The following is a 115343-nucleotide window of genomic DNA, read 5'->3' as shown; positions in this document are numbered from 1 at the left end:
TTCTCTGCGTGATTGGTCGCGAGCGCGACCTGCCCGCGCTGGGCAAGCTGTTCAGCCAGTCGCCTCCGGTAGCGCTGGACCAGCGCTTCCGGAGGCGATTTTATTCTGGAAGCCAGCGCCAAATTTGCGGATGTGGCGCTGATTTACGGCCTGGATGAAGGTGCTGAAGACGGTGATAACCCGCAAACGCTGGGCGAAATCATCCAGCAGCGGCTTGGCGCTGCCCCGGTCGTGGGGGATCAGGTAGAGTTTGCCGGGATGATCTGGACCGTTGCCGAAAAAGAAGATAACGCGGTGCGGAAAGTCGGTTTAAGGCCGATGGAAGAGGAAGCGGAGTAGTTTTTTGCCGGGTGGCGCTAACGCTTACCCGGCGAAGATAGGTTACACCGTCACAACCGGCACTCTTGGTGCCAGCGCGCACATCAATTCATACCCCACCGTGCCCGCCGCGGTAGCCACGTCATCAATTTTGATTTCGTTACCCCACAGCTCGACGGGTGAGCCAATGCCCGCCTGCGGGCATGGCGTCAGGTCAACGGCCAGCATATCCATAGATACGGTGCCCACCGTTCCCGTGCGAACCCCATCGACCCAGACCGGCGTGCCGGTCGGCGCGATGCGCGGGTAGCCGTCGGCATAACCGCCCGCCACGATGCCAATCCGCTGCTCGCCTTTTGCCCGGTAGCGGCTACCGTAGCCCACCGTGTCCCCGGCCTTCAGCGTCTGCACGCCGATGATTTCACTGCGCAGGGTCATGACCGGCTTGAGGCCGCTGTTGGCGATATCCTGCCACTGACCAGAGGGAGACGCACCGTACAGAACGATCCCCGGACGCACCCAGTTATAGTGCGCCTCGGGATGCCACAGCGTGGCCGCCGAGTTCGACAGCGAGCGCGGGCAATCCAGCCCTTCTGCCGCCTGCTCAATGCGGACCATGGCATCGGCAATACCGTCGGGTTTTTCCGCGTCGGCAAAATGCGCCATCAGCGTCATTTCGCCCACGTTTTTCATGGCGCGTAGCTGCTGCCAGACCGTATGCACCCGCTCAGGCTGAAAGCCCAGGCGGTTCATGCCGCTGTTCACCTTGAGGTAGATATCCAGCGGAGCATGGAGCTTCGCATCCTGGATCGCCTTAATCTGCCAGTTGCTGTGAACGCTGGTGGTCAGCCGGTACTTGTCCAGCAGCGGCAGATCTTCCGCGTGGAAGAAGCCTTCCAGCAGTAGAATCGGCCCTTTCCAGCCGCGCTCGCGCAGCAGAATGGCCTCTTCCAGATTCAGTAGCGCAAAACCGTCGGTCGCGCTCAGCGCGCTCCAGATACGATCGATACCGTGGCCGTAGGCGTTCGCTTTCACCACCGACCAGACGCGCGAACCCGGTGCCGCCCGACGAACAATTTGCAGATTATCCTTCAGAGCCTGCAGGTTCAGCTGGGCCAGAACAGGACGGGACATGACAACTCCTTAGCTATGCGCGCCGTGCAGGTGCTGTAGACGCGAAGGCGTAAACCCCGATTGATAGCGCGCGGCGCTTAAATCGTCAAACGGAATTGCCGGCGTGCGCCCGGAAATCAGGTCGCTCAGCAGCTGACCCGATCCGCAGGCCATCGTCCAGCCGAGCGTGCCGTGTCCGGTATTGGTCCACAGGTTTTTGAACGGCGTGCGGCCTACGATCGGCGTGCCGTCCGGGGTCATCGGACGCAGGCCGGTCCAGAACGTCGCCTGCTCAACAAAACCGCCGCGCGGGAAGAGATCCCCCACGACCATCTCCAGCGTTTCACGACGCGGCTTCAGCAGCTCGGTGTTGAAGCCGACAATTTCCGCCATGCCGCCCACGCGAATGCGGTTGTCGAAGCGGGTAATGGCGATTTTGTAGGTTTCATCCAGAATGGTCGAGACAGGTGCGCCGCTCTCTTCTTTCACCGGAATGGTCAGCGAGTAGCCCTTCAGCGGATAAACCGGAATGTCGAGAATGCCTTTCAGCATGGCGGTGGAGTACGAACCAAACGCCATCACGTAGGCATCGGCTTTGATCACCTCGTCGCCGCACTTCACGCCGTAAATTTTTTCCCCTTCCGACAGCAGCTTGTCGACGGAAGTATTAAAGCGGAACTTCACTCCCGCCTGCTCGCACATTTGCGCCAGACGTTGCGTAAAGAGCTGGCAGTCGCCGGTTTCGTCATTCGGCAGGCGCAGGCCGCCGGTCAGCTTGTGCGCCACTTCCGCCAGCGCCGGTTCAACCTGGCCAAGCTGGCTGGCTTCAAGGAGCTGGTATGGTACGCCCGCATCTTCCAGCACGGCGATATCGCGGGTGGCATTCTCGTACTGTTGCTCGGTGCGGAACAGCTGCAGCGTCCCGCCCTGACGGCCTTCGTACTCAATTCCCGTCGACGCGCGCAGCGCTTTCAGACAGTCGCGGCTGTATTCCGCCAGGCGCACCATGCGCCCTTTGTTCTCCATGTAGTGGCGGGTGTCGCAGTTGCGCAGCATCTGCCACATCCACTTCAGCTGGAACTGCGTGCCGTCAAGGCTGATGGCCAGCGGCGCATGGCGCTGGAACATCCATTTAATCGCTTTCAGCGGAACGCCCGGCGCAGCCCACGGCGCCGCATACCCCGGAGAGATTTGCCCGGCGTTCGCCGCGCTGGTTTCAAGCGCCGGACCAGATTCACGATCGATAACGGTTACGTCATGTCCCGCCTGACTTAAATACCAGGCGCTGGTTACCCCAACGACACCACTTCCCAGTATGACAACACGCATAGCCACTCCATTATGTGCAAAAGAACAATCTTCTAATTACAGATTGATAACCTAGTTGAAAATATTATTCAACATACGACTTTTTTATGGTGACTTACCTCACACATCCCCCAGCATCAGGGGATAGTGCTAATTTGGGATCTCATGCTGCGCGTTATTTTTAACCAGCATAATATGCTGAGACATACCGTTTTTTTGCCGTATCAAAAACGCGAAATCGCAAAGAAAAAATTTCTGCCCCAGCACGCTTTTTAACACGTTGATCTATGCTTGAAAGGAGGCTCTCCAGACAGAGAGAGCACCCACAACGAGGGCGCGCTAATGGCTACTATTGATTCCCTGAACAAGGACAACACACGTCTGAGCGATGGACCCGACTGGACCTTCGAGCTGCTGGATGTTTACCTCGCCGAAATCGACCGGGTCGCAAAACTGTATCGTCTGGATACCTATCCCCATCAGATTGAAGTCATTACGTCCGAACAGATGATGGACGCCTACTCCAGCGTCGGGATGCCGATTAACTATCCGCACTGGTCGTTTGGTAAAAAATTTATTGAAACGGAACGGCTGTATAAGCACGGCCAGCAGGGGCTGGCGTATGAGATTGTGATTAACTCCAATCCGTGTATCGCCTATTTAATGGAAGAGAACACCATTACCATGCAGGCGCTGGTGATGGCGCACGCCTGCTACGGGCACAACTCATTTTTCAAGAATAACTACCTGTTCCGCAGCTGGACGGATGCCAGCTCCATCGTCGATTACCTGATCTTCGCCCGCAAATACATTACCGACTGCGAAGAGCGCTACGGCGTGGACGAAGTGGAAAAACTGCTCGACTCCTGCCACGCGCTGATGAACTACGGCGTGGACCGCTACAAACGTCCGCAGAAAATCTCCCTGCAGGAGGAGAAAGCCCGGCAGAAAAGCCGCGAAGAGTACCTGCAAAGCCAGGTGAACATGCTGTGGCGTACCCTGCCGAAGCGTGAGGAGGAAAAAACGATCGCCGAAGCGCGTCGCTATCCGTCCGAGCCGCAGGAAAACCTGCTCTATTTTATGGAGAAGAACGCCCCGCTGCTGGAGCCGTGGCAGCGTGAGATCCTGCGCATCGTGCGCAAGGTGAGCCAGTATTTTTACCCGCAAAAGCAGACGCAGGTCATGAACGAAGGCTGGGCGACCTTCTGGCACTACACCATTCTTAACCATCTGTACGACGAGGGAAAAGTGACCGAGCGGTTCATGATGGAATTCCTCCACAGCCATACCAACGTGGTGTTCCAGCCGCCCTACAACAGCCCGTGGTACAGCGGTATTAACCCGTATGCGCTTGGCTTCGCTATGTTCCAGGATATTAAGCGCATCTGCCAGTCGCCGACGGAAGAAGACAAGTACTGGTTCCCGGATATCGCCGGTTCTGACTGGCTGGAAACGCTGCACTTTGCGATGCGCGACTTTAAGGATGAGAGCTTCATCAGCCAGTTTATGTCGCCGAAGATCATGCGAGATTTCCGCTTCTTCACCGTGCTGGACGATGACCGCAACAACTATCTGGAGATATCCGCTATCCATAACGAAGAGGGTTACCGTGAGATCCGCTCTCGCCTCTCTTCCCAGTACAACCTGAGCAATCTTGAGCCGAATATTCAGGTATGGAACGTCGATTTGCGCGGTGACCGCTCCCTGACGCTGCGCTATATTCCGCACAATCGCGCGCCGCTGGATAAAGGGCGTAAAGAGGTGCTGAAGCACGTGCATCGCCTGTGGGGCTTTGACGTGCAGCTGGAGCAGCAGAATGAAGACGGGAGCGTCGAGCTGCTGGAACGTTGCCCGGCGCGGTTGAATACGCTGTAGCGCCACCGGGCGAAAAAAAACCTCTCGTATGAGAGGTTTTTCTTTTAGCGGGTCTGAATCGCTAAATCACCCGGCAGCGTTTTCTGCATACGGTGCCAGATTTCACCGGAATCGTGACCGTAGCGGCGCACCGTCTCATAAACCTGATCGTGCAGACCTTCGGTACAGAGCTTGCTCAGCTTATGGTAGAAGCCCAGCGCCAGGCTACGCGCTTCCGGATTGGCAAAGTAGTGGCGGCCAATGCGGGTATAAAGCCCTTTCATACCGTTGAGGATCAGGCCATACACCGGGTTGCCGGAGGCAAACGCCAGGCCGCGAAACACGTTGTAATCGAGGGTGGCAAAAGCATCGGCGTGATCTTCCACCTCGTTCGCTGTGGCCAGCACCGCAAGGGCGTCTTCCGGATGCTGACGGAAAGCGGTACGAATAAAGATCGTCGCGATGTTGGTGCGAACGGAGAGCAAATTATCAATGAGCTGCGGCACGCTTTCATGGTCGAGACGCGCCAGCGTTTCAAGAATGTTCAGCCCGGACGTTTCCCAGAAGTTGTTCACTTTCGTAGGCTTACCGTGCTGGATCGTCAACCAGCCATCGCGCGCCAGCCGCTGAAGCACTTCACGCAGCGTGGTGCGAGTGACGCCAATCAGTTCAGAGAGTTCGCGTTCAGCCGGAAGAATGGACCCCGCAGGGAAACGATTATTCCAGATGCTTTCAATGATGTACTCTTCCGCGAAACCCGCCGGGCTCTGCGCCTTAATGACCATAGTGAGATTTCCATTACACAGCTTTAGCAAATTGGACTCATCATACCAGAGGCACGCAGTAGCAGGTAGCGCGGCAACGAGAGAAAAGAGGGATCGCCGTTTCATTTTTGTGAAATTTACAATGCAGCCTTATCCGCCTCCAGGCCGTGATTTTTGCGTATACTGATGTTTTGTCTTACTTGACGGGAAGGACGTCTGTTGTGGAAATTTCTTTTGGGCGCGCACTATGGCGCAATTTTTTAGGCCAGTCTCCTGACTGGTATAAACTGATACTGTTGGTTTTCCTGGTCGTTAATCCCATCATTTTTAGCGTTAACCCCTTTATCGCCGGCTGGCTGCTGGTGGCGGAGTTTATCTTCACCCTGGCCATGGCGCTGAAATGTTATCCCCTGCTGCCGGGCGGATTGCTGGCGTTTGAAGCCGTCGTCGTCGGTATGACCAGCGCCGAGCATGTCAAAGCAGAGCTGGCGTCTAATCTCGAAGTGCTTCTGCTGCTGATCTTTATGGTGGCGGGTATCTACTTTATGAAACAGCTGCTGCTGTTCATCTTCACGCGCCTGCTGCTCAGCATTCCGTCGAAAATGTTCCTCTCGCTGGCGTTTTGCCTTGCCGCCGCCTTCCTGTCGGCCTTCCTTGATGCGCTGACGGTCGTCGCGGTGGTGATAAGCGTAGCGGTTGGGTTTTACGGTATTTATCACCGCGTGGCCTCTTCTCGCCCGGGTGACGATTTACAGGATGACAGCCACGTCGAGGCACATAACCGTGAGGTACTGGAACAGTTTCGCGCCTTCCTGCGCAGCCTGATGATGCATGCCGGCGTCGGTACCGCCCTGGGCGGCGTGATGACCATGGTGGGCGAGCCGCAAAACCTGATCATTGCCAAAGCGGCGGGCTGGCACTTCGGTGATTTCTTCCTGAGAATGGCCCCGGTGAGCGTACCGGTGCTGATCTGCGGGCTGGCGACCTGTCTGCTGGTGGAGAAGTTTCGCCTCTTTGGGTACGGGGCGCAGCTCCCGGAGCCGGTACGTCAGGAACTGCATAAATTCGATGTGCAGAGCCGAAGCCAGCGGACGCGCCAGGAGACGCTACGACTGATTGCTCAGGGGATCATTGGCGTCTGGCTTATCGCGGCGCTGGCGTTCCATCTTGCCGAAGTGGGGCTGATTGGCCTGTCAGTCATTATTCTCGCCACCACCTTTACCGGCGTGACGGACGAACATGCCATCGGCAAGGCGTTTACCGAAGCTCTGCCGTTTACCGCCCTGCTGGCGGTGTTCTTTGCCGTCGTGGCGGTGATTATCGACCAGCACCTGTTCGCGCCGATTATTGCCTTTGTATTACAGGCGTCACCGGATGCTCAGCTCTCGCTATTTTACCTGTTTAACGGCCTGCTCTCGTCGATCTCAGATAACGTCTTTGTCGGGACGGTCTACATCAACGAGGCCAAAGCGGCCATGGAGCAAGGCGTTATCAGCGCCGGACAGTTTGAGCTGCTGGCCGTGGCGATCAACACCGGTACCAACCTGCCGTCGGTGGCGACGCCAAATGGTCAGGCCGCCTTCCTGTTCCTGCTGACCTCCGCCCTCGCGCCGCTCATACGTCTTTCTTATGGCAGGATGGTGTGGATGGCGCTGCCCTACACGCTGGTGCTCACGATCGTGGGATTGCTTTGCGTCAAAATTACCCTCATTCCCTGTACGCAATGGCTGGTACAAGCGGGTATACTTGCGGCGCAGTAAACTATGCATCTCGGGCAGTTCGCTGCCCGTTTGCCTTTTCGCACGATAAACATCCAATTACGTTTTATTTCGCCAGGTACAGGTGGCGCGAAAAACGAATTCGTTTACACTGCGCTTTCTAAGCATGTTCCAGGGAAATGATTATGTTGAGATTTTTAAACCAGTGCTCCCGCGGTCGCGGAGCGTGGTTGTTAATGGCCCTGACCGCCTTTGCGCTGGAAATGGTCGCGCTGTGGTTCCAGCACGTAATGGGACTGAAACCTTGCGTACTGTGTATTTACGAACGCTGCGCGCTGTTCGGCATTATGGGTGCGGGCCTGGTGGGCGCGATTGCCCCAAAATCGCCGCTTCGCTATGCCGGTATTGCCATATGGATCTACAGCGCCTGGAAAGGCATTGAACTCTCCTGGCAGCACACCATGATGCAATTGCATCCGTCACCGTTTATGACCTGTGATTTTGCCGCCCGCTTCCCAAGCTGGCTGCCGCTGGACAAATGGCTGCCGCAGGTGTTTGTCGCATCCGGTGACTGCTCCGTTCGTCAGTGGGAATTCCTGACGCTAGAGATGCCGCAGTGGCTGGTGGGCATTTTTGCGGCCTACTTCGTCGTGGCGCTGCTGGTGCTGATTGCCCAGCCGTTCAAACCAAAGAAACGCGATCTGTTCGGAAGGTAAAAGCAAAAAGGCAACCTCGGTTGCCTTTTTAGTGCTTGCGCCCTCTCCCGTGGGAGAGGGCTGGGGTGAGGGCATCAGGCCGAACAAACACAATAAAAAACCCGCCTCGGCGGGTTTTTTAATCTCAACGGGTCGGGTGATTCATGATGTGGTCTTCCCAGTCACGCACCTCGGACTCTTTCACCGCGATGTGGCGCACAGAAATGCGTTCACCGTGCATCGCCGCTTTTGAACCGGTTAAAAGCGGATGCCAGTCAGGCAGACCTTTCCCTTCCGCCAGCAGGCGATACGCGCAGGTATGCGGCAGCCATTCAAACGTCGGCAGATTATCCCGGGTTAACTTGATGCAGTCAGGCTCAAATTCAAACCGGCGCTCATAGTTGCGGCACTGGCAGGTTTTAATGTTTAACTGCTTGCAGGCAACGTTGGTGAAGTAGATTTCGTCCGTATCTTCATCCATCAGCTTGTGCAGGCAGCACTGCCCGCAGCCGTCGCACAATGATTCCCATTCCGCGTCAGTCATATCGTCGAGAGTTTTGCTTTGCCAGAAAGGGATGTCGTTCATCAGGATGTCCACACGTCAAAAGAAAGCGCACCTTATAACGAGTCTGGCACGTTGTTGCAAGTTTTGCCGCCCTCTTCAGGCGGCAAGATGGGGTTACAGCACGCGGGTTTTCAGCGACAGGCCGTTAAAACCGACCTCAAGCTCGTCACCGCTGAGTAGCGGGCCAACGCCTTCTGGGGTTCCGGTCAGGATCACATCGCCTGGTTTAAGGGTAAAGAAGCGGCTCATGTAGGCGATCAGCGGCACAATCTTGTGGATCATGTCCGCCGTGGTGCCCTGCTGGCGGATCTCGCCGTTAACCTTCAGGCTGAGCGGCGTGTCCTGCGGATCGCCGGTAAATTCGCTCACCGGCACAAACGCCGAGATCGGGCAGGAATTATCAAACCCTTTGGCTTTTTCCCACGGCTGCCCGGCTTTCTTCATTTTGCCCTGCACGTCACGCAGGGTCAGATCCAGCGCCACGCCGTATCCGGCAATCGCTTTTTTAACATGTTCTTCCGAGGCCTGGCGCAGCGTCGCGCCGATCAGCACGGCAAGTTCAACTTCGTGATGCACCGAACCCAGCCCCTGGGGCAGCGCCAGCGGCTGGCGGATATCGCAAAGCGCCGTTTCAGGCTTAATAAACAGGACCGGCTCTTCTGGCGTCGCGCTGCCCATCTCCTGAATATGTTTTGCGTAGTTGCTGCCCACGCAAACCACTTTGCTGACGGGATAATCCAGTAATGCACCTTGCCAGTTATGATGTTGATACATGGTCGACCCCTAAACGGTTGATGTGTTGTGCCCAAAAACAGTTGAGACTATTTTTTACCGTTCGCCTCAAGATGCTGTTTTAATAAATTCTCGGGTGGCGGTGGAAGCTGTAAATAATAGCCTTGCTCGGCTAAGGCCGTTTTCACTTTATCCAGATCGGCGTTAATCAGTTTCTTACGACCATCGAGCGGCAGCAGCATCGCCAGCTGTGGTCGGCCAAAGTTCTTCATTAATTCTTCAGGCACGCGTGAAAAATCGTCTTTCTTTTCGACATAAAGATAGGTCTGGTCACGGCTTGTACTTCTGTAGATCACACAAAACATGTTTTTACTCTGAATTAATGGGTGGTTGCTTGCCTCAATATACTCCTGACTATAACATGCCTGATACTCTTCGGAATATCGCAGCGAGTGGTTGCGGTTAATAGCAAATTGAGTAAGGCCAGGATGTCAAACACGCCCATCGAGCTTAAAGGCAGTAGCTTCACCTTATCAGTGGTACATTTGCATGATGCAAAACCCGAGGTTATTCGTCAGGCGTTAGAAGACAAAATCGCCCAGGCTCCCGCCTTTCTGAAGCACGCCCCTGTTGTTATCAACGTCAGCGGTCTTGAGGCTCCGGTTAACTGGAAACTTCTCCAGCAGGCCGTCTCCTCGACCGGACTGCGTATCGTGGGCATCAGCGGCTGCAAAGATACTGAGCTGAAAGCGGAAATTGAGCGTGCGGGGCTGCCCCTTCTGAATGAGGGCAAAGAAAAAGCCTCGCGTGCGGCACCCGTTGCCGTGCAAACGCCCCCTCCTGCGGTGCAAAACGTTACTACCGTCACAAAAACGCGAATGATTGATGTGCCGGTTCGTTCCGGTCAGCGCATTTATGCACCAAACTGTGATCTGATTGTTACAAGCCACGTCAGTGCTGGCGCTGAGCTGATTGCAGATGGCAATATTCACGTATACGGTATGATGCGTGGACGTGCGCTCGCAGGTGCAAGTGGCGATCGAGATGCGCAAATATTTTGTACTCACCTGACGGCGGAACTGGTGTCCATCGCAGGTGAATATTGGCTGAGCGACAAGATCCCAGCCGAATTTTATGGCAAAGCGGCTCGCCTGCTTCTGGCAGACGACGCGTTGACCGTTCAACCGTTGAATTGATCCCTTTTTAACAAGGAATTTCTATGGCACGCATTATTGTTGTTACTTCGGGTAAAGGAGGCGTTGGCAAGACCACCTCCAGCGCGGCCATCGCTACTGGTTTGGCCCAGAAGGGAAAGAAAACCATCGTTATCGACTTCGATATCGGTCTGCGTAACCTCGACCTCATCATGGGATGTGAGCGTCGCGTCGTGTATGACTTCGTAAACGTCATTCAGGGCGATGCCACGCTTAACCAGGCGATGATCAAAGACAAGCGCACCGAGAACCTCTACATTCTCCCGGCTTCTCAGACGCGTGACAAAGACGCCCTGACCCGTGAAGGCGTGGAAAAGGTGCTCGACGATCTGAAAAAAATGGATTTCGACTTCATTGTCTGCGACTCCCCTGCCGGCATCGAAACCGGTGCCCTGATGGCGCTCTACTTCGCTGATGAAGCGATCATCACCACTAACCCTGAAGTTTCATCCGTGCGTGACTCAGACCGCATTCTGGGCATCCTCGCCTCTAAATCCCGTCGTGCGGAAAATGGCGAAGACCCGATTAAAGAACACCTGCTGCTCACCCGCTACAATCCGGGCCGCGTGAACAAAGGTGACATGTTGAGCATGGAAGACGTGCTGGAGATCCTGCGCATTAAGCTGGTGGGCGTTATCCCGGAAGATCAGTCCGTGTTACGCGCCTCTAACCAGGGCGAGCCAGTGATCCTTGATACAATGGCAGATGCAGGTAAAGCTTACGCCGATACCGTTGACCGTCTGCTGGGAGAAGAACGTCCTTTCCGCTTCATTGAAGAAGAGAAGAAAGGTTTCCTCAAACGCCTGTTCGGAGGATAAGTTATGGCATTACTGGACTTTTTTCTCTCGCGGAAAAAGAACACCGCCAACATCGCAAAAGAACGTCTGCAAATTATCGTTGCGGAGCGTCGTCGTAGCGACGCCGAGCCTCACTACCTGCCGCAGCTGCGCAAGGACATCCTGGAAGTGATCTGTAAGTATGTGCAGATTGACCCGGAGATGGTCACGGTGCAGCTGGAACAAAAAGACGGGGATATTTCGATTCTGGAGCTGAACGTTACGCTCCCGGAAGCGGAAGAGTCGCGTCCGTAGGTTTGTGTTTTCGTCGCCCCGGTAAGCGCAGCGCCACCGGGGAAATATGCCGGGTATATCGCCCGGCATATTTTTTATCGCGGGTAACCTTCCAGCAGCGTATTCAGGCGATCGGCCATCAATTCCCCGCGCCAGCCCGCCATCATCTCCGGCACGCCATTCTGCGGCTTCAGCTTCCAGTGCCAGTTCAGCAGCTGGTTAATCTGACGACGTGAGGCGAGCAGTTCCGCACTCAGCTTGCTTTCCGTTGCAACTGCCTGCACCAGCGCTTTGATATCCTTAAACGCTTTGCGATAGCCCGGCATGTCCATCAGGTTAAGCAGCGGTTCCGGCAGCGCATCTTCCGGCAGCTCCTGCGCTTTGGCGACTAGCGCCAGCAGGGTTTTACCGTGGAAGCGGATCTCGCTGCCCGAGAGGCCAATGCTGTCCAGCTCGCCCAGGCTGCCCGGCATATAGCGCGCGACCGCCCAGAGATGCTCTTCGCGAACCACAAAGTTAACGGCCAGATCGCGCTCGCGCGCTTTACGCAAGCGCCAGTCTGCCAGCAGCTGCAGGCATGCCAGCTGACGCGTGCGCAGCTGCCAGGCGTTGCTGATATCGCGCCAGGCCTCTTTCGGGTCGACCACTTCCTGACGACGCTGCTGGGTCATACGGCACTCGTCCAGCGCAGCAGCGAGCCAGCCGGAGGCTTCCGCCTCTTTCATCAGCTGTCCGGCAATCGGCAGCAGGTAAAACACGTCTGCCGCCGCATACTCCAGCTGACGCTCGGTAAGCGGGCGTGCCAGCCAGTCGGTACGGGATTCGCTTTTATCCAGCGTCAGGCCCGTATACTCCTCCACCATGGCAGCAAAGCCCCATGAGAGCGGACGATTGCTGAATGCCGCGAGGATCTGCGTGTCAATTAGCGGCTGGGGCATGATGCCAAAGGTGTTCAGAAAGACTTCCAGATCTTCACTGCCTGCGTGCAGGTATTTCGTCACGGCGGTATCGAGCAGCAGGTCACGCATCGGCGTCCAGTCGGTAATACCGAGAGGGTCAATCAGCGAGACGTGTTTACCGTCGTACATCTGAATCAAACCCAGCTGCGGATAATAGGTCCGGGTACGGACAAACTCGGTATCCAGGGCAATGGCAGGAAAGTCGCGCGTCACTTCGCACAGCGAAGCCAGCTCGTCGTTGGTCGTGATCATCTGGTAATTCAAAGCGGGTTCTCTTTTGTTTGCGCCCATAAAAAACGCCGGCTTAACCGGCGTCTGGGCGATTAGCGTGAAGCTCAGGCCTTATTGTCTACTTTGCCACGGGCTTCGTCACGTAATTCTCGTCGTAATATCTTTCCGACGTTGGATTTCGGCAGCTCATCGCGGAATTCAACCAGCTTAGGCACCTTGTAGCCCGTCAGCTGACGACGGCAGAACGTTACCAGCGCCTCCTCCGTCAGGGAAGGATCTTTCTTGACCACAAATATCTTAACCGCTTCACCGCTGCTGCCGGAAGGGACGCCGACAGCCGCCACTTCAAGTACGCCGCTGTGCTGCATAACCACGTCTTCGATCTCATTCGGATAGACGTTGAAGCCGGAGACCAGGATCATGTCTTTCTTGCGATCGACGATGCGCAGGAAGCCCTCGTCATCCATTACCGCGATATCACCGGTGTGCAGCCAGCCGTCTTTAATGATTTCGTCAGTCGCGTCGGGACGCTGCCAGTAACCCAGCATGACCTGTGGACCTTTGACGCAAAGCTCACCCGGTTCGCCCGGCGCGACTTCGTTATCGTTATCATCGACCAGTTTGGCCTCGGTGGAAGGAACCGGCAGACCAATGCTTCCACTGTGATAGTCGATATCGTGTGGGTTCACGCTGACCAGCGGAGCACATTCCGTCAGCCCATAGCCTTCCAGCAAATACTGGCCGGTGAGTTTCACCCAGCGCTCGGCGACCGCCTGCTGAACCGGCATGCCGCCGCCCGCAGAGAGATGCAGCGTGGAGAAATCCAGCTGCTGGAACTCTTTGTTATTAAGCAGCGCGTTAAACAGGGTATTAACCCCGGTCATGGCGGTGAACGGATATTTCGCCAGCTCTTTCACCAGGCCCGGGATATCGCGCGGGTTGGTGATGAGGATGTTCTGACCACCCAGTTCAATAAACAGCAGGCAGTTCATGGTCAGCGCAAAGATGTGATACAGCGGAAGCGCGGTGATCACCACCTCTTTGCCCGGATGCAGCAGCGGCCCGTAGGTAGCGTTCACCTGTTCAAGGTTTGCCAGCATATTGCGGTGGGTAAGCATGGCCCCTTTGGCGACGCCGGTGGTCCCACCCGTGTATTGCAGAAACGCAAGATCTTCCGCCACCACTTCGGGTTTCACATACTGCATACGGTAGCCCGCTTGCAGCGCGCGGCGGAAGGAGATGGCGTCCGGCAGGTGGTATTTTGGCACCAGGCGCTTGACGTATTTCACGACAAAGTTAACCAGCGTGCCTTTGGCGGTGGAGAGCTGATCCCCCATGCGCGTCAGGATGACGTGTTTAACCTGGGTTTTGTCGACCACTTTTTCCAGGGTATGGGCGAAGTTGGACACAATGACAATCGCGGCCGCGCCGCTGTCGTTCAGCTGATGCTCCAGCTCGCGCGGGGTATACAGCGGGTTAACGTTGACGACAATCATCCCGGCTCGCAGGATACCAAACAACGCCACCGGGTATTGCAGCAGGTTTGGCATCATCAGCGCGACGCGGTCCCCTTTTTGCAGCCCCAGCCCTTCCTGAAGATACGCCGCAAACGCGCGGCTACGCTCCTCAAGCTTACGGAACGTCATGACCTCGCCCATATTCACGAATGCGGGCTGGTCCGCGTAGCGCCTTACCGAGTGCTCAAATAATTCCACCAGGGATTGATAACGGTCAGGATTGATCTCAGCAGGAACATCTGCGGGATAACGGTTAAGCCAAACCTTCTTCAATGCATCACCTCTGAAATGAGTGTTCGTCGTCATCACAACCCCGATAATAAACAGTTTGTTAACATTATATTAACTCAGCGTACCAGTTTATTAATTGTTCACATTTAAGGTTGCGAAGCGCGTCACTCTTTTTTTTCGTTTTATCCGTAAAAAAACAGAGACAGCGGCTGAGCCGCTGTCCCTTTTCTAACAATAACAGTAAGTTACTCAGTAACGATCGTCTGAACCTGTGCAGGGCCCGGGTTATACCAGCCCCAGCCCGGGTAGCCGTAACGATAAGGATGTGGACCCCACATCCACGGATCCATCGGCTGAGGCGGCATGATCACCTGCTGTGCCAGCCGCCAGCGTTTATAGCCGTTCACCTGCATGGTCATAAATTTATACGGCGTGCTGCCGATTTTACCCTGCACGGCGCCGGTAATCGGCCCGACGACGGTCACCAGCTGTCCGCGAAAATCGACCGGATCGAGGAAACCATTGACGTCCGCATAGATACGCCCGCGAGAGGCCTCACCCAGTACCGGCCGCGCGCCGCTGTCCAGCGGAACGGTCGCGATCTCCAGACGGGTTTTCCCCTGCTGGTTTTGTACGTCGACGACCTTACCGCCAAAGCGCGCTTCCTGGCCGACGTAAAGCTCAGGCGCATTCATCACTCGCACCAGATCCTGCTGTGGCGTCGGGCTGCTGCCCTTAATCGCATCAGGAACGGAAACGCATCCGCTCAGTGCTATGGCAACCGCGCCTGCCATAATAAGGCGTACTACTTTAGTCTGAACCGCCATGATGCGACTCCTTTTTCTCAGTTCCTGTTACTGAGATTCACTCGCGGCCCGGAAGTTTCTTCCACGCAACGGTGTTTCGCAAATAAACCGGCTCCGCGTGTTCAACGGCAACGGTTTTTCCTGCCGCGAGCAGCCGGGAGGCAATCGGAAGCATATCTTCCGCAGCCGGCAGCAGCATGTTGCCGTCCACCAGCGTCACCCCGGTGTCGTTTGCCATGTCAGGCCACGCCTGCCAGCCGGTGCCGACGGTTGCCCACTCACCGGAGAGCTGCTGCAGTCGTTCAGTGACCGCTTCCGGCTTAAGCACGGCTTCCGTCTCTTCACCGTGCCACACGCCCTGCTCGTCGCGGGTGTATTCGGCCCAGTAAACTTCGCCCATGCGGGCATCTATTGCGGCCAGGACGCGCGTTGCCCCGGCCATGCGCCATGCGCCCTGCGCCATCGTGACGAGGGTAGAGACGCCGATCATCGGCAGTTCGGCGCCCAGCGCCAGCCCCTGCGCAATGCCAATCCCGATACGTACGCCCGTAAAGCTGCCGGGGCCACGGCCAAAGGCCAGCGCATCGAGGTCGGTTAAGGAGGTGTTGCCCTGGGTTAAAATGGCTTTTACCAGGGGCAGAATGCGTTGGGTGTGTTCCCGTGGGCACTCTTCGAAATGAGCAGAAACAGCACCGTCGTTCAACAGAGCGACAGAGCAAGCCTCTGTCGCGGTATCAATAGCCAGAATTCGCATCAGTCGTCGCGCTCTCGCAAGGGTCAGTCACAAAATGGCGCGCATCTTAGCACACTCCGGGGTAAATTACTCCGCCGTTGGGTTTGCCAGGAAGCGCACCGCGCGTTTTATGTCCCGCGTCCGCGGCGCGGGCGGCAGGCTGGCGAGGAAGGTCGCTCCGTAAGGGCGCATCACCAGCCGGTTATCGCAGATGACCAGCACTCCACGATCGGTGACGTCGCGGATTAATCGCCCTACCCCCTGCTTGAGCGTAATCACCGCGTCCGGGAGCTGTACCTCGTCAAACGGATCGCCCCCGCGCAGACGGCAGTCTTCCATGCGCGCCTTCAGCAGCGGATCGTCCGGGGAGGTAAACGGCAGCTTATCAATGATCACCAGCGAGAGCGTATCCCCCCGCACATCGACCCCTTCCCAGAAGCTGCTGGTTGCTACCAGCAGGGCATTTCCGGCGCTGACAAACTGCTGTAAAAGCTGGCCTTTGCTGGTTTCTCCCTGCAGCAGCACCGGCAGCGTCATGGTGGCGCGGAACTGCTCGGCGAGGTCGCGCATCATGGCATGAGAGGTGCAGAGCATAAAGCAGCGGCCGTTGTTGGCCTCGATCATCGGTTTTAACATCGCGGCCAGATGGCGCGCCGCGCCCGGCTGGTTCGGCAGCGGCAGATTACGAGGCACGCAGAGCAGCGCCTGTTTTTCGTAATCGAACGGGCTGGGCAGGAGCAGCGATTCCGCATCCTCAATGCCAAGACGTTCCGTGAAGTGATGCAGATCGTCATTCACCGACAGGGTTGCCGAGGTGAAGATCCAGCTTCCCGGTTTTTGCGCCATCACCTCTTTAAATTTATCCGCCACCGTCAGCGGCGTGAGCGCCAGCGTGAAGTGCCGCGAGGTGCACTCATACCAGTAGCTGAACCCCGGCTGGTTAATCTCTTTCAACCGTTTGAGCCGCCCGCGATAAAGCGTGGCGCGTTCGAAGGCCGCATCCAGCAGCGCAGAACGGCCAAGCGACAGCTTTGCCACGTCGTAGCAGAGTTCCAGGGCATCATCGAGCAGCAGCAGCGCGCGCTGGATGTTTTTGTCCGCCAGAAGCTCGCGCAGGTTACCGCGATAGCCCGGCTCGCCGAGCTGTAAGCGGAAATCCTGCGCGCTTTGCGCCAGACGGTCGGCGCACTTCTGCAGCTGCTGGGTATCTTTGAGTTCGGTCCGGTAAGCGATGGTGAAATCTTTCGCCAGATCCTGCAGCTGGCGGCTGGAAAGCGACTGGCCGAAGTACTGGCTGGCAATGTCCGGAAGCTGGTGGGCTTCGTCGAAGATCATCACGTCCGCCGCCGGGATCAGCTCGCCGAAACCGCTGTCCTTCACGACCATATCCGCGAGGAACAGATGGTGGTTCACCACCACCACGTCCGCATCCATAGCCGTTTTGCGCGCTTTCACCACGAAGCAGTCTTTATACAGCGGGCAGTCGCTGCCGAGGCAGTTGTCGTTGGTGCTGGTCACCAGCGGCCAGGCCGGGGAATCTTCCGGCACGCTCGCGCAGGTGCTGATATCACCCTCTTCGGTCTGGTTCGCCCAGGCGCGAAGGATAATAACGTCGCTGAGGGTTTGCACCGGCAGGTCGCCACCCGCCAGCGCCTGCTGCTCAAGACGTTCCAGGCAGAGATAGTTAGAGCGCCCCTTCAGCAGGGCCAGACGCCCCTTGTATTTCAGCGCTTTCGCCACCGTGGGCAAATCGCGACTGTAGAGCTGATCCTGCAGCGCCTTCGAACCGGTGGAAATAATCACCTTCTTCTTCGCGCGCAGCGCCGGAGCAAGGTAAGCATACGTTTTACCCGTGCCGGTTCCGGCTTCGACCACCAGCGGCTGAGCCTTATCGATGGCGCGTGCAACGGCGTGCGCCATCTGGCGCTGAGGCTCACGGGGCTTGAAGCCGGGAATAGCCTGCGCTAATTGACCTTCAGGGGAAAAATCGTCTGCCACGGTGCTCTCTCACTGTATTTTTGCACAGGGATTATGTCAGCCCATCCTCTCCTGTGCCACCCCAAATAGTGACGACACGAGAACAATATGGCAGTCTTGCCGCCTGACGACGAAAAATAACGAGGAAACGTTTATGACAATTGTGCGCATTGATGCCGAAGCCCGCTGGTCTGATGTGGTGATCCATAACCAGACGCTCTACTACACCGGCGTACCGGCTAACCTGGATGCGGATGCGTTCGAGCAGACGGCTAACACCCTGGCGCAGATTGACGCGGTGCTGGAAAAACAGGGCAGCGACAAATCCCGCATTCTGGATGCGACGATTTTCCTGGCAAACAAAGAGGATTTCGCGGCGATGAACAAAGCCTGGGATGCATGGGTAGTGGCGGGTCACGCGCCTGTACGCTGTACCGTACAGGCCACGCTGATGAAGCCGGAATATAAGGTAGAGATTAAGATTATCGCGGCGGTGTAGGCCCGATTACTCTTCTGGATCTTCATCTTCATCTTCGAAACGCGCCACGATCCGCTCGCCGGAATGACTGGCGCGAATCTCCTCTGCGACAACGGTAATCGCCTGTCCGCTGCTCATCCCCTGGGACATCAGTTCCTGAATTCGCTCAACCGCTTTCTGCTGCTGTTCATGGCTCAGAGAAGGTAAACCTGCAAACATTGTCAACTCCTGCTAAATTATTCGCGCTAATTATTTCACGCTGCCCGGTAGTATGCCACACATGAACATGCGCTTCCCCACTGTTATTACCCTGCCCTGGCGTGCAGACGCTGCCGAATTCTGGTTTGCCCGCCTGAGCCATCTTCCGTTTGCGATGCTGCTGCATTCCGGCCATGCGGACCATCCCTATAGCCGCTTCGATATTCTGGTGGCCGATCCGCTAAAGACGCTGACAACCGATGACCTGTCGTTAACGGACGATCCCCTGAAGCAGCTGCAGCAGGCCATTAACGCGCTGGGCTTATCTGCCGCGCCGAGCCCGGATCTCCCTTTTCAGGGGGGCGCGCTGGGCCTGTTTGGCTACGATCTGGGTCGCCGTTTCGAAACGCTGCCGGAGCATGCGCAGGCTGATATTTCCATGCCAGACATGGCCGTGGGGCTGTATGACTGGGCGTTAATAGTCGATCACCAGAAAAATACGGTTTCCCTGCTGAGCCATCATGACGTGCAGGCGCGTCTGGCGTGGCTTGAGGCGCAACAGCCTGCACCGGCACAGACGTTTACGTTGACCTCAGGCTGGCGCTCAAATATGAGCGCAGCGGAGTACGCCGAAAAATTCGCGCGCGTTCAGGCGTACCTGCAAAGCGGTGACTGCTATCAGGTTAACCTCGCCCAGCGCTTCCAGGCGACATACCAGGGAGATGAGTGGCAGGCGTTTACCCGTCTTAACGCCAGCAACAAGGCGCCGTTCAGCGCGTTTGTCCGTCTGGAACGGGGGGCCATACTCAGCCTGTCACCCGAGCGCTTTATTCATCTGGCCGAGGGCACGATTCAAACCCGTCCGATTAAAGGCACTCTGCCGCGTCTTGCCGATCCCGACGCCGATCGCCAGCAGGCGGAAAAGCTGGCCGCCTCTCCGAAAGACCGCGCCGAGAACCTGATGATTGTCGATCTGATGCGTAACGACATTGGCCGCGTCGCCGAACCGGGCAGCGTGCGCGTGCCGGAACTGTTTGTCGTCGAGCCTTTCCCGGCGGTGCATCACCTGGTCAGTACCATTACCGCGCGTCTACCCGCCTCTCGCACCGCCTGCGATCTGCTCCGTGCCGCGTTTCCGGGCGGCTCCATCACCGGCGCGCCTAAAATTCGCGCCATGGAAATCATCGACGAACTGGAGCCGCACCGCCGCAACGCCTGGTGCGGCAGCATCGGCTATATCAGCCTGTGCGGCACCATGGATACCAGCATTACCATTCGCACGCTGACGGCCTGCGACGGAAACCTTTACTGTTCGGCCGGGGGCGGCATTGTTGCCGATAGCCAGGTCGATGCGGAATATCAGGAAACCTTTGATAAAGTTAACCGTATCCTGAAACAACTGGAGTAATCACGGGTGGAAAAAGAGAACCTGACGCTGGACGATTTTTTATCTCGCTTTCAGCTATTACGACCGCAGGTCAACCGCGAAGCGCTGAACCAGCGTCAGGCGGCCGTGCTGATCCCGGTCGTGCGTCGCGCGCAACCGGGCCTGCTGCTCACCCAGCGTTCTCCCCATTTGCGTAAGCACGCGGGTCAGGTCGCCTTTCCGGGTGGCGCAGTGGACAGCTCCGACGCCTCGCTGATTGCCGCCGCGCTGCGGGAAGCGCAGGAAGAGGTTGCCATTCCGCCGGAGGCCGTTGAGGTCATCGGCGTGCTGCCGCCCGTCGACAGCGTTACCGGTTTTCAGGTCACGCCGGTGGTGGGCATTATCCCGCCCGGTCTGCAGTATCACGCCAGCGTCGATGAAGTCTCTGCGGTGTTTGAAATGCCGCTTGAAGAGGCGCTCCGGCTAAGTCGTTATCATCCGCTGGATATCCATCGACGGGGGCATGACCATCGGGTCTGGTTGTCCTGGTATCAGCATTATTTTGTCTGGGGCATGACGGCGGGCATCATTCGCGAACTGGCGCTGCAAATCGGCCTGAAACCTTGACTATACTTTACATTCCATCCTTTTTCGCAGGTTTGCGATCCGCGTCGCGCTATTAGCAAAACCCATCGTTAACCATTAGTTTAATTCATGTGAATAGTTAAGCCGAGGTCGGTGTTCCCTCTTACACTATGCGCAGTTATAACATCGTTACTGGAACCCCGGTAACCCTGTCAGGAGTGTGAAAGTGATTAGTATATTCGACATGTTCAAAGTGGGAATTGGCCCTTCGTCTTCCCATACTGTTGGCCCGATGAAGGCCGGTAAACAGTTCGTCGATGATCTGGTCGAAAAAGGATTACTGGAAAGCGTTACCCGTGTCGCCGTGGATGTTTACGGCTCGCTGTCATTAACGGGTAAAGGCCACCACACCGATATCGCCATTATTATGGGTCTGGCAGGCAATATGCCGGATACCGTAGATATTGATGCCATCCCGGCATTCATCCGCGACGTGGAAACACGCGGCCGCCTGCTGCTGGCAAACGGTCAGCAGGAAGTCGATTTCCCGCAGGATGACGGCATGCGTTTTCGCAGCGACAACCTGCCGCTGCATGAAAACGGCATGACCATTCACGCTTACAGCGGCGAAAAAGAGATTTACAGCAAAACGTACTACTCCATCGGCGGTGGCTTCATCGTGGATGAAGAGCATTTTGGCAAAGACAGCGTCGGCGACGTCAGCGTACCTTACCCGTTCAAATCGGCTACCGAGATGCTGGGCTACTGCAAAGAGACCGGTCTTTCACTGTCCGGCATGGTGATGCAGAACGAACTGGCCCTGCACAGCAAAAAAGAGATTGAAGACTATTTTGCGAACGTCTGGCAAACCATGCGCGCCTGTATCGACCGCGGGATGAACACCGAAGGCGTTCTGCCGGGTCCACTGCGCGTACCGCGTCGTGCCTCTGCCCTGCGCCGTATGCTGGTGACCACGGACAAGTTCTCCAATGACCCGATGAACGTGGTCGACTGGGTAAACATGTTTGCCCTGGCGGTTAACGAAGAGAATGCCGCCGGTGGCCGCGTCGTGACGGCGCCAACCAACGGTGCGTGCGGTATCGTTCCGGCAGTGCTGGCGTATTACGATCACTTTATTGAGCCCGTGACGCCGGACATCTACATCCGCTATTTCCTGGCGGCAGGTGCCATCGGTGCGCTGTACAAAATGAACGCCTCCATCTCCGGTGCGGAAGTGGGCTGTCAGGGTGAAGTGGGCGTTGCCTGCTCCATGGCGGCGGCGGGTCTGGCAGAGCTGCTGGGCGCAAGCCCTGAGCAGGTCTGCGTGGCGGCGGAAATCGGTATGGAACATAACCTCGGTCTGACCTGTGACCCGGTCGCGGGCCAGGTGCAGGTGCCGTGCATCGAGCGTAACGCGATTGCCTCGGTGAAAGCCATCAACGCCTCACGGATGGCGATGCGCCGTACCAGCGAACCTCGCGTATCGCTGGATAAGGTGATTGAAACCATGTACGAAACCGGCAAGGACATGAACGCGAAATACCGCGAGACGTCCCGTGGTGGCCTGGCCATAAAGGTGCAGTGCGACTAATACTGCCTTTCGCCCATCTGCAACGGATGGGCGAATTTCCCTCTTCTTTCTCGTCTCCTTCTGCTTTCCCCACTACACTTTTACTGTTGCGTCCGGCTTTTGTGGCTGGTGGCTTATCAGGCGACCGTTCATGCAAACTGCACAAACGATCATTAAAAACTATCGCCGAAAACGCGTTATCGTCTGTGTGACGGTTGCGCTCCTCACGCTCATCCTGACGTTAGGCATTCGCTTTATTTCACAGCGCAATGTTAACCAACAGCGGATCCTCGATTTTACCAGCCACACCGTTCGCGCCCTTGATAACGTCCTGCTTTCTTTAGAGAACCGCCGCAGCGTGCTGCAGCCCCTGGTGGGGCAGCCCTGCCCGCAGGCGCACCTGGCGCTGCGAAAGCAGGCCGCCATTTTGCAGACGGTACGCTCCATCGCCCTGATTAACGACGGAATCCTGTACTGCTCGAGTATTTTCGGGAGCCGCAATGTGCCCGTTCGCGACTTCCTGAAAGAATTACCCGCCAGCACGGCGAAGCTGATTTTATCGAGCGACCAGTGGCTGCTTAAGGGTAGCCCGATATTGATCCAGTGGTATCCCGTCTCTCAGGACGGTGAAGCTGGCGTTATCGAAATCATCAATATCGATCTGATTGCCAAAATGATCCTCGAGCCCCAGCGCCCGCTCATCAATGACGTGGCGCTAACCGTAGGCGATCGCTCTCTGCGCTATGGACAACGCGTCAGCGATAGCCTGACGTTTGATGAGGAGGGCTCTCTTTTCCGGCAATCGTCAACCCGAAACCCTTTCACCATTACGGTCAGCGGGCCAGGCCCTGGAGAATTAGCCTTAAAAAGCCTGCCAGCCCAGCTGCCGCTGGGACTCATGCTCAGCCTGCTGCTGGGCTATCTCGCCTGGCTGGCAACGGCAAACCGGATGAGCTTTACGTGGGAGATCGATATGGGCATTGCGGCGCGGGAATTTGAGCTTTTCTGCCAGCCGCTGGTGAATGCCCGTACCCAGGCGTGCACCGGCGTGGAGATCCTGCTGCGCTGGAATAACCCCCGTCAGGGTTGGATCACCCCGGAGGTGTTTATCCCTTTGGCAGAAGAGCATAACCAGATTGTCCCCCTGACCCGCTATGTCATCGCCGAAACGGTGCGCCAGATAGGCTACTTCCCTTCCAGCGCCGGTTTTCACATTGGGATTAACGTCGCCGCCAGCCATTTCCGTCATGCGGCATTGATACAGGACCTGAACCGCCTCTGGTTCAGCGCCGGTCCGCGTCAGCAGCTGGTGATTGAACTCACGGAACGGGATGCGCTGCTGGATGCGGATTATCGCATCGTGCGCGAACTGCATCGCAAAGGGGTGAAGCTCGCCATCGACGATTTTGGTACCGGGAACAGCTCCCTCTCCTGGCTTGAAAAGCTGCACCCGGACGTGCTGAAAATCGACCAGTCGTTTACCACCGCCATCGGTACCGACGCCGTGAACTCGACGGTGACGGATATGATTATTGCGCTGGGACAGCGGCTGAATATTGAACTGGTGGCTGAAGGGGTCGAGACGGAGGAGCAGGCGCGCTACTTGCGCCGCCATGGCGTGCCTGTCCTGCAGGGCTTTTTCTATGCGCGGCCCATGCCGCTACGGGATTTTCCGAAGTGGCTGGCGGGAAGTTCATCCCCGCCAGCGCATCATAACGGGCACATCGTGCCCTTAATGCCGCTGCGCTAAGCCGACTTACTCATCTTCGTCGTGGGCTGATTGTTCTTTAACAATACGAACCATATCAACGCGATAGTCGTTGGCTTCAACGATCGTAATGTGCAGCGGCGCCAGCTCGATCACATCGCCGACGCGCGGGATTTGTCCGTTAACGGCGATCACCAGACCGGCAACGGTCGCGATGTCTTCTTCATCGTTGATCACGTTTTCCAGCCCCAGCGTGTGCGAGAGCGCGTGCAGGTCTGTGGTACCTTTAACCAGCCAGCCTTCACCGTCGGCAACGATCTCAGGCGTTTCGTCGGCATCCGGGAATTCACCGGCAATCGCTTCCAGTACGTCCAGCGGCGTAACCAGTCCCTGCACCACGCCAAACTCGTTGGTGACGATAACAAAGCTACCGCGAGCGCGGCGCAGCACCCCGAGCAGGTTGATAGGATCCAGCGTTTCCGGCACGACAATCGCAGGCGACGCGGCGGCAACGGCTTCCACGTTGACGCCCTCTTCCAGGGCCACCAGCATCTCTTTTGCCCGCACCACGCCGATGATCTCATCCAGCTCACCGCGACACACCGGGAACAGGCTGTGCGGAGAAGAGAGCAGCTGCTGGCGAATTTCATCGACGCTTAGATTTGCATCAACCCAGCTGATCTCCCCGCGCGGCGTCATGATGCCGCGCAGCGAACGGGAGGCCAGGGAGAGCACGCCGTTAATCATGTAGCGCTCTTGTTCCACAAACGCCCCTTCCGGGACCGGAACCGGGTTATGGTTTTCGGAATCAGACTGGACGTTCACCTGACGACGACCGCCCATCAGGCGCAGAATCGCGTCTGCGGTACGGGCGCGCAGCGGCTGATTCGACTGCTGCTTAATAAAGTTACGGCGCGCAATCTGGTTGAACAGCTCGATCAGAATCGAGAAGCCAATCGCGGCGTACAGGTAGCCTTTCGGAATATGGAAGCCAAAACCTTCCGCCACCAGGCTCAGACCAATCATCAGCAGGAAGCTCAGACACAGCACGACCACCGTCGGATGCTGGTTGACGAAGCGCGTCAGCGGCTTCGAGGCCAGCAGCATGACCGCCATAGCAATGACAACTGCCGCCATCATTACCGGCAGATGATTCACCATGCCGACCGCCGTGATCACCGCATCCAGCGAGAAGACTGCATCAAGCACCACAATCTGCAGCACCACCACCCAGAAGCTGGCATAGCCTTTACCGTGCCCATCATCGTGCTGACGGTTTTCCAGCCGCTCGTGTAGCTCCGTCGTCGCTTTGAAAAGCAGGAATATCCCCCCGATCAGCATGATTAAATCACGCCCGGAGAAGGTATAGTCCATGACGGAGAACAGCGGTTTGGTCAGCGTGACCATCCAGGAGATGACGGAAAGCAGCCCCAGTCGCATAACCAGCGCCAGCGAGAGACCAATCAGACGCGCTTTATCACGCTGTTTTGGCGGCAGTTTGTCCGCAAGGATGGCGATAAACACCAGGTTATCAATGCCGAGAACAATCTCCAGCACCACCAGCGTGAGCAATCCCACCCAGATTGACGGGTCCATTAAGAATTCCATGACAAGCTCCTGCTAAAGGAATGACGAAACGGTGCCCCACTCAACGTGGGCAAAACAGAGGCAAACAGAGTCGATACGTGGCGAGGATCGCCGGTGAATAAGGCGCGTAATGGCCTGGTTGATGACTGACGTCGGTGACGGTCCATATAGTGGGCTGTAACCCTATACTCCTGAACGATTAAACGGAGGCTAAACATATCAGAGACACTGTGTTTTTAGCAAAGATTTACGTTCCTTTGCAAAGTTCTGTAACACAGCGACTTTACGCTACAGATAAATCTGTAACGCGTGGCTAAATTACGGATCTTCATCACATAAATTATTTTTTCACTATCTAAAATAATTCGCGGAAGTCTTAGTTTTTTTGAACTCTAACCCTTATCTGAATCGATTCGGTTCGCCAATACGATTCTCAGTACGGCTGCCTGGCAGGCGTATTAATGATAATAAAAGGAGGTAGCAAGTGACCATTGCTATTGTCATAGGCACACATGGTTGGGCTGCTGAGCAGCTACTCAAAACGGCAGAGATGCTGTTGGGCGAGCAGGAAAACGTCGGCTGGATCGATTTCGTTCCCGGTGAAAACGCCGAGACGCTGATAGAGAAGTACAACGCTCAACTCGCGAAGCTGGATACCAGCAAAGGCGTGCTGTTTCTCGTTGATACATGGGGCGGCAGCCCATTCAATGCCGCCAGCCGCATTGTCGTCGATAAAGAGCACTATGAAGTTGTCGCCGGGGTTAATATTCCCATGCTGGTGGAAACCTTCATGGCTCGCGACGACAATCCGGCGTTCGATGAGCTGGTGGCGCTGGCCGTTGAAACCGGTCGCGAAGGGGTAAAAGCCCTGAAGGCGCAGCCGGTTGAAAAACCTGCCCCTGCTGCCGCAGCGGCACCAAAAGCGGCAACACCGGCAAAACCGATGGGCCCAAACGATTACATGGTCATCGGCCTTGCGCGTATTGATGACCGCTTAATCCACGGCCAGGTCGCGACGCGCTGGACCAAAGAGACCAACGTTCGACGCATTATTGTGGTCAGCGACGAAGTTGCCGCCGATACCGTTCGTAAAACCCTTCTGACTCAGGTTGCTCCTCCTGGCGTTACCGCGCACGTCGTGGATGTCGCCAAGATGATCCGCGTTTACAACAACCCGAAATATGCGGGTGAACGCGTAATGCTCCTGTTCACTAACCCGACAGACGTTGAGCGCATTGTTGAAGGCGGCGTGAAAATCACCTCCGTGAACATTGGTGGTATGGCATTCCGTCAGGGCAAAACGCAGGTCAACAACGCCATTTCAGTCGATGCGAAAGATATCGAGGCATTCAACAAGCTGAATGCGCGCGGTATTGAACTGGAAGCCCGTAAGGTTTCTACGGATCAAAAACTGAAAATGATGGATTTGATCGGCAAAGTTGGGAAATAAGCCCGCGCCGGTTCTCATATAAAGTTTATGTAATAGGAGAAGTGCAATGGAGATTACCACTCTTCAGATTGTGCTGGTGTTCGTCGTCGCATGTATTGCGGGTATGGAATCCGTACTTGATGAATTTCAGTTCCACCGCCCTCTGGTGGCCTGTACGCTGATTGGGGCCGTTCTGGGTGACATGAAAACCGGTATCATCATCGGTGGTACCCTGGAAATGATCGCCCTGGGCTGGATGAACATCGGCGCGGCGGTTGCGCCCGATGCGGCGCTAGCCTCTATCATTTCGACCGTTCTGGTTATTGCTGGTCACCAGAGTATTGGTGCCGGTATCGCCCTGGCGATCCCGCTGGCAGCAGCTGGCCAGGTTCTGACCATCATCGTCCGTACTATCACCGTTGCCTTCCAGCACGCGGCGGATAAGGCGGCCGAAAACGGCAACCTCACGGCACTGTCGTGGATCCACGTTTCATCCCTGTTCCTGCAGGCGATGCGTATCGCGATCCCTGCGGTTATCGTGGCGATCTCTGTTGGTACCAGTGAAGTGCAGAGCATGCTGAACGCCATTCCAGAAGTGGTCACCGGCGGTCTGAACATCGCGGGCGGCATGATCGTGGTCGTCGGTTATGCGATGGTCATCAACATGATGCGCGCAGGCTATCTGATGCCGTTCTTCTACCTCGGCTTCGTGACCGCGGCCTTCACCAACTTCAACCTGGTTGCACTGGGTGTGATTGGTGCGGTAATGGCGATTCTCTACATCCAGCTCAGCCCGAAATATAACCGCGTCGCGGGTGCCCCAGCGCAGGCTGCTGGTAACAACGATCTCGATAACGAACTGGACTAACAGGTGAGCGAAATGGTTGATATGACAAAAACTACCACCGAGAAAAAACTCACTCCGGGTGATATTCGTGGCGTGTTCATCCGTTCTAACCTGTTTCAGGGTTCATGGAACTTCGAACGTATGCAGGCGCTGGGCTTCTGCTTCTCCATGGTGCCGGCGATCAAACGCCTGTACCCAGAAAACAACGAAGCGCGCCGTCAGGCGATCAAGCGTCACCTGGAATTCTTTAACACCCATCCTTACGTAGCGGCTCCGGTTCTGGGCGTAACGCTGGCGATGGAAGAACAGCGTGCGAACGGCGCAGAGATTGACGATGGTGCCATCAACGGTATCAAAGTCGGCCTGATGGGTCCGCTGGCCGGTGTCGGTGACCCAATCTTCTGGGGTACCGTGCGTCCGGTCTTCGCGGCGCTGGGTGCCGGTATCGCGATGAGCGGCAGCCTGCTTGGTCCACTGCTGTTCTTCATCCTTTTCAACGCCGTGCGCCTGCTGACCCGTTACTACGGTGTGGCCTACGGCTACCGTAAAGGGGTGGACATTGTTAAGGACATGGGCGGCGGCTTCCTGCAGAAACTGACTGAGGGGGCGTCAATCCTCGGCCTGTTTGTCATGGGGGCGCTGGTTAACAAGTGGACGCACGTGAACATCCCGCTGGTGGTATCGACCATCACCGGTCAGGATGGTCAGACCCGCGTCACCACCGTGCAGACGATTCTGGACCAGCTGATGCCTGGCCTGGTACCGCTGCTGTTGACCTTTGCCTGCATGTGGCTGCTGCGTAAGAAAGTAAACCCTCTGTGGATTATCGTTGGCTTCTTCGTCATCGGTATCGCGGGCTACGCTGTCGGCCTGCTGGGTCTGTAAGTTTCAATGCTATAGGCCGGGGGCTTGCCCCCGGTTTTTTTATTTGGAGGATGAATGACTGTTACGGACATCGTACTGGTTTTATTTATTGCTGCCCTTCTGGCTTACGCGATCTATGACGAGTTCATCATGCCCCGCCGTCACGGCGAGACGCTGCTCTCCCTTCCCCTTCTGCGACGCGGGCGCGTGGATGCGTTTATCTTCGCAGGTCTCATCGCTATTCTTATTTACAATAACGTCACCGGCCATGGTGCAATATTAACCACATGGTTATTATGTGCGCTGGCATTAATGGCGGTTTATCTGTTCTGGATCCGCACGCCGAAAATCATTTTTAAATCCCGCGGATTTTTCTTCGCCAATGTGTGGATAGAATATAACCGTATTAAAGAGATGAATTTATCCGAAGACGGTGTGCTGGTGATGCAATTAGAACAACGCCGCCTGCTTATTCGGGTAAAGAATATTGACGACCTGGAAAAGATATACAAGTTACTCGTTAAAACTCAATGAGTTAAATATATAGCAATGGCTATATTCCGTGTTTATCTTGCGCAAGAAATATAGCCGAAGCTATATCCCCTTCGTTAATTTGTCCTCTATTTGTTAACGATATTTTCACGCTTAAAGACAAATGAAAATCGTTATCACCAAGCATTTTAAATAATGCCTCATCGTTGTTGTTTTATATTCTCAAAATATGTTAAGGTTGCGCCCGTCGTTGGGGAGTAGCCGATTTCCTGCTCGCAGGAAATGTACGTGTCAACATACTCGTTGAAAAACGTGGCGCGTACGGATCGCTGACAGCACACCTTATGTGCAGCGCGATCAGGCGAGACCATAGATACATCAACTGCTGTTTACTGGGGGCAGTGATGTGTCATATGGATATCCCCGGTCTGGACGCTGTTATGAATATCTCCGCTACGATCCTCCTCGCTTTTGGCATGTCCATGGACGCTTTTGCGGCTTCCATCGGAAAAGGCGCCACGCTCCACAAACCTAAGTTCTCAGAAGCCCTGCGTACCGGCCTCATTTTTGGTGCTATCGAAACGCTTACGCCGCTTATCGGCTGGGGACTTGGCATGCTCGCCAGCCAGTTCGTGCTGGAGTGGAACCACTGGATTGCCTTCGTACTGCTGGTGTTTCTCGGTGGCCGAATGGTGATTGAAGGTTTTCGCGGCGGTGATGATGAAGACGAGGAACCGCAGCACCGCCACGGGTTCTGGCTGCTGGTCACCACGGCGATTGCCACCAGCCTTGATGCGATGGCCGTCGGCGTCGGCCTGGCATTCCTGCAGGTCAATATTATCGCCACCGCGCTGGCCATCGGCTGCGCAACGCTGATTATGTCCACGCTGGGCATGATGGTCGGACGGTTTATCGGCCCGCTGCTGGGTAAACGCGCCGAGATCCTGGGAGGAATTGTGCTGATTGGCATTGGTGCCCAGATCCTCTGGGCACACTTCGCCAGTTAATCTTCGCGCTGCCAGACGTGGATACTGAAATCCGTCTGGCAGTTAAATGTAGAGTGTGTAGCTAGCGCTTCCCATACTTCCGGTTTTGCCCGCCACGCGAACGGCGTCATCTGCAGCAGCGCGGTTGCTTCTTCCCCTTTCAGCTTCATTTCATACGCTACGGTTTGCTCCTGCTTCAGGGTAAAACCGGCCAGCTGTTCAGAATGAGGGGCATGGAGACGCACTTCGTCGTAGATCAGGCCTTTCAGCTCCATCAGATGACGCGGGCCCGGCGTCACGGTGACGACCCATCCGCCCGGTTTCACCACGCGAGCCAGCTCTTCCGCCTTGCAGGGCGCGTAAATGCGGATAACCGCATTCATGCTGGCATCGTCAAACGGCAGCCGGTGGCTGGATGCCACGCAGAACGTCACGTCCGCGTAACGCTTTGCCGCCGCGCGAATGGCCACTTTCGACACGTCCAGACCGAATGTCAACGCGCCCTTCTCGCGTGCGATCCCGGCAAAGCGTGCGGTGTAGTACCCTTCCCCGCAGCCGATATCGAGCATGGCGGTGGCTGAACCCGGCAGGATGTCATTCAGCATCTGCGCGACAGTCTCCCGTAGCGGCAAATAGTGCCCGGCATCCAGAAACGCTCGGCGCGCCTGCATCATCTCTGCACTGTCGCCTGGATCGCGGGAGCGCTTATGCTGCACCGGCAGAAGATTCACGTAGCCTTCCTTTGCCATATCAAACTGATGCCCCTGCGGACAGGTATAGCTTTTATCTGAATGCGTCAGGGGGGCGTGGCAAAGGGGACAGCTGAAGGACATGGTAACTCCGGAGCATAATCAAAGGGCGAAGTGTACCGCTATTCGCCCTGGTTATAAACGCCCGGTTAACGCATAACGATAAGGTGGTCGGAGCCCGCCGGTAACCCGTCAGGTTTTACATTCTCCAGACGCAACACGTTACCCATAATCTCACTGAAGACAGGCGCGGAAACGGCACCGCCATAATAGGCCCCATTTTGCGGATCGTTAATGACCACCACCAGAGCGAAGCGCGGATCGCTGGCAGGTGCAACGCCGGCCGTATAGGCGACGTATTTATCGACGTACTTCCCGCTGTCGTCAATTTTCTTCGCCGTACCGGTTTTCACCGCCACCCGGTAATCGCGAACGGCGGCCTTAACGCCCCCGCCACCGGGCAGCGCAACGCTCTCCATCATGTGTTCCACCTCGTGCGCGATCTCTTCCGGCATGACGCGGTGTCCGATAACGGGTGGATCGATACGCGTAATCGATAGAGGTCGCTCGAGCCCGAAGCCGCCGATCGTGGCGTAGACGTGCGCCAGCTGGAGCGGCGTCACCATCAGCCCGTAGCCGAAGGCAAAGGTCGCACGATCGAGCTGGCTCCAGTATTTACGATTTGGCAACAACCCCGCGCTCTCGCCCGTTAAGCCAAGCCCCGTATTCGCGCCAAACCCAAAGTTTCTATAGGTATCAATAAGATGCTGGACAGGCATTGCCAGGGAAAGTCGGGATACACCGGTGTCGCTCGATTTTTGCAGGATCCCGGTCATCGTCAGTTCAGGATAATAGCCCACGTCGCGGATACGATGCCCGTCAAGGGTATACGGGTGAGTGTCAATCACGCTGTCCGGCTGGACCAGGCCCTGCTGCAGGGCCGTCATCAGCACCAGCGGCTTGACCGTCGAGCCGGGTTCGAACGTATCGCTGATCGCGCGATTACGGAAATCGTTTATCGTCGCGCCTTCCCGATTATTGGGGTTGAAATCCGGATAGCTCGCCATGGCGAGTATTTCCCCGGTTGGGATATTAATTAGCACCGATGCACCAGAATCGGCCTTGTTCCAGGCCACGGCATTATCGAGCGCATCTTCGGTGATGGTTTGCAGCCGCTCGTCGATACTTAACTGGATGTTATGCGCCGGCGTGGGCGCCACTTCCGTCAGGTTTTCAACCACGCGACCATAGCGGTCTTCCCTTACCTGCCGCACTCCGGCCTTGCCGGTCAGCTGCGCGTTAAAGCTTTTTTCCACGCCTTCAATGCCCTGCCCGTCAATATTGGTGAAGCCAATCAGGTTCGCTGCCACATGGCCGGCAGGATAAAAACGGCGAGATTCATCGCGTAAATTGATACCGGGCAGATTCAGCTTATCGATCCACTTCGCCTGTGCGGGATCGACCTGACGGGCAAGATAAATAAAACGCCCCTGCGGGTTGGCGTTGATTCGCGCCGAAAGTGTGCCCAGGGAGAGATGCAGCGCGTTTGCCAACGCCTGCCAGCGATCGTCAATGCCGACGCCCCCTTTTGCCAGCACCGTTTTAGGATCGGCCCAGACGGCCCGGACGGGCACGCTCACCGCCAGGGGGCGACCTTCGCGATCCATTATCATGCCCCGCGGCGCATCAATCGCCAGCTGGCGGAGGGAGCGCATATCTTCCTGCTTCACCAGATTGTCAGGCTTGATGATTTGCAGCCAGGCAACGCGGCCCAGCAAAAAAGCCAGACTACAAAAAATAGCTAAACAGAGCAGCACAAAACGCGCTGGCGTGAAATTGCCAGCGGTCGTTATCAATTTCTTCTTCACCTGAACCCCAGGACTGTTAAACAACGCCCTGATTTAACGGGAAAAGATGGGTTTAAGGTGGCAAAACAGTGCTACTAACCTCGCAGCTTTGCAACAAGTTACTAACAAGAGTGCCAATGGTAATATTTTGAAAGATAAGGGACATAAAAAAGCCCCGCATTATGCGAGGCTTTATGTCTGAGATTGAAGTGCTAAGCGCTTCAGTCAGCAGCGGTTCGATCAGATAGCAGTTACGTTAACTGCAGCTGGGCCTTTCTGGCCGTCCTGAATTTCGAACTCAACGTTCTGGCCTTCAGCCAGAGTTTTGAAGCCGTTACCCTGGATTGCAGAGAAGTGTACGAACACGTCTTTGCTGCCGTCAGCAGGAGTAATGAAACCAAAACCTTTAGACTCGTTGAACCACTTAACTTGACCTTTAATCTTTGCCATTTTGCAAAATTCCTTAGAGTGTTTTCTTAGCCCGCAGGCATTAACTGAGATAAAACTGAGACATTACTGCATGAGGCACTAATATAAGGTTCGGCAGAGAAGCGGTATTCAACGACAACGTGTTTACTCAGGACTTCTTTACTGAAAATGCCACACATAAACAGAACTGTACCTCGTTTGACCCAAAACGTGTTATCACACACTATGTTTAATATGGCAAGCCATTTTTAAACATGTCTCGATCCGCCGCACAAATTCGAACAGTGCCTGTCAGGTTTTGCACAATTATGCGCATCACTTACAGACAGCTCTGCTGCGTAACAAAGACCCAGCGTTGCTTTCACAAGCGCTGTAATCTAAGACTTTTTTAACATAGCTCAATCATTACGAAGCGTCCAGCAACCGGGAAAAGAAATCTTACGTCCTGATTGAGTTAGAACAATTTGTGAAAACTTATGCTTAAATCATTGTAACGCGACCAAATTGTTTCAGAGAAAAAACACTGTTAATAACCCGCGCCGAACTGTATTAAAATGCACCAACCATTAAATAGTGTTATGCACCAAAATAATGAAATTTTTATGACTCTGCATCAAAAGAAGGCAAGCAAAACGTTTCGATAAAAATAAAACAATCCTGCACGCGTTTCCAGACAGAATATATGCACTCCTTTATCGCTTCGTTTATAAGGATAAATATTCACCAACTTTCAGTATCCTGAAAGAAGGATTAACCGGTGCTAAATTATCTAGCGCTTCAGTTAACTCCCGCACAGGTTCATCGAGGGCTTCATCTGCCAGTTCAAACACGCCCCAGTGAATGGGAAACGCCAGAGGACAACCCAGCTGCTGCCACAATGCCACCGCAGATTGCGGATCCATATGATGGATAGCCATGAACCATCGTGGGGCATAAGCTCCAATCGGTAACGCGGCAGCATCTATATGGCCCAGACGTTCAGGTATCAGCAGCAGCTCAGGCGAATACCCCGTATCTCCGCTGAACCAGAAACGATGATGTCGACCTTCCATAACCCAGCCGCACCATAATGAGCGATTGCGGTTCCATGGCGTGCGCATACTCCAGTGCTGTGCCGGTACGGCGGTCAGCATCATCCCCTGCCAGGTGAAGCTCTGCCACCAGTCGAGCTCAACCACGCGTTTAGCCCCCCGGCGGCGAAACCAGTCGGCCAGGCCCAGCGGAACAAAAAAACTGACCTCGGGGAAGCGTTTGAGAATTCGGCGAATGGTCGCGTCATCAAGATGATCATAATGATTATGGGAGATGACGACCGCATCAAGCTGATTGAGTTGATTGAGTGACAGCGCGGGAGGCGTTTTGCGCTGTGGGCCCAGGAAAGGGAGTGGAGAAGCGCGCTGTGAAAAAACCGGATCGGTAAGGATGATATTGCCGTCCAGCTGCAGCATTACGCTCGCGTGTCCCAGCCACCATACCCCATCTTCATGAGGTTGAGTAAGCTCAACCGGTTGCCACCACTGTTGGATAAAGTCTTCATAGCCCAGCGCGGGTGGCTTCGGTAAACCGGCCTCTTTACGCGCTTTGCGCCAACGGTCAAGATCGCCGGGTTGATGTCCGACAGGATCGGTATTACGAAAACCGTTCGGGGTGTGATGTTTCAGGGAGGGGTCATACCAGGGATTTTTCCAGACCACAGCCACCTCCCAGCATAAAAAGATTAACGCTCAGCCACCAGGCGGATAAAGTCGTCTTCGTCTTTGCTTTCTTCAGCGACCGCGTCTTTCGGCGCGTCTTTCTCTTCCGGTTCGTTAGCCTCACACAGACGGCGTAGCAGCGCATTCTGACGTTTTTGCTGATCGAGCAGCGCTTCCAGCAGTTCAATCTGCTCGTTAGTACGGGAGCTGGCACGGTTCACAAAAAACCAAATGACCAGGCCCACAAGCAGAACAACCAAAGAAATCATCAGGGATGCCATATTCAGCAGCCCTGAATTCAGTAACTCACCCATTTCACCACCTCAATAAAAACGTCTATTTTACCACTGGCGCGAAGGAAGGAAATCACCTAAAGAAAAAATGCGTATTACCACGGAATAAACTTATTGATTGCGCAAACGCCGCTAAAAAACTGTACATCCTGATCGCACATCACATTGATCGTCTGCGTCCATAACACCACGCACGCTATCAGCACGATAATCAGAATTACCCAGCGTATTTTTTTCACTCCACACTCCGTCTAAAAACCTGATGTAACGAGGTTAACACGCTTATCTTAAACAAGGACTAACTGTACCGCCATCGCACTTTTTTCAGAATCCTGCACTTGTTTCATCGTGTAAACCGTTTAGGCTAGCTTTATGATAACAACGACAAAAGAGGTTGATGATGCGCTTCATTATTCGAACAATTATTGCACTGGCTATCGTCTGGATTGGCCTTCTGCTCACGGGTTATGGCGTGCTTGTGGGAAGCACCGAAAACGCAGCCGGGTTAGGGATTCAATGTAAATATTTAACGGCACAGGGCGTGAGCACTGCGCAATATTTGCATACTGACAGCGGGATCGTTGGTTTGACCAACTGTCCGGTCCTGCGAAAGACATCCGTCGTGATTGATAATGGCTAATCAGCCGGTGACCTGACTGATATAAAAAACGCCGCAACAGATGCGGCGTTTTTTATGCGAGCAGAGATTAAAACGGGTAGTCGTGGTAACCCATCTGTTCAGAAATCTTACGTGCGGCAGTGTGGAGAATAGCCACATACTCATGCAGGCGCTCTTCGGAGAAGCGTAAGGTTGGGAAGGAGATACTTAAGCCCGCGATTACTACGCCAAAGCGGTCAAACACCGGAACGCCGATGCAGCGCAGACCCTCTTCCTGTTCTTCGTTATCTTCGCCATACCCCTGCTCGCGTACGCGATCGAGCACCGTTAACAGCGCGTCCGTGCTGGTAATGGTTCGTGAGGTACTTTGCTTGTATTCCACGCCTTCGAGGATCTGCTTCACTTCCTCACGATCGCGCCACGCCAGCAGAACCTTACCAATCGCGGTGCTGTAGAGCGGGTTGCGACGACCAATGCGCGAGTACATGCGCAGATTGTACATGGAGTCGATTTTATGGATATAAACAATGCTGTCTTCATCCAGCGCACCGAGATGGATGGTCTCTTTAGTCAGACGAGATATTTCACGCATCTGAATATCAGCGCTGCGGATCAGGTCAACATTTTGTAGCGCACGAGCGCCCAGCTCAAACAGCTTCAGCGTCAGAGAGTATTTTTCAGATTCGCCTTCCTGGGCAACGTAGCCCAGCGACTTCATGGTTTGTAAAAAGCGATATACGGTGCTTTTAGACATCATCACGCGCTGCGACAACTCTGTAATACCTATTTCACGCTCTTCCCCCAGCGCCTGTAAGATGCCAAACACCTTCAGCACGGAAGAAACAGAATCTGGCTGTTTATCCAAATCCGCAATAGCCATTTACCACCTCATAGAGAGTGTTTTATAAAAATCAGAACCGGTTTTTATTATAAGTTCCCGTCATGTCACCTGCAATCAATCCGCGTTTACTTCGTTACAAATCTGCGACATATCGCGGCTGTAACAATGCTAAAATAGTTACCCTGAGAATAATTTCACGCTGAGCTTTTTTAATCCTAATGGAAAAGACCCTTTCCGATGGCCTGCCTTTACCCCTGCGGTATGGCGCTATAGCGACCATTATTATCGGTATCTCAATGGCCGTCCTTGACGGCGCAATCGCGAACGTTGCCCTGCCAACCATCGCCAGCGACCTGCATGCGTCTCCCGCCAGTTCGATATGGATCGTTAACGCCTATCAGATTGCGATTGTGGTTTCCCTGCTCTCGTTCTCTTTCCTGGGCGATATGTTCGGTTACCGTCGGGTGTATCAGTGCGGTCTGGTGGTTTTCACCTTCACGTCCTTGCTATGCGCCCTTTCAGAGTCGCTGCATACCCTGACGCTTGCCCGCATCGCGCAGGGTTTTGGCGGCGCGGCGCTCATGAGCGTAAACACGGCGTTGATCCGCTTAATTTATCCGCAGCGTCATCTGGGGCGCGGCATGGGGATAAACTCGTTTATTGTCGCTGTCTCTTCCGCCGCCGGGCCAACTATTGCGGCGGCGATCCTTTCCGTTGCGTCATGGCAATGGCTGTTTGCTATTAACGTGCCGCTGGGCATTGTCGCTATATTCTTTGCCCTGCGCTTTCTTCCCGCTAACGGCCCTAAAAGCACCATGCCGCGCTTTGATGTGGCGAGTGCGGTGATGAATGCCCTGACCTTTGGCCTGCTGATTACGGCGCTGAGCGGCTTTGCGCAGGGACAGTCTCTGATGCTTACCGGCGCGGAGCTCATTGCCCTGCTGGCGATCGGCTTCTTCTTTGTTCGCCGCCAGCTCACTCTCCCTGTTCCTTTACTGCCGGTCGATCTGCTGCGTATTCCCCTTTTTTCCCTCTCCATTTGCACGTCAGTCTGCTCGTTCTGCGCCCAAATGCTGGCTCTGGTATCTTTGCCCTTCTTTCTGCAGAGCGTGGTCGGCCGTTCAGAAGTGGAGACCGGCCTGCTGTTAACCCCCTGGCCGCTGGCGACCATGGTGATGGCGCCGCTGGCAGGTTACTTAATTGAACGCGTCCATGCCGGTTTACTGGGAGCATTGGGGCTCGCGGTGATGGCGACAGGCCTTTTCGCGCTGGCTCTGCTACCGTCATCGCCAACCGATCTGGACATCATCTGGCGCATGATCCTGTGCGGCGCAGGGTTTGGCCTGTTCCAGTCCCCTAACAATCACACCATCATCACCTCCGCACCGCGCCATCGAAGCGGTGGTGCCAGCGGCATGCTGGGGACCGCGCGCCTTCTGGGACAAAGCAGCGGCGCGGCGCTGGTCGCCCTGATGTTTAACCTCGCCGGGCAAAACGGCAACCATGTTGCGCTTCTCACCGCGGGAGCCCTTGCCTCGCTCGCGGCGGTCGTCAGCGGCCTGCGTGTGACCCAGCCCAGGGTTCAGGCATAAAAAAAGCCGGGCGGAGTGTTCTCCTGCCCGGCTTATTAGGGGTCTTAGCGTTACTTCAGGTATTCCCCACTGCGCAACGCTTCGATACGTTTATCCAGCGGCGGGTGAGACATAAACAGCTCGCTCAGCGATTTGGATTTACCGTTAATGCAGAAGGCCATCATGCTGTTCGCTTCCTGCGGCTCATAGCTGGTTTTCAGACGCTGCAGCGCGGCAATCATCTTGTCACGACCAACCAGCTTCGCCGAGCCGGCATCCGCGTGGAATTCACGGTGGCGGGAGAACCACATGGTGATGATGCTGGCCAGAATACCGAATACCAGTTCCAGAACCATCGAAACGGCGAAGTAGATCAGCGGATTGCCGTTGCTCTCTTCACCTTCGTCACGGTTTCCGCCCATAAAGCCTGCCGCGACCTGCGCCAGAATACGGGAGATGAAGATCACGAAGGTGTTCACCACGCCCTGAATCAGGGTCATGGTCACCATGTCACCGTTGGCGATATGGCTGATTTCGTGGGCAATAACCGCTTCGGCTTCGTCACGGCTCATGTTCTGCAGCAATCCGGTGCTGACGGCAACCAGTGACGCATCGCGACGGGCGCCCGTGGCGAAAGCGTTGATGTCCGGGGCATGGTAAATCGCCACCTGCGGCATGGCGATCCCGGCCTGACGGGATTGCTGAGCCACCGTATTCATCAGCCACTGTTCCATATCGTTACGCGGCTGTTCAATAACCTCACCACCTACCGATTTCAGTGCCATCCACTTGGACATCAGCAGGGAGATGAACGAGCCACCAAAACCAAACAGCAGCGCCATAATCAACAGACCCTGAACGCTGCTCGACTGAATTCCTGTCAGGCTTAGCACGAGCCCGAAAACCACCATGACCGCCAGGTTGGTGAGCAGGAAGAGCGCGATTCGCATCATAATTTTCTTTTTACCTCAGTTTAACAAAACGCACTATGCGATTACCCACATCGTATGGGTATTGCGGCTATTTTCAAGCATCCGGCGGGCGTAAGTCACCAGAAAGACACAACTTTACACAATTGGAAATCTGGCTGACGGAAGGATGCAGAACAAAAAGAAACAGGCACAATTTCTTGTGCCTGTTGGGAGGTTATTTTGCCGGAGCGGGCTGTACGGCTGGTTTCTCTTTTTCCTGATTCGCCAGGTCGAGAGCAATATGCACCGTCTCGTCCAGATACGGATCCGGCTCCTGGTAATCTTTGGGCAGATCGTCCAGTTTCTTGAGCAGAGGTTTGCCTTCGCGCTTGAAGCGATCGTTGATACGCGCCAGGCGGGTTGCATCGTCCTCGTTGTTCTCTTTCTCACGCTGTGCGTAGTTCAGAGAAACGATATTCCGCTTATCTTTTAGGGCATTGAATCGTGCAATGTCCTTCATGATGTACTGGAACTCCGGATCTTTCGCGATGCGGTCGTTATGCGCTTTCAGCAGTTCTGGGCCAAATTGCGTCATATCACCCGCTTTCACGTAGGTCGCGGCATTGATGCTGTCCCACGGCAACGCGTTATCTTCAAACTTCTCGCCGGTTTCCGTCTCTTCCGTGCCCGTCGGCATCATGATGTCCGGCGTTACGCCCTTACGCTGCGTACTGCCGCCGTTCACGCGGTAGAATTTCTGAATGGTGTACTGAACCGAGCCCAGCGCAGGCCATTCCGGACGCAGCATCTGATCGTAAATACGATTCAGAGAGCGATACTGCTGAACGGTACCTTTCCCGAAGGTTGGCTCACCGACGATCAGCGCGCGGCCATAGTCCTGCATTGCAGCGGCAAAGATTTCAGACGCCGAAGCACTGAAGCGGTCAACCAGGACCACCAGCGGGCCTTTGTAGTAGACCACTCCGTCGTTGTCGGCATCTTCACGCACTTTACCGTTGTTATCGCGCACCTGAACCACCGGGCCAGATGGAATGAACAGACCGGAGAGTGAAACCGCTTCAGTCAGCGCCCCGCCGCCGTTACTGCGCAGGTCGATGATAATGCTGCTGACGTTCTGCTTTTCAAGCTTCTGCAGCTGAACCTTCACATCGTCAGTCAGCCCCACGTAGAAGCCAGGAATATCCAGAACACCCACCTTCTCTTTACCCACGGTTTTCACCGACATTTTCACCGCGCGGTCTTCCAGACGGATACGCTCGCGGGTCAGGGTAACGATACGGGTTTTGGTGCCTTTACCGGCTGGCAGAATTTCCAGACGAACCTTGCTGCCTTTCGGACCTTTGATCAGCGCAACCACGTCATCGAGACGCCAGCCGATCACGTCGACCATGCTCTGACCTGTTTGTCCTACACCCACAATGCGATCGCCTACGCTAATCGCTTTGCTTTTGGATGCCGGGCCACCCGCGACCATGGAATTGATCACCGTGTAATCATCGTCCATCTGCAGCACCGCGCCGATACCTTCCAGAGACAGGCTCATCTCGGTATTGAACTGTTCGGTGTTGCGTGGAGAGAGATAGTTGGTGTGCGGATCGATTTCGTGCGCAAAGGCGGTCATCGCGAGTGAGAAAACATCCTCACTGTTGGTCTGGGCCAGACGACGAATGGCAAATTTGTAACGACGCGTCAGCGTGTCACGGATCTCTTTTTCGTCTTTGCCGGTCAGTTTAAGACTCAGTTCGTCGTATTTAACTTTACCGTCCCACAGCGCATTCAACTCGGCTTCATCTTTCGGCCAGGGTGCTTTACTGCGATCCAGATTAAAGGTGTCAGTACCGGTGAAGTCCATCGGACGTTCCAGCACTTTCAGTGCGTACTGATAGCGTTCAAAGCGGCGCTTTTGCGACAGGTTGTAGAGATCGTAGAACAGATCCAGCTTGCCTGAACGCAACTCGTCACCCACCTCGGATTTGCGCTTAGCGAACTGCTCGACATCGCTGGCGAGCAAAACGTTATGGCTGTAATCCAGCAAGTTCAGATAGCGGTCAAAGATTTTGGCCGAAAAGGCCTGATCGAGATCGAACTGACGATAGTGCGAGCGGGTAAAACGTGAGGTCACGCGCTCGCTCACCGTCGCGTGCTGCGTCTCTTCCTTGAGAACCGGAATTTGATCAACACGCGTGATATCGTCCACTGCAAAAGCGTGACCTGTTATGGCAAACAGGCCCGCCAGCGCGGTGAGCTTAAAAAAAGTGTTCATGCCAGGCTTGGCCTCCGTTTCAGAACAACAAGTGTTCTGCGCGTACAATCATTGACATACCAGAAGTCAGCTGTACACGAACGCCATCTTTGGTGATTTCCAGTACGGTGGCGTCCATAGCATTGTTACCCGCTTTTACCTTCAGCGCCTGACCTACGCTCAGGGCGTTAATGTCAGAAACCGGCGTATGGCGCGGCTCTTCACGAGGGGCACGCGGGGCTTTTGCTGCTGGTTTGTCTGCACGCGGTTTGCGATCGTTATTATCGTGACGACGCGGCGCAGGGCGTGGTTTACGCTCACGACGAGGCGCTTCTTCCTGGCCGTTTGCCGCGGCGGCTTCGCGTTTTTTCGCCTGCTGTTCTGCACGTTGTGCCTGAACGCGTGCTTTGGCTTCTTCAAGCTGCTTGCGCGCGTGCTCAACGTGCTGCTCGTCCAGCTCACCGCAAGGGTTGCCGTCGAGGTCCACGCGGGTAGCGCCTGGTTTGATACCGTACAGGTAGCGCCAGCTCGAAGTATAAAGACGTAAGGCGGAACGCAGCTGAGTTTTGCTGAGGTTCATTTCCCCTTCAACACGCGCCACCAGATCCTGAAAAATACCGACTTTCAGGGGACGAGCTTCACCTTCCGCGCTGAAGCACTGCGGGAAACGCTCGGCCAGAAATGCGATAACTTCTTTACTGCTATTCAACTTAGGTTGATTTTCCATGAAATTTCCTGATTACAACGGACGTTGCCAACAAGCGCAGGCATGAACAGGCGTCATTATAATGACGCTATCAGTAAATGCTACGTTATCCGTTGATTATCCTGCGACGCTCGCAAAGAATTTTTGATAATCGGTTGCAGCGAGTACGTTTTCCAGATTCGCCACCAGCTCGCGTAGCCCCTGTTCATCCTCGGTTGTAAAGCGACTGAAGACCGTACTGTCGATATCCAGAACGCCAATAATCTGATTTTTCACCACCAGCGGCAGAACGATTTCAGAATTACTGGCAGCATCACAGGCAATATGCCCGTCAAACGCATGAACGTCTTCCACACGCTGGACCTGATTTTCGGCCACCGCCGTGCCGCATACGCCACGCCCTACCGGAATACGCACGCAGGCCAGTTTGCCCTGGAACGGGCCGAGCACCAGAGTTTCACCTTCCAGGAGGTAAAAGCCGGCCCAGTTCACGTCAGAGAGACGTTCAAACAGCAATGCGCTAGTATTTGCCAGAGTGGCTAAGAAGCTGGTCTCACCCGCCATCAATGCCTTAAAATCGCGGTTCAGATCCGCGTAGAATTCTGTTTTGTTCATTATTCAATCACTTAGTTGTCTTACAAATTTACCGCATAGCCTATTAAAATAAGCATTAAATGCGCTCATGCTCAAGATGAATCCGTTCATGAGTTATTATAACTTTTCAACAATACTTATTTGTGCGCAGCTGATGGCCTTAAAAACAACCAAAATTACGCCGACTAGAAAGATAACTGTCCATACGGTAAGCGAAGCTTTGCCACGTGCACATTATCAGCGTTGCCCCCAGTGCGATACGCTTTTTATGTTGCCGAAGATGAAATCGCACCAGAGTGCCTTTTGTCCCCGCTGCGACGCCAAAATTCGCGACGGCCGCGACTGGTCGCTAACCCGTCTCGCCGCCATGGCCGTCACCATGCTGCTGCTGATGCCCTTCGCCTGGAGCGAACCGCTGCTGAAACTCTACCTGCTTGGCGTGCGCATTGACGCCAACGTACTGCAGGGTATCTGGCAGATGACCCGTCAGGGGGATCCCATCACCGCTGCCATGGTGCTGTTCTGCACCGTTGGCGCGCCGCTGGTGCTGGTCGCCGCCATTGCCTATCTTTGGTTTGGCAATATTCTCGGTATGAACCTTCGCCCGGTGCTGCTGATGCTGGATAAGCTCAAAGAGTGGGTGATGCTGGATATTTATCTGGTGGGCGTGGGCGTTGCGTCAATAAAGGTACAGGACTACGCCTTTTTGCAGCCCGGCATCGGACTCTTTGCTTTCATCAGCCTGGTATTGCTGAGCATACTGACGCTTATCCACCTGAACGTTGAACAGCTCTGGGAGCGATTTTACCCTCAGCGCCCCGCCACGCGTCCTGATGAAAATCTGCGCGTCTGTCTGGGATGCCACTATACCGGCTTGCCCGACGCGCGTGGTCGCTGCCCGCGGTGCCACATTCCGTTGAGACTGCGGCGCAACAACAGCCTGCAAAAATGCTGGGCCGCGCTTATCGCCTCCCTGGTGTTTCTAATCCCAGCCAATATGCTGCCGATTTCCATCATTTACGTGAATGGCGGGCGTCAGGAGGATACTATCCTCTCCGGGATTATCTCCCTTGCGCACAGCAACGTCGGGGTGGCGGCGATCGTCTTTATTGCCAGTATCCTGGTTCCCTTTACCAAAGTGGTGGTGATGTTTACCCTGCTCATCAGCATTCACTTTAAATGTGAACAAGGCTTACGGACCCGCATTCTGCTGCTGCGGTTCGTCACCTGGATTGGCCGCTGGTCAATGTTAGATCTGTTCGTGATTTCGCTGATGATGTCGCTCATCAATCGCGATCAGTTACTTGCTTTTACAATGGGACCCGCAGCTTTTTATTTCGGCTCTGCGGTGATATTGACTATTCTTGCTGTGGAATGGCTGGATAGCCGCTTACTTTGGGATGCACATGAGTCAGGAAACCCCCGCTTCGCCGACTGAAGCGAGAATTAAAACAAAACGCCGCATTTCGCCATTCTGGTTGCTGCCCGTCATCGCCCTGATGATTGCAGGCTGGCTTATCTGGACAAGCTATGAAGATCGCGGGAGTACGGTCACCATTGATTTCCAGACCGCCGACGGCATAGTCGCCGGGCGAACGCCCGTTCGCTTCCAGGGGGTTGAAGTGGGTACGGTTCAGGACATCTCCCTTGGAAAAGGGCTGAACAAGATTCAGGTGCGGGTCAGTATTAAATCTGACATGCAGGATGCCCTGCGCAGCGAAACGCAGTTCTGGCTGGTCACGCCAAAAGCGTCTCTGGCCGGCGTGTCAGGGCTGGATGCGCTCGTGGGCGGTAACTATATTGGCATGATGCCGGGTAAAGGTGAGCCGCAGGATCACTTTGTTGCCCTGGATACACAGCCCAAGTACCGCCTCAACAACGGCGATTTAATGATCCATCTGCAGGCACCGGATCTCGGTTCTCTGAACAGCGGTTCGCTGGTCTATTTTCGCAAAATCCCGGTTGGCCGCGTGTACGATTACGCGATCAATCCGAATAAACAGGGCGTCACCATCGACGTGCTTATCGAGCGTCGCTTCACCAATCTGGTGAAAAAAGGCAGCCGCTTCTGGAACGTCTCCGGCGTGGATGCGGACTTCAGCCTGAGCGGTGCGAAAGTGAAGCTGGAAAGTCTGGCCGCGCTGGTGAATGGTGCCATTGCCTTTGACTCCCCGGAAAATTCAAGCCCCGCCACCGCTGATGACTCATTTGGATTGTACGCTGACCTGGCGCACAGCCAGCGCGGCGTGCTCGTCAAACTCGCCCTGCCCGATGCTAAGGGGCTAAAAGCGGGTTCGACGCCGCTGATGTATCAGGGGTTGCAGGTTGGTCAGCTCACCAAAATGACGCTCAACCCGGGCGGCTCGGTCACCGGCGAAATGACTGTCGACCCGAGCGTAGTCGATCTCCTGCGCGAGAAAACGCGTATAGAAATGCGCAGTCCAAAGCTCTCTCTGAACGATGCCAGCCTCAGCACGCTGTTGACCGGCAATACTTTTGAGCTCATCCCCGGTGAAGGTCAGCCCAGCAATAGCTTCGTGATTGCCCCGGCGGATAAAGCCCTGCTGCAAAAGCCGGGCGTCGTGACGGTTACGCTCAATGCGCCAGAAAGCTATGGGATTGAAGCCGGTCAGCCGTTAATTTTACACGGCGTGCAGGTCGGCCAGGTGCTGGAGCGTAAGCTCTCCGCGAATGGCGTGACCTTTTCGGTCGCCATCGATCCGCAGTACAGCGACCTGGTGCACGGTGACAGCAAATTTGTGGTGAACAGTCGCGTCGACGTGAAGGTGGGTCTGGACGGCGTGGAGTTCCTCGGTGCCAGCGCCAGCGAATGGGTTAACGGCGGTATCCGCATTCTGCCCGGCGATAAAGGCCCCGTGCGCGACAGCTATCCGTTGTATGCCAACCTGGAGAAAGCGATTGAAAACAGCCTGAGCGATCTTCCTACCACCACGCTGACGCTGAGCGCCGAGACGCTGCCGGACGTACAGGCGGGATCCGTGGTGCTGTATCGCAAGTTTGAGGTTGGGGAAGTGATCGCCGTTCGCCCGCGTGCGGACGCGTTTGATATCGAACTGCATATCAAACCGGAATATCGCAAGCTGCTGACGCCAAACAGCGTGTTCTGGGCCGAAGGCGGCGCGAAAGTTCAGCTTAACGGTAACGGCCTGACCGTGCAGGCCTCCCCGCTGTCACGCGCGCTGCGCGGGGCGATTAGCTTCGATAACCTCAGCGGCGCGGGTGCGAATCTGCGCAAAGGCGATAAGCGTATTCTCTTCCCGTCCGAAACCGCCGCACGCGCCGTGGGTGGACAGATTACTCTGCACGCATTTGATGCCGGCAAGCTGGCGGAAGGTATGCCAATCCGCTATCTGGGCATTGATATCGGGCAGATCCAGAAGCTGACGCTGATTACCTCGCGCAACGAGGTGCAGGCCACCGCCGTGCTGTACCCGGAATATGTACAGACCTTCGCCCGGACAGGTTCGCGCTTCTCGGTGGTGACGCCGCAGATCTCGGCCGCGGGCGTTGAGCATCTCGACACCATTTTGCAGCCGTACATCAACGTTGAGCCGGGCCAGGGCAATGCCCGTCGTGATTTCGAGCTGCAGGAAGCCACGATCACCGACTCGCGCTACCTTGGCGGCCTGAGCATCGTGGTGGAAGTGCCGGAAGCGGGCTCGCTGAGCATCGGCACGCCGGTATTGTTCCGCGGCATTGAAGTGGGTACGGTCACGGGCCTGACGCTCGGTACGCTCTCCGACCGCGTGATGGTGGCGTTACGCATCAGCGAGCGTTACCAGCACCTGGTCCGTAATAACTCGGTATTCTGGCTGGCATCCGGCTATTCGCTGGACTTTGGCCTGACGGGAGGCGTGGTGAAAACCGGCACCTTCAACCAGTTCATTCGCGGCGGTATCGCGTTTGCCACGCCGCCGGGCACGCCGCTGGCGCCGAAAGCGCAGCCGGGTAAACACTTCCTGCTGCTCGAAAGCGAACCGAAAGAGTGGCGCGAATGGGGAACCGCCCTGCCGCGTTAATCTGACAGGCTCCGGTGTCAACGCACCGGAGCCTTTATGTTACACTGCGCGCCTGAACTTTTCCCTGTGGTGTGCCCGTGGCTCAAAACTCCGTATTTCTTCCTGAACAATTCCTGGCGCAGATGCGCGAGGCGCTTCCCTCTCACCTGTCGTTAGACGATTTTATCGCCGCCTGCCAGCGTCCGTTACGCCGAAGTATTCGCGTCAACACGCTGAAAATCAGCGTCGATGATTTTCTGGCGCTGGTCTCGCCGTACGGCTGGCAGCTTACGCCGGTACCGTGGTGCGCCGAGGGGTTCTGGATCGAACGCAATGACGAAGCCTCGCTGCCGCTGGGCAGTACCGCTGAACATCTGAGCGGTCTGTTCTATATTCAGGAAGCCAGCTCGATGCTGCCGGTGGCCGCCCTGTTCGCCGATGGCAATACGCCTGAACGCGTGATGGATGTTGCTGCGGCGCCCGGCTCAAAAACCACGCAAATTGCCGCCCGGATGGGTAACCACGGGGCGATCCTCGCCAACGAGTTTTCCGCCAGCCGCGTGAAGGTGTTGCATGCCAACATCAGCCGCTGCGGTATTCATAATGTTGCCCTGACGCATTTCGACGGACGCGTGTTTGGCGCCGCCTTACCGGAAGCCTTCGATGCCATTCTGCTGGACGCGCCCTGCTCCGGCGAAGGGGTGGTGCGTAAAGATCCCGACGCGTTAAAGAACTGGTCAGTTGAGAGCAACCTTGAGATCGCCGCCACGCAGCGCGAGCTGATCGAGAGCGCATTTCACGCGTTGCGCCCCGGCGGCACGCTGGTCTATTCAACGTGCACCTTAAACCGCGATGAAAACGAAGACGTCTGCCTGTGGCTGAAAGCGAACTACCCGGATGCCGTGGAGTTTCTGCCGCTTAACGATCTGTTCGCCTCGGCACAGGAGGCGGTCACGCCGGAGGGTTTCCTCCACGTATTCCCGCAGATTTACGACTGCGAAGGGTTCTTTGTCGCGCGTCTGCGTAAAACGCAGGCGGTTGCTCCCCTGCCCGCGCCTAAATTTAAGGTCGGCAACTTCCCGTTTGCTCCCCTTAAAGGTCGCGATGCAGCACAGCTTGAAGCCGCCGCCAAAAAGGTTGGGCTGGTCTGGGATGAGAGTCTGCACCCCTGGATGCGTGATAAAGAGATATGGCTGTTCCCGGCACAGATCGAGCCGCTCATCGGAAAGGTCCGTTTTTCGCGAATCGGGATCCGCCTGGCGGAAGTGCATAACAAAGGCTATCGCTGGCAGCATGAGGCCGTTATCGCCCTTGCCGGACGCGAGAATACCTTTGCCCTGACGCATCAGGAAGCCGAAGAGTGGTACCGTGGTCGCGATGTCTATCCGGACAGCACGCCGTCTGGCGATGAAGTGATAGTGACGTATCAGGGATATCCGCTGGGGCTGGCAAAAAAAGTCGGCTCAAGGCTGAAAAACAGCTATCCGCGCGAGCTGGTTCGGGATGGCCGTCTGTTTACCGGTAACGATCGCACAGCCTGAAAAAAAGCGCATTTTTTTACTGGCGATTTTGCTCTCCTTGTCTACGATCAAAAATGGATGATCGCACTGGTCATACCAGATTTTAACAACCGACCCGGAGAGCACTATGACGAAAACCAGCGTGCGTATTGGCGCTTTTGAGATCGACGACGCAGAACTGCGCGGCGAAGCACAAGGCGATCGAACGTTAAGTATCCCCTGCAAATCCGACCCGGATTTGTGCATGCAGCTCGATGCATGGGATGCAGACACCAGCGTCCCGGCAATACTTGATGGCGAACATTCTGTCCTTTACCGTGAGCATTACGATAGCAAAACCGATGCCTGGGTCATGCGTCTTGCCTGACCTAAAGAGAACCCGCCCGAAGGCGGGTTATTTATTACTGCAGCTGCGCCAGCGTAAAGTAACCGTCAAATACGGCGCCCGTATCAATGTAGTGGAGATTGTCAAAATCATACCTTCTGTCAACGGGCGTATGTCCGAACCAGAAATGATCCGCACCGCTGATGCCCTCTCCTTTGCCCACCATAAATCCCATCAGCCTGTCGCGGTTCCATAAGACGCGCTGGGCGCTAACCGGTTTTTGCCAACAGTATTCCGCGGCCGGATAATCCGCATGGGCAATCACATTCAGACCGTTCGCACAGGTTATCTCGATGATATGCGGTAAATCGCGACAGGCATCGAGCAACGACAGGGCCAGCTGTTGCTGGTCGCGTTCAAGATGCGAAAACCATATTCCGCCATTCATCGTCCAGAGAGAAAAATCGTTATTATCCAGACCGTCGAGAGCCATTTGCTCATGGTTTCCCCGCACGGCACGAAACCATTTTTCATGAATTAACTGCAGGCATTTAACGCTATCAGGGCCACGATCGATCACATCCCCGACCGAAATAAGTAAATCCTCATACGGGTTAAAGTGACGGCGTTTAAGCTCATCCATAAACCACTGGTAACAACCGTGTATATCGCTGACAACCCAGACGTGACGCCACATCCCACCTTCAATTCGCTGATACATAGAACCTCCTTTAAACAGTATAGCCGCCGCAGAAAAGGCGACAGACAGGCGCGGTCATCACGAAGTCAAACAAACGGTAAACCAAACAGAAATAAAGATCCTCGCGCTATTAATCCCTTTTTCCTGGCTCTTTAGAATAAGGGTAGAAAAAAAGAGGGGTCTTCACGTGTCTAATACGCACCTGCATAACGATGTTTTTTATCCGCATCGCACAAATATTATTTCCGAGCTGGTGAACGGCAAACGCGTGCCGGGTCCAATCTGGCGTAAACGCGAATATCGCCTGAAGTTCCTTTTACGCTCGCTTCTGTTCTGGTCTTCTACCCATCGCATGCTGGAAGCCCTTTCCGGGCGCGACGATTTCGACAAACTGCTGGCCTCTCAAATTACGTTGCCCAGCAAGACCCACCGGCAGTATCTGATGCGCGGCCTGACGGCTAACGATCGCGCCGACGCTATTGTTAGCCATTATTACTGGATTGATAGCCTGAGAGAGAGCGGTCTCGCCCAGGCCATGACCAGCCCTCAGGAGCAACCCGTTGCGCATTTCCATGCCAAAGACGGTGTTATCTATACGGTCAATGCGTCCTCTGCGGGAAAAGCCGAGCGTGAAGGCGAAAGCACGCTGTGGCTACGCGACAGCGAGGATACGCTGCTGGCCAGCCTGACCTTTAGCGTCGCGCGCAGCAATGGTCAGCAGGTCATGGTCATTGGCGGGCTTCAGGGACCCCGACGCAGCGTATCGCGAGACGTTATTAAGCAGGCCACCCGCGCCTGTCACGGCCTGTTCCCTAAGCGCGTGTTGATGGAAGTCCTCTTCCAGCTGGCTGCTCAGTCATCTGTCCGGGCGATTTTTGCCGTCAGCGATGAGGGACACGTTTTCCGCGCGTTGCGATATCGCCTGAGTAAAGGTCGCCATTTCCATGCCAGCTACGATGAATTTTGGGCATCTCTGGACGGTAAAAAACTTTCAAGCTTCTGCTGGCAACTGCCGCTGCAAATGGAGCGTAAATCCCTTGAAGAGATTGCCAGTAAAAAACGTGCCGAATATCGCCGTCGCTTTGAGCTGCTCGATGAAATAGAGGCATCGGTTAAGTCCCACTTTTAAGCCCGGCTGGTGTCTTCGCTCACTGCATATCGGATGCTTTCAGTTTAAAAGCAGAATGATTAAGCAGTGCACTATTGCACAGGGCGAGGGCGCTCAGTTAGCATTGCGCGAAATGAAACCGGCGAATGCGTTGGGAAAAGCGCAATGTGCGCCGCAAAAATGAGGGACTTCTGTAATGATCTATGACTGCTTCTTATATTACGATGAAGATATGCTTCTCGAAATCAGGCTGAACACGCTAGCAGACGTTGTCGATCGCTTCGTTATCGTTGAGTCAACGCATACCTTTACCGGTAAAAAGAGGCCGCTGCATTTTGACATTAATAAATACAGTCAATTTAGAGATAAAATTATCTACGTTGTTCATGATAAAGAACCGATTACGAAAATCTCTGAAGAATCACATCCGTCTCGAGAGGTGATTCCGGGTCTGCCAGAGGGTATGGTGGTGGATGCGTGGGCAAATGAAGCAGCGCAGAGGAATGCCATCATGCAGGGTTTGACGCAGGCCAACGATGATGATTTGATTTTAGTTTCCGATGTGGATGAGATATTTTCCCCTCGGGTGGTCGCATCGATAAATCCCAAAAAGCTCTGCACTACTATTTATCAGAATTTCTATAATTATCAGTTTAACCTGCAGGTTTTTAATACTGACAACACGCCAAGAAAATGTAAATTACCGAGAGCCACCCAATATAAAAATCTCGTTAATTTCTTTGGCGGTGAACCTGAGTCATTCAGGAATATTAAACGCACCCGAAGCGTCAAAAACTGGTCCTGGCTAAAATGGAACTGGTTCAAGGTTAACAACAGCATCATTGAAAATGGTGGCTGGCATTTCTCATGGGTGATGACTCCTGAGCGCATCTCAGAAAAAATGTCAACCATTTCCCATACTGAATATGATCTTCCTGAGTTTAACAACCCGGAACACATCATGAAGGTCATTAAAAACGCGGAAGATATCTGGGGGCGCGACAGGACGTTAATCAGGCAAGAGCTGACGATTGAAAACTTCCCCGCGTACATTGTCCGCAATAAAGATAAATTCAGCGCGTTCATTATTTGACTTACGGGCTGCCCTTTCGCACGTCAGAAGGCGTTTGCTCAGCTGTCGCTCGGTCACAATATTTTAACAAAAATCCCAAAAAACCCTGGACGCACGCGGTCCTGAGTATGTTATGGTTTAGACAGGATATTGGAAGTTCGACAAAGTTTCGGGTGATTTCGTGTCAACACCGAACAACACGTTGAAAAAGATACAGATAAAAAGAGACCGAATACGATTCCTGTATTCGGTCCAGGGAAATGGCTCTTGGGAGAGAGCCGTGCGCTAAAAGTTGGCATTAATGCAGGCTAAGTCGCCCTGCCTTTTAAGAATAGATGACGACGCCAGGTTTTCCAGTCCACAGCTAAAGCGGTCGGAAAAAAAGCGCCAGAGCATCATTAAAAGTGAAAAACCGCAGTGCTTTCGCAAGCATCTGCGGTTTTTTATTGGAAACCCGAACGTTAGCAGAGCTTGTCGGCGCGCTCGATAAACGGTGCCAGACTCATTTTTTGTCCCGGATGCGACGGGTCATCGATCTGAATAATGCTAATCGGCTGGCCGCTGCTCTTGCCGCTGGCGACCTGCTGCTCTGCGATATCATTCAGCGGGTATTGCACCAGCGTGCTCGGGTTAATCGCATACAGCGCATGGCCTGGACGGCAGGTCAGCATTACCTCTTCGCGATTGAACGCCCATTTGTCCTTACCCACTTCAAAACGGCTCACGGTGATAACCTGCGGTGCGGCAAGCGCGCTCCCCGTACAGGCCAGCAATATGAGAGAAAGTACTGTCTTTTTCATATGATATTTAACCTTGTCAGAAGGGTTCCCAGGTGGCGAACAGACTGACCGTTGCCAGCACCAGCGCCCCCAGCACCATTTCTGCCTGTGTCATCCTGATAAAAATCTGTTGTGCTCGCCCGCTCTCCGGACGAAACCGTGGCACCAGAAAATACCGATTTGCCAGCGCAATTACCACCATCAACGCCACCAGCGCACATTTGAACAACAAAAACTGCACGTAGCCAGCCTGCCAGGGAATATCGAGGCCCAGTATCATGAGTGCATTTATCACCCCGGAGAGCAGCACGCCAGCAACGGCGTAATGCCCCACGCGCGAGAAGCGCATCATGGTAAAGATGGCGGCATTCTGCCACCGCCCTTTCGCCAGACGCATGCAGAACAGCAGAGGCAGTAATCCGCCAAGCCAGGTGGCAGCACAGATCAGGTGAAAAGCATAATTAAGACGCTGCAACGCCCCCATCGGACCGTCGTTCATCGCCGCATGCCCTACCCCAGCCAGCAGGATAAGCTGGCCCATGGCGAGCAGCAGCAGCCGCGAACCTTTCAGCGGCGCGAGCCATGCTGCGCCGACCGTCATCGCAGCAAGAATCATTTGCCACAGCCAGACGCCGCCAAACTGTGTCCTCATTACGCCGTACCAGACCTGCGGGGCAAGCACATCTCCCCAGCCGTTACCCATCAATCCGCCCTGCAGCATAAACATCAGAAGTGCAGCCGCCAGGCTCACTAAGGCCGCCACTTTCTGCTGAGACTGAAAACGCCGGGACAGCAGACTGTGGAGAGAGGAAGGCGCAAACCAGACGCTGTAAAGCGCATTGCCAAACACAAGCATCAGCGCCCCGAAATGGATAAAGCGTAACCCGACATAACACAGCGCCAGCATGCTATTTCACGCTAAAGTGATAGCTGCCTTTGGTTTTATGGCCGTCCACGGAGACCACGTGCCAGTCCACCTGGTAAGTCCCTGACGCCAGCGTTTGTTCCAGCGGCACGGTAAGCTGAGCTTTGTTCTTTTCGTCACGCGTAGCGGTTCCCGTTTTGATGACCTGCTTTTGCGCATCCGTTACCACCACACCGCTAAAACCAGGTTCGATACCTTCCGAAAAATTCAGCGTAAGTGACTGCGGTGCGGTCACCACGCTGTCTGCTGCCGGGACCTGCTGGTTAAGATGCGCATGTGCAAGCACGGAGGGCGTCATCATTGTCGAGGCCACAAAAACCAGTGCGCATACCGCGCGGGAGGCGGAGAAACCCATCACAATCATTCCTTTTTGTTATGTCTATACGCTAAAGAATAACGCTGTATAATAAACGAGTCGAGGATCATCCTGCCTCCGCTTGTCATCATCGTGCAATCGCGGTAACGTTGCCGCCGCATAAAAAGGAGAAGGTAATGAAGATCAATCTGGCCGCCCTTCCGCAGGACGAGATGGATAAAGTGAATGTCGATCTCGCTGCCGCTGGCGTCGCGTTCAAAGAGCGTTACAACATGCCCATCGTGGCTGAAGTCGTGGAACGGGAACAGCCCGCCCATCTGCGCGACTGGTTCCGCGAAAGACTCATCGCCCACCGTCTTGCCTCGGTCAATCTCTCCCGTTTACCGTACGAGCCTAAAGTTAAATAAGCTTAACGAGTCGTTACACTTCCTTACGCGGAATCTGGCAGGATAAGAAAACCCTGATAAATCTGGGTCTATTCTTAAATCTCTGCGACTCAGTGTATAAGGAAGTCACGATGTCACATTGGAATATAGCGGCAGCCCAGTATGGCGGGCTGCATCAGACTGTAGATGACCATGTTACGCACCACCTGCGCTTCATCGCCGAAGCAGCACGGCAGCGGTGTGAACTGCTGGTTTTCCCTGAACTCTCATTAACGGGCTCTGGCGCGCCGACGCTACCTCCCCCGCCCGATGACGCGCAGCTGGAGCCGCTGCTCAACGCGGCACATCTACACCAGATTACCGTTATTGCCGGGCTCCCCCTGGAACAGAATGGCCAGCGCCAGAAAGGCCTTGTGCTGTTTTCGCCCGCTCGCCATCGCATTTTGCGCTATCCGCAAGGGCGCGGTGCCAGCCTCGTGCCGGGGGATAAACACCTTAGCATCCTTGATGCACATCCCGATTCCCCCAATCTCGATCCCCGGGCAACGCTTGTTACCAGCTGCCAGTCGGTGGGGGATAATTGCTGGCGGCAGTCCATCAGTAACCTGCAGCGCTTCGCGCATAAATATGCCATTGCGGTGCTGATGGCGAACGCCTGCGGCGGCAGCGCTCTGTGGGATGAAAAAGGCCAGCTGGTCGTGCGCGCGGATAAGGGTGAGCTTCTGGTGACCGGCACGCTCGGCGGAGAGGGTTGGCAAGGCGATATCATTCCTTTAGGCTAGGCGTTTTAAGCTCAGGAGTTTTCAATGCTGCGCGTCATCGATACCGAAACTTGCGATCTTCAGGGCGGAATAGTGGAAGTGGCCTCTGTCGACGTGGTTGATGGTAAAATCGTCAACCCCATGAGCCATCTGGTGCGTCCCGATCGCCCCATCAGCCCCCAGGCGATGGCTATCCATCGCATTACCGAATCGATGGTGGCGGATAAGCCGTGGATCGAAGAGATCATTCCGCACTACTACGGTAGCCCATGGTACGTCGCGCATAACGCCAGCTTTGACCGCCGGGTGTTGCCTGAAATGCCGGGGGAATGGATTTGCACCATGAAGCTGGCGCGTCGTCTCTGGCCGGGGATTAAATACAGCAATATGGCGCTGTACAAGTCCCGCAAGCTCAGCGTACGTACCCCTGAGGGGCTTCACCATCACCGCGCCCTGTATGACTGCTATATCACCGCCGCGTTGCTGATTGATATTATGAATATCTCTGGCTGGACGCCGGATGACATGGCGACGATCACCGGACGTCCCGCGCTGCTGACCACGTTTACCTTTGGTAAGTATCGCGGAAAACCGGTGTCCGAGGTGGCGGATAAAGATCCGGGCTATTTGCGCTGGCTGTATAACAACCTCGACAGAATGAGCCCGGAACTGCGCTTAACGCTAAAACATTATCTTGGCGACGCTTAACGCTCTGCACGGCCTGGCAAAGTTTCCTGCGCCAGGCCTATTAAAAAAGCATATTCCAGAGCAACCCCTTCGTACGATTTAAATCGCCCCGATTTCCCTCCGTGTCCGGAATCCATATCTGTACACAGCAGCAGCAGATTGTCATCGGTTTTCAGCTCACGCAGTTTTGCCACCCATTTTGCCGGCTCCCAGTATTGCACCTGAGAATCATGCAAGCCGGTGGTGACCAGCATATGCGGGTAGGCTTTCGCCTCAACGTTATCGTACGGGCTGTACTCTTTCATATAGCGGTAGTACATCTCATCCTGCGGATTCCCCCACTCCTCAAACTCTCCGGTGGTAAGAGGAATGGATTCATCGAGCATGGTCGTGACCACATCGACAAACGGTACCTGCGCGACAATCCCCTTAAAACGGTCGGGACGCTGGTTGATCGCCGCCCCCATTAGCATGCCGCCCGCGCTGCCCCCCATCCCAAAGCAGAGCTGCGGATCGCCGTATCCCTGCTCAATCAGCGCATCGCAGACGTCGAGGTAGTCATTGAAGGTGTTTTTCTTTTTCAGGAATTTCCCGTCTTCATACCAGTTCTGGCCCAGCTCACCGCCGCCGCGAATATGGGCGATGGCGAAAACAAAACCGCGATCGAGCAGGCTTAACCGGCTGCTGCTGAAATCGGCGTCCATGCTTGAGCCATACGAGCCGTAGCCGTACACCAGGATCGGGTTTTTGCCTTTCTGGAAATGAGCACGATGGTAAACAAGAGAGACCGGCACCTCCACGCCATCACGGGCGGTGACCCACAGGTGCTCGCTGCGGTAGTTTTCAGACTCAAACCCTTTGACCTCGGTCTGTTTAATCACCTGGCGCTGCCCGGTATCCATATCCAGCTCAAACAGGGTGTCCGGCGTGGTCATCGATGAGTAGCCGTAGCGTAACCGCGACGATTCGGGTTCAGGGTTGAACCCAATCCACGTCACGTAGGCCGGGTCGTCAAACGCAATCCCCACCACTTCCCGGGTTTTACGGTTGATTTGCCGGATACTGGTCAGCCCGCGCTGACGCTCTTCCACCACCAGCCAGTCGGTAAACAGGGTGAACCCTTCCAGCATCACCTGATCCCGCGCGGGGATAAGCACCTCCCACTTGCGCTCATCGCGCACTTTGGTTTTGTAGAGACCAAAGTTTTTGCCCTCGCGATTGGAGCGCAAATAAAAGCTGTGCTGGAAGTGATCCAGGCTGTACTCGTGATCCTTACGGCGCGGCAGGAAACAGAGCGGCTGGGCATCGGGCAGTTCGGCATCCAGCAGCAGAACTTCCGACGTCGTCGCGCTGGCAAGGAAGATAATCACATAGTGGCGTGAGGAGGTTTTATGCAGGCTGACATAGAACGTTTCGTCTTTCTCTTCATAAACCAGCTCGTCGTCAGCGGAGTCTGTTCCCACGGTATGTCGCCACACCTGATAAGGCAGCAGCGTCGACGCGTGCTTTTTGACGTAGTAGACCGTCTCGGAATCATTCGCCCAGACAAAATCCGGGGAGACGTTTTCCAGCATTTCCGGATACCAGTTGCCGGTCTCCAGATTGCGAAACCGCAGGCCGTACTGGCGACGGGAGAGATAATCCTCCGCCAGCGCCATCACCGCGTTGTCAGGGGAAATGGACATGCCGCCCAGGGTATAAAACTCGCTGTGGGCGGCGCGCTGGTTGGCATCCAGCAGAATATCCCACTCATCCCATTCGGCGCTTAACACCGACTGACGCTGGTAGATGGGATACTCATTGCCGGGCTCGTAAATATGGCGATAGCGATAGCCGTTTTTAGTCCAGGGCGCGGAGATATCGCGCTGGGGAATACGCTGCACCATTTCATTCAGGAGCTGGTCCTGAAGCGTCTGCTGGCTGGACATGACCTTGCGGCCATAGTCGTTTTCCTCGTGCAGGTAGTCGAGTACCTCTGGCCGGGAGCGCGAATCGTCCCGCAGCCAGTAATAGTTGTCTATACGCGTATCGCCATGCGTGGTGATCGCATAAGGAGTACGTCGGGCTTTCGGTGGCATGTCATCATTCTTTTAAGTTTTACACTCTATAAGGTTGGCAAAACCCACGCATGATGCAAGCGAAACAGCGTCGCGACGGCGACGGCTATCCCTGTAACGCCTGTTTTTGCTCCCGGATATCCCGCTCAATACCCTCGCGCACGTCCTGAGGGATCTTTAACGCATCGCCCAGAGCGTTAAGGTAGCTGCGCTCCATAAAGTGATCGATATCGATGGCGGCGCAGCTGAGGAAATAGAGCTCCAGCGCCTCTTCCTCATTTTTCACACTTTGCGCAAGACGCTGCGGCTCGAGCGGCTGTTCTATCGCCTGCGCCACCAGCACTCTTCCCTTCTCTTCAACACCGGCCTCGCGCAGCTGCTGCTCGATCGCCGCTCGTTCTTTATCGTCAATATGCCCGTCGCTTTTCGCGGCGAAAACCAGCGCAAGAATGAGCCGTTCGGTACGCAGATCCAGCGGCGAGGTGTCCTCGCCGTAATGCGGTTCATCGCTGTGCGCGGTCCGTACCCTGTCCTTGTATTTATTCCACAGCACGGTGCCCGCGATGGCGCCGCCGCCGGCCAGCAGCGCGCCTGTACCATACTTTGCCAGCAGCTTGCGTGAGGATTTATTCGCGACCAGCAGGCCTGCCAGCCCGCCGAGCGCCCCGGGTACCAGCAGTTTGCTGAGGCCCCGCTCGCCGGAAGACGATGTTTTCTGCCCTAACAGGGATTGCAGTTGATTTAACCAGCCAGACATGGTTTCCCTCACTTAACGGTGAACATGTTCCACAGCGTAAGCGAGCGGGCGTCAGGAAATGTCTGGTCGGGCTAAAGATGCGAAAATTTCTGCCACCTCGTTTAGCCCTGCACAAGACAGACGCAAACGTTTTCGTTTATACTGCGCGCAACTTTTTCAGGGGGATTGTTATGATTCGTTTAGGAACTGCGCTGCGACCTGCGGCGACGCGAGTGATGCTGTTGGGATCGGGCGAGCTGGGAAAAGAGGTCGCCATTGAGTGCCAGCGTTTAGGTGTGGAAGTCATTGCCGTAGACCGTTACGCCGACGCACCCGCCATGCACGTCGCCCATCGTTCTTATGTGATTAACATGCTGGATGGCGATGCCCTTCGCGAGCTGATTACGCGCGAAAAACCCGATTTTGTCGTGCCGGAAATTGAGGCCATCGCCACCGATACGCTGATCGCCCTGGAGCAGGAAGGCCAGCGCGTGGTGCCCTGTGCGAAAGCCGCAAAGCTGACCATGAACCGCGAAGGCATTCGTCGCCTGGCGGCGGAAGAGCTAGGATTGCCCACCTCGAGCTACCGTTTTGCTGGCGATAAGGCCGCGTTCCTGCAGGCCGTCGAGGAGATTGGCTACCCGTGCATCGTTAAGCCGGTGATGAGCTCCTCCGGAAAAGGGCAGAGCTTTATTCGCGACAGCGGCACCCTGGATAACGCGTGGGATTATGCCCAGCAGGGCGGCCGTGCCGGAGCCGGTCGCGTAATCGTCGAAGGCGTCGTGAAGTTTGATTTCGAAATCACCCTGCTGACCGTCAGCGCCGTTGACGGCGTCCATTTCTGCGACCCGATTGGCCACCGTCAGGAGGATGGCGATTACCGCGAATCCTGGCAGCCGCAGCAGATGAGCACCCTGGCGCTGGAGCGTGCTCAGGAGATCGCCCGTAAAACCGTCCTGGCGCTGGGCGGCTATGGCCTGTTCGGCGTGGAGCTGTTTGTGTGCGGTGATGAGGTGATTTTCAGCGAAGTCTCCCCTCGCCCGCATGACACCGGCATGGTCACGCTGATTTCGCAGGATCTCTCCGAGTTCGCCCTGCACGTGCGCGCCTTCCTCGGCCTGCCCGTCGGCGGTGTTCGTCAGTATGGCCCTGCCGCCTCGGCGGTGATCCTGCCGCAGTTAACCAGCCAGAACGTCACGTTTGATAACGTCGACGGGGCGGTGGGCGCAGGATTGCAGGTACGTCTGTTCGGCAAGCCGGAGATCGACGGAACCCGCCGTCTTGGCGTGGCATTAGCCACCGGGGATAACGTTGACGACGCAGTGGCAAGAGCGAAAGCGGCCGCTGCGAACGTTAAGGTAGAGGGATAAAAAAACGGGCCAAAAGGCCCGTTTTTCATGCGGCGAATGGCTTACTGCTTCGCGCCTTCAACCGCTTCGCGAGCCAGTTTGGTAATGCGATCCCAGTCTCCCGCTTCCAGCGCATCCGCCGGAACCAGCCATGAACCACCGATGCAAAGCACGCTTTTCAGCGCCAGGTAGTCACGGTAGTTAGCAGGAGAGATACCGCCCGTCGGGCAGAAGCGTACCTGAGAGAAGGGACCCGCAATCGCCTGCAGCGCTTTGGTGCCGCCGTTCGCTTCAGCCGGGAAGAATTTGAACTCTTTCAGACCGTAGTCCATGCCCAGCATCAGTTCAGAGACGGTGCTGATGCCAGGGATCAGCGGAATGGTACCTTCGGTGGCGGCTTTCAGCAGCGGCTCGGTCAGGCCAGGGCTGATGGCGAACTGCGCGCCCGCTTCGGTCACTTCTGCCAGCTGCTGCGCGTTGAGAACGGTACCCGCACCGATTATGGCGTCCGGCACTTCTTTGGCGATAGCGCGGATAGCATCCATCGCGCAGGCGGTGCGCAGGGTCACTTCCAGAACGCGAACGCCACCCGCAACCAGCGCTTTCGCCATCGGTACAGCGTGCTCCAGCTTGTTTACCACGATAACCGGCACGACAGGGCCAGTGGTCAGGATTGCTTCTGCACTTGTTTTCCAGTTTTTCATCAGAGTTTTCTCTCGCCAGATCGTTAAAATCAAGTCGTCTTAAAACGTAATACAGGTTGCGCCCTGCTCCGCACCGGAGAGTTTCTCACGCAGCGCGCTGAACATTTCGCGTCCGGTCCCCACGCGCGATGCGCTCAGGTCAGGAATATGGGGCTGACGTGCCGCCAGCTCGGCTTCATCCACCAGCAGGGTTAACTCGCCCGTCTGGCCGTTCACGCGGATCATGTCACCGTCGCGCACTTTCGCCAGCAGACCGCCGTCGTAGGCTTCCGGCGTCACGTGGATGGCTGAAGGCACTTTACCGGATGCCCCGGAGAGGCGTCCATCGGTGACTAGCGCAATTTTGAAACGGCGGTCCAATAATACACCAAGTGGTGGCATAAGTTTATGTAATTCTGGCATCCCGTTGGCTTTAGGCCCCTGGTGACGCACCACCACCACGCAGTCTTTATCGAGCAGACCGGCGTCAAAGGCGGGTAATACGTCGTGCTGGCTTTCAAATACCACCGCCGGCGCTTCGATAACCTGGTTCTCTTCCGGTACGGCAGAGGTCTTCATTACCGCACGACCGAGGTTGCCGCTCAGCACTTTGGTGCCGCCGTGAGGAGAGAACGGTTTGTCGATAGTGGCAATCACCTGCGCATCAAGAGACGCGCTCGCCCCTTCACGCCAGTCCAGCTCGCCGTTGTTCAGCCACGGCTCCTGGGTGTAGCGCTGAAGGCCAAAGCCCGCCACGGTATTTACGTCTTCATGCAGCAATCCGCCTTTCAGCAGCTCGCGCATCAGCAGCGGTACGCCGCCTGCAGCCTGGAAGTGGTTAATATCCGCCGGACCGTTCGGGTACAGGCGCGCCATCAGCGGCACCACGGAAGAGATCTCGGAGAAGTCATCCCAGTTAATCAGAATGCCCGCCGCACGCGCCATGGCCACCAGATGCATGGTGTGGTTGGTTGAGCCCCCGGTTGCCAGCAGCGCGACAATCCCGTTGACGATGACTTTTTCGTCAACCATTTTACCCATCGGCATCCATTCGTTACCGTTGCCGGTAAGACGCGTGACCTGACGGGCCGCAGCCTCGGTCAGCGCCTTGCGCAGCGGTGCATCCGGCTGGATGAAGGACGAGCCCGGAAGCTGCATCCCCATAAACTCAACGACCATCTGGTTAGTATTAGCCGTACCGTAGAACGTACAGGTCCCCGGCGCATGATAGGACGCAGCTTCAGCCTCCAGCAGCGCCTGACGGTCTGCTTTCCCTTCCGCGTACAGCTGGCGAATACGCACTTTTTCTTTGTTCGGTAGACCGCTCGCCATTGGGCCGGACGGGACGAAGATCGCCGGCAGATGCCCAAACGACAGCGCCGCCATCACCAGGCCCGGGACAATCTTGTCGCACACGCCGAGGTACAGCGCGCCATCAAACATATTGTGTGACAGGCCCACCGCGGCAGACATGGCAATCACTTCGCGGCTCAGCAGGGACAGCTCCATACCGTCCTGCCCCTGCGTCACGCCGTCGCACATGGCAGGTACGCCGCCCGCCACCTGGCCCACAGCATTCACGCTGTGCAGCGCGTTACGGATGATAGTGGGATAGACCTCATAGGGCTGGTGGGCGGAAAGCATATCGTTATAGGAGGTAATAATGGCGATATTGTTACGCAACATGCTTTTCAGCGACGCTTTATCATCAGGCTGGCAGGCGGCGAAGCCGTGCGCCAGGTTCCCGCAGGCCAGCTGAGATCGGTGGACGGTGCTGCTCTTTGCCTGTTCAATCCGGGCGAGGTAGGCCGAACGGGTCTCTTTCGAGCGCTCGATAATGCGCTGTGTTACGCGTAACAATGTCGGATTCATAAAAGCTCCTCTAAATTATCTGTCAGGCTCGGGAGTTTACAAAGTCGCTGGCAGTTGTTAACAACGCTGAAACGCTTGCTGTCCGGAGCTCAGGGGCAAAATCACTTCCGGCAGTGTAATAAAAAAAGCTCCGCGGGTGAATCCACGCGGAGCTTAAAAGTTGAAAATTGTGCCACTAGCTGTGTTAGATCATGTTACCGGTAAAATAACACTTTCGAGCTAGAGGATTATCTTACTCAAACTCGTTCCAGGAGCGGCCATCGCGGGTGATCATCGCCACCGACGCGACCGGTCCCCAGGTACCCGCCTGATACGGTTTAGGCGCATCCTGATCGGCAGCCCAGGCTTCGGTGATAGAGTCGACCCATTTCCACGCCTCTTCCACTTCATCACGGCGCACGAACAGCGCCTGGATACCGCGCATGGTTTCCAGCAGCAGACGTTCGTAAGCATCGGCCAGGTGCGTCTGGTTAAAGGTTTCGGAGTAGCTCAGATCCAGCTTGGTGGTCTGCAGGTTGTGTTTATGATCCAGCCCCGGCACTTTGTTCAGGATCTGGATATCCACCCCTTCGTCCGGCTGCAGACGAATGGTCAGCTTGTTCTGCGGCAGTTCCTGCCAGGACTCTTTGAACAGGTTCAGTTCCGGGTTTTTGAAGTAAACAACCACTTCGGAACATTTGGCTGGCAGACGTTTACCGGTGCGCAGGTAGAACGGAACGCCCGCCCAACGCCAGTCGTCGATATCCACGCGGATCGCCACGAACGTCTCGGTGTTGCTGGACTTGTTCGCGCCCTCTTCTTCCAGGTAGCCCGGCACTTTTTTGCCTTGCGCAAACCCGGCGGTGTACTGACCGCGAACGGTCTTCTCACGCACGTTGGAGCGGTCGATGCGGCGCAGTGACTTCAGCACTTTCACTTTTGCGTCACGGATGCTGTCAGCCGTCAGGTCAGACGGTGGAGACATAGCAATCATGCACAGAATTTGCAGCAGGTGGTTCTGGATCATGTCGCGCATCTGACCGGCCTGGTCAAAGTAACCCCAGCGACCTTCAATCCCCACCTCTTCCGCCACGGTGATTTCCACGTGGTCGATAGTGCGGTTGTCCCAGTTATTCACAAACAGGGAGTTAGCGAAACGCAGCGCCAGCAGGTTCAGTACCGTCTCTTTACCGAGATAGTGGTCAATACGGTAGACCTGGCACTCTTCAAAGAACTCGCCCACCTGGTCGTTGATTTCACGCGAGGTTGCCAGCGACGTACCCAGCGGCTTCTCCATCACGACGCGCGCCGGTTTGGCGTTCAGTTTGGCTTCGCCCAGACCTTTGCAGATGGCGCCGAAGGTGCTTGGCGGCATGGCGAAATAGTTAATGGTGACACGGTTTTTCTGATCCAGCATCGCGCCTAAGCGGGTAAACGCGCTGACGTCGTTGACGTCCAGGTTGCAGAAATCAAGGCGTCCACTCAGGGTATCCCACAAACTTTCATCAATTTTTTCTTTCATGAAAGTTTCGAGCGCCTCGCGGACGACTTTGGTATAAGCGTCCTTGTCCCAGTCGGCGCGCCCGACACCCAGGATACGGGTATCCGGATGAATTTGGCCCGCTTTCTCCAGTTGATACAGGGAAGGCAGCAATTTTCGGCGTGCAAGATCGCCTTTCGCGCCGAAAATGACCAGGTCACATGCCTGGGCTGTTTGCGTTACCGCCATGTCATTCTCCTCAGTTGGATCACCTGGTACTTCTGCCAGGTATCGTTGTAATTTTATTACAATGCACTGTACTGCTTTTACGTCATTCCCGAAACCATTAGCGCTTATCGTCGCGTGCGGTACCGCGATTTTTCCCTCTCTGGAGGATTACGGCGGCGCAATGACGCAACAACCGCCGTTTCTTTGCGCAACAGGGTCACAGCAAAACCCGACACCGATCAAGTAATGAAAAAAAACAACAACATTATCTTGTCGATTATTACCCGTTAGGGAAGCCACAAGGGTAATATCGGCTAAATCGAATCACAATTTCATCAATTTATGAAATCGTTTACACCCATGAGCGTCCTGTTAACATGAACATGCTGGAAAAAATCCAGTTTCAACTGGAACACCTTAGCAAATCCGAGCGAAAAGTGGCCGAGGTCATTCTCGCCTCCCCCGCTCAGGCGATTCATTCGAGCATCGCCGCTCTGGCACAGGAAGCGGGTGTGAGCGAACCGACGGTCAATCGCTTTTGCCGCAGCCTCGAAACGCGCGGCTTTCCTGATTTTAAACTGCATCTGGCACAAAGTCTGGCTAACGGCACCCCATATGTTAATCGTAATGTGGATGAAGACGACAGCGTTGATGCCTATACCGCGAAAATTTTCGAATCGGCTATGGCTTCGCTCGACCACGTCCGCCAGTCGCTGGACATGAGTTCTGTGAATCGCGCTGTGGATTTACTCACCCAGGCCAAGCGAATTGCGTTCTTTGGTCTCGGGTCGTCGGCAGCCGTGGCGCATGACGCCATGAATAAATTTTTCCGCTTTAACGTCCCGGTTATTTATTCCGATGACATTGTGCTGCAACGCATGAGCTGTATGAATTGCAGTGAAGATGATGTCGTGGTACTGATTTCGCACACCGGCCGCACCAAGAGTCAGGTAGAGCTGGCGCAGCTGGCCCGTGAAAACGATGCCATGGTGATTGCCCTCACCACGGCAGGCACGCCGCTGGCGCGTGAGGCGACGCTGGCGATCACCCTCGACGTGCCGGAAGACACCGACATTTATATGCCGATGGTTTCCCGACTGGCGCAGCTTACCGTGATTGACGTGCTGGCAACCGGTTTTACCTTACGTCGGGGCGCAAAATTCCGGGATAACTTGAAGCGGGTCAAGGAAGCGCTGAAGGAATCGCGTTTTGATAAAGAATTGCTTATAAAGAGCGATGTTCCCTGATAGTTGATAACGAAGACGTAACCAATAATTACGATGTAACGATTTACGGCATTCGGTCCACTCTCCGCTACCTTGCAGCAGATGAAGGCCGATTCAATGTTCACGCAACACCAAAGTTGTTTCAGTCAACGGAGTATTACATGTCCAGAAGGCTTCGCAGAACCAAGATCGTAACCACCTTAGGCCCGGCCACCGACCGCGATAATAATCTCGAGAAAATTATCGCCGCCGGCGCCAACGTGGTGCGTATGAACTTCTCTCACGGTACGCCAGAAGACCATAAATTACGTGCCGATAAAGTGCGTGAAATTGCAGCCAAACTGGGCCGCCACGTTGCTATCCTCGGCGATTTGCAGGGTCCAAAAATTCGTGTATCGACCTTTAAAGAGGGTAAAGTTTTCCTCAATATCGGCGACAAATTCCTGCTGGATGCCAACCTGGGCAAAGGCGAAGGCGATAAAGAGAAAGTCGGTATCGACTATAAAGGCCTGCCGGCTGACGTGGTGCCAGGCGATATCCTGCTGCTCGACGACGGTCGCGTACAGCTGAAGGTGCTGGAAGTTCAGGGCATGAAAGTGTTCACCGAAGTCACCGTCGGCGGCCCGCTTTCCAACAATAAAGGCATCAACAAACTGGGCGGCGGCCTCTCTGCAGAAGCGCTTACCGATAAAGACAAAGCGGACATCGTGACTGCCGCGCTGATCGGCGTTGACTACCTGGCGGTCTCCTTCCCGCGCTGCGGCGAAGATCTGAACTATGCGCGTCGTCTGGCACGTGATGCAGGCTGCGATGCTAAAATCGTCGCGAAAGTTGAACGCGCTGAAGCCGTTTGCGATCAGGATGCCATGGACGATGTGATCCTCGCCTCTGACGTGGTGATGGTTGCGCGCGGTGACCTGGGCGTGGAGATTGGCGACCCTGAGCTGGTAGGGATCCAGAAAGCGCTGATTCGTCGCGCACGTCAGTTGAACCGCGCGGTGATCACCGCCACTCAGATGATGGAATCGATGATCACCAACCCAATGCCAACCCGTGCGGAAGTCATGGACGTGGCTAACGCCGTGCTGGACGGTACCGATGCGGTGATGCTCTCTGCGGAAACCGCTGCGGGCCAGTATCCTGCAGAAACCGTGGCCGCCATGGCGCGCGTCTGCCTGGGCGCTGAAAAGATCCCTAGCATCAACGTTTCTAAACACCGTCTGGACGTGCAGTTTGACAACGTGGAAGAAGCGATTGCGATGTCTGCGATGTATGCGGCAAACCATCTGAAGGGCGTTACCGCGATCATCACCATGACCGAATCTGGCCGCACCGCGCTGATGACCTCTCGTATCAGCTCTGGTCTGCCGATTTTCGCCATGTCCCGTCACGAACGTACGCTGAACCTGACGGCGCTGTACCGCGGCGTGACGCCGGTTCACTTCGACAGCACCAACGACGGCGTAGCTGCGGCGCACGATGCCGTAAACCTTCTGCGCGACAAAGGCTATCTGGTGTCCGGTGATATCGTCATTGTGACCCAGGGCGACGTGATGAGCACCATCGGCTCAACCAACACCACGCGCGTAATGACCGTCGAGTAATAACGTCTGTGTTAAAAAGCCCTCTCCATATGGAGAGGGCTTTTTTTATTTCCTCGGATAAAGCTCTTTGCGTTTATAGGGCTCTGTTTCACCCGGCTTACGCGTTTTAAGTAGCTTCAGGATCCACGTGTACTGTTCGGCATGCGGCCCCACCAGGATTTCCACCTCTTCGTTCATTCGACGCGCGATCGTGTGGTCGTCAGCGGTCAGCAAATCATCCATCGGCGGACGAACCTCAATACTCAAGCGATGCGTTTTCCCGTCATAGACCGGGAACAGCGGGATCACGCGGGCACGACAGACTTTCATCAGGCGGCCAATCGCGGGGAGCGTCGCTTTATAGGTCGCAAAGAAATCGACAAACTCGCTGTGCTCGGGACCGTGGTCCTGATCAGGCAAATAATAGCCCCAGTACCCCTGACGCACCGACTGAATGAATGGCTTAATGCCATCGTTACGCGCATGCAAACGTCCGCCAAAACGACGACGCACCGTGTTCCAGACAAAATCGTAGATTTTATTTCCCTGGTTATGGAACATCGCCGCCATTTTCTGGCCCTGAGACGCCATCAGCATCGCCGGAATATCAACACCCCAGCCGTGGGGGACAAGGAAAATGACTTTCTCGTCATTGCGGCGCATCTCCTCGATGATGTCCAGCCCTTTCCAGTCAACGCGATCGACGATTTTATCCGGCCCTTTCAGCGCCAGTTCAGCCATCATCGCCATTGCCTGCGGGGCGGTGGTATACATCTCATCAATGATTGCCTCGCGCTCGGCGTCGCTTTTCTCAGGAAAACAGTAGTAAAGGTTGATCTGCGCGCGACGGCGGGCGCTCTTGCCTAAACGCCCGGCCAGACGGCCAATTTTACCGAGAACTGGATCGCGAACAGAGGCAGGCAGCATCGCCATCCCCGCAAAAGCGTAAACACCAAGCCAGGCGCCCCAGTTGCGCGGATGGCGGAAGGATTTTTCAAACTCAGGAATGTATTCAATGTTGTTTTTTTTGGTTTCCATGCTGGATCCAGGGTCTGATGACGCAAAAATTTTATTCAGATAGTGTAGCGAGGCTGTCGTCCACGCACAAAAGAAAAAGCCGGCGTCAGTGCGCGCCGGCTTTTTTAACAAAAACAGAGGGCTTAGTTTAAGCTCAGCTGCGGCATCACCTCTTTCACCTGCGCCAGATAATCAGTGCGATCTTTACCTGTCAGGCCTTCGGTGCGCGGCAGTTTCGCCGTCAGCGGGTTCACTGCCTGTTGGTTGATCCACACTTCATAGTGCAGGTGCGGGCCGGTAGAGCGTCCGGTATTGCCGGAGATCGCGATACGGTCACCACGCTTCACCTTCTGACCCGGTTTGACCAGCAGCTTACGCAGGTGCATGTAGCGGGTCGTATAAGTGCGGCCATGACGTACCGCGACATAATATCCGGCGGCACCACTACGCTTGGCCACCACCACTTCACCATCTCCAACCGCCAGTACCGGCGTGCCCTGCGGCATAGCAAAGTCAACGCCACGGTGCGGCGCGACGCGCCCGGTTACCGGGTTCAGACGACGCGGGTTAAAGTTAGAGGAGACGCGGAATTGTTTTGCGGTTGGGAAGCGCAGGAAGCCTTTCGCAAGGCCCGTACCGGTGCGGTCATAGAACTTACCGTCTTCGGCACGAATCGCGTAGTAATCTTTGCCCTCGGAGCGCAGACGTACGCCCAGCAGCTGGCTTTGCTCGCGCTTGCCGTCCAGCATTTCGCGGGACATCAGGACGGAGAACTCATCGCCCTTCTTCAACTTGCGGAAATCCATCTGCCACTGCATGGCTTTGATCACCGAGCTGATTTCAGCGCTGGTAAGGCCTGCATCGCGCGCGCTGGAGACAAAGCTCGCGCCCACGGTGCCTTTCAGAACGCTGTTAACCCAGTCACCCTTCTGCATTTCGCTGGTCATTTTGAAACCGTTTGCAGTGCGATCGTAGGTGCGGGTTTCGCGGCGGGACATTTCCCAGGTCAGACGCTGGAGATCGCCGTCCGCTGTTAATGTCCAGGAGAGCTGTTGTCCGATTTTCAGGTTACGGAGATCTTTATCCGCAGCCGCCAGCTGGCTGATATTGCCCATGTCGATGCCGTACTGGTTCAGCACGCTGCTCAGCGTGTCTCCGGTAGAGACAACATATTCGTGGATACCCGCTTCGTTCTCGGTTTTATCGTCCAGCTCATCCTGCGGGATAGCTTCATCTTCCTGAGCCGCCTGGTCGATAGGCTCACTGGCTTCCGGCAGCAAAGAACGGATTTCGCTCTTTTCAAGCTCAATGGTTTTGATAATAGGGGCAGAACTCGGGTGGTAAACATAGGGCCGCCAGACGGCGACCGCTAAGGTGAGTACTGTAAGCGACCCCAGCATGACGCGGTGGGGTCGTGGCAGATTGTTAAATGCCAGGGCGACAGAGCGGGCTATCTGTTGCACGTATTCACTTCCTCGTTAATCTCCTTTCAGGCAGCTCGCATACTGGTTCGCCAGTTGGCTGAGGAACTGCGAATAGCTCGCTTTGCTCAACTGGATATTCGTACCTAGCGGGTCAAGGGTTCCCATGCGCACGGATGTTCCCCTGGCCACGGCTTCTACGACCGCTGGCCTGAACTGTGGCTCAGCAAAAACGCATGTCGCTTTTTGCTCAACCAACTGTGTTCTGATTTCATGTAAACGCTGCGCACCAGGCTGAATTTCAGGGTTGACGGTGAAGTGGCCCAGCGGGGTCAAACCGTAGTGTTTTTCGTAATAGCCGTAGGCGTCATGAAAAACGAAATACCCTTTACCTTTCAACGGTGCGAGCTCATTACCAACCTGCTTATCGGTTGCGGCTAATTGTGCCTCAAAATCCTTCAGGTTGGCGTCTAGTTTGGATCGACTTTGCGGCATAAGTTCCACTAATTTGTCGTGGATTGCAACCGCTGAAAGCCGCGCTATCTCTGGGGATAACCAAAGATGCATGTTGTACTCGCCGTGATGGTGATCTCCATCACCTTTTTCGCCGTCTGCAGCATGATGGTCATGTTCGTCGCCGTCGTCATCCGCCCCTTTCATGAGCAACGGTTTCACCCCGGAGAGTTCGGCAATCGCGACCTGTTTTTCGCCAGCAACCTGTTTTGCTGACTTCTGCATGAACGCTTCCATTTCCGGACCAATCCAGACAACTAAGTCCGCGTTTTGTAAGCGTTTTACATCTGACGGACGCAGGGAATAGTCATGTTCGGAAGCACCATCAGGGAGCAGAACCTGGGTTTCCGTTACCCCGTCGGCAATGGCCGACGCGATAAATCCAAGTGGTTTAAGCGAAGCGACAACCGCAGCGTTAACATCTTGTGCGGTTGTACCCCAAAGGGCAGCGGATAATGCTGCGAAAAGAAGCGTATTTTTATGTAACATAATGCGACTAATCATCGTAGTGAATGCGTAGAATGTGATATTATAACATTCGTTGACTTCTTCAAGCTTAAAATGACATGACGACATTGGTTTCTCTTGAAAATATTTCGGTCTCATTCGGCCAGCGCCGCGTCCTTTCTGACGTGTCGCTCGATCTGAAGCCCGGCAAAATTCTGACGCTGCTCGGCCCCAATGGCGCAGGCAAATCCACCCTGGTGCGCGTGGTGCTGGGTCTGGTCGCACCCGATGAAGGCGTGATTAAGCGCGAGGAAAAATTGCGTATTGGCTATGTACCGCAAAAACTTCACCTCGACGCCACGCTGCCGCTGACGGTCAGCCGTTTCCTGCGTTTGCGCCCCGGCACCCGTAAAGCCGATATTCTCCCGGCGCTGAAACGCGTGCAGGCGGGCCATCTTGTCGATGCGCCGCTGCAAAAACTGTCCGGCGGTGAAACTCAGCGTGTTTTACTTGCCCGCGCGCTGCTGAGCAGCCCGCAGCTGCTGGTACTGGATGAACCAACTCAGGGTGTGGATGTGAATGGTCAGGTTGCGCTTTATGATTTGATCGACCAGCTACGTCGGGAGCTTGATTGCGCCGTGCTGATGGTGTCTCACGACCTGCATCTGGTAATGGCAAAAACCGACGAAGTGCTGTGTCTCAACCACCATATCTGCTGCTCCGGTACGCCTGAAGTGGTGTCAATGCATCCGGAGTTTATCTCCATGTTCGGCCCCCGCGGCGCTGAACAGCTGGGTATTTACCGTCATCATCATAATCATCGCCATGATCTACAGGGACGAATCGTACTGCGTCGGGGAAATGGACACTCATGATTGAACTGTTACTGCCCGGCTGGCTGGCCGGGATTATGCTTGCCTGCGCCGCGGGTCCACTCGGCTCGTTTGTTGTCTGGCGCAGAATGTCCTATTTTGGCGATACCCTGGCGCACGCGTCTCTGCTGGGCGTTGCCTTTGGTCTGCTGCTGGATGTAAACCCCTTCTACGCGGTGATTGTGGTCACGTTGCTGCTGGCCGCCGGTCTGGTCTGGCTGGAAAAGCGCCCTCACCTCGCCATTGATACGCTGCTTGGCATTATGGCGCACAGTGCCCTGTCTCTGGGCCTGGTGGTGGTCAGCCTGATGTCGAACATCCGCGTGGATCTGATGGCCTACCTCTTCGGCGACCTGCTGGCCGTGACGCCGGAAGATCTCATCGCTATCGCCGTTGGTGTGATGGTGGTGCTCGCTATTCTGCTCTGGCAGTGGCGGAATTTACTGGCCATGACCGTCAGTCCTGATCTGGCATTTGTCGACGGCGTGAAGCTGCAGCGCGTAAAACTGCTGCTGATGCTGGTGACGGCGTTAACGATTGGTGTCGCAATGAAGTTTGTCGGCGCGCTGATTATTACTTCGCTGCTGATCATCCCTGCCGCCACGGCGCGTCGCTTTGCCCGTACGCCGGAGCAGATGGCCGGCATAGCCGTGATTATCGGAATGATTGCGGTAACGGGTGGGTTAACCTTCTCGGCGTTCTATGACACGCCTGCGGGGCCGTCAGTGGTGCTGAGTGCGGCGGTGCTGTTTATCTTCAGTATGATGAAAAAGACCGCGAATTAACATGGAGGGCGCAGAAGCCCTCACCGGCCCTCTCCCTCGGGGAGAGGGAACACAACATTACGGCATTGCCGGTGGCGTAATGCCGAAATGATTCCAAGCCCGCACCGTTGCCATACGTCCACGCGGGGTGCGTTGCAGAAAGCCCTGCTGAATCAGATACGGCTCCAGCACATCTTCAATCGTCTCACGCTCTTCCCCAATAGCCGCAGCCAGGTTATCCAGCCCGACCGGGCCGCCAAAGAACTTATCCAGCACCGCCAGCAGCAGTTTACGGTCCATATAGTCAAAGCCTTCGGCATCAACGTTCAGCATATCCAGCGCCTGAGCGGCGATCTCCGCGGAAATCGAGCCATCGTGCTTCACCTCGGCAAAGTCACGCACGCGGCGCAGCAGGCGGTTGGCGATACGCGGCGTACCGCGGGAACGCTTCGCTACTTCAAACGCGCCCTCTTCGCTCATTTCGAGCCCCATATAGCGGGCGCTACGGCCAACGATGTGCTGGAGATCCGCCACCTGGTAAAACTCAAGACGCTGCACGATGCCGAAACGGTCGCGCAGCGGAGAGGTCAACGACCCGGCGCGGGTGGTGGCGCCAATCAGGGTAAACGGCGGCAGATCGATTTTGATGGAGCGCGCTGCCGGGCCTTCACCGATCATGATATCCAGCTGGTAATCTTCCATCGCCGGATAGAGCACTTCCTCAACCACCGGCGACAGGCGGTGGATCTCATCGATAAACAGCACGTCATGCGGTTCGAGGTTAGTCAGCATCGCCGCGAGATCGCCCGCCTTCTCCAGCACGGGGCCGGAGGTGGTGCGAAGGTTGACGCCCATCTCATTGGCGACGATATTCGCCAGCGTGGTTTTGCCTAAACCGGGAGGGCCAAAAATCAGCAGGTGATCGAGCGCATCGCCGCGCAGCTTTGCCGCCTGGATGAAAATCTCCATCTGGGAACGAACCTGCGGCTGGCCGATATACTCATCAAGCAGTTTTGGGCGGATCGCGCGGTCCACCACGTCATCTGCCTGAATAGTGCCTGCCGACACCAGGCGGTCTGCTTCTATCATCCTTTACCTCACAATGCAGCGCGCAGCGCTTCACGAATCAGGGTTTCACTGCTGGCGTCCGGTTTGGCAATTTTGCTCACCATACGGCTGGCCTCCTGAGGTTTATAGCCCAGCGCCACCAGCGCGGCAACCGCTTCCTGCTCGGCGTCATCATCCGTCGCAGGGCCGCCAGGGGAGGTCAGTACCAAATCGGCTGCCGGAGTGAACAGATCGCCATGAAGACCTTTAAAGCGGTCTTTCATTTCGACAATCAGGCGCTCGGCGGTTTTCTTACCAATGCCCGGGAGCTTAATCAGCGCCGCAGGATCTTCGCGCTCAACGGCATTCACAAACTGTGGTGCCGACATGCCGGACAAAATCGCCAGCGCCAGCTTCGGCCCAACGCCGTTGGTTTTAATCAGCTCGCGGAACAGGGTCCGTTCCTGCTTGTTATTGAAGCCGTACAGCAGCTGGGCATCTTCACGCACCACAAACTGGGTAAAGACAATCGCCTCTTTGCCCGCGTCCGGCAGCTCGTAGAAGCAGGTCATCGGCATATGGACTTCATAGCCCACTCCACCCACTTCCAGCAGCACTAACGGGGGTTGTTTTTCAATGATGATGCCTCTGAGTCTGCCTATCACGTGACGCTCCTGCGTTCTGGGAGAAATTAACTGCCGACATAATAAAAAAAGGCTGGATGTTTATCCAGCCTGATTTCTGATTATCGTAACCTGCCTCGCGCCAGATTGAGCCGCGACTCACTCATTTGCATCGCATTCTGGCTGACGTGACAGTGGGTAATCGCAATAGCCAGCGCATCGGCGGCGTCGGCCTGCGGGTTCGCGGGAAGCTTCAGCAAGGTACGCACCATATGCTGCACCTGGCTTTTCTCCGCGCTCCCAATGCCCACTACCGTCTGCTTGACCTGACGCGCAGCGTATTCGAATACCGGCAAATCCTGGTTCACGGCAGCGACGATGGCGACACCGCGCGCCTGACCGAGCTTTAGCGCTGAATCGGCGTTTTTCGCCATAAAGACCTGCTCGATGGCGAAATAGTCCGGCTGAAACTGGGTGATGATTTCCGACACGCCCGCATAAATTAGCTTCAGGCGCGAAGGAAGATCGTCCACTTTGGTGCGAATACAGCCGCTGCCCAGGTAGGTTAACTGGCGTCCCACCTGACGGATAACGCCATAACCGGTGATGCGTGAGCCTGGGTCAATCCCGAGAATAATCGACATCACGCGTCTCCTGTAACGGGTTTAAACGCTCTCATCAGAGAGTCGCTGCAACCTCATCAGAGATTTCACCGTTGTGGTACACCTCCTGCACGTCGTCGCAGTCTTCGAGCATGTCGATCAGACGCAGCAGTTTCGGTGCCGTTTCCGCATCCATGTCCGCTTTGGTGGACGGGATCATGGAGACTTCCGCGTTGTCCGCTTTCAGGCCAGCCGCTTCCAGCGCATCGCGCACGGCACCCATCTCTTCCCACGCGGTATAAACGTCGATAGCACCGTCATCGAAGGTCACTACGTCTTCCGCACCGGCTTCCAGCGCCGCTTCCATGATCGCATCTTCGTTGCCTTTCTCGAAGGAGATGACGCCTTTTTTGCTGAACAGGTAAGCCACGGAACCGTCGGTGCCCAGGTTGCCACCGGTTTTGGTGAACGCGTGGCGCACTTCCGCAACGGTACGGTTACGGTTGTCGGACAGACACTCAACCATCACCGCAGTACCACCAGGGCCGTAACCTTCATAAATGATGGTTTCCATGTTCGCGTCTTCATCACCACCCACGCCACGTGCGATAGCACGGTTCAGGGTGTCACGCGTCATGTTGTTAGACAGTGCTTTATCTACCGCCGCGCGCAGACGCGGGTTAGAAGCCGGGTCGCCGCCGCCCAGACGCGCTGCTGTCACCAGCTCGCGAATGATTTTGGTAAAGATCTTACCGCGCTTAGCATCCTGTGCCGCTTTGCGGTGTTTGGTGTTGGCCCACTTACTATGACCTGCCATAAAAAGTTCTCCAAAAATCGCGCCTTCTCAGGCTGCGTTAATTACAAATTCTTCAATCGCCTGCCGGTTGCTCCACGACTTGGTCAGTGCGGCGGCATCCGCCGCACTCACCCAGCGGTAGGTCAGGTGTTCGGTAAACACGATCTCCCGTTCATGGGGGAGCGCGAGACAGAACCACGACTCCGTATTGCGCTCGGTACCCGGCGCGTAGCGATGACGTAAATGGCTAAAAATTTCAAACTCCACCGTGCGCTGGCAGTCCTTCAGGGTCAGTTGCTCGCGGGCAACGTCAATGGTGACCTCTTCCTTTACTTCGCGCGCGGCGGCCTGCAACGCGGTTTCCCCCTCTTCCAGACTGCCGGTTACCGACTGCCAGAAATCAGGGTCATCGCGCCGCTGCAACATCAGCACCCGCTTCGTGTCTTCTGCATAAATGACCACCAGGACCGAAACGGGAAGCTTATACTGCATATTATTCGTTCTCCGAAATCTCTTTTGAAGCTTTCGGAAGCACCTGAATGCCCAGCTCGGCCAGAGAGGCCGGGTTGGCAAAGCTTGGCGCTTCGGTCATCAGACACGCTGCGGCAGTGGTTTTCGGGAAGGCAATAACATCACGAATGTTATCGGTGCCGGTCAGCAGCATGGTCAGACGGTCAAGACCGAAGGCCAGGCCCGCGTGCGGCGGCGTACCGTATTTCAGGGCGTCCAGCAGGAAGCCAAACTTCTCGCGCTGCTCCTGCTCGTTGATGCCCAGAATGCCGAACACGGTCTGCTGCATTTCGCCGCTGTGAATACGCACGGAACCACCGCCCACTTCGTAGCCGTTGATAACCATGTCATAAGCGTTGGCGACCGCATCTTCCGGTGCCGCTTTCAGCTCTGCCGCCGTCATGTCTTTTGGCGAGGTGAACGGGTGGTGCATTGCGGTCAGGCCGCCTTCACCGTCGTCTTCAAACATTGGGAAGTCGATAACCCACAGCGGCGCCCATTTGTTTTCGCCGGTCAGGCTCAGGTCTTTGCCGAGCTTCAGACGCAGCGCGCCCATCGCATCCGCCACGACTTTCTTGTTGTCTGCGCCGAAGAAGATCATGTCGCCGTCCTGCGCGCCGGTGCGCTCAAGGATCGCTTCCACGATGTCCGCGTTCAGGAATTTCGCTACCGGGCTGGTGATGCCTTCCAGACCTTTCGCACGCTCGGTCACTTTAATATAGGCCAGACCTTTCGCGCCGTAGATCTTGATGAAGTTGCCGTAGTCGTCGATCTGCTTGCGGCTCAGTGCCGCACCGCCCGGTACACGCAGGGCGGCCACCCGGCCTTTAGGATCGTTAGCCGGGCCAGCGAAGACGGCAAACTCAACGCCTTTCACCAGGTCTGCTACGTCCACCAGCTCCATCGGGTTACGCAGGTCTGGTTTGTCAGAGCCGTAACGACGCTCGGCTTCAGCGAAGGTCATGATAGGGAAATCGCCCAGCTCAACGCCTTTCACGTCGTTCCACAGGCTACGCACCAGGGCTTCCATCACTTCACGCACCTGCTCGGCGGTCATGAAGGAAGTTTCCACATCGATCTGGGTAAATTCTGGCTGGCGGTCAGCGCGCAGATCTTCGTCGCGGAAGCATTTAACGATCTGATAGTAGCGATCGAAGCCGGACATCATCAGCAGCTGTTTGAACAGCTGTGGAGACTGCGGCAGCGCGTAGAATTTGCCTTTATGAACGCGGGATGGGACCAGGTAATCGCGCGCGCCTTCCGGCGTGGCTTTGGTCAGCATCGGGGTTTCGATGTCGAGGAAACCATGGTCATCCATAAAGCGGCGCACCAGGCTGGTGATTTTCGCACGGGTTTTCAGGCGCTGAGCCATTTCCGGACGACGCAGATCCAGGTAGCGGTATTTCAGACGCGCTTCTTCAGTGTTGACGTGGTTGGAGTCCAGCGGCAGCGCTTCTGCACGGTTGATGATCACCAGATCGGACGCCAGCACTTCGATGGCGCCCGTCGCCATGTCGGCGTTGACGTTTTTCTCGTCGCGCGCGCGCACTGTGCCAGTAACCTGAATGCAGAACTCATTACGCAGCTCAGAGGCCAGCTTCAACGCATCTGCGCGATCCGGATCGAAGAACACCTGAACGATACCTTCGCGGTCGCGCATATCGATGAAGATAAGGCTACCAAGATCACGACGACGATTGACCCAACCACACAGGGTTACCTGCTGTCCGACGTGGGACTGACGCAGCTGCCCGCAATATTCTGTACGCATGAGATATCCCTTAATTAGCCGCAGGCTAAATGTCGCCTGGTATGCAGGCTACTATGTCGCAGCTTTCTGTATGTCACAACTGGATGAAAAAAGGCGGCTATTATACTGGAAATTCCGCCGGACGATAAGAGCGAACCACGGCCAGGCGGTCGTTTGCTGCACTCTTATTGCGCATTCTCACAAAAATTAACAAAATTATCCGCCCAGGAACAGGCCATCACGTCGTATGGTGTCTGGAAGTGATTCATTTAACGGGAGTAACGATGTTAACACTTGATGCCAGTAAAACCGCACTTGTTGTGATTGATTTACAGGAAGGCATTCTGCCATTCGCCGGTGGCCCGCATACTGCGGATGATGTGGTCAACCGCGCTGCTCGCCTGGCGGAAACATGTCGTGCCAAGGGTGCGCCTGTTGTCATGGTGCGCGTCGGCTGGTCCGCTGATTACGCCGAAGCGTTAAAACAGCCCGTTGATGCCCAGGTTCCAGCACGCGCCCTGCCTGAAAACTGGTGGACGTACCCGGCCGCACTCGGCAAACGCGACAGCGACATCGAAGTGACCAAACGCCAGTGGGGCGCATTTTACGGTACCGATCTCGAACTGCAGCTCCGCCGCCGCGGCATCGACACCATCATCCTGTGCGGCATTTCCACCAACATCGGCGTGGAGTCTACCGCCCGCAACGCTTGGGAGCTGGGCTTTAATCTGCTGATCGCCGAAGATGCCTGCAGCGCGGCCTCCGCGGAACAGCACCAGGGCAGCATGACCCATATCTTCCCGCGCATCGGCCGCGTGCGCAGCACGGATGAGATTGTCAGCGCGCTATGATGTACGTGGGCCTGCCCCAGTGGTCGCACCCGAAATGGGTACGCCTTGGCATCACCAGCCTTGAGGAGTATGCCCGACACTTCAACTGTGTCGAGGGTAACACCACCCTGTATGCGCTCCCCAAAGCCGAGATTGTTACGCGCTGGCGGGAACAAACGACCGACGACTTCCGCTTCTGCTTTAAGTTTCCGGCCACCATTTCCCACCAGGCCGCGCTGCGCAACTGCGGTGATTTGACCGAAGAATTTTTTACGCGCATGTCGCCGCTGGCGAACCGCATCGGTCAGTACTGGATCCAGCTACCCTCCACGTTTGGCCCGCGCGATTTGCCTGCGCTCTGGCAGTTCCTGGATACCCTGCCCCGCGAATTCACCTACGGCGTCGAAGTCAGGCATCCTGAATTTTTTGCGAAGGGCGAAGCAGAAAAAGCGCTCAATCGCGGCCTGCTTGAGCGTTCCGTTAACCGGGTGATCCTCGATAGCCGCCCGGTACACAGCGCTGTGCCCCATAGCGAAGCCATCGTTGAAGCTCAGCGTAAAAAACCGAAAGTGCCGGTCCACGCCATCGTGACCGCGCATAACCCAATGGTCAGGTTTATCGGCAGCGATAACATGCAGCAAAATCAGGCGATGTTCGCCGTCTGGCTGCAAACGTTAGCGAAGTGGGAACACACCACCACGCCCTATCTATTTTTACATACGCCGGATATCGCCCAGGCGCCCGAACTGGTCGATGCTCTGTGGCAGACCTTGCAGGCTGCGGTGCCGTCCGTGGGCAGCGCCCCTTCCATCCCACAACAATCTTCTCTTTTCTGATATCACCCCCTATCATAGTGAAGTGCCATCTGCCAAAAACAGGGAGTTTGTATGGTCAGCGCGCTGTATGCGGTGTTAGGTGCATTACTGCTGATAAAGTTTTCATTTGATGTTGTGCGCCTCAGAACGCTGTACCGCGTCTCTTACGGTGACGGCGGATTTTCCGAGCTACAAAGCGCTATCCGCATTCATGGCAACGCGGTCGAATACATCCCCGCAGCCTTAATCCTGCTGCTGTTTATGGAGATGAATGGCGCAGAAACCTGGATGGTGCACATCTGTGGCCTGCTTCTTATTGCTGGCCGCCTGATGCACTATTACGGTTTTCACCACCGCTTAATCCGCTGGCGTCGTTCCGGCATGAGTGCGACCTGGTGTTCGCTTTTGCTGATGGTGCTGGCTAACCTGTGGTATATGCCGTGGGAGTTGGTTTTCTCCCTCCATTAGCGCACAATACGCCACTTTATTTTTCCCGGATTTTTACGTTATGTCAGATCGCGACACGCTTTTTTCCGCGCCTATCGCCAGCCTGGGCGACTGGACCTTCGATGAACGGGTAGCCGAAGTCTTCCCGGATATGATCCAGCGCTCTGTTCCCGGTTATTCCAATATTATCTCTATGATCGGCATGCTGGCTGAGCGCTTCGTTCAACCCGGCACGCAGGTCTATGATCTGGGCTGCTCGCTCGGCGCGGCAACGCTGTCGGTTCGTCGTAACGTTCACCAGGAAGGCTGCCGAATCATTGCCGTCGATAACTCCCCGGCGATGGTTGAGCGCTGCCGTCGCCACATTGACGCGTATAAAGCCCCTGTTCCGGTAGACGTGGTGGAAGGCGATATCCGCGAAATTGAGATCAATAACGCCTCGATGGTGGTGCTGAATTTCACCCTGCAGTTCCTGGTGCCTGAAGACCGCCAGCTGCTGCTGGACAAAATTTATCAGGGGCTGAATCCCGGCGGCGCGCTGGTGCTCTCGGAGAAATTCAGCTTCGAAGATGCCGAGGTTGGCGAATTGCTGTTCAATATGCACCACGATTTCAAACGGGCGAACGGCTACAGCGAGCTGGAGATCAGCCAGAAGCGCAGCATGCTCGAAAACGTGATGCTGACGGATTCCGTAGAAACCCACAAAGCGCGTTTGAGCAAAGCCGGGTTTGAGCACAGCGAACTGTGGTTCCAGTGCTTTAACTTTGGCTCTCTGGTGGCGCTGAAAGCGGGAGAATCCGCATGATCGAATTCAGCAACTTCTATCAGCTGATTGCCAAAAACCAGCTCTCCCACTGGCTGGAAACCTTGCCCGCGCAGATTGCGGCCTGGCAGCGCGATCAGCAGCACGGCCTGTTAAAGCAGTGGTCAAATGCGGTGGAGTTTCTGCCCGAACTGACCCCGCATCGTCTGGATCTTCTGCACAGCGTAACCGCCGAGAGCGAAGAGCCGCTTCCGGCCGGACAGATCAACCGCATCGAAACGCTGATGCGTAACCTGATGCCGTGGCGCAAAGGGCCGTTTTCACTTTACGGCGTGAACATCAATACCGAATGGCGCTCGGACTGGAAATGGGATCGCGTGCTGCCCCACCTTTCCGACCTGACCGGACGTACCATTCTGGACGTGGGCTGCGGCAGCGGTTACCACATGTGGCGCATGATTGGCGCGGGGGCGCATCTGGCGGTCGGTATTGATCCGATGCAGCTGTTCCTGTGCCAGTTTGAAGCGGTGCGTAAGCTGCTGGGTAACGACCAGCGCGCGCACCTGCTGCCGCTGGGCATTGAACAACTCCCTGCCCTGAAAGCCTTTGATACCGTCTTCTCCATGGGCGTGCTGTACCACCGTCGTTCCCCGCTTGAACACCTGTGGCAACTGAAGGATCAGCTGGTCAGCGGCGGCGAGCTGGTGCTGGAAACGCTGGTGATTGAAGGCGATGAACATGCCGTTCTGGTGCCGGGCGATCGCTACGCGCAGATGCGCAACGTTTACTTCATCCCTTCCGCGCTGGCGCTGAAGAACTGGCTGGAGAAGTGCGGGTTTGTGGATGTGCGGATTGCCGACGTCAGCGTGACCTCGCTCGAGGAACAGCGCCGAACCGACTGGATGATCACCGAATCGCTGGAGCAATTCCTCGACCCGGCCGACCACAGCAAAACTATCGAAGGCTATCCAGCCCCGATGCGTGCGGTGCTGATTGCGACTAAGCCGTAGCCTTTTTGCCGGGTGGCGGCTACGCCTTATCCGGCCTACTGGTAGCACGTTTTCTCCGAAATAGTTCAAGTTGCAGCGAGGCGGCCAACCCAGCTGCGGCTTGAAATATGAAGGAGAAAAAAAGGCCCCTGTTGAAATTGCAGGGGCCTGGTACAAGCAAGCATCATATTGGGCGACATGATGCGCGGTAAAAATCGGTACGTTGCTACACGTGATGGCGCTCAATCAGCGACTTCATTTCCGCAACCGACTCTCCCTCTACGCCATAGCGTGAATACTCATCCGCTTCAGCATCCGTCGACATTGACAACCCTGTATTGCGATAACGCATGGGCGAAGGTATCCATTTACCCGCGGAGCTGTGCAGCTCTTCTACCCCAGCGTTTAAAAACCGTTCCAGATTGCTGGCGCGGACTCCCGCACCCGCCATTATTATTGGAACACCGGAATGTGCTTTTAGTTCCGTAATTAATTGCAGTCCTTTTTCAGCTGACGCCTGCTGACCCGATGTCAGGATGCGCGCCACGCCAAGTTCTCCAAGCTTTTCAAAGGCCTGAAGCGGATCTTTACACATATCAAATGCGCGATGAAAAGTGACGGCCAGCCCCTGCGCGGCGCTCATAATCTGACGCATGCGCGGTATATCGATATTGCCGTCTTCATCCAGCAGGCCGGTCACCAGCCCTGGAAACCCGAGGTCCCGAACGAGCGCGATATCATCAAGCATGGCACTGAACTCGCCCGCCGTGTAACAAAAATCACCGCCGCGCGGACGAATAATCGGGTGAACGGGAATGGTGACGGCCTGACGGGCAGACTTCAACACGCCGTAAGACGGCGTCAGCCCGCCCTCTTTGGGTGCCGCGCACAGTTCAATGCGGTCAGCCCCGTGCTTTTGCGCGGTCACGGCACACTCCACGCTGTAACAACAAATCTCCAGCAGCGCCATTTAATCCTCCTGAAATTCCACTAAACGAAACATCATGACACGCCGTCCGTTTTCAGTCCCGGCGTGAACTCACATCTCTTACGCTTCGCTGGCAACGATCTGCTCAATGGTCCACGGATGAAACTTCACCGTGACCTGTCCGTCAGTGACGGCCAGCGTCGGGTTAGGTAACCGCTCGCGCTCGCCTTTGGGTGAACTCGTCTTCACAAAAATTCCCGGCTTGCTTAAGCCTTCGTCAGAAAGGAGGGCCAGCGCGCGGGCGTTCAACGTTTCCGGCTCACCCGGCAGGACAATTTCGATATGTTCCCAGCCTTCGTGCGGATAGCGTTTCTCTCCCGGCCACGGCAGTTCAACCACGCTGAATTGCCAGTGCGCCACTTTCACCGGCTCATGCAACTTAAACAGGCAAATCGGGCGACCATTGATGATGTTCTCGGAGAGCAACTCGCCGCACCGTTCGAACCCGCGACGCCAGCGCTCGGCCGTGGCATTCTGATGACAGCGCAAAGAGATGTGATCGGCCTCAAGCGGCGCGATTTCCAGACCGAGACGGGTGGCAAGTTCTGTGAACGCCTGGGTGAAGCGCGGTAAATCTGCGGAAATATCATGCAGTTCGTCAATGGATTGCCAGTTCGCCATAAGTCACTCTCTTTTCATGTCGCAAAGCCGCTAATTTACTCTGTTGCCCTGTTTTGACCAACCGCAGAATCTGGCTTTTTGCGACTGCATGATTATGCACACCTTCACCGCCTGGATTCTGAGCAATCTTCAGGCCCCGCAATGCTGACGCCAGAGGGCATTTGCAGTATACTCCCGCCCTAAATTCTTTAACTGGCGCGGGCGGTTGTAAGCCCGCATCAAAAACGTAAGGTATCCAGGTGAATATTCAGGCTCTTCTCTCCGAAAAAGTCAGTCAGGCACTGATTGCCGCAGGCGCGCCTGCGGATTGCGAACCGCAGGTTCGTCAGTCAGCAAAAGTACAGTTTGGCGACTATCAGGCTAATGGCGTGATGGCAGTGGCTAAAAAACTGGGCATGCCGCCGCGACAGCTCGCTGAGCAGGTACTGACGCATCTGGATCTTTCCGGCATTGCCAGCAAAACCGAAATCGCCGGTCCGGGCTTTATCAACATCTTCCTTGAGCCTGCATTCCTGGCACGCCACGTTGACGCGGCCCTGAAATCTGACCGTCTGGGCGTTTCCCAGCCGGAGGCGCAGACCGTCGTGATCGACTACTCTGCCCCGAACGTGGCGAAAGAGATGCACGTTGGCCACCTGCGCTCCACCATCATCGGTGATGCCGCGGTGCGCACGCTCGAGTTCCTCGGCCACAAGGTGATCCGCGCGAACCACGTGGGCGACTGGGGTACCCAGTTCGGCATGCTGATTGCTTACCTGGAAAAACAGCAGCAGGAAAACGCGGGTGAAATGGCGCTGGCGGACCTGGAAGGGTTCTACCGCGAAGCCAAAAAACACTACGACGAAGACGAAGCCTTTGCCGAGCGCGCGCGCAGCTACGTGGTTAAACTGCAGGGCGGCGACCAATACTTCCTCGAGATGTGGCGCAAGCTTGTCGACATCACCATGTCTCAGAACCAGCTGACCTATAACCGTCTGAACGTCACCCTGACCCGTGATGACGTGATGGGCGAAAGTCTCTACAACCCAATGCTGCCCGGCATTGTGGCTGACCTGAAAGCGAAAAACCTGGCGGTAGAGAGCGAAGGCGCAACGGTGGTGTTCCTTGATGAGTATAAAAACAAGGAAGGCGAACCGATGGGCGTGATCATCCAGAAAAAGGATGGCGGCTACCTCTACACCACCACCGATATCGCCTGTGCGAAGTACCGTTACGAGACGCTGCATGCTGACCGCGTGCTGTACTACATCGACTCCCGTCAGCACCAGCACCTGATGCAGGCGTGGACCATCGTGCGTAAAGCCGGTTACGTGCCGGATTGCGTGCCGCTGGAACACCACATGTTCGGCATGATGCTGGGCAAAGACGGCAAACCGTTCAAAACCCGTGCGGGCGGTACCGTGAAGCTGTCCGACCTGCTGGACGAAGCGCTGGAACGCGCCCGCCGTCTGGTGGCCGAGAAGAACCCGGACATGCCTGCCGATGAACTGGAAAAACTGGCCAACGCCGTGGGTATCGGTGCGGTGAAATACGCGGATCTCTCCAAGAACCGTACCACCGACTATATCTTCGACTGGGATAACATGCTGGCGTTCGAAGGCAACACGGCGCCTTACATGCAGTATGCCTACACCCGCGTGCTCTCGGTGTTCCGTAAGGCGAACATTGATGAAAGCCTACTGGCGAATGCGGCAGTGACCATCACGGAAGATCGTGAAGCACAGCTGGCGGCGCGCCTGCTGCAGTTTGAAGAGACGCTGACGGTTGTCGCGCGTGACGGCACGCCGCACGTGATGTGTGCTTACCTGTACGATCTGGCGGGTCTGTTCTCCGGCTTCTACGAACACTGCCCTATTCTGTCTGCGGAAAACGAATCGGTCCGCAACAGCCGCCTGAAGCTGGCGCAGCTCACGGCGAAGACCCTGAAGCTGGGTCTGGATACCCTGGGTATCGAAACCGTAGAACGCATGTAATACAAAAAACCCGGCAATCGCCGGGTTTTATTTTTTGCCTTCCTGCTCATTCAAGCGTCAGCGGTAGTTCACGATGACAGAATTACTCTGCACTTTCAGCGCCGGGATTAAGCGTCCCCCGCCCGGCACTTCCCAGATAAACCGCAAAGGTTCAATAGCCGGTACGCCGTTGAATGCCTGCGTCGTGCCATTTTCGCCGTCGATTTCCGTGCAGCGCGTCTGAGAACAAAGGCGCACCCGCAGCCCTGCGGGCGTTGGGCCAATCAGCCGATAATTCCAGACCACAAGGCCCATCTGCCCGGAAACGCCTTCTGAAGGCGATAGCGGGTTAGATGATATGGCGACGCCCCGGTTGCTGAGGGTCACTCCCATGCTGCTTGCCTGCCAGGTGCCCTCCCCGGCAGCGTGCGCCGCCAGCGGGAAGAGCAAAATCCAGAGCCATTTACGCATTATTTTCCTCCAATCGTCGCGGTCATGCGGATATGACGGTTATCCGACAGCTCCATATTCGACAGCACGACCAGCTGATTCAGACTACGACGCAGGAAACGCGACAGCAGCGGACGCAGCGCATGGTTAACCAGCAGCACCGGCGGTGCGCCCAGCATCTCCTGGCGCGCCAGCGCCTCCTGGGTTTGCGCCAGCAGACGGTCCGCCAGCCCCGGCTCCAGGCCGCCCCCGCCCTGCAGGGCCTGCAGCAGCAGACGTTCAAGCGGCGTATCGAGGCCAATAACCTGCACTTCTCCGGTTCCCGGGAACCACTGCTGGGTGATCGCACGGCCCAGCGCCACGCGCACCACCGCCGTCAGCTCGTGCGGATCGCTCTGGATTGGCGCGTGCTCTGCCAGCGTTTCCAGAATGGTGCGCATATCGCGGATCGGTACTTTCTCGTCGAGCAGGTTTTGCAGCACCTTGTGCAGCGTGGTTAAGGTCACCACGCCCGGGACCAGATCTTCCGTCAGCTTCGGCATCTCCTGCGTGACGCGATCCAGCAGCTGCTGCGCCTCCTGACGGCCAAACAGCTCTGCCGAGAATTGCCCAATCAGGTGATTAAGATGGGTCGCCACCACGGTACTGGCTTCAACAACCGTATACCCCTGGATCTGCGCCTGCTCTTTCAGCGCACTTTCAATCCAGATAGCGGCCAGGCCAAAGGCCGGGTCGATAGTTTGCTCGCCCGGAAGCGTGCCTGCGGCGGTGCCCGGGTTAATCGCCAGCCAGCGGCCCGGATAGGCATCACCGCTGCCAATTTCGACACCTTTCATCAGAATGCGATAGCGCGCGGGCGGCAGGTCCATATTGTCGCGGATGTGAACAACCGGCGGCAGGAAGCCCATATCCTGGGCGAATTTTTTACGGATACTGCGGATACGGCCAAGCAGCTCGCCATCCTGCTGGAAATCGACCATCGGAATCAGGCGATAGCCCACTTCCATTCCCAGGGAATCTTCCAGCTGAACGTCGTTCCAGGTCGCTTCAACGGCCTGGGTGTTCTCCGGCATTTTGACCGGAACAGGCTCCGCCGCCGGTTTGATTTCACGACCGCGCATCCACCAGGCAAGCCCCAGCAGACCCGCCGTAAACAGCAGGAAGACGAGGTTTGGCATCCCCGGCACCAGGCCGAGCAAACCCAGAACGGCAGCGGCCAGCAGCATCACGCGCGGGTTGCTGAACAGCTGGCCCACCATCTGCTCGCCAACGTCCTGATCGGTACTCACGCGGGTCACAATCACACCCGCCGCAGTAGAGATAACCAGCGCCGGGATCTGCGCGACCAGACCGTCACCGATGGTCAGCAGCGTATAGCTTTCCGCCGCGTGGCCCATGTCCATCCCGTGCTGCAATACCCCCACCAGCAGGCCGCCGACCACGTTAATCACCATGATCAGAATGCCCGCGATGGCGTCACCGCGCACAAACTTACTCGCACCGTCCATGGAGCCGTAGAAGTCCGCTTCCTGCGTCACTTCCGAACGGCGTTTTTTGGCTTCATCTTCGGCAATGAGCCCGGCGTTCAGGTCGGCATCGATCGCCATCTGTTTGCCCGGCATCCCGTCCAGCACAAAACGCGCGCCCACTTCCGCGATACGCCCTGCTCCTTTGGTGATAACCATAAAGTTGATGATAACGAGGATAACGAACACCACGATACCGATAGCAAAATTGCCGCCCACCAGGAAGTGGCCGAACGCTTCAACCACTTTACCTGCCGCTGCCGCACCGGTATGACCTTCCATCAGGATGATACGCGTGGACGCCACGTTCAGCGCCAGACGGAGTAAGGTGGTAAACAGCAGAATGGTCGGGAACGCGGCGAACTCCAGTGTACGCTGGGTGAACATCGCCACCAGCAGCACCATAATGGACAGCGCAATGTTGAAAGTGAAAAGCAGGTCGAGGATGAACGCCGGGAGCGGCAGTACCATCATCGACAGAATTAGCAGGATCAGAATCGGCCCGGCAAGGATTTGCCATTGGGTCGATTTCAGGTTGCCGGGCAGGCGCAACATTGCCACCAGATTAGCCATCAGTGTCCTTCTCGTTCATAAAATCCAGCGCGGCAGGCACCGGAAGGTTCTCAGGTTTCACAGGCCGTTGACCGCCGGCCAGACGCCAGCGCTTCAACTGCCACACCCAGGCCAGCACTTCCGCCACGGCGGCGTAGAGTTGTCCCGGGATCTGTTGTCCAATATCCGCATGGCGGTACAGGGCACGCGCCAGCGGAGGCGCTTCCAGGATCGGCACGCGGTGTTCCTTGCCAATTTCCCGGATGCGCAGCGCGATCAGCCCTGCCCCTTTTGCCACCACTTTCGGCGCGCTCATTTTGTTTTCGTCATAGCGCAGCGCAACGGAATAGTGTGTCGGGTTGGTGACGATGACGTCGGCCTTAGGCACATCGTCCATCATGCGGCGACGGGCGGCGGCACGTTGCATCTGGCGAATACGCCCCTTCACGTGCGGGTCACCTTCCATCTGCTTGTATTCGTCGCGGATATCCTGACGCGACATGCGCAGCTTTTTGAAGTGGGTATAAAGCTGGAAGATCACGTCAAAACCCACCATCGGGATAATGCTGAGCACCACAAGCAGCGCGCAGAGCCCGACCAGATTCAGCGCGTTGCTCATCGCGGTGAGAGGCGATTCGCTGATAAGACGCATCATTTCCGGCCAGTGGTACCAGAGGTAAAAGCCTGCGGAACTGCCCATCAGCACCGATTTGAGGACGGCTTTGAGCAGCTCAGCCCCGGTCTGCGCAGAGAACATTTTCGCAATACCCGGCAGCGGGTTCAGTTTGGAAAATTTCGGCTGCATCGATTTGGCACTGAAAACCAGACCGCCGAGCATCACCGGAGAGACCAGCGCGACCAGCACGACCCCGGTAATCAGGGGCAACAGCGCGACCATGGCCCCCTTAATAAGCTGAATAATCTGGCTGAGGATCAGATTCGGATCGTTGACCATGCTGTGGTCAAAACGTAAGCCGGTGGACAACATTCCCGCCAGCCTGCGGGCGAGCGACTCCCCGCCCCACCAGATAATGCACACCCCTACGATAAGGATCAGCAGGGAGGTTAATTCTCGGGATCGGGGGATCTGCCCTTCCTCACGCGCCTTTTCTAGTCGGTGGGGTGTGGGGGCTTCCGTTTTGTCGTCGTTCTCTTCTGCCACTGTGCACGCTCAGCCCATTACGTCACGGGTATCATGCCAGCGCAGCGGAAATCCAATGGCGGGAAAAGCCCGTTTATTCGGGCTCTTTTCGGTGATTTTGTCGCAAACCGCCTCAGGTGGCATTAGCCCCTGAGGCGGAATGGACCATCAGAAGCCGAGGCTGTCCAGCAGGTCGTCCACCTGATCCTGGCTTGCCACCACGCCCGCCTTGCTGGCGTCGAGCTGTGGACCATTGAGCAGGCTTTCGTTCTCGCGTTTTGGACGGGCTGCCGGTTCCGGAATGTTCTCCAGCAGAACCATCAGCAGCTGACGCTCAATCTCCTGGATAACATCCATCATGCGCTTGATCACCTGACCGGTCAGGTCCTGGAAATCCTGCGCCATCATGATGTCCAGCAGCTGGGCGTTGGTGAAGCTGGTGTGGCCCGGCACATCACCCAGGTACTGACGGGTATCCGTCACCAGCTCGCGGGCATCCGCCAGCTCGATAGGATTCTCAAACCACTCGTCCCAGCGTTTGCTCAGCGCTTTCGCCCCCTTTTCCATCGCATCCTGGTGCGGCTGTGACGCTTCAACGCTGTTCAGCGCACGCTCCGCGGCCTGAGCGGTCATCTGCACAACATAGTCCAGACGATCGCGGGCATCAGGAATGGCTTCCGCCGCTTCGGCAATCGCCTGATCCAGACCCAGCTCGCGCAGGCTGTCACGCAGCATGCGCGTCAGGCTGCCGATGCGGACGATGATATCGCTCGGCGAGTGTTCTTCTACGGGTTTCATAGCAGGTTGCAACATTTCCATCACCTCACATGCCGAGTTTCTCGAAGATCTTACCGAGCTTCTCTTCCAGGGTTGCCGCGGTGAATGGCTTCACCACATAGCCGCTTGCGCCCGCCTGTGCTGCGGCAATGATGTTCTCTTTTTTCGCTTCTGCAGTGACCATCAGAACCGGCATAGACGCCATTCCCGCATCGGCACGAATGGTTTTCAGCAGTTCCAGACCGTCCATGTTAGGCATGTTCCAGTCGGAGATAACAAAACCAAACCCGCCAGCCTGCAGTTTGTTCAGCGCATCAACGCCGTCTTCTGCTTCTTCAACGTTGTTGAAGCCCAGCTCTTTCAGCAGGTTGCGCACGATGCGACGCATGGTGGAAAAGTCATCCACAACCAAAAACTTAAGCTCTTTATCCGCCATAAAATAATACTCCTGAGTCAAATACGTATTGCCTGTCCGGCACTGATTTTCGCCAGCATCTGCTGGCTTACCTGGCTAAGATCGACCACTTCGCTCACGCCACCCATATTGATGGCCTCGCGCGGCATGCCGAACACCACACAACTTGCTTCATTCTGCGCAATCGTCCAGGCGCCAGCCTGGTGCATTGCAAGCATTCCGGCGGCACCGTCGTTGCCCATCCCCGTCAGGATCACCCCAACGGCGTTGCGCCCCGCATGTTTCGCCACCGAATGAAACAGCACATCCACCGACGGACGGTGCCGGTTGACCGGCGGTCCGTCATGAATTTTGATTTGATAGTTAGCGCCGCTGCGCGACAGCTCCATATGCTTGTCGCCCGGGGCGATATAGGCATGTCCCGGGAGCACGCGCTCGCCGTCTTCCGCCTCCTTCACGCTGATCTGGCACAGCTTGTTCAGGCGTTCGGCGAAGGAACGGGTAAAGCCTGGTGGCATATGCTGAGTGATCAGAATACCCGGACTTGAAAGCGGCAATGGCTGGAGTACATGACGAATTGCCTCTGTTCCTCCGGTTGACGCCCCAATGACCAGCAGTTTTTCCGAGCTGAGTAAGGGACCGGCCTTCAGGGTCGCTGGCGCGGCCAATGGCGTATGGGCAGCAAGCTTCGCACGCGACGCGGTGCGGATCTTCTCCGCGATCATTTCGCTGTAGGCCAGCATCCCTTCGCGTATGCCGAGCTGCGGCTTGGTGACAAAATCCACCGCCCCCAGCTCCAGCGCGCGCAGGGTGATTTCCGATCCTTTTCCGGTCAGGGAGGAGACCATCACCACCGGCATGGGCCGCAGCCGCATTAATTTTTCGAGGAAATCTATGCCATCCATGCGCGGCATCTCGACATCCAGCGTTAGCACGTCGGGGTTATATTTTTTAATTAAATCCCGCGCTACCAGAGGATCGGGCGCAGTGGCCACCATCTCCATGTCGCTGTGGCTATTGATAATTTCAGTCATGATCTGACGCATCAGCGCTGAATCATCGACAGACAACACCCTGATTTTACTCATGCTTTTTCCTTACTCAACGCATATACCGTTTGCCCACGCAGGCTAAACTCACGCGCGAGGTTGCTGAAGTTTTCCGAGTGCCCGGCAAACAGTAAACCGTCAGGCTTGAGCAACGGAACAAACCGACGCAGAATGTCCTGTTGCGTCGTTTTATCAAAATAGATCATAACGTTACGGCAAAAAATGGCGTCGAACGGCCCCGGCACGTTGTACTGCTTATCCAGCAGGTTAACGGGCGCGAATTCGACGCAGTTCGCCAGCTCCTGGCGTACGCGCACCAGGCCTTCATGCGGGCCCGTGCCGCGCATGAAATAACGCTGCAGCTGCTGCGGCGACAGTGTTTTCAGTTCATCCTGGCGATAAACGCCGTTACGCGCCTTCTCCAGCACCTCGGTATCGATATCGCTGGCGTAGACTTTCCAGCGTCCGGGCGTCATGCCCAGGGTGTCGGCAAGGGTTATCGCCAGGGAGTACGGCTCTTCACCCGTCGAGGCGGCCGCGCTCCATACGCGATATTCCCCGGTGCGACGGCGGGCGTGCTCGGCCAGAACCGGGAAGTGGTGAGCTTCACGGAAAAACGCCGTCAGGTTGGTGGTTAACGAGTTAATAAAAGCCTGCCACTCTGCGCTGTTCTGGTTCGCCTCGAGCATGCTCAGATAGCGGCCAAAATCATCCAGCCCCAGCGTACGCAAGCGCCGCACCAGACGGTTGTAGACCATGTCCCGCTTATGATCCGCAAGCACGATCCCCGCACGCTGGTAGATTAACTGACATATCCGACGAAAATGCGCGTCGGACAGCGCGAGGCGCTGTGTCATCTGCAACAATAATGACGTTTGCCCAGGGGGCATTGGTGATGTCATAGCGCCTTCTTAATTACATTCAGGATACAACTGGCACGGCCTGCGACCGCCCGACTTCTGTTACTGCTTCAACGTGCTCTTTCACATTAAATACCGCGACCAGTCCGGTCAGACGATCCGCCTGGCTTGCCAGCTGGTCGGTTGCCGCTGCCGCTTCCTCAACTAACGAGGCGTTCTGTTGCGTCACCTGATCCATCTGGCTGACGGCCTGGGCAACCTGCTCAATGCCGCGGCGCTGTTCGTCCGACGCCGAGGCAATCTCGCCCATGATGTCGTTCACCCGCGTCACGGAGGTGACGATCTCGTGCATGGTTTTCGCCGCCGTATTCACCAGCGTTGAGCCCTGCTGAACGCGCGAGACCGACTCTTCGATCAGGACCTTAATTTCTTTCGCCGCGTTGGCGCTGCGGCTCGCCAGGTTACGCACTTCCCCCGCCACCACCGCAAATCCACGCCCTTGCTCACCGGCGCGCGCCGCTTCCACGGCGGCATTCAGCGCCAGAATGTTGGTCTGGAACGCGATACCGTCAATCACGCTGATGATGTCGCCAATTTTCTGCGAGCTGGTGGCAATCTCCTGCATGGTGCTGGCGACATGGGAGGCCTGGTCGCCGCCTTTCTTCGCCGTCATCGCCGCCTGTTTTGACAGGTCAGACGCCTGACGTGCGTTATCGGCGTTCTGGCTTACCGTCGCGGTTAACTGCTCCATGCTGGCCGCCGTCTGCGCCAGCGAGGCCGCCTGCTGCTCGGTGCGGGACGAGAGATCGTTGTTCCCCGCCGCAATCTCAGAGATCCCGGTGTGCATGGCATAACTGCCCTGCCGCACGTCGCTCACCGTTTCCCGCAGCGATCCCTGCATCGCCTTAAGGCTGGCAAAGATCGCCGAAATTTCGTTCTTGCCGAACACCGCTACCGGACGCGCCAGGTCTCCTTTCGCAATACTGTCGAAGTGGCTGCTGATAATCGCCAGCGGCTGCACGATCATCCTGCGCGACCAGAGCAGCGCCCCGCCGGTCAGCAGCCCTGCCAGAATCACAACCACGGCAAAGATGATGCCCGACATGTGATAGCTTTGACGGCTCTGGTCACCGGCACGCTGAACAGACTGGTTAATATCCTGCTGCCACGCGTTAAAGCTGCCGTCAAACGCCGCCTGAGACGCCTGAACCGGTGCGGTCATAAAGTCCGAAAGCTGGTTGTTCTCAAGCCACGTCCCCTGGTGGTCCAGATCGCTGTACCACTGCTCAAAGTTCGTCTTCATGGCGGCCTTCAGCGCTTTCTCTTTCTCGCTGTCGGCGGCCTGCGCCGTAAAGGCTTTAAACTGTGCGTCAGCCTGCTTCAGGCTGTCGCGCGCGGTCGCCATCAGCGCTTTAATGTCATCCGGTGGATAGCTCAGCGCGGTTAAGGTTCCCGCCTTGTTCAGCGCAGTGCTTGCCTGCAACAGCACGGCACGCGTTTGCGCCAGTGCGGAGCGCTGCTGATTACTCGCCTCAACTTCCTGCAAATTCTGATAGCCATCGCGAAACGCCCAAAAAGACAACCCGTTACTGCCAACCTGCAACACACCGCAAAGGATCAGAATCAAAAACAGTGTGGTCGAGATACGAATACGATTTAACATCCACGCTCCCATCAAGCGGCAAGCAGCCGCGGTTTAATTGTCAGTCAAAATGTTTCCCAGTTTTCATCTTGTCCGGTCGTCGCGGTGCGCGTACGGTTTGCAGCCGATTCAGCGGCTGGCGCGCGATACGTCGCCTGCGGGGTGACCGAGTTTCCAGCGAGTGAAGCGAGACGAAACGCCGAGACGGCCATCTTCAGACGGCTCGCCTGGTCTTCCAGAGCAGCGGCCGCCGCAGCGGACTCCTGCACCAGCGCGGCGTTTTGCTGTGTCACGCGATCCATTTCCGATACCGCCAGGGCAACCTGGTCGATACCACGACTCTGCTCATCGGACGCAGAGGCGATTTCACCCATGATGTCCGTTACGCGGGTAACGGCATTCACGATGTCATTCATGGTCTCTCCGGCGCTTTCCACCAGCACGGAGCCGGTATCCACGCGGGAGACGGAATCTTCAATCAGGGACTTGATCTCTTTTGCCGCGTTGGCGCTGCGGCTGGCCAGGTTGCGTACTTCCCCGGCCACCACGGCAAACCCGCGCCCCTGTTCACCCGCGCGCGCCGCTTCCACGGCGGCGTTCAGCGCCAGAATGTTGGTCTGGAAGGCAATGCCGTCGATAACGCTGATGATGTCGGCGATTTTCTTCGAGCTGTCGGCGATTTCGTGCATGGTTTTCACCACGCCATCCACCACGCGGCCGCCGCGCTGCGCCGTCTCGGAGGCGCTTTCCGCCAGCTGAGACGCCTGGCGGGCGTTATCGGCATTCTGCTTCACGGTCGCGGTAAGCTGCTCCATGCTGGCGGCCGTCTCTTCCAGGGCGGAAGCCTGCTGCTCGGTACGGGATGAGAGATCGTTATTTCCCATCGCAATTTCGCTGGTGCCGGTGTAGATAGCCTCCGACCCGTTGCGCACGTTAGCGACGGTTTCGATTAACGAACGCTGCATATGGTCAACGCTGTTTGCCAGCTCGGTGATCTCATTGCGCCCGGAAACGGTCAGCGTTTTGGTCAGGTCACCGCCGGCAATTTCACGGATGTGGGCAATGACGCGGCCGAGAGGGTTCAGCAGGATATGGCGAATGCCGTACCAGACCGCGATCAGCACAATGACCAGCGCCAGCGCCATCACGGCCATCTGCCATTTTGCAAAGCGGTAGTCATTCTGGCTTGCCGTAAAGGCCGAGTGATAGAGATCGCCACTGACCTTCGCGTATTCCCCCAGCGCCGCGCCGAGTGCGTTTTGCATCCCCTGCGTTGGCTGCGCGAAATAGGCGTCCATGTTGCCGGTCTCCAGGAACTGAATCAGCTCTGTCAGGCCGGTATGGTAGGCATTGTATTTTTCATCGATATTCTGGCTCACCTGCTCCATAGCAGGCTGCGGGGCGATCTTTTTGAAGGCGTCGTAATGTTTCGCGGCGTCAGCGAGGGTGGCACGGGCATTTTTCAACAGATCGGTTTTCGCGCTGCTCTGCTGATTGTTGGGGTCCATCATCATGCGCGCGGACGAGCGGCTCAGGTTGATACGCGTTTGCAGCATCAGATCCCACGTCGACGTGAGTTCACTCTGCTGCAGGCGGAGATCGTTCGAGGCCGCGAAGCTGTCCTGGTTCTGTTTTAATGACGAGAAAAAAAGCCCGCCGGAGATGAGCTGAAGAAGTGCGAAAATGACCAGCACCATCATGAGCATTGTGACAACGCGGATACGGTTCAACATACAACACCTTCTCATAGATTTATTAACGGTGTTATCGGCACAGCCCACAGGAACTTTACATTTGCGAAAGGGAAAAGCGCGGGGTTAAAACGCCACGTCGACAATCAGCGTGTCGGTGTAGGTTCCGGCGGGCGGCGTGGCCTGATTGGTCAGGACTTTCGCAGTGTAGTTGTAGGTGCGCAGTAAACCGTCGGTACTCACCTGGGACGATACCGCGCTGGACCAGCGCTCGCTGCCGCTGCCGCCCCAGCGGTTACCGGTGGCTTCCTTATAGATGTCGTAGCTCATGGCGTTGCTGCCGCTCACCATCCGCCGCACGTTGTTCAGCGCGTTGGCACCGTTATTAATGCCGATGGTATACGAACTCCCTTTGGTACAGGTGACGGCAATAGCCTGCGAGACGGTGGGGAAACTTTGCACCAGCGGTGCGCTGTTGAAGTTCACATCTGGCGTGGTCATGGCGCTGCAGTCGTTGGTGACGGTCATATCGAGCAGGATGGTGGTTGTCGCGGTTCCCGTCTGATTGATTGTGCAAACGCCGAGCGCGCCCACGGAGCACACGCTGTAGTTAATGCTGAAGGTTAACTGCACCTGATATGGCCCGGCAGTGACGTTTTGCCCGGCGACGGTGCGGAAATAGAGCGGAATGTTGTACTGCTTTGACCCCAGCAACCCCAGCAGGGTATTCCCGCTCCAGGTATACGATTTACTTATCTGTACCTCGCTGCTGCTCGCGCATCCCGATAACCCGCACAGCCGGGTGGGGATCACGTCGGTGATGGCCGCATTATCCGTGCGTTTCATCGTGGCCCGGCTGCTACCCGAAACCGATGCCGCGGTGTAGGTCAGCGTTACCGAGTCGCTGGTCAGCAGATTCAGCACGGCATCGCAGGCCACCACCAGCGTGCCGGTGGTTTGAACTTCCCCGGTTCCGCTGAGCGCGAACGAGGTGACGCTGCCAAACGACGCATTAACCGTGCTGACGGTACACGCCGCCCAGCCGCCGCCGGAAAACAGCAGCAGGATCAACAGCAGCAGGCGCGTCATGGCGCCTCCCGGCAAATCAGCGGCCCGTAGGTTTTCAGCTTGTGCTCCGGATTGGCCCCCACGGTCAGGGTAGTCTTGCAGCGCCTCCCGTCAGGTGCGATCACCTCCAGCGGGTTCACATCGCTGAGATTTTCCAGCCAGGCGATGCCGTCATACCCCACCACCGCATTGCTGCGCGAGGCGCGTCGAACCTGGCTTCCCACCGGCAACGCCTTCCCGCGCGCGTCATGCAGAATAACGCTTGCCACCCGCTCCTGCTCCATCGGGAAATCGACCAGATAGCCGCTGTGACGCCGAATCGCGATCCTCCGCTCGGTCTCTTTCAGACGGGTATCCGCCGGCAGATTCAAAGTATCAATCCGGTAGCTTGCCGGGTAATACGCCGACACCCCGCTGACCAGCAGGTAGCCGTTGTTATTGGTTTTACCGACGGGCTGGTTCTCATAGCTGACGGGCACGTCCGGGTGGCCGTCGGTGCTGATGACCACAAACGCATCGTTGATCTTATTCGCCGCGAACAGCTCGCCGTCCATCAGCACAACGGCGCCCATCGCCTCGCCCCACCAGGTCATGGTATCCCTTTCGCCATAGCCGCCGCCCTGCAGTTCAATGTTGTTATTGCGCCATCCCAGCGTACCCTGTTGATAATCACTGGATCTTGACTGGTTGGCCCAGGCCATGTTCCAGCTGAACCCACCGTCAGAAGGCATGGAGTGGTTGTAGTTAATGCGTTGGGTACTACCGGCATCCGGGGTGTTTTCAACGGTGACGGCAGCGCTGTCGCGCGCGCCCAGCGGCACCTGCAGCGACAGCGCGACCGTCCAGTCTCCCCGCTGCCGATCCCGGCTGCCGGCCAGGTAAATGCTGCTTGCCCCCCACAGATTGCGGCTCCAGGAGAGATTAAGCAGCTCGGTTTTTTGACTGTCAAAACTCTCCACGCCGATCCAGGCCGCACCGATGTTGCCGTATCGTCCCATATTGAAGGTCAGAGAATACTGGTCCGTATTACGGCTAAAGCTGGCGATGGGCTTATCGTTTTCGTCATATACCGTCGGCTGGTCGTAAAGGGCCAGATTGCCAAAGCCGCGGTCACGACGCGTGTGCTGGGTGGCGACGCTAAACTCGCTGGTACTGTACTGGTACCCCCAGTTGATTTGCCCGCCCGCATCTCCGCGCATGCGGCTTTGCGAGTAAGAGGTATTCACCACGCCAAACTGGCCAAGTTTTATAACCGTCCCCGCGCCGCCCAGCGCCAGCTCCTGCGCCCCTTCCGCGTGGCCCTCCAGCGTTAGCCAGTCCGTGATTCCGTAGCGATACGAGCCGCTGCCTGCGGCTGAACCGTAGTCAAAATTCTTGATACCGTAATTACGCCTCAGGCTGCCGAGCGTCACGGCGCCGTCGCTCAGCCCTTGTTTGAGCAGGTCGCTGGTGACGTAAAACGGTAGCGTGGTGCTTACCTGGCGCCCCAGCGCATCCGTCGTGACCAGTACCGCATCCCCGGCGCCGTTGATATAGGGCAGATTAGTCAGGGTGAAGGGGCCCGGCTGAAGCTGGGTTGAACCGGAGCGATAGCCGTTGATAAAGAGATCGACCGAAGTGGGTACCGCGGCTTCACCCGCGAACTCGGGCAGCGGCCATGTCACCAGGTCAGGACGCAGGGAGAAATCCCGCCCGACGCTTATCCCCCCCATTCGCACGCTGGAGCTCCAGCTCAGGGCATCGCTGATCACGTCCCCGGCGCTCCAGCTCATCGCGTCATCTTCGTTAGTGAACAGCAGAGTCGTGTCATAGCGGACATACCCTTCCTGCTGGCCGTGGTTACCGGTGAAATTTTCCCGCGCGTAACCGGTCGAGGAAAACGAGCCGTTCTCGTTGAAGTAGCGGAACTCATGCCAGATCGACGCCTGGCCGCCGATATGTTCCGTGTGGTTAGTGTAGAGATCGTAATTCAGCAGCGCCCCGCGGCCGAAGTGCGGTTTGGCCTGCGCAGTTTGCGCGCTGAAAGGCGTCACGCGGGCCGTCACCCAGTCGCGAGGAACGGTCAGCAGCAGGCGCTGCGCGGCGCTGTCGTACTCCACCCGAACCTGAGCAAGCGAGGAGAGATTTACCTCGCCGGTGGGAACGTGCGCCGGGGGCAGTCCCGCGCGCAGCAAATCGGCGCTGGAGATAAAGAAAGCGCCTTTACGCTGCGTCACGGGCACGACCAGGCCGGTATCGTAGTGATTGACCACGATGGCCAGCTGGAAAACCGCTTCATCATTTACCGCCTGTGCCTGGGGAGGCGGCGGTAAACTGTCGTCGCCGGGCCCGGCCAGGGTCGCGGAACTGACGCATAGCAGTATCATCATCGCCGGCTTCAGTTGACGGGCGTCGACTGCCATTGTTCGTCCCTGGCATTAATCTGCGCGCTCATCCGCTCTGGCTGTCGAACGCCAGCGGGTATTGGCCAGCTGCGGGTGCTGCCCGGAAGGACGTAACCCAGCAATCCTTCCGCTACCGTGCGTTTCTGACCTCCCTGCTCCAGCGCCACCTGGCTCAGCCTGACGTGGACATCCCCCCGATTTTTGACCTCCAGCGCAGGCTTACCCTCAGCCTGCGTCACCCGCCAGCTCAGGTTTTGGGTCTCCACCAGCGCGTGATGCGCCCCCTCTTTGATGGTCGGGATCCCCTGTCCATATACGAACAGAGGGATGGAGTAACGCATCTGCAATTTCAGGCCGATGGCGGGTTCGGCTTTGGCATCTGGCTGGGGGATTTCATCGACGATAATGCGATAGGCCTGTTCGACCCCTGCGGGAACCGTAGCCTGTTTGATAAGGCGAATGAGCTGCTTGCTGCCCGTGCCAATCGTGACGATGGGCGGGCTGGCGACCACGTCCTGCTGCGCGGTATAGCGCTCGTGTCCGTCCTCCTGCTTCCAGCGCACGATGCGAACCTGCATCGTCGTGGCGCTGTTTCCCTGGTTCTGGATCCACAGCTCCGTGGCGTTGGCGTCCGCAGCAAGCCAGGGATCGATAGGCCAGAGCAGGATGGTGGCCGCCGCCTGCGCCTGGCCAGCAACCGCCATTCCCAACGCGCCCGCCAGACAAACCGGTCTGAAAAATGGCTTCATCAACACTCTCCCTTTATTACCATGACAAGGTCACGGTGAGCTGATCGGAATAGGTTCCCGCCGGGCTAAACCCGGTCAGTAGCGCCACGCCAAAAAGCGGCAGCGCGATGTTATTGCTGTTGGTATAGGTCACCGCTATCGCCTGGTTGACGCCAATTTCGCTGTTCGCGGCCAGCGAGCTGCTGCTGTAGAGCCGGTATGGCACCATATCGACGCCGTTCGCGCGCTTCATGCGACGAACGGATGAATAATTTTGACCGCCATTAATGCTCATGCTCAGCGCCACGCCTGGCGTACAGGCAATAGACAACGCCCCGTTTGGCACAAAGCTGGTGCTGACCGGCGCGCTCTCGACGCCGTTATGGCTGCCAAAATCCAGCGTACCGAGAAGCCCTCCGCTACCGGTGGCCACCGCGCATCCCGGGACAATCGTCGCGCTGACCTTAAAGGACTGGGATGTCACCGCATCCGCCGTAGGCATCATGAGCAATCCAACGATCATCGCGAAAAAAGGCTGCACGCGTCCCTCTGCGCATTTGCGCAGACCTGTGAGAGATGCCTTCATGGCGGTTCGGGACTAGTAGGTGACGCTGACGTTAATCGTGTCGGTATAGGTTCCCGGGACGACCGTCACGCTGTTACCGCCGCCGGTAATCCGTCCGTACAGGGTGTAACTGTCCACCCCGCCCGCCGTAGACGCGATCGGCAGCGCGGCGTTATTTGCAATCACGGTATTAAACCCGCTGTCGCTGTACAGGCTGTAAGCCACGCCCTGTGCCGCGTTGGCCGTATTCACCAGATAGCGTTCAGGCGTGCCCGGCGAACCGACAACCGAGCCGGGCGCGGTGGAGTGGGTATTACCGGTGATCGCGACCGTATAGCTGGCGGTCGTACATTGAATGGTGAAGGTGTTTCCGCCGCTGGCGCCGCTCAGCTGCGTCGTAAGCGTGGAAAAGGTTGCCGGATGGGTACCGAAATCGAGCGTACCGAAGTTAATGCCACTTTGTGCGGGCGAGCCGTTTATCAGACACCCGTTTGTCAGCGTCAGCGTTGCACCGATGGTGCCGCTGCTGGTGACGGCCAGCGCCTGATGAGCCGTTGTCGCAGCCAGTAAGGTGCCTGCGCAGATCAAAAGAAGTTTTCTTTTCATTTACCACCCTCCAGAAGACGTCTCCGTTCCCTTGCCACATTTTATTTTTGTCGTTCAAGATGTTAGCCCCGCTTAACGTTCCTCTGAGGGGGTTATTGAGAATTTAGTTTACGGATATCGCTTCGACCACCTGACCCTTGACGCATAAGGCCTATGTCTTATTGACTAAATTTTCTTATAAATAACAGAAAGTTAAATTAATTCAGGCAGCAATTTTATTCTATCCGGGGAGAATATATCCATTAAAGTGTGACAGCGATCACAATATATCGTCGACGCATTAACAACAAAATTAATAAAACTTAAAAAGGAGTTGTATCCCCCTACACTTTGCGTCAATTTATGTGCCGAATAATTTCCCGCATCGTAATAAAAAATTTATATGTATCGACGCGGGCTACATCTGAAGCGCATAGAGGGTCTTTTTTCGTGGCAAGTGCAAACAAACTCACACTCTTCATCGTGATATTCATGCTGGCGGGTATTCTTTCAGGGGCAGCAATTCATGAGTATGCATCTGTGGATGCCATCACAGTCTGGTCGGATAATATTACCCTTCTGACCGATATTTTCCTCCGTCTAATCAAAATGGTCATTGCACCGTTGGTCTTCAGCACGCTCACCGTCGGCATTATGAAGCTGGGCGAAACCTCCACCATTGGCCGCGTTGGCGGCAAAGCGATGGTGTGGTTTATCAGCTCATCCGTGCTCTCTATTCTGGTTGGCCTGTTCATCGTTACGCTAGAGCATCCGGGAAGCGGCCTGAACCTGACGGTTCCGACAGAAGCGGTGGATACCGGCCTGGCCGTTGGCGGCATGACGCTGAAAGCGTTCCTGTCGCACACCATTCCGACCAGCATCGCGGGGGCGATGTCGAACAATGAGATCCTGCAGATTGTGGTGTTCTCGATGTTCTTCGGCATCGGCGGCGCGTCGCTGGGGCAGAAATTCAACGCGCCGCTGGTGGCCGCGCTGGATGTGGTTTCCCATATCATGCTGAAGGTAACGGGTTACGTAATGTACGTTGCTCCGCTGGCCATTTTCGCGGCGATTTCATCCGTCATTGCCACGCAGGGTCTGGGCATTCTGCTGAACTACGCCTCCTTTATTGGCGGCTACTATGTTGCTATTCTTCTCACCTGCATGGTGCTGCTGGCCGTGGGCTACATGGTGCTGAAAAAAGAGGTGTTTCGCCTGGTCAGCATGCTGAAAGACCCGGTCCTGGTGGCGTTTACCACCAGCAGCTCTGAAGCCGCCTATCCGAAAACGCTGGAGCAGCTGGAGCGCTTTGGCTGCTCGCGCAACATCGCCTCTTTCGTTCTGCCGATTGGCTACTCCTTCAACCTGGTGGGTTCGATGGTGTACTGCTCTTTCGCCTCGATGTTTATCGCTCAGGCGTACAACATTCACCTGAGCTTCTCTGAAGTGACGGTGCTGATGCTGACTCTGATGCTGGCGTCGAAAGGGATTGCGGGCGTACCGCGTTCATCCCTGGTGGTGCTGGCAGCAACCATTCCAAGCTTTAACATTCCGGTGGCGGGTATTCTGCTGCTGATGGGGATCGACCACTTCCTGGACATGGGCCGTTCCGCAATTAACGTTCTGGGGAATGGTATTGCGACCGCGATGCTGTCGCAAAATGAAGGCGCGCGGGAAGCGGAAGCTGAGCTGGTAAAGCAGGAAGCGTAAGGTGAAAAAAAGGGTGAGGCCTGATGCCCTCACCCCTGCCCTCTCTCACAGGGAGAGGGAGCAAACACAAAAAACGGCAACCTGGGTTGCCGTTTTGCATTTACCTACGCTACGTGACTCGCGGCGATATCCAGCAGCGCCATCTCATCGCTGTTCAGCAGCTTCTCAATGTTCACCAGGATCAGCATACGCTCGCCGAGCGCGCCCAGGCCGGTCAGGTATTCGGTCGACAGCGTGACCGCAAACTCCGGCGCAGGACGAATTTGGTCAGAGGTCAGGGAAAGCACATCAGATACGCCATCCACCACGATACCTACCACGCGCTGCCCCAGATTCAGAACGATCACCACGGTATTGTCGTCGTAGTCAACGTCGCCCTGGCTGAACTTCACGCGCAGGTCCACGATTGGCACAATGACGCCACGCAGGTTGGTGACACCTTTAATAAAAGCAGGCGTGTTAGCGATGCGGGTAACCTGGTCGTAACCACGGATTTCCTGCACTTTCAGGATATCGATGCCGTACTCCTCATCGCCTAAAGTGAATACCAGGAATTCCTGCCCTGATGGCTCGCCCGCCAGTTTCGTTACATTACTCATACCGGTCATGTTATTACCTTCTACTTAATCAGGCGGCTGTGTACGCCACACGTTGTTCACGATTTAATCCCTGAAGCGCCGACACATCGACGATCAGCGCCACGCTACCATCACCCAGAATGGTGGCGGCAGAAATACCCGGCACTTTGCGGTAGTTGCTTTCGAGGTTCTTCACTACCACCTGGTGCTGACCAATCAGCTGATCGACCAGCAGCGCGTAGCGACGGCCCGCGCTTTGCAGGATCACAACGATGCCCTGCGTGGCCTCTGTCTTCGCCCCGTCCACTTCGAACACTTTCCACAGTTCCACCAGCGGCAGGTATTCACCGCGCACTTCGAGCACGCGCTCGCCGCCCGCCAGAGGATGCAGATCTTCTTCACGCGGCTGCAGGGATTCCATCACGGCGTTCAGCGGCAGGATAAAGACTTCGTCCGCCACTTTGACAGACATGCCGTCGAGGATCGCCAGCGTCAGCGGCAGCAGAATGCGAATGGTGGTGCCGTAACCCTGTTTAGACTGGATCTCAACGTGGCCGCCCATCTCCTGGATGTTACGTTTCACCACGTCCATGCCTACGCCGCGCCCGGACACGTCGGTCACCTGCTCTGCGGTAGAGAAGCCCGGCGCGAAGATCAGCATGCCCACTTCTTCGTCGGTCATGTTTTCATTGACCGCCATCCCCTGCGAAATCGCTTTTGCAAGGATGCGCTCGCGGTTAAGACCCGCGCCGTCGTCGGTCACTTCGATGCAGATGTTCCCGCCCTGGTGTTCAGCAGAGAGGATCAGGTTACCGACCGGGGATTTTCCGGCGGCAATGCGGTTTTCCGGCAGTTCGATACCGTGGTCGAGGCTGTTACGCACCAGGTGCGTTAACGGGTCGATAATGCGCTCGATCAGGCTCTTATCCAGTTCGGTTGAGCTGCCCATCAGGGTCAGTTCAATCTGTTTATTCAGCTTGCTGGCAAGGTCGCGGACCAGACGCGGGAAGCGGCTAAAGACATATTCCATCGGCATCATACGGATGGACATGACCGATTCCTGCAGGTCGCGGGCGTTACGCTGCAGCTGACCCATGCTGGTGATCAGATCGCCGTGCGTGACCGGGTCCAGTTCGTTAGAACGCTGTGCCAGCATCGACTGGGTGATCACCAGTTCGCCAACCAGGTTAATCAGCTGGTCGACCTTCTCAACGGCAACGCGGATACTGGTTGACTCGCTGGAGCGGGCGGCAGGTTTCTCACCACGGCCAGGTGCCGCGGCCTCTTTTGGCACGGCCTTCAGCGCAGGAGCCGCAGGAGCCACAGCCGGTGCGGCGTCCTGAGCGACAGCGGCCACCTCTTCCGCAGCGGCAGGAACGTCAACCGCAGCCGTTTCGGTTTCGAAGGCGATCTGGTCAGCTTCAATCACAAAGCACAGTACCGCCACGATATCGTCCTGCCCAATACCGTCATCAAGCGTCGCGGCAAGGCTGTCTTTGCCTTTTACCACGTTGCTTAATTTCGCCAGGTTACCCAGCTCTTCTTCCAGCAGGTTAACTTCACTCTCTTTAAGGCGTGACAGCACAACGCGCAGTTTGCCCGCTTGTGCAGCGGCTGGCGCGGCCTCGTCGGCAGCAACCGCATCGACAACGCTCAGTTTCGCCGCAGGGACAACGGCTGCAGCGACCTCACCTTTTGCTTCCAGGGCGAGCTGGCGCAGCGCGTTGCAGATGTATTCAAAGCTGGCGGCATCAGGCTCTGCCGAACTTTTATAGGCGTCGAGCTGTTCCTGCATAATATCTTTGGTTTCCAAAAACAGGTTGATAATGTCGGTATTGAGCTGCATCTCACCGCGTCGTGCTTCATCAAGCAGGTTTTCCATTAAATGGGTCGTTTCCTGCAGGATGGTAAATCCAAACGTTCCGGCTCCGCCTTTAATAGAGTGCGCCGCACGGAAGATGGCATTGAGCTGCTCGGAGTCCGGTGCTTCGGGCACCAAATCGAGCAAGTGTTGCTCCATATCGGCCAACAATTCGTCGGCTTCATCAAAGAATGTCTGGTAAAAATCGCTAATATCCATGCTCACGCTATCACCTCGGATTGGCTGGTGGCGATGTTGGAACGGCAGCCGAAGGAACGGCCCCAGGCTGTTTTAAATCGTCCAGTGACTCATTCTGACTTTCGGCGTTTTCATGCAGGATGGCCTGCTCCGCCTGCTGGTTCAGCACTAAAAGACTGATACGACGGTTGATGGCATCATCCGGCCCGCGGTCGGAAACGCGCATGGTTGCGGCCATGCCGACTACGCGCAGTACCTTGCCATCATCAAGCCCACCTACCACCAGCTCGCGACGCGAGGCGTTGGCACGATCGGCAGAAAGCTCCCAGTTGCTGTATCCCTTCTCCCCACTGGCGTACGGGAAATCATCCGTGTGTCCTGACAGGCTGATTCGGTTAGGAATGCCGTTCAGCACCGGTGCAATGGCACGCAGAATGTCGCGCATGTACGGTTCGACTTCCGCACTCCCGGTTTTAAACATTGGGCGGTTCTGGCTGTCGATAATCTGAATACGCAGCCCTTCCTGCACCAGGTCGATCTTCAGATGCGGGCGCAGCGCGCGCAGCTTCGGATCCGCTTCAATCAGCTGATCGAGATCGCCACGCAGTTTCTTCAGACGCGCCTGCTCCATCTTTCTTTTCAGCTCGTCGATGTTCGGCTCTTTTTTCACCTCACCCTTCTGCTGGGTGTAATCATCGCCGCCGCCCGGAATCGGGCTGTCGCTGTTAGAGATACGCGGCCCACCGGCCACCGCCGTTGCCAGCGGCGTACGGAAGTATTCGGCAATCTGGATCAGTTCTTTTGGGCTGGAGATGGAGATCAGCCACATCACCAGAAAGAACGCCATCATTGCGGTCATAAAGTCGGCGTACGCAATTTTCCACGAGCCGTGTGCGCCATGCCCGCCGCCCTTGTGCTTGCGTTTTTTTACGATGACGATCGGATGGGACTGGTTTTTCATGCGTCCTCAGTTGTCGTCTGTTGGTTTGGGTTTTTCACCGCACGCACGTGTTCTTCAAGCTCAATAAACGACGGACGCTCGCTGGAGTAAAGCGTTTTACGGCCAAACTCAACCGCGATCGGTGGCGCGTAACCGTTGAGGTTAGAGAGCAGCGTAATCTTCACGCACTGCATCATTTTGGTGGTTTCCGCGCTCTTCTGGCGGAGAACGCTCGCCAGCGGAGAGATGAAGCCGTACGCCAGCAAAATACCGAGGAAAGTCCCCACCATCGCGTGGGCAATCAGCGCGCCCAGCTCGGCTGCCGGACGGTCCGCCGAGGCCAGGGCGTGAACCACGCCCATTACCGCGGCAACGATACCGAATGCCGGAAGCGAGTCGCCGACCAGCGCCAGGCTGTTGGCCGGCACTTCAGATTCGCTTTCGTGGGTTTCGATCTCTTCGTCCATCAGCGCTTCGATTTCGAAGGTATTCATGTTGCCGCTGATGATGAGTCGCAGATAGTCGACGATGAAATCCAGCATCATGGCGTCAGCAAGAATTCGCGGATAGCTGGCAAAAATTTCGCTCTCTTTCGGGTTTTCAATATCCCGTTCAAGCGAGAACATGCCCTGCTGACGCGACTTCGCCATCAGGCGATAGAGCAATGCCAGCAGATCCATATACATGCTTTTGGTGTATTTCGAGCGACGGAACAGCAACGGAATCGCTTTCAGCGTGCCCTTGATTGATTTACCGTTGTTACCAACGATAAAAGCCCCTACCCCTGCACCGCCGATGATAATAAGTTCAGCCGGTTGATAGAGTGCTCCAAGGTGCCCGCCGGTCATCATGTAACCGCCGAAAACTGTACCGAGAACTACCAGGTAACCTAATAAGATAAGCACGACATCATCCTTCCGCTAGTGACTATGGCAAGGACGTCCAGCTCGCAGCGTTTACCGTTTGCGGGGTAAAAAAAAGCAGCGGTAATTGCTTACCGCTGCTGGAATCTTTCCCACACGTTCGGGTTAAACAGCTTGTTCGATCTGTTCATCCAGCAGTTGTGGAATAATATCGGCAGCATCCCGGGAAAGTTTACGTCTTTTTACTGCGCGGGATGGAGGCTGACATAAACTACAGGCGAAGCTGCCTGCAGGCTGATGAGCATGGGTAATAAAATTGCCGTCGCAGCAGTTGCAGCGCGACAGTTCAAGCATTCCGCTCTCAACAAAACGCACCAGCGTCCATGCGCGGGTCAGCGCCAGCAGAGGGCCTTCTTCCTGCTGTGGGCATTGTTCAAGGTAAAGTTTGTACGCTTTGATCACGGCGTCAACGCCGCTGCACAAACCGGTTTTGAGAAGATACTGCCAGGCATTACAGAACATGGAAGCATGAATATTCTGCTCCCACGTCATAAACCAGTCGGTAGAAAACGGCAGCATGCCTTTCGGCGGGGGACTACCACGTAACTCTTTGTACAGTTTGATGAGACGACCACGGCTCAGCTGAGTCTCGCTTTCCAGCATTTGTAAACGAGCACCCAGTGTAATCAGCTCCATGGCCAACTGTATGTCACGCGCTTCCTGAACAATGCTTTTCTCGCTCATTGCTAGGCCCTTTTCTTACGGGCTACGTCATCAGGCTGGCTGATTTCGTTAAGCAAGCGAGTGGAAAGAAGAATGCCGGTATGGATCTGCTGAAGATCGTCCACACGGGATTCCTGCGTCAGACGCGTTATTGTCTGTGAATCATCGAAACGGAACTGGCAAACCAGTTGATTCGTTTCAGCCAGTTTAACCATCTGCGGGAGGGTTAAGCCGCCCAACATGGTTGCCATTTCTTCGTTAATACCCAGACGAAACATCGCGGACGCCTTGTCCTGACTAATCAAACGCTGCGCGAGCAGTAAATACGACAAATTGATGTCATAGATATGTTTTAGCAACTCGGATGTATGCATTGTTCCCATCCCGAATAACCAACTATTATTTTTATGCGGAAAGACCGCACCCCGTGATGTCGCCGGGAAATCACCCGGTATAAAAAAGAAAAGGCTAAATGCATAGTTGAATTTAGGTTTGTATTCACTGAAACCGTAAGAGAGAAACCGCGAATGCGTCTCTTACATGATTTATCATTTCTTACAAATAACTAAGATTTTTCCTAATTCGACGCAAACTCTACTCGTCAGTTTTGCCACATACAATCCAGCCACCCTCAAATTTAAAAAAAATGTGATCCATGTCACACAATTTAAGTGAATATGACCCATAAATCCATCAGTATGACTTGTAATTTGTTCAATATTTAGCCAATCAGTACTGTTTTGTATTCTTAATTGACGAATACTCATGCAGAAGGGTGATCCGAACTGGCATGCAACGTGCTTTTCCTGCCGTAAGCGCCGCGCGGAAACATTTACATCAGGCCCCACTCCTGGAAACATTTTTCTTACCGTGAAAAAACATATAGTTATGCAGGTAGTGCAAAAAAGATGTTTCAGGGCGTGATCATTCGAAATGAGTTTGTAACGCATCAAAACGATTTAACAGTCAAAGCGTGGATTTGTGTGATTTACGTTAAGTTGTTAATTTTTTTCATTTAGGCGCATTTTTCAGTTATTCTTCTTATAAGAATAATTAATGAATAATTATGATAAGCTTCACACTAATGTCGTAATCTGCTCTTGCAGAACCAGGGATTTCGCGGTAAAGGTGGTAAAACGCTGTCTTTCAGACACCCAAGGAGTGCGCCATGAGTTACTCCCATCTTCTTGTTTCCGTGGCAGTTTCCCCCGAAAGCCATCAGCTCGTCGCCCGGGCAGTTTCCATTGCCAGACCCCACAATGCCCGCATTAGCCTCATCACGCTCGCCGCAGAGCCAGAGATGTATAATCAGCTGGCCGCGCCCATGCTGGAGGATATTCGCGAGGTTCTGCATGAAGAAACGCAGCAATTTCTGCGCGAATTACTGGAAAAGGCACAATATCCTGTTTATGAGACCGTTATTGCGACCGGGGAACTGAACGCCCATATTCTCGATATGTGTCGTAAACAAAATATTGATTTAGTGATTTGCGGGAACCATAACCACAGCTTTTTATCGCGGGCAGCCTGCGCGGCGAAATCTATTGTCGCGTCGAGCCAGGTCGATGTGCTATTAGTGCCGCTTGGGGGGCATTAGCCCCCCAGCAGTAAATCAGGCCAGTTTAGGGAAGGTAGCGATCTTTTTTTGCAGATCGCCTTCATGACTTTGCGGAGCGATATCCCGGAGATCCTGAATAAAACGCGCCTGCCAGTGGTTAATATCGTTCTTCCGGATTGTTTCCATCATGTCAGCATGGCGGGAAATACGTTCCGTGAGCGGCATTGTCAGGGCGCGATTCAGCGCGTTAGCCACGTCATCCCTGTCGTAAGGGTTAACGATGAGTGCCGACGTGAGCTCATTTGCGGCCCCGGCAAACTGGGAAAGCACCAGAACACCCGGGTCGGCAGGATCCTGGGCAGCCACATACTCTTTCGCCACCAGGTTCATCCCGTCGCGCAGCGGCGTGACCAGCCCAACGTCCGCATAGCGGAAGACCTTCATCAGGATCTTACGGTCAAAGTGTTGATTCAGGTAAAACAGCGGCGTCCAGCCCAGCTGGCCGTAGCGGCCATTAATGCGCCCTGCTTCTGTCTCCAGCTGATGGCGAATATCCTGATAGGCCTGAACCTCACCGCGCGACGTCGGCGCGATCTGGGTATAGCGGATTTTCCCGTGATGCTGCGGGTATTTATCCAGCAGCGTTTCATACGCCAGGAAGCGTTCCGGCAGCCCTTTGGAATAATCAAGACGCTCAACCGAGAAGATATTTTTCACGTGCTTGAGTTCATTCTTAAGCTGCGCCAGCTTCGGCGGCAGCGGGCCGGAAGCCTGCTCCGCGATTTCCTCAGGTTCAATCCCTATTGGATAGACCTCGGTGTGGAAGGTTTTCCCCCACGCCGTATGGGTTTTCCCGCCTTTGGTCACCAGACGCGCTTTGCCAGACACGGAGTCAAGGAACGCGAGGCGGTCATTTTCGGTCTGGAAGCCCAGCAAATCGTAATCGCACAGCGCCTCCAGCAGCTCTTCATGCGGCGGCAGCGCGGTAAAAATTTCCGGCGTCGGGAAAGGAATGTGCAGGAAGAAGCCAATGCGGTTATTCACCCCTCTTTTTCGCAGCTCGCGCGCGAAGGGCAACAGGTGATAATCGTGGATCCATAAAATATCGTCTTCTTCGATTAATGGCAGCAGTTTATCCGCCAGGAGCGCATTCACGCGCGAGTAGCCTTCAAATGATTCACGCTGGAATTTGACCAGGTCAAGACGATAATGGAACGCAGGCCACAGGACGGCATTTGAGAACTGCGAGTAATACTCGTCATAGTCTTTCTCTTTCAATGCAAATGAAGCCCACGTAATGTTTCCGCGCGTCACCTTTTTGAGCGGTTTCTCTTCTTCACTGATTTCTCCACTCCAGCCAAACCACAGCCCACCAGCGGCTTTTAAGGCACCTAACACCCCTACCGCCAGGCCACCTGCACTGGCTTTTTTATCGTCAGGCGGTGCGATTCGGTTAGAGACGACGACTAAGCGACCCATAATGGTTTCCCCCTTTGCTTTGCGCTATTTGTTGTTGTTGCTGGTTAGCGATGTCAGATATCCACTGCCAGACGCTGGCGACATCCGCCAGTCGCCATTCGGCAACGGTGTCACCAGGCCCCACCTTGACGGCGATTCCTCCGGCCTGATTCACCACGCGAAACCCGGCCTCGTCGGTCAGGTCATCCCCAATGAAAACGGGCGTTCGCCCTTTGAAAGGCGGCGACGCCATAAACGCGGCGATGGCCGCACCTTTATTAATCCCTTTCGGTTTTAACTCCACGACGCATTTGCCGGGCTGCAACGCCAGCTGCGGATGGGCATCCGCTACCGTCTGAGCGAGCGCAAGCACGGCCTCCTCATGCTGCGGAGCCTGACGATAATGCAGGGCAAAGGCCATGCCTTTGGCTTCCAGCTCGGTACCAGGCAGCGCTTCCAGCGCAGCAGAAAGCTGCTTCTGGAGCGTTTGCGTGAGTGCGTCAGGGAGTGAAACGATATGCGTGTGATCATGGATGTCGCGGCGCTCCGCTCCGTGTACACCGGCCAGCGGAAAGTGGTAAGGACTGGCGAGCGTATCCAGCTCGGCCATTGAGCGCCCTGATATCAATGCCAGTGCTCCCTCATTCATGAGCGAGAGCTGATGCAAATCCTGTAACACCGCATCCGGAATAGACACCTGGTCAGGGTGCGGTTTTATCCCGGCGAGCGTGCCGTCGAGATCGAAAAAGAAAGCATAGTGTCCGGGCAGTACAGGCGGTGCGGTTAACATGTCAGCCACCCTTTTCCTCCTTACGGTTTACGAGAGGTAAACACCTTTACCTCTTTCATAGCCATGTAAGTATAGACAGTGTGACGTGGCTCGCCATTTGACAACCGCCCCGCCAGTATTACTGGCGAGGCGGTTAAGGGGTCAACTATGGTTATAAGTTGAGCAATAAAAGGTGGAAAAAGGGCTAAACGGTACGCTTCGCTTTTTGCTTGTAACGGTCGAAAATCACCGCTGCCAGCAGGATCAGGCCACGCACCACGTACTGCGAGAACGGCGAAATATTCAGCAGGTTCATGGCGTTCTCTACCGTGCCTAAAATCAGGATACCGGCCACCACATATGAGATTTTTCCGATGCCGCCCTTGAGGGAAACACCCCCTAAAACGCAGGCCGAAATGACGATTAGCTCGTAACCAATAGAGGTCATGGGCTGGCCGCTGGTCATACGCGAAGCCAGAATGATCCCAGCGGCGGCAGAAACCAGCCCTGAGAGCACGAAGATAATAATCTTGGTGCGCACCACCGGCACCCCGGCCAGACGGGCGGCCTCCTCGTTACCGCCAATCGCCAGCGTATTGCGGCCAAAGGTGGTCCGGTTGAGCAGGAAGCCGAACAGGATCAGGCAGGCCACGGTCAGCCAGATTGGCGCAGGCAGACCCAGCCAGTTGGCGTAACCCAGGGTAAAGAAGCGCTCGTCTTCAATCCCCACCGCTTTACCGTCGGAGATGATATAGGCCAGCCCGCGGACAATTTGCATTGTCGCAAGCGTGGTGATCAGGGCGTTAATCTTCAGGCGTGCGATAACAAACCCGTTCACCAGACCGCTGATGACGCCGAGTAGCAGACCGGCCAGAACGCCAATCCACAGGCTCTCCGTCATGTTGATCACCACTGCCGTCGTGACGCCCGCACAGGCAATCACCGACGCTACCGACAGGTCAAAATCGCCGGAGGCCAGACAGAACAGCATCCCGCAGGCCACCATCCCGGACATGGAAATGGCCAGCCCCAGCCCCTTCATATTAATGAAGGTGGCAAAGTTAGGAACAAAGATCGCGCAGGCGAGGAACAGCGCGGCAAAGACCACCAGCATGCCGTACTGATCCCAGATACGTCCAAAACTCAGCGCCGACTTCGACTTCGGCGCTCCGGATGTAGTAACAGAGGACATCATTAACTCCTTACTCAGGCGACAGCCTGGCTGACTTTAGGCATGGCGAGGTTCAACGCCTGTTGTTCATTCGCCTGTTCATGAAGTAATTCACCGGCAATTTCGCCTTCACGCATCACCACAATGCGGTCGGCCACGCCAAGCACCTCCGGCAGATCGCTGGAGGCGAAGAGCACCGCCACGCCGCGTTTTGCCAGCTCATAGATCACGTTATAAATCTCGTGTTTTGCCCCCACATCGATACCGCGCGTCGGCTCATCCAGCAAAATGACCTTCATATCTTCGGACAGCCAGCGGCCTAAAATCGCCTTCTGCTGGTTTCCGCCTGACAAATTCATGATCAGCTGTTCCGGGCCCGGCGTTTTGATATTCAGCGAGCGAATATGGTGGTCGGCGTTGCTCGACTCCCAGCCATCGTTTATCAGGCAGCCTGCGCGAATAAACTTGCGGCGGGCGGAAATATTGATGTTGTCGCGTACCGAATGCACCGGAATAATCCCCTCTGCTTTACGGTCTTCCGGACAGAGCATCATCCCGGCCCTGATGGCGTGGGCGGGTTTCTGGATATCCACCAGCTCGCCGTCAATGGAGACCTGCCCTGCGGTAATGCGTGTACCCCCGAACAGCCCTTTCATCAGCTCACTGCGCCCCGCCCCTACAAGGCCAAACAGACCGACGATCTCACCGCTGCGTACGGATAACGAAACCGGCGTTCGCACGCCCGGCGCTTTGACGTTGTCCAGACGCAGGCGCTCGGGGCCGTACTCGCGCGGTTTCCAGTGATAGATATCGCCCAGATCGCGCCCGACCATCGCCTGAACAAGCTGGTCATGGTTAACCTGCGCCATGTCGGTAAAGGTGCGCACATAGCGCCCATCTTTAAAGACGGTGATGGCGTCGCTCAGGGCAAATATCTCTTCCATGCGGTGCGAGACATACAAAATCGTACGGCCTTCCTGACGCAATTCGCGGATCACGCGGAACAGATTTTCAATTTCACGCGCAGAGAGCGAACTGGTGGGCTCATCGAAGGCAATAATTCTGGCGTTACGCGCCAGCGCCTTGGCAATTTCAACCATCTGCCACTGGCCGATGGAGAGATATTTCAGCGGCGTCTGGGGATCGACGTCCAGACCCAGATGTTTAAGCTGCAGCCCCGCTTCATAATTAAGTAGCGAACGATTTACCACGCCGCCTTTGTGCGGAAGCTGTCCTAAATAGATGTTTTCCGCCACGGTCATCTCAGGAATGAGGTGCAGCTCCTGATAGATGATCGCAACCCCGGCATTGAGCGCCGCCGTGGTATCGGCAAACGCCACCTCTTCGCCGCGAATGGCCAGCGTGCCGGTTGTAGGCGCATAGTTGCCGCTGAGGATCTTCAACAGCGTGGATTTCCCCGCACCGTTTTCCCCCATCAGGGCGTGAACCTGGCCGGCATAGCAGTCGAAGCTGATATCGGTCAGCGCGTTAACACCGGGGAAAGTTTTCCCGATGCCGCGAAAAGAGAGATACGGATCAGACTGTCGCATAACGTCTCCGTGATTCCTGTAGTGTGTACGTCTGGCCCCTCACGAAGCATGAGGGGCACAATCACAGCGTATTACTTACCGCCCAGCCCTTTTTTCGCCAGCTCCTCTTTGAAGTTGTCGCGGGTAATCAGCACCACGTCGGTCACTTCGGTAAATTTCGGCGGTTCGGCCCCTTTGGTTACCCAGTTGTAGAGCATCTCGCTGGATTTGTAGCCGTGCACGTCCGGGCTCGGCAGCAGAGAACCGTAGAAGCCGGTAGCCTGCGCTTTGGACAGCTCGCTGACGGCGTCAACGCCGTTGATGCCAATCCCGATCACGTCAGGCGCCTTGAAGCCCTGGCCTTCCGTCGCGCGTACCCCGCCCAGTACGGTGTTGTCGTTCATGCCGACCACCAGCCAGTGTTTGACCTCCGGATGCTGGACCAGCATAGAGTTCGCGGCGTCGAAAGCGCCCGGGATATCGTTGGATTTGGTTGGGACTTTATAGATCTGTTTTTCCGGGAAGCCGGCCGCTTTCAGCGCATCCATTGAACCGGTAGTACGACGACGGGCGGTGTCCAGCTCGTCAGCCGTGATAGCCATCACCGCGGTCTCTTTGACATCCCAGCCGCGCTTTTGCATCTCTTTATAGAGTTCCTGGCCCTGGCGTTCGCCGATTTTGGTCGCCGCCATCATGACCAGCGGGACGGTGTCCATCGGCTTGCCTTTGGCGTTAACGAACTGATCGTCAACCGCGATGACCTTCATATCGTAACCGCGCGCTTTCGCCGCGATTGCCGACCCCAGCTTTGGATCCGGGGTACAGATAACGAAACCTTTTGCACCGCTGGCCGCCAGGCTATCGATGGCGTTCAAGGTTTTTTCGCCGTCAGGCACGGCGATTTTAATGACTTCAAAACCTAAATCTTTCCCGGCTTTATCTGCGAATTTCCACTCAGTCTGGAACCAGGGCTCTTCGGGCTGTTTTACCAAAAAACCGAGTTTTAAATTCTCAGCGATAGCGGATTGTGACATAACGGCAGCCAGACCGATGGCCGCCAGCGCTTTAGTAAATTTGTGCATGGTAAACTCCAGCTTTAGCATTCTTTTCTGTAGGGAATAAGTGCGTGCTTCTTATTTAATCGGACTTAAAACAAGGCATTAGCGCTTACCTCGTCATAAGCGTTATTGCTGGTGATAGTTTTAGCGGGAAATTAATCATCCATAAGAGAGCCCCATCACACCGCAGAATTACAGTAATTGCGTACATAAATTCAGCGAAAAATGACATAAAAAAGGCAGGATTTGTCAGACAAATAGAAAGAGGTTAAGCAGAATTATCCATAAGATTAGCCAAGATATCCCTGATGCCCCTCAGCGGGAAAAAACGCACCTGGCGTTAAAGGGGTTCAACATGTTTTTCATCAAGAATGTACAACGCACCTGAAAAAACGTTATTCCGCAGAATTTGATTTAGCGCAATTTTATTGACACATCATATATTCGAAACGATTAATCCGTATTTCTCTTTTTCTCGGAGTAATATTCCAACTTAATTTTTTCCGAAAGAGTAACAGTGTGCATTCACGATAAAAACTCTTAATTATTAGCCCTTTAAGTCACATCCCATTTATGGCGAGCTAGTTGTATTTCTGTACTATATTAAACTTTGTAATGTATGGTAAATACAGCCTGATTAAGAGTTTTCTTAGAATCAAGACAAGGGTATGCTTATTTATATCGAACACAGGAAGTGAATTTCGGTCGACTTCGGTCACGGCAGAATGTCTATTTCTGCTCTTTTCTTCGTATTTGCCTGGCGCTCAGGTAAGCAACGGACATCACGTCCCACAGTCAATAAGGATATGAGTATGGCTACCCAAACGATGATGCAAAAACTTAACGCGCAGATGAACCTTGAGTTCTACGCCTCGAACCTGCACCTTCACCTAAGTGCGTGGTGTGCCGAGAATAGTCTTACGGGGTCTGCCACATTCTTTCGCTCTCAGGCGCAAAGTAACGTCACCCATATGATGCGTGTCTTTAACTTTCTGAAAGCCGCAGGGGCAAATCCTGTCGTTAAAGCCCTTGATGGGATCAATGAAAACTACTCATGCCTGGAAGAACTGTTTCAGAAAACGCTTGAAGAGTATGAGCAACGCTGCAGCACGCTCAGCAAACTGGCCAATGAAGCCAAAGCGCAGCAGGACATTACGACGCTCAAATTCTTACGTGATATGGACAAAGAGCAGCAGCAGGATGGCATGCTGCTGAAGACGCTGGCGGATGAGATCCATAATGCCCAGCAGGCGGGTTTATGTCCTGAGCAAACCGACCGTCATCTGCTCGACATTGTGGCGGTACAGCACCACTGAGTTTTTAATTTGCTTCTGCACGGGGTAAGGCACGAAATAATCCCCTCACCCCTCAGGGTAGAGGGTTAGGGTGAGGGGAACATACGGCTGTAGTGGTCATTCCGTTCACTTTATGTTCCTTGCTACTCTGTAACGACATAACCGGTGAACGTGCCAGGGTGGCTCAATCGCCACCACCCTGGCAACCC

At 55.8% G+C, this 115343-nt stretch carries 111 protein-coding genes and 2 pseudogenes (1 of these 113 cut by a window edge); 42 read left to right on the top strand and 71 right to left on the bottom strand.

What is annotated here, in order from left to right; translation table 11 throughout:
- Positions 1–339: pseudogene (locus tag UTM25_RS01390) on the top strand (potassium/proton antiporter) (it extends 1396 nt beyond the left edge of the window).
- A 42-nt stretch (positions 340–381) separates the two neighbouring features.
- Here the strand turns inward: UTM25_RS01390 and dadX are convergent.
- Entirely contained in the window at positions 382–1452 is a 1071-nt protein-coding gene (gene dadX / locus UTM25_RS01385; RefSeq protein ID WP_194399500.1) for a catabolic alanine racemase DadX, read from the bottom strand.
- A gap of 9 nt (positions 1453–1461) precedes the next feature.
- Complete coding sequence (locus UTM25_RS01380; protein WP_194399501.1) at positions 1462–2760, bottom strand: D-amino acid dehydrogenase; 1299 nt, start codon at positions 2758–2760, stop codon at positions 1462–1464.
- A gap of 321 nt (positions 2761–3081) precedes the next feature.
- On the opposite strand from UTM25_RS01380, the gene UTM25_RS01375 reads away from it, so the two are divergent.
- Positions 3082–4614 carry a SpoVR family protein gene (locus UTM25_RS01375; RefSeq protein WP_023293929.1) on the top strand — a complete coding sequence of 511 codons (1533 nt, stop codon included), beginning with the start codon at positions 3082–3084 and terminating at the stop codon, positions 4612–4614.
- 44 nt (positions 4615–4658) lie between these two features.
- On the opposite strand, the gene fadR is transcribed toward UTM25_RS01375, so the two are convergent.
- Complete coding sequence (gene fadR / locus UTM25_RS01370; protein WP_023312180.1) at positions 4659–5378, bottom strand: fatty acid metabolism transcriptional regulator FadR; 720 nt, start codon at positions 5376–5378, stop codon at positions 4659–4661.
- A 200-nt stretch (positions 5379–5578) separates the two neighbouring features.
- On the opposite strand from fadR, the gene nhaB reads away from it, so the two are divergent.
- Together nhaB and dsbB are read left to right on the top strand one after the other, a co-directional pair.
- A complete protein-coding gene (nhaB, locus tag UTM25_RS01365) occupies positions 5579–7117 on the top strand; it encodes a Na(+)/H(+) antiporter NhaB (RefSeq protein ID WP_194399502.1) in 1539 nt (512 codons plus the stop codon).
- Between the two features lie 143 nt (positions 7118–7260).
- Positions 7261–7791 carry a disulfide bond formation protein DsbB gene (gene dsbB, locus UTM25_RS01360; protein ID WP_024909807.1) on the top strand — a complete coding sequence of 177 codons (531 nt, stop codon included), beginning with the start codon at positions 7261–7263 and terminating at the stop codon, positions 7789–7791.
- A 124-nt stretch (positions 7792–7915) separates the two neighbouring features.
- Here the strand turns inward: dsbB and UTM25_RS01355 are convergent, their stop codons facing one another.
- The 3 genes from UTM25_RS01355 to UTM25_RS01345 all read right to left on the bottom strand — a co-directional run bounded on the left by UTM25_RS01355 (position 7916) and on the right by UTM25_RS01345 (position 9432).
- Complete coding sequence (locus UTM25_RS01355) at positions 7916–8356, bottom strand: YcgN family cysteine cluster protein (protein WP_024909872.1); 441 nt, start codon at positions 8354–8356, stop codon at positions 7916–7918.
- Positions 8357–8449: 93 nt separating this feature from the next.
- Positions 8450–9109 (bottom strand): fumarylacetoacetate hydrolase family protein, encoded by a 660-nt coding sequence (locus UTM25_RS01350; RefSeq protein WP_029742142.1) that lies wholly within the window; start codon positions 9107–9109, stop codon positions 8450–8452.
- Between the two features lie 47 nt (positions 9110–9156).
- Positions 9157–9432, bottom strand: coding sequence for a YcgL domain-containing protein (locus tag UTM25_RS01345; protein ID WP_029742143.1), 276 nt, complete (start codon positions 9430–9432; stop codon positions 9157–9159).
- A 123-nt stretch (positions 9433–9555) separates the two neighbouring features.
- Here UTM25_RS01345 and minC point away from each other — a divergent pair, with 123 nt between their 5' ends.
- From minC to minE, 3 genes are read left to right on the top strand one after another with little or no spacing between them, the layout of a single operon-like run.
- Positions 9556–10263 carry a septum site-determining protein MinC gene (minC, locus tag UTM25_RS01340; protein ID WP_023312186.1) on the top strand — a complete coding sequence of 236 codons (708 nt, stop codon included), beginning with the start codon at positions 9556–9558 and terminating at the stop codon, positions 10261–10263.
- 23 nt (positions 10264–10286) lie between these two features.
- Positions 10287–11099, top strand: coding sequence for a septum site-determining protein MinD (gene minD / locus UTM25_RS01335; protein WP_023312187.1), 813 nt, complete (start codon positions 10287–10289; stop codon positions 11097–11099).
- Between the two features lie 3 nt (positions 11100–11102).
- Positions 11103–11372 (top strand): cell division topological specificity factor MinE, encoded by a 270-nt coding sequence (minE, locus tag UTM25_RS01330; RefSeq protein WP_008500504.1) that lies wholly within the window; start codon positions 11103–11105, stop codon positions 11370–11372.
- A gap of 74 nt (positions 11373–11446) precedes the next feature.
- Here minE and rnd read toward each other — a convergent pair whose 3' ends face one another.
- The 5 genes from rnd to UTM25_RS01305 form a co-directional block, all read right to left on the bottom strand.
- Positions 11447–12574 (bottom strand): ribonuclease D, encoded by a 1128-nt coding sequence (rnd, locus tag UTM25_RS01325; protein WP_088545039.1) that lies wholly within the window; start codon positions 12572–12574, stop codon positions 11447–11449.
- A 71-nt stretch (positions 12575–12645) separates the two neighbouring features.
- Positions 12646–14331, bottom strand: coding sequence for a long-chain-fatty-acid--CoA ligase FadD (gene fadD / locus UTM25_RS01320; RefSeq protein WP_194399503.1), 1686 nt, complete (start codon positions 14329–14331; stop codon positions 12646–12648).
- A 203-nt stretch (positions 14332–14534) separates the two neighbouring features.
- On the bottom strand, positions 14535–15116 hold the full coding sequence (locus UTM25_RS01315; RefSeq protein WP_194399504.1) for a Slp family lipoprotein: 582 nt from the start codon (positions 15114–15116) through the stop codon (positions 14535–14537).
- A 37-nt stretch (positions 15117–15153) separates the two neighbouring features.
- A complete protein-coding gene (tsaB, locus tag UTM25_RS01310) occupies positions 15154–15849 on the bottom strand; it encodes a tRNA (adenosine(37)-N6)-threonylcarbamoyltransferase complex dimerization subunit type 1 TsaB (RefSeq protein ID WP_194399505.1) in 696 nt (231 codons plus the stop codon).
- Positions 15850–15915: 66 nt separating this feature from the next.
- Complete coding sequence (locus UTM25_RS01305) at positions 15916–17826, bottom strand: helicase C-terminal domain-containing protein (RefSeq protein WP_194399506.1); 1911 nt, start codon at positions 17824–17826, stop codon at positions 15916–15918.
- 133 nt (positions 17827–17959) lie between these two features.
- Here UTM25_RS01305 and UTM25_RS01300 point away from each other — a divergent pair, with 133 nt between their 5' ends.
- Entirely contained in the window at positions 17960–18304 is a 345-nt protein-coding gene (locus UTM25_RS01300) for a RidA family protein (RefSeq protein ID WP_023312193.1), read from the top strand.
- Positions 18305–18310: 6 nt separating this feature from the next.
- Here UTM25_RS01300 and UTM25_RS01295 read toward each other — a convergent pair whose 3' ends face one another.
- A complete protein-coding gene (locus UTM25_RS01295; RefSeq protein WP_033145823.1) occupies positions 18311–18502 on the bottom strand; it encodes a YoaH family protein in 192 nt (63 codons plus the stop codon).
- A 61-nt stretch (positions 18503–18563) separates the two neighbouring features.
- Between UTM25_RS01295 and pabB the strand changes: the two genes are divergently transcribed.
- The 4 genes from pabB (at position 18564) to UTM25_RS01275 (ending at position 23752) form a co-directional block, all read left to right on the top strand.
- Complete coding sequence (gene pabB / locus UTM25_RS01290; RefSeq protein WP_194399626.1) at positions 18564–19889, top strand: aminodeoxychorismate synthase component 1; 1326 nt, start codon at positions 18564–18566, stop codon at positions 19887–19889.
- Between the two features lie 6 nt (positions 19890–19895).
- Positions 19896–20474, top strand: a complete 579-nt coding sequence (locus UTM25_RS01285) for a CoA pyrophosphatase (RefSeq protein WP_023312196.1) — start codon at positions 19896–19898, stop codon at positions 20472–20474.
- 184 nt (positions 20475–20658) lie between these two features.
- Positions 20659–22023, top strand: a complete 1365-nt coding sequence (gene sdaA, locus UTM25_RS01280) for an L-serine ammonia-lyase (protein WP_023312197.1) — start codon at positions 20659–20661, stop codon at positions 22021–22023.
- Positions 22024–22153: 130 nt separating this feature from the next.
- Complete coding sequence (locus UTM25_RS01275) at positions 22154–23752, top strand: cyclic diguanylate phosphodiesterase (RefSeq protein WP_194399507.1); 1599 nt, start codon at positions 22154–22156, stop codon at positions 23750–23752.
- A 6-nt stretch (positions 23753–23758) separates the two neighbouring features.
- On the opposite strand, the gene yoaE is transcribed toward UTM25_RS01275, so the two are convergent.
- Entirely contained in the window at positions 23759–25318 is a 1560-nt protein-coding gene (gene yoaE, locus UTM25_RS01270; protein ID WP_033145827.1) for a CNNM family cation transport protein YoaE, read from the bottom strand.
- Positions 25306–25464 (bottom strand): protein YoaL, encoded by a 159-nt coding sequence (locus UTM25_RS22565; RefSeq protein WP_414146741.1) that lies wholly within the window; start codon positions 25462–25464, stop codon positions 25306–25308. The genes yoaE and UTM25_RS22565 overlap by 13 nt, the downstream gene beginning before the upstream one ends.
- Positions 25465–25781: 317 nt before the next feature.
- Here UTM25_RS22565 and manX point away from each other — a divergent pair, with 317 nt between their 5' ends.
- The 5 genes from manX to mntP all read left to right on the top strand — a co-directional run bounded on the left by manX (position 25782) and on the right by mntP (position 29936).
- A complete protein-coding gene (manX, locus tag UTM25_RS01265) occupies positions 25782–26747 on the top strand; it encodes a PTS mannose transporter subunit IIAB (protein WP_194399508.1) in 966 nt (321 codons plus the stop codon).
- Between the two features lie 46 nt (positions 26748–26793).
- Positions 26794–27594, top strand: coding sequence for a PTS mannose transporter subunit IIC (manY, locus tag UTM25_RS01260; protein ID WP_008500490.1), 801 nt, complete (start codon positions 26794–26796; stop codon positions 27592–27594).
- Between the two features lie 12 nt (positions 27595–27606).
- On the top strand, positions 27607–28458 hold the full coding sequence (locus UTM25_RS01255) for a PTS mannose transporter subunit IID (RefSeq protein ID WP_006810994.1): 852 nt from the start codon (positions 27607–27609) through the stop codon (positions 28456–28458).
- Positions 28459–28512: 54 nt separating this feature from the next.
- Positions 28513–28971 carry a DUF986 family protein gene (locus UTM25_RS01250; RefSeq protein WP_023336075.1) on the top strand — a complete coding sequence of 153 codons (459 nt, stop codon included), beginning with the start codon at positions 28513–28515 and terminating at the stop codon, positions 28969–28971.
- A 398-nt stretch (positions 28972–29369) separates the two neighbouring features.
- Positions 29370–29936: a manganese efflux pump MntP gene (gene mntP, locus UTM25_RS01245; RefSeq protein WP_194399509.1), complete on the top strand. Its 567-nt coding sequence runs from the start codon at positions 29370–29372 to the stop codon at positions 29934–29936.
- Here the strand turns inward: mntP and rlmA are convergent.
- The 7 genes and pseudogenes from rlmA to mgrB form a co-directional block, all read right to left on the bottom strand.
- The gene (gene rlmA / locus UTM25_RS01240) at positions 29933–30748 is read right to left on the bottom strand and encodes a 23S rRNA (guanine(745)-N(1))-methyltransferase (RefSeq protein ID WP_194399510.1); all 816 of its coding nucleotides are present in this window, start codon (positions 30746–30748) and stop codon (positions 29933–29935) included. The genes mntP and rlmA overlap by 4 nt on opposite strands.
- A gap of 65 nt (positions 30749–30813) precedes the next feature.
- On the bottom strand, positions 30814–32532 hold the full coding sequence (gene ftsI, locus UTM25_RS01235) for a peptidoglycan glycosyltransferase FtsI (protein ID WP_194399511.1): 1719 nt from the start codon (positions 32530–32532) through the stop codon (positions 30814–30816).
- A 219-nt stretch (positions 32533–32751) separates the two neighbouring features.
- Complete coding sequence (gene cspE / locus UTM25_RS01230) at positions 32752–32961, bottom strand: transcription antiterminator/RNA stability regulator CspE (protein ID WP_001062678.1); 210 nt, start codon at positions 32959–32961, stop codon at positions 32752–32754.
- Positions 32962–32974: 13 nt separating this feature from the next.
- A pseudogene (locus UTM25_RS01225) lies at positions 32975–33119 on the bottom strand (DUF2627 domain-containing protein).
- A gap of 525 nt (positions 33120–33644) precedes the next feature.
- A complete protein-coding gene (locus tag UTM25_RS01220) occupies positions 33645–34634 on the bottom strand; it encodes an MBL fold metallo-hydrolase (protein ID WP_194399512.1) in 990 nt (329 codons plus the stop codon).
- A gap of 23 nt (positions 34635–34657) precedes the next feature.
- Positions 34658–34948 (bottom strand): YebO family protein, encoded by a 291-nt coding sequence (locus UTM25_RS01215; protein ID WP_023312206.1) that lies wholly within the window; start codon positions 34946–34948, stop codon positions 34658–34660.
- 74 nt (positions 34949–35022) lie between these two features.
- Positions 35023–35166, bottom strand: coding sequence for a PhoP/PhoQ regulator MgrB (mgrB, locus tag UTM25_RS01210; RefSeq protein WP_006175995.1), 144 nt, complete (start codon positions 35164–35166; stop codon positions 35023–35025).
- Positions 35167–35327: 161 nt separating this feature from the next.
- Here mgrB and UTM25_RS01205 point away from each other — a divergent pair, with 161 nt between their 5' ends.
- On the top strand, positions 35328–35567 hold the full coding sequence (locus UTM25_RS01205; RefSeq protein ID WP_023312207.1) for a YobH family protein: 240 nt from the start codon (positions 35328–35330) through the stop codon (positions 35565–35567).
- Between the two features lie 67 nt (positions 35568–35634).
- On the opposite strand, the gene kdgR is transcribed toward UTM25_RS01205, so the two are convergent.
- Positions 35635–36426, bottom strand: a complete 792-nt coding sequence (gene kdgR, locus UTM25_RS01200; RefSeq protein ID WP_023312208.1) for a DNA-binding transcriptional regulator KdgR — start codon at positions 36424–36426, stop codon at positions 35635–35637.
- Between the two features lie 179 nt (positions 36427–36605).
- On the opposite strand from kdgR, the gene UTM25_RS01195 reads away from it, so the two are divergent.
- Positions 36606–37979: an MFS transporter gene (locus tag UTM25_RS01195; protein WP_194399513.1), complete on the top strand. Its 1374-nt coding sequence runs from the start codon at positions 36606–36608 to the stop codon at positions 37977–37979.
- 50 nt (positions 37980–38029) lie between these two features.
- Here the strand turns inward: UTM25_RS01195 and htpX are convergent, their stop codons facing one another.
- The 4 genes from htpX to UTM25_RS01175 all read right to left on the bottom strand — a co-directional run bounded on the left by htpX (position 38030) and on the right by UTM25_RS01175 (position 42453).
- The gene (gene htpX / locus UTM25_RS01190; RefSeq protein ID WP_194399514.1) at positions 38030–38911 is read right to left on the bottom strand and encodes a protease HtpX; all 882 of its coding nucleotides are present in this window, start codon (positions 38909–38911) and stop codon (positions 38030–38032) included.
- 193 nt (positions 38912–39104) lie between these two features.
- Positions 39105–41153: a carboxy terminal-processing peptidase gene (gene prc, locus UTM25_RS01185; protein WP_194399515.1), complete on the bottom strand. Its 2049-nt coding sequence runs from the start codon at positions 41151–41153 to the stop codon at positions 39105–39107.
- Between the two features lie 19 nt (positions 41154–41172).
- Entirely contained in the window at positions 41173–41859 is a 687-nt protein-coding gene (gene proQ, locus UTM25_RS01180; RefSeq protein ID WP_014884292.1) for an RNA chaperone ProQ, read from the bottom strand.
- Positions 41860–41955: 96 nt separating this feature from the next.
- Positions 41956–42453 (bottom strand): GAF domain-containing protein, encoded by a 498-nt coding sequence (locus UTM25_RS01175; protein ID WP_008500476.1) that lies wholly within the window; start codon positions 42451–42453, stop codon positions 41956–41958.
- Between the two features lie 133 nt (positions 42454–42586).
- Here UTM25_RS01175 and yebS point away from each other — a divergent pair, with 133 nt between their 5' ends.
- The 4 genes from yebS (at position 42587) to UTM25_RS01155 (ending at position 48338) form a co-directional block, all read left to right on the top strand.
- Complete coding sequence (gene yebS, locus UTM25_RS01170) at positions 42587–43870, top strand: membrane integrity lipid transport subunit YebS (RefSeq protein WP_023312213.1); 1284 nt, start codon at positions 42587–42589, stop codon at positions 43868–43870.
- Positions 43839–46472, top strand: coding sequence for a PqiB family protein (locus tag UTM25_RS01165; RefSeq protein ID WP_194399516.1), 2634 nt, complete (start codon positions 43839–43841; stop codon positions 46470–46472). The genes yebS and UTM25_RS01165 overlap by 32 nt, the downstream gene beginning before the upstream one ends.
- A 77-nt stretch (positions 46473–46549) precedes the next feature.
- Positions 46550–47992 (top strand): 16S rRNA (cytosine(1407)-C(5))-methyltransferase RsmF, encoded by a 1443-nt coding sequence (gene rsmF / locus UTM25_RS01160; protein WP_194399517.1) that lies wholly within the window; start codon positions 46550–46552, stop codon positions 47990–47992.
- 106 nt (positions 47993–48098) lie between these two features.
- Positions 48099–48338, top strand: a complete 240-nt coding sequence (locus UTM25_RS01155; protein ID WP_008500472.1) for a YebV family protein — start codon at positions 48099–48101, stop codon at positions 48336–48338.
- 34 nt (positions 48339–48372) lie between these two features.
- Here UTM25_RS01155 and pphA read toward each other — a convergent pair whose 3' ends face one another.
- Positions 48373–49017 carry a protein-serine/threonine phosphatase gene (gene pphA / locus UTM25_RS01150; protein WP_194399518.1) on the bottom strand — a complete coding sequence of 215 codons (645 nt, stop codon included), beginning with the start codon at positions 49015–49017 and terminating at the stop codon, positions 48373–48375.
- A gap of 166 nt (positions 49018–49183) precedes the next feature.
- Here pphA and UTM25_RS01145 point away from each other — a divergent pair, with 166 nt between their 5' ends.
- Together UTM25_RS01145 and UTM25_RS01140 are read left to right on the top strand one after the other, a co-directional pair.
- On the top strand, positions 49184–50125 hold the full coding sequence (locus UTM25_RS01145; RefSeq protein WP_194399519.1) for a VirK/YbjX family protein: 942 nt from the start codon (positions 49184–49186) through the stop codon (positions 50123–50125).
- Between the two features lie 175 nt (positions 50126–50300).
- Positions 50301–51197, top strand: coding sequence for a benzoate transporter (locus UTM25_RS01140; protein WP_194399520.1), 897 nt, complete (start codon positions 50301–50303; stop codon positions 51195–51197).
- Positions 51198–51637: 440 nt separating this feature from the next.
- On the opposite strand, the gene UTM25_RS01135 is transcribed toward UTM25_RS01140, so the two are convergent.
- From UTM25_RS01135 to yobA, 3 genes are read right to left on the bottom strand one after another with little or no spacing between them, the layout of a single operon-like run.
- Positions 51638–51976, bottom strand: a complete 339-nt coding sequence (locus UTM25_RS01135) for a YebY family protein (protein WP_111964807.1) — start codon at positions 51974–51976, stop codon at positions 51638–51640.
- A gap of 16 nt (positions 51977–51992) precedes the next feature.
- The gene (copD, locus tag UTM25_RS01130; RefSeq protein ID WP_194399521.1) at positions 51993–52862 is read right to left on the bottom strand and encodes a copper homeostasis membrane protein CopD; all 870 of its coding nucleotides are present in this window, start codon (positions 52860–52862) and stop codon (positions 51993–51995) included.
- A 1-nt stretch (position 52863) separates the two neighbouring features.
- Positions 52864–53235, bottom strand: coding sequence for a CopC domain-containing protein YobA (yobA, locus tag UTM25_RS01125; protein WP_194399627.1), 372 nt, complete (start codon positions 53233–53235; stop codon positions 52864–52866).
- A gap of 137 nt (positions 53236–53372) precedes the next feature.
- Between yobA and UTM25_RS01120 the strand changes: the two genes are divergently transcribed.
- The 3 genes from UTM25_RS01120 (at position 53373) to exoX (ending at position 55051) form a co-directional block, all read left to right on the top strand.
- A complete protein-coding gene (locus tag UTM25_RS01120) occupies positions 53373–53603 on the top strand; it encodes a DNA polymerase III subunit theta (RefSeq protein WP_013096102.1) in 231 nt (76 codons plus the stop codon).
- Between the two features lie 110 nt (positions 53604–53713).
- Positions 53714–54364 carry a carbon-nitrogen hydrolase family protein gene (locus UTM25_RS01115; protein WP_194399522.1) on the top strand — a complete coding sequence of 217 codons (651 nt, stop codon included), beginning with the start codon at positions 53714–53716 and terminating at the stop codon, positions 54362–54364.
- 24 nt (positions 54365–54388) lie between these two features.
- A complete protein-coding gene (gene exoX, locus UTM25_RS01110; protein ID WP_010432611.1) occupies positions 54389–55051 on the top strand; it encodes an exodeoxyribonuclease X in 663 nt (220 codons plus the stop codon).
- Here the strand turns inward: exoX and ptrB are convergent.
- Both ptrB and UTM25_RS01100 read right to left on the bottom strand, forming a co-directional pair.
- The gene (gene ptrB / locus UTM25_RS01105; RefSeq protein WP_063439342.1) at positions 55048–57108 is read right to left on the bottom strand and encodes an oligopeptidase B; all 2061 of its coding nucleotides are present in this window, start codon (positions 57106–57108) and stop codon (positions 55048–55050) included. The genes exoX and ptrB overlap by 4 nt on opposite strands.
- A gap of 85 nt (positions 57109–57193) precedes the next feature.
- Positions 57194–57844, bottom strand: a complete 651-nt coding sequence (locus UTM25_RS01100; RefSeq protein ID WP_194399523.1) for a tellurite resistance TerB family protein — start codon at positions 57842–57844, stop codon at positions 57194–57196.
- A 170-nt stretch (positions 57845–58014) separates the two neighbouring features.
- Here UTM25_RS01100 and purT point away from each other — a divergent pair, with 170 nt between their 5' ends.
- Positions 58015–59193, top strand: a complete 1179-nt coding sequence (gene purT, locus UTM25_RS01095) for a formate-dependent phosphoribosylglycinamide formyltransferase (RefSeq protein WP_194399524.1) — start codon at positions 58015–58017, stop codon at positions 59191–59193.
- A 41-nt stretch (positions 59194–59234) separates the two neighbouring features.
- Here purT and kdgA read toward each other — a convergent pair whose 3' ends face one another.
- The 3 genes from kdgA to zwf form a co-directional block, all read right to left on the bottom strand.
- Positions 59235–59876 carry a bifunctional 4-hydroxy-2-oxoglutarate aldolase/2-dehydro-3-deoxy-phosphogluconate aldolase gene (gene kdgA / locus UTM25_RS01090; RefSeq protein ID WP_014884307.1) on the bottom strand — a complete coding sequence of 214 codons (642 nt, stop codon included), beginning with the start codon at positions 59874–59876 and terminating at the stop codon, positions 59235–59237.
- 39 nt (positions 59877–59915) lie between these two features.
- Entirely contained in the window at positions 59916–61727 is a 1812-nt protein-coding gene (gene edd, locus UTM25_RS01085) for a phosphogluconate dehydratase (RefSeq protein WP_047061092.1), read from the bottom strand.
- A gap of 232 nt (positions 61728–61959) precedes the next feature.
- The gene (gene zwf, locus UTM25_RS01080) at positions 61960–63435 is read right to left on the bottom strand and encodes a glucose-6-phosphate dehydrogenase (RefSeq protein ID WP_023312228.1); all 1476 of its coding nucleotides are present in this window, start codon (positions 63433–63435) and stop codon (positions 61960–61962) included.
- Between the two features lie 356 nt (positions 63436–63791).
- Between zwf and UTM25_RS01075 the strand changes: the two genes are divergently transcribed.
- Both UTM25_RS01075 and pyk read left to right on the top strand, forming a co-directional pair.
- On the top strand, positions 63792–64661 hold the full coding sequence (locus tag UTM25_RS01075; protein ID WP_023312229.1) for a MurR/RpiR family transcriptional regulator: 870 nt from the start codon (positions 63792–63794) through the stop codon (positions 64659–64661).
- A gap of 140 nt (positions 64662–64801) precedes the next feature.
- Positions 64802–66244, top strand: a complete 1443-nt coding sequence (gene pyk, locus UTM25_RS01070) for a pyruvate kinase (protein ID WP_008500455.1) — start codon at positions 64802–64804, stop codon at positions 66242–66244.
- Positions 66245–66289: 45 nt separating this feature from the next.
- Here the strand turns inward: pyk and lpxM are convergent, their stop codons facing one another.
- The 3 genes from lpxM to znuA all read right to left on the bottom strand — a co-directional run bounded on the left by lpxM (position 66290) and on the right by znuA (position 69663).
- A complete protein-coding gene (gene lpxM / locus UTM25_RS01065) occupies positions 66290–67261 on the bottom strand; it encodes a lauroyl-Kdo(2)-lipid IV(A) myristoyltransferase (protein ID WP_023312230.1) in 972 nt (323 codons plus the stop codon).
- Between the two features lie 122 nt (positions 67262–67383).
- A complete protein-coding gene (gene mepM / locus UTM25_RS01060; RefSeq protein ID WP_023312231.1) occupies positions 67384–68703 on the bottom strand; it encodes a murein DD-endopeptidase MepM in 1320 nt (439 codons plus the stop codon).
- Between the two features lie 15 nt (positions 68704–68718).
- Entirely contained in the window at positions 68719–69663 is a 945-nt protein-coding gene (gene znuA, locus UTM25_RS01055; RefSeq protein WP_320714185.1) for a zinc ABC transporter substrate-binding protein ZnuA, read from the bottom strand.
- A 77-nt stretch (positions 69664–69740) separates the two neighbouring features.
- Here znuA and znuC point away from each other — a divergent pair, with 77 nt between their 5' ends.
- Positions 69741–70496 (top strand): zinc ABC transporter ATP-binding protein ZnuC, encoded by a 756-nt coding sequence (gene znuC, locus UTM25_RS01050; protein WP_023312233.1) that lies wholly within the window; start codon positions 69741–69743, stop codon positions 70494–70496.
- Positions 70493–71278 carry a zinc ABC transporter permease subunit ZnuB gene (znuB, locus tag UTM25_RS01045; protein WP_194399525.1) on the top strand — a complete coding sequence of 262 codons (786 nt, stop codon included), beginning with the start codon at positions 70493–70495 and terminating at the stop codon, positions 71276–71278. The genes znuC and znuB overlap by 4 nt, the downstream gene beginning before the upstream one ends.
- 57 nt (positions 71279–71335) lie before the next feature.
- Here znuB and ruvB read toward each other — a convergent pair whose 3' ends face one another.
- The 6 genes from ruvB to aspS all read right to left on the bottom strand — a co-directional run bounded on the left by ruvB (position 71336) and on the right by aspS (position 76606).
- Positions 71336–72346 (bottom strand): Holliday junction branch migration DNA helicase RuvB, encoded by a 1011-nt coding sequence (gene ruvB / locus UTM25_RS01040; RefSeq protein ID WP_023312235.1) that lies wholly within the window; start codon positions 72344–72346, stop codon positions 71336–71338.
- A gap of 8 nt (positions 72347–72354) precedes the next feature.
- Positions 72355–72969 (bottom strand): Holliday junction branch migration protein RuvA, encoded by a 615-nt coding sequence (gene ruvA, locus UTM25_RS01035; RefSeq protein WP_023312236.1) that lies wholly within the window; start codon positions 72967–72969, stop codon positions 72355–72357.
- 80 nt (positions 72970–73049) lie between these two features.
- A complete protein-coding gene (ruvC, locus tag UTM25_RS01030; protein WP_006176048.1) occupies positions 73050–73571 on the bottom strand; it encodes a crossover junction endodeoxyribonuclease RuvC in 522 nt (173 codons plus the stop codon).
- Between the two features lie 34 nt (positions 73572–73605).
- On the bottom strand, positions 73606–74346 hold the full coding sequence (locus UTM25_RS01025) for a YebC/PmpR family DNA-binding transcriptional regulator (protein ID WP_194399526.1): 741 nt from the start codon (positions 74344–74346) through the stop codon (positions 73606–73608).
- Positions 74347–74373: 27 nt separating this feature from the next.
- Positions 74374–74817, bottom strand: a complete 444-nt coding sequence (nudB, locus tag UTM25_RS01020) for a dihydroneopterin triphosphate diphosphatase (protein ID WP_121932055.1) — start codon at positions 74815–74817, stop codon at positions 74374–74376.
- A gap of 1 nt (position 74818) precedes the next feature.
- Entirely contained in the window at positions 74819–76606 is a 1788-nt protein-coding gene (gene aspS / locus UTM25_RS01015) for an aspartate--tRNA ligase (protein WP_320714157.1), read from the bottom strand.
- Between the two features lie 263 nt (positions 76607–76869).
- Between aspS and UTM25_RS01010 the strand changes: the two genes are divergently transcribed.
- From UTM25_RS01010 to cmoB, 5 genes are read left to right on the top strand one after another with little or no spacing between them, the layout of a single operon-like run.
- A complete protein-coding gene (locus UTM25_RS01010) occupies positions 76870–77436 on the top strand; it encodes a hydrolase (protein ID WP_194399527.1) in 567 nt (188 codons plus the stop codon).
- On the top strand, positions 77433–78251 hold the full coding sequence (locus UTM25_RS01005; RefSeq protein WP_194399528.1) for a DUF72 domain-containing protein: 819 nt from the start codon (positions 77433–77435) through the stop codon (positions 78249–78251). The genes UTM25_RS01010 and UTM25_RS01005 overlap by 4 nt, the downstream gene beginning before the upstream one ends.
- 51 nt (positions 78252–78302) lie before the next feature.
- Positions 78303–78698 (top strand): MAPEG family protein, encoded by a 396-nt coding sequence (locus UTM25_RS01000; protein WP_021240443.1) that lies wholly within the window; start codon positions 78303–78305, stop codon positions 78696–78698.
- Between the two features lie 40 nt (positions 78699–78738).
- Positions 78739–79482: a carboxy-S-adenosyl-L-methionine synthase CmoA gene (cmoA, locus tag UTM25_RS00995; protein ID WP_194399529.1), complete on the top strand. Its 744-nt coding sequence runs from the start codon at positions 78739–78741 to the stop codon at positions 79480–79482.
- Positions 79479–80450: a tRNA 5-methoxyuridine(34)/uridine 5-oxyacetic acid(34) synthase CmoB gene (gene cmoB, locus UTM25_RS00990; protein WP_024909685.1), complete on the top strand. Its 972-nt coding sequence runs from the start codon at positions 79479–79481 to the stop codon at positions 80448–80450. The genes cmoA and cmoB overlap by 4 nt, the downstream gene beginning before the upstream one ends.
- A gap of 205 nt (positions 80451–80655) precedes the next feature.
- On the opposite strand, the gene cutC is transcribed toward cmoB, so the two are convergent.
- Together cutC and UTM25_RS00980 are read right to left on the bottom strand one after the other, a co-directional pair.
- The gene (gene cutC, locus UTM25_RS00985; RefSeq protein WP_194399530.1) at positions 80656–81399 is read right to left on the bottom strand and encodes a copper homeostasis protein CutC; all 744 of its coding nucleotides are present in this window, start codon (positions 81397–81399) and stop codon (positions 80656–80658) included.
- A 78-nt stretch (positions 81400–81477) separates the two neighbouring features.
- Positions 81478–82038, bottom strand: a complete 561-nt coding sequence (locus tag UTM25_RS00980; RefSeq protein ID WP_194399531.1) for a VOC family protein — start codon at positions 82036–82038, stop codon at positions 81478–81480.
- 239 nt (positions 82039–82277) lie between these two features.
- Between UTM25_RS00980 and argS the strand changes: the two genes are divergently transcribed.
- Positions 82278–84011: an arginine--tRNA ligase gene (argS, locus tag UTM25_RS00975; RefSeq protein ID WP_194399532.1), complete on the top strand. Its 1734-nt coding sequence runs from the start codon at positions 82278–82280 to the stop codon at positions 84009–84011.
- Positions 84012–84068: 57 nt separating this feature from the next.
- Here argS and flhE read toward each other — a convergent pair whose 3' ends face one another.
- From flhE to UTM25_RS00905, 14 genes are all read right to left on the bottom strand, one after another.
- Positions 84069–84461, bottom strand: coding sequence for a flagellar protein FlhE (flhE, locus tag UTM25_RS00970; RefSeq protein ID WP_194399533.1), 393 nt, complete (start codon positions 84459–84461; stop codon positions 84069–84071).
- Positions 84461–86539 carry a flagellar biosynthesis protein FlhA gene (gene flhA / locus UTM25_RS00965; protein ID WP_194399534.1) on the bottom strand — a complete coding sequence of 693 codons (2079 nt, stop codon included), beginning with the start codon at positions 86537–86539 and terminating at the stop codon, positions 84461–84463. The genes flhE and flhA overlap by 1 nt, the downstream gene beginning before the upstream one ends.
- A complete protein-coding gene (gene flhB, locus UTM25_RS00960; protein WP_194399535.1) occupies positions 86532–87680 on the bottom strand; it encodes a flagellar biosynthesis protein FlhB in 1149 nt (382 codons plus the stop codon). Before flhB ends, flhA begins: the two co-directional genes overlap by 8 nt.
- Positions 87681–87827: 147 nt before the next feature.
- Positions 87828–88472, bottom strand: coding sequence for a protein phosphatase CheZ (gene cheZ, locus UTM25_RS00955; protein WP_023312251.1), 645 nt, complete (start codon positions 88470–88472; stop codon positions 87828–87830).
- Between the two features lie 10 nt (positions 88473–88482).
- Positions 88483–88872: a chemotaxis response regulator CheY gene (cheY, locus tag UTM25_RS00950; RefSeq protein ID WP_008500431.1), complete on the bottom strand. Its 390-nt coding sequence runs from the start codon at positions 88870–88872 to the stop codon at positions 88483–88485.
- A gap of 17 nt (positions 88873–88889) precedes the next feature.
- Complete coding sequence (locus UTM25_RS00945) at positions 88890–89939, bottom strand: protein-glutamate methylesterase/protein-glutamine glutaminase (protein WP_029741783.1); 1050 nt, start codon at positions 89937–89939, stop codon at positions 88890–88892.
- Entirely contained in the window at positions 89936–90802 is an 867-nt protein-coding gene (gene cheR / locus UTM25_RS00940; RefSeq protein WP_023312253.1) for a protein-glutamate O-methyltransferase CheR, read from the bottom strand. The genes UTM25_RS00945 and cheR overlap by 4 nt, the downstream gene beginning before the upstream one ends.
- Before the next feature lie 19 nt (positions 90803–90821).
- A complete protein-coding gene (gene tap / locus UTM25_RS00935; RefSeq protein WP_194399537.1) occupies positions 90822–92423 on the bottom strand; it encodes a methyl-accepting chemotaxis protein IV in 1602 nt (533 codons plus the stop codon).
- Positions 92424–92467: 44 nt separating this feature from the next.
- The gene (tar, locus tag UTM25_RS00930; protein WP_194399538.1) at positions 92468–94135 is read right to left on the bottom strand and encodes a methyl-accepting chemotaxis protein II; all 1668 of its coding nucleotides are present in this window, start codon (positions 94133–94135) and stop codon (positions 92468–92470) included.
- A gap of 84 nt (positions 94136–94219) precedes the next feature.
- Positions 94220–95182 carry a spore coat protein U domain-containing protein gene (locus UTM25_RS00925; protein ID WP_032658592.1) on the bottom strand — a complete coding sequence of 321 codons (963 nt, stop codon included), beginning with the start codon at positions 95180–95182 and terminating at the stop codon, positions 94220–94222.
- Positions 95179–97563, bottom strand: a complete 2385-nt coding sequence (locus tag UTM25_RS00920) for a fimbria/pilus outer membrane usher protein (protein ID WP_194399539.1) — start codon at positions 97561–97563, stop codon at positions 95179–95181. Before UTM25_RS00920 ends, UTM25_RS00925 begins: the two co-directional genes overlap by 4 nt.
- On the bottom strand, positions 97539–98294 hold the full coding sequence (locus tag UTM25_RS00915; protein WP_109845183.1) for a molecular chaperone: 756 nt from the start codon (positions 98292–98294) through the stop codon (positions 97539–97541). The genes UTM25_RS00920 and UTM25_RS00915 overlap by 25 nt, the downstream gene beginning before the upstream one ends.
- Positions 98295–98310: 16 nt before the next feature.
- Entirely contained in the window at positions 98311–98859 is a 549-nt protein-coding gene (locus tag UTM25_RS00910) for a spore coat U domain-containing protein (protein WP_045356795.1), read from the bottom strand.
- A gap of 12 nt (positions 98860–98871) precedes the next feature.
- Positions 98872–99444, bottom strand: coding sequence for a spore coat U domain-containing protein (locus UTM25_RS00905; protein ID WP_023312260.1), 573 nt, complete (start codon positions 99442–99444; stop codon positions 98872–98874).
- Between the two features lie 429 nt (positions 99445–99873).
- Here UTM25_RS00905 and UTM25_RS00900 point away from each other — a divergent pair, with 429 nt between their 5' ends.
- Positions 99874–101133: a cation:dicarboxylate symporter family transporter gene (locus tag UTM25_RS00900; RefSeq protein ID WP_194399540.1), complete on the top strand. Its 1260-nt coding sequence runs from the start codon at positions 99874–99876 to the stop codon at positions 101131–101133.
- A 104-nt stretch (positions 101134–101237) separates the two neighbouring features.
- Here UTM25_RS00900 and cheW read toward each other — a convergent pair whose 3' ends face one another.
- The 6 genes from cheW to flhD form a co-directional block, all read right to left on the bottom strand.
- Complete coding sequence (cheW, locus tag UTM25_RS00895; RefSeq protein ID WP_023312262.1) at positions 101238–101741, bottom strand: chemotaxis protein CheW; 504 nt, start codon at positions 101739–101741, stop codon at positions 101238–101240.
- Positions 101742–101760: 19 nt separating this feature from the next.
- Complete coding sequence (cheA, locus tag UTM25_RS00890) at positions 101761–103797, bottom strand: chemotaxis protein CheA (RefSeq protein ID WP_320714152.1); 2037 nt, start codon at positions 103795–103797, stop codon at positions 101761–101763.
- A gap of 4 nt (positions 103798–103801) precedes the next feature.
- On the bottom strand, positions 103802–104731 hold the full coding sequence (gene motB / locus UTM25_RS00885) for a flagellar motor protein MotB (protein WP_109845187.1): 930 nt from the start codon (positions 104729–104731) through the stop codon (positions 103802–103804).
- The gene (gene motA, locus UTM25_RS00880) at positions 104728–105615 is read right to left on the bottom strand and encodes a flagellar motor stator protein MotA (protein WP_008500417.1); all 888 of its coding nucleotides are present in this window, start codon (positions 105613–105615) and stop codon (positions 104728–104730) included. Before motA ends, motB begins: the two co-directional genes overlap by 4 nt.
- A gap of 123 nt (positions 105616–105738) precedes the next feature.
- Positions 105739–106317, bottom strand: coding sequence for a flagellar transcriptional regulator FlhC (gene flhC / locus UTM25_RS00875; protein WP_013096051.1), 579 nt, complete (start codon positions 106315–106317; stop codon positions 105739–105741).
- A 2-nt stretch (positions 106318–106319) separates the two neighbouring features.
- The gene (gene flhD, locus UTM25_RS00870) at positions 106320–106670 is read right to left on the bottom strand and encodes a flagellar transcriptional regulator FlhD (protein WP_008500415.1); all 351 of its coding nucleotides are present in this window, start codon (positions 106668–106670) and stop codon (positions 106320–106322) included.
- Positions 106671–107464: 794 nt separating this feature from the next.
- Between flhD and uspC the strand changes: the two genes are divergently transcribed.
- A complete protein-coding gene (gene uspC, locus UTM25_RS00865) occupies positions 107465–107893 on the top strand; it encodes a universal stress protein UspC (RefSeq protein ID WP_194399542.1) in 429 nt (142 codons plus the stop codon).
- A gap of 15 nt (positions 107894–107908) precedes the next feature.
- Here uspC and otsA read toward each other — a convergent pair whose 3' ends face one another.
- From otsA to araF, 5 genes are all read right to left on the bottom strand, one after another.
- Entirely contained in the window at positions 107909–109333 is a 1425-nt protein-coding gene (gene otsA, locus UTM25_RS00860; RefSeq protein ID WP_194399543.1) for an alpha,alpha-trehalose-phosphate synthase, read from the bottom strand.
- Positions 109308–110111: a trehalose-phosphatase gene (otsB, locus tag UTM25_RS00855; RefSeq protein WP_033145880.1), complete on the bottom strand. Its 804-nt coding sequence runs from the start codon at positions 110109–110111 to the stop codon at positions 109308–109310. The genes otsA and otsB overlap by 26 nt, the downstream gene beginning before the upstream one ends.
- 175 nt (positions 110112–110286) lie before the next feature.
- Positions 110287–111273 (bottom strand): L-arabinose ABC transporter permease AraH, encoded by a 987-nt coding sequence (gene araH / locus UTM25_RS00850; RefSeq protein WP_023312268.1) that lies wholly within the window; start codon positions 111271–111273, stop codon positions 110287–110289.
- Positions 111274–111287: 14 nt separating this feature from the next.
- A complete protein-coding gene (araG, locus tag UTM25_RS00845; RefSeq protein ID WP_194399545.1) occupies positions 111288–112802 on the bottom strand; it encodes an L-arabinose ABC transporter ATP-binding protein AraG in 1515 nt (504 codons plus the stop codon).
- Between the two features lie 71 nt (positions 112803–112873).
- Positions 112874–113863, bottom strand: coding sequence for an arabinose ABC transporter substrate-binding protein AraF (gene araF, locus UTM25_RS00840; protein WP_003859687.1), 990 nt, complete (start codon positions 113861–113863; stop codon positions 112874–112876).
- Between the two features lie 788 nt (positions 113864–114651).
- Between araF and UTM25_RS00835 the strand changes: the two genes are divergently transcribed.
- Complete coding sequence (locus UTM25_RS00835; RefSeq protein WP_194399546.1) at positions 114652–115155, top strand: non-heme ferritin-like protein; 504 nt, start codon at positions 114652–114654, stop codon at positions 115153–115155.
- Positions 115156–115343: the final 188 nt, after the last annotated feature.

Source organism: Enterobacter sp. 61D5 (assembly GCF_034107965.1).
GTDB classification, from domain to species: domain Bacteria; phylum Pseudomonadota; class Gammaproteobacteria; order Enterobacterales; family Enterobacteriaceae; genus Enterobacter; species Enterobacter cloacae_M.
The sequence above is the reverse complement of the archived record's forward strand: the minus strand, read 5'-3'. Positions and strand labels throughout refer to the sequence as shown.

What these genes read in the sequence shown, in the direction of transcription:
- UTM25_RS01375 (WP_023293929.1), top strand. Translation starts at nt 3,082, where the DNA reads ATGGCTACTATTGATTCCCTGAACAAGGACAACACACGTCTGAGCGAT.
- UTM25_RS00920 (WP_194399539.1), bottom strand. Translation starts at nt 97,563, where the DNA reads ATGGCAGTCGACGCCCGTCAACTGAAGCCGGCGATGATGATACTGCTA.
- fadR (WP_023312180.1), bottom strand. Translation starts at nt 5,378, where the DNA reads ATGGTCATTAAGGCGCAGAGCCCGGCGGGTTTCGCGGAAGAGTACATC.
- flhA (WP_194399534.1), bottom strand. Translation starts at nt 86,539, where the DNA reads ATGGCTAATCTGGTGGCAATGTTGCGCCTGCCCGGCAACCTGAAATCG.
- UTM25_RS01295 (WP_033145823.1), bottom strand. Translation starts at nt 18,502, where the DNA reads ATGTTTGCAGGTTTACCTTCTCTGAGCCATGAACAGCAGCAGAAAGCG.
- kdgR (WP_023312208.1), bottom strand. Translation starts at nt 36,426, where the DNA reads ATGGCTATTGCGGATTTGGATAAACAGCCAGATTCTGTTTCTTCCGTG.
- manY (WP_008500490.1), top strand. Translation starts at nt 26,794, where the DNA reads ATGGAGATTACCACTCTTCAGATTGTGCTGGTGTTCGTCGTCGCATGT.
- UTM25_RS00980 (WP_194399531.1), bottom strand. Translation starts at nt 82,038, where the DNA reads ATGGCGAACTGGCAATCCATTGACGAACTGCATGATATTTCCGCAGAT.
- UTM25_RS00905 (WP_023312260.1), bottom strand. Translation starts at nt 99,444, where the DNA reads ATGAAAAGAAAACTTCTTTTGATCTGCGCAGGCACCTTACTGGCTGCG.
- flhE (WP_194399533.1), bottom strand. Translation starts at nt 84,461, where the DNA reads ATGCGTAAATGGCTCTGGATTTTGCTCTTCCCGCTGGCGGCGCACGCT.
- UTM25_RS00925 (WP_032658592.1), bottom strand. Translation starts at nt 95,182, where the DNA reads ATGACGCGCCTGCTGCTGTTGATCCTGCTGCTGTTTTCCGGCGGCGGC.
- UTM25_RS01175 (WP_008500476.1), bottom strand. Translation starts at nt 42,453, where the DNA reads ATGAACAAAACAGAATTCTACGCGGATCTGAACCGCGATTTTAAGGCA.
- otsA (WP_194399543.1), bottom strand. Translation starts at nt 109,333, where the DNA reads ATGGGTCGCTTAGTCGTCGTCTCTAACCGAATCGCACCGCCTGACGAT.
- znuB (WP_194399525.1), top strand. Translation starts at nt 70,493, where the DNA reads ATGATTGAACTGTTACTGCCCGGCTGGCTGGCCGGGATTATGCTTGCC.
- minD (WP_023312187.1), top strand. Translation starts at nt 10,287, where the DNA reads ATGGCACGCATTATTGTTGTTACTTCGGGTAAAGGAGGCGTTGGCAAG.
- flhC (WP_013096051.1), bottom strand. Translation starts at nt 106,317, where the DNA reads ATGAGCGAGAAAAGCATTGTTCAGGAAGCGCGTGACATACAGTTGGCC.
- yoaE (WP_033145827.1), bottom strand. Translation starts at nt 25,318, where the DNA reads ATGGAATTCTTAATGGACCCGTCAATCTGGGTGGGATTGCTCACGCTG.
- yobA (WP_194399627.1), bottom strand. Translation starts at nt 53,235, where the DNA reads ATGGGTTTCTCCGCCTCCCGCGCGGTATGCGCACTGGTTTTTGTGGCC.
- mntP (WP_194399509.1), top strand. Translation starts at nt 29,370, where the DNA reads ATGAATATCTCCGCTACGATCCTCCTCGCTTTTGGCATGTCCATGGAC.
- UTM25_RS01005 (WP_194399528.1), top strand. Translation starts at nt 77,433, where the DNA reads ATGATGTACGTGGGCCTGCCCCAGTGGTCGCACCCGAAATGGGTACGC.
- cheY (WP_008500431.1), bottom strand. Translation starts at nt 88,872, where the DNA reads ATGGCGGATAAAGAGCTTAAGTTTTTGGTTGTGGATGACTTTTCCACC.
- lpxM (WP_023312230.1), bottom strand. Translation starts at nt 67,261, where the DNA reads ATGGAAACCAAAAAAAACAACATTGAATACATTCCTGAGTTTGAAAAA.
- pyk (WP_008500455.1), top strand. Translation starts at nt 64,802, where the DNA reads ATGTCCAGAAGGCTTCGCAGAACCAAGATCGTAACCACCTTAGGCCCG.
- cmoB (WP_024909685.1), top strand. Translation starts at nt 79,479, where the DNA reads ATGATCGAATTCAGCAACTTCTATCAGCTGATTGCCAAAAACCAGCTC.
- UTM25_RS01025 (WP_194399526.1), bottom strand. Translation starts at nt 74,346, where the DNA reads ATGGCAGGTCATAGTAAGTGGGCCAACACCAAACACCGCAAAGCGGCA.
- UTM25_RS01000 (WP_021240443.1), top strand. Translation starts at nt 78,303, where the DNA reads ATGGTCAGCGCGCTGTATGCGGTGTTAGGTGCATTACTGCTGATAAAG.
- UTM25_RS01165 (WP_194399516.1), top strand. Translation starts at nt 43,839, where the DNA reads ATGAGTCAGGAAACCCCCGCTTCGCCGACTGAAGCGAGAATTAAAACA.
- UTM25_RS01315 (WP_194399504.1), bottom strand. Translation starts at nt 15,116, where the DNA reads ATGGCGGTTCAGACTAAAGTAGTACGCCTTATTATGGCAGGCGCGGTT.
- ruvC (WP_006176048.1), bottom strand. Translation starts at nt 73,571, where the DNA reads ATGTCGATTATTCTCGGGATTGACCCAGGCTCACGCATCACCGGTTAT.
- minC (WP_023312186.1), top strand. Translation starts at nt 9,556, where the DNA reads ATGTCAAACACGCCCATCGAGCTTAAAGGCAGTAGCTTCACCTTATCA.
- htpX (WP_194399514.1), bottom strand. Translation starts at nt 38,911, where the DNA reads ATGATGCGAATCGCGCTCTTCCTGCTCACCAACCTGGCGGTCATGGTG.
- UTM25_RS01135 (WP_111964807.1), bottom strand. Translation starts at nt 51,976, where the DNA reads ATGAAAAAGACAGTACTTTCTCTCATATTGCTGGCCTGTACGGGGAGC.
- UTM25_RS01345 (WP_029742143.1), bottom strand. Translation starts at nt 9,432, where the DNA reads ATGTTTTGTGTGATCTACAGAAGTACAAGCCGTGACCAGACCTATCTT.
- cmoA (WP_194399529.1), top strand. Translation starts at nt 78,739, where the DNA reads ATGTCAGATCGCGACACGCTTTTTTCCGCGCCTATCGCCAGCCTGGGC.
- pphA (WP_194399518.1), bottom strand. Translation starts at nt 49,017, where the DNA reads ATGTATCAGCGAATTGAAGGTGGGATGTGGCGTCACGTCTGGGTTGTC.
- UTM25_RS01155 (WP_008500472.1), top strand. Translation starts at nt 48,099, where the DNA reads ATGACGAAAACCAGCGTGCGTATTGGCGCTTTTGAGATCGACGACGCA.
- cheR (WP_023312253.1), bottom strand. Translation starts at nt 90,802, where the DNA reads ATGACATCACCAATGCCCCCTGGGCAAACGTCATTATTGTTGCAGATG.
- zwf (WP_023312228.1), bottom strand. Translation starts at nt 63,435, where the DNA reads ATGGCGGTAACGCAAACAGCCCAGGCATGTGACCTGGTCATTTTCGGC.
- uspC (WP_194399542.1), top strand. Translation starts at nt 107,465, where the DNA reads ATGAGTTACTCCCATCTTCTTGTTTCCGTGGCAGTTTCCCCCGAAAGC.
- proQ (WP_014884292.1), bottom strand. Translation starts at nt 41,859, where the DNA reads ATGGAAAATCAACCTAAGTTGAATAGCAGTAAAGAAGTTATCGCATTT.
- UTM25_RS01195 (WP_194399513.1), top strand. Translation starts at nt 36,606, where the DNA reads ATGGAAAAGACCCTTTCCGATGGCCTGCCTTTACCCCTGCGGTATGGC.
- UTM25_RS00945 (WP_029741783.1), bottom strand. Translation starts at nt 89,939, where the DNA reads ATGAGTAAAATCAGGGTGTTGTCTGTCGATGATTCAGCGCTGATGCGT.
- znuC (WP_023312233.1), top strand. Translation starts at nt 69,741, where the DNA reads ATGACGACATTGGTTTCTCTTGAAAATATTTCGGTCTCATTCGGCCAG.
- UTM25_RS22565 (WP_414146741.1), bottom strand. Translation starts at nt 25,464, where the DNA reads ATGGACCGTCACCGACGTCAGTCATCAACCAGGCCATTACGCGCCTTA.
- UTM25_RS01300 (WP_023312193.1), top strand. Translation starts at nt 17,960, where the DNA reads ATGACAATTGTGCGCATTGATGCCGAAGCCCGCTGGTCTGATGTGGTG.
- kdgA (WP_014884307.1), bottom strand. Translation starts at nt 59,876, where the DNA reads ATGAAAAACTGGAAAACAAGTGCAGAAGCAATCCTGACCACTGGCCCT.
- tar (WP_194399538.1), bottom strand. Translation starts at nt 94,135, where the DNA reads ATGTTGAACCGTATCCGCGTTGTCACAATGCTCATGATGGTGCTGGTC.
- copD (WP_194399521.1), bottom strand. Translation starts at nt 52,862, where the DNA reads ATGCTGGCGCTGTGTTATGTCGGGTTACGCTTTATCCATTTCGGGGCG.
- cutC (WP_194399530.1), bottom strand. Translation starts at nt 81,399, where the DNA reads ATGGCGCTGCTGGAGATTTGTTGTTACAGCGTGGAGTGTGCCGTGACC.
- minE (WP_008500504.1), top strand. Translation starts at nt 11,103, where the DNA reads ATGGCATTACTGGACTTTTTTCTCTCGCGGAAAAAGAACACCGCCAAC.
- exoX (WP_010432611.1), top strand. Translation starts at nt 54,389, where the DNA reads ATGCTGCGCGTCATCGATACCGAAACTTGCGATCTTCAGGGCGGAATA.
- cspE (WP_001062678.1), bottom strand. Translation starts at nt 32,961, where the DNA reads ATGGCAAAGATTAAAGGTCAAGTTAAGTGGTTCAACGAGTCTAAAGGT.
- dsbB (WP_024909807.1), top strand. Translation starts at nt 7,261, where the DNA reads ATGTTGAGATTTTTAAACCAGTGCTCCCGCGGTCGCGGAGCGTGGTTG.
- UTM25_RS01140 (WP_194399520.1), top strand. Translation starts at nt 50,301, where the DNA reads ATGATCTATGACTGCTTCTTATATTACGATGAAGATATGCTTCTCGAA.
- araG (WP_194399545.1), bottom strand. Translation starts at nt 112,802, where the DNA reads ATGCGACAGTCTGATCCGTATCTCTCTTTTCGCGGCATCGGGAAAACT.
- UTM25_RS01115 (WP_194399522.1), top strand. Translation starts at nt 53,714, where the DNA reads ATGTCACATTGGAATATAGCGGCAGCCCAGTATGGCGGGCTGCATCAG.
- araH (WP_023312268.1), bottom strand. Translation starts at nt 111,273, where the DNA reads ATGTCCTCTGTTACTACATCCGGAGCGCCGAAGTCGAAGTCGGCGCTG.
- UTM25_RS01120 (WP_013096102.1), top strand. Translation starts at nt 53,373, where the DNA reads ATGAAGATCAATCTGGCCGCCCTTCCGCAGGACGAGATGGATAAAGTG.
- UTM25_RS01075 (WP_023312229.1), top strand. Translation starts at nt 63,792, where the DNA reads ATGAACATGCTGGAAAAAATCCAGTTTCAACTGGAACACCTTAGCAAA.
- prc (WP_194399515.1), bottom strand. Translation starts at nt 41,153, where the DNA reads ATGAACACTTTTTTTAAGCTCACCGCGCTGGCGGGCCTGTTTGCCATA.
- ruvB (WP_023312235.1), bottom strand. Translation starts at nt 72,346, where the DNA reads ATGATAGAAGCAGACCGCCTGGTGTCGGCAGGCACTATTCAGGCAGAT.
- yebS (WP_023312213.1), top strand. Translation starts at nt 42,587, where the DNA reads ATGGCCTTAAAAACAACCAAAATTACGCCGACTAGAAAGATAACTGTC.
- rlmA (WP_194399510.1), bottom strand. Translation starts at nt 30,748, where the DNA reads ATGTCCTTCAGCTGTCCCCTTTGCCACGCCCCCCTGACGCATTCAGAT.
- purT (WP_194399524.1), top strand. Translation starts at nt 58,015, where the DNA reads ATGATTCGTTTAGGAACTGCGCTGCGACCTGCGGCGACGCGAGTGATG.
- cheW (WP_023312262.1), bottom strand. Translation starts at nt 101,741, where the DNA reads ATGACCGGTATGAGTAATGTAACGAAACTGGCGGGCGAGCCATCAGGG.
- UTM25_RS00910 (WP_045356795.1), bottom strand. Translation starts at nt 98,859, where the DNA reads ATGAAGGCATCTCTCACAGGTCTGCGCAAATGCGCAGAGGGACGCGTG.
- UTM25_RS01205 (WP_023312207.1), top strand. Translation starts at nt 35,328, where the DNA reads ATGCGCTTCATTATTCGAACAATTATTGCACTGGCTATCGTCTGGATT.
- pabB (WP_194399626.1), top strand. Translation starts at nt 18,564, where the DNA reads ATGAACATGCGCTTCCCCACTGTTATTACCCTGCCCTGGCGTGCAGAC.
- aspS (WP_320714157.1), bottom strand. Translation starts at nt 76,606, where the DNA reads ATGCGTACAGAATATTGCGGGCAGCTGCGTCAGTCCCACGTCGGACAG.
- edd (WP_047061092.1), bottom strand. Translation starts at nt 61,727, where the DNA reads ATGAATCCGACATTGTTACGCGTAACACAGCGCATTATCGAGCGCTCG.
- dadX (WP_194399500.1), bottom strand. Translation starts at nt 1,452, where the DNA reads ATGTCCCGTCCTGTTCTGGCCCAGCTGAACCTGCAGGCTCTGAAGGAT.
- znuA (WP_320714185.1), bottom strand. Translation starts at nt 69,663, where the DNA reads ATGTTACATAAAAATACGCTTCTTTTCGCAGCATTATCCGCTGCCCTT.
- tap (WP_194399537.1), bottom strand. Translation starts at nt 92,423, where the DNA reads ATGTTAAATCGTATTCGTATCTCGACCACACTGTTTTTGATTCTGATC.
- UTM25_RS01255 (WP_006810994.1), top strand. Translation starts at nt 27,607, where the DNA reads ATGGTTGATATGACAAAAACTACCACCGAGAAAAAACTCACTCCGGGT.
- UTM25_RS00915 (WP_109845183.1), bottom strand. Translation starts at nt 98,294, where the DNA reads ATGAAGCCATTTTTCAGACCGGTTTGTCTGGCGGGCGCGTTGGGAATG.
- UTM25_RS01355 (WP_024909872.1), bottom strand. Translation starts at nt 8,356, where the DNA reads ATGAACGACATCCCTTTCTGGCAAAGCAAAACTCTCGACGATATGACT.
- UTM25_RS01250 (WP_023336075.1), top strand. Translation starts at nt 28,513, where the DNA reads ATGACTGTTACGGACATCGTACTGGTTTTATTTATTGCTGCCCTTCTG.
- nudB (WP_121932055.1), bottom strand. Translation starts at nt 74,817, where the DNA reads ATGCAGTATAAGCTTCCCGTTTCGGTCCTGGTGGTCATTTATGCAGAA.
- UTM25_RS01215 (WP_023312206.1), bottom strand. Translation starts at nt 34,948, where the DNA reads ATGGGTGAGTTACTGAATTCAGGGCTGCTGAATATGGCATCCCTGATG.
- UTM25_RS01350 (WP_029742142.1), bottom strand. Translation starts at nt 9,109, where the DNA reads ATGTATCAACATCATAACTGGCAAGGTGCATTACTGGATTATCCCGTC.
- tsaB (WP_194399505.1), bottom strand. Translation starts at nt 15,849, where the DNA reads ATGCGAATTCTGGCTATTGATACCGCGACAGAGGCTTGCTCTGTCGCT.
- araF (WP_003859687.1), bottom strand. Translation starts at nt 113,863, where the DNA reads ATGCACAAATTTACTAAAGCGCTGGCGGCCATCGGTCTGGCTGCCGTT.
- motB (WP_109845187.1), bottom strand. Translation starts at nt 104,731, where the DNA reads ATGAAAAACCAGTCCCATCCGATCGTCATCGTAAAAAAACGCAAGCAC.
- flhD (WP_008500415.1), bottom strand. Translation starts at nt 106,670, where the DNA reads ATGCATACATCCGAGTTGCTAAAACATATCTATGACATCAATTTGTCG.
- UTM25_RS00835 (WP_194399546.1), top strand. Translation starts at nt 114,652, where the DNA reads ATGGCTACCCAAACGATGATGCAAAAACTTAACGCGCAGATGAACCTT.
- UTM25_RS01275 (WP_194399507.1), top strand. Translation starts at nt 22,154, where the DNA reads ATGCAAACTGCACAAACGATCATTAAAAACTATCGCCGAAAACGCGTT.
- UTM25_RS01010 (WP_194399527.1), top strand. Translation starts at nt 76,870, where the DNA reads ATGTTAACACTTGATGCCAGTAAAACCGCACTTGTTGTGATTGATTTA.
- UTM25_RS01100 (WP_194399523.1), bottom strand. Translation starts at nt 57,844, where the DNA reads ATGTCTGGCTGGTTAAATCAACTGCAATCCCTGTTAGGGCAGAAAACA.
- ptrB (WP_063439342.1), bottom strand. Translation starts at nt 57,108, where the DNA reads ATGCCACCGAAAGCCCGACGTACTCCTTATGCGATCACCACGCATGGC.
- cheZ (WP_023312251.1), bottom strand. Translation starts at nt 88,472, where the DNA reads ATGTTGCAACCTGCTATGAAACCCGTAGAAGAACACTCGCCGAGCGAT.
- UTM25_RS01380 (WP_194399501.1), bottom strand. Translation starts at nt 2,760, where the DNA reads ATGCGTGTTGTCATACTGGGAAGTGGTGTCGTTGGGGTAACCAGCGCC.